Origin of the sequence: Candidatus Leptofilum sp., assembly GCF_965223525.1 — a bacterium.
Lineage (GTDB): Bacteria > Chloroflexota > Anaerolineae > Promineifilales > Promineifilaceae > Leptofilum.
Map to the genome: position 1 here is coordinate 1,379,284 of NZ_OZ245005.1, position 115,343 is coordinate 1,494,626.

The 115,343-nt window shown below is 51.8% G+C and carries 91 protein-coding genes, 2 tRNA genes and 2 riboswitches (2 of these 95 only partly in view); of the genes, 67 read left to right on the top strand and 26 right to left on the bottom strand.

Annotation, left to right across the window (positions count from 1 at the left end):
- On the bottom strand, window positions 1-915 hold the 5' portion of the coding sequence (locus ACOQPM_RS23105; RefSeq protein WP_420630752.1) for a hypothetical protein. The gene continues 282 nt to the left of window position 1, outside the view; the window shows 915 of its 1,197 coding nt (coding positions 1-915); the start codon lies at window positions 913-915; its stop codon lies off the left edge, out of view.
- 64 nt (window positions 916-979) lie between these two features.
- A complete protein-coding gene (locus tag ACOQPM_RS23110) occupies window positions 980-3,631 on the bottom strand; it encodes a dynamin family protein (RefSeq protein ID WP_420630753.1) in 2,652 nt (883 codons plus the stop codon).
- 350 nt (window positions 3,632-3,981) lie between these two features.
- Between ACOQPM_RS23110 and ACOQPM_RS23115 the strand changes: the two genes are divergently transcribed.
- Window positions 3,982-4,548 carry a GNAT family N-acetyltransferase gene (locus tag ACOQPM_RS23115; protein WP_420630754.1) on the top strand — a complete coding sequence of 189 codons (567 nt, stop codon included), beginning with the start codon at window positions 3,982-3,984 and terminating at the stop codon, window positions 4,546-4,548.
- A gap of 38 nt (window positions 4,549-4,586) precedes the next feature.
- On the opposite strand, the gene ACOQPM_RS23120 is transcribed toward ACOQPM_RS23115, so the two are convergent.
- Window positions 4,587-6,971 carry an Ig-like domain-containing protein gene (locus ACOQPM_RS23120; RefSeq protein WP_420630755.1) on the bottom strand — a complete coding sequence of 795 codons (2,385 nt, stop codon included), beginning with the start codon at window positions 6,969-6,971 and terminating at the stop codon, window positions 4,587-4,589.
- A gap of 656 nt (window positions 6,972-7,627) precedes the next feature.
- Here ACOQPM_RS23120 and ACOQPM_RS23125 point away from each other — a divergent pair.
- The 7 genes from ACOQPM_RS23125 to ACOQPM_RS23155 all read left to right on the top strand — a co-directional run bounded on the left by ACOQPM_RS23125 (window position 7,628) and on the right by ACOQPM_RS23155 (window position 13,815).
- Window positions 7,628-8,470, top strand: coding sequence for a PrsW family intramembrane metalloprotease (locus ACOQPM_RS23125; RefSeq protein WP_420630756.1), 843 nt, complete (start codon window positions 7,628-7,630; stop codon window positions 8,468-8,470).
- 1 nt (window position 8,471) lies between these two features.
- Complete coding sequence (locus tag ACOQPM_RS23130; RefSeq protein WP_420630757.1) at window positions 8,472-9,053, top strand: hypothetical protein; 582 nt, start codon at window positions 8,472-8,474, stop codon at window positions 9,051-9,053.
- 3 nt (window positions 9,054-9,056) lie between these two features.
- Entirely contained in the window at window positions 9,057-10,745 is a 1,689-nt protein-coding gene (locus ACOQPM_RS23135; protein WP_420630758.1) for a trypsin-like peptidase domain-containing protein, read from the top strand.
- 172 nt (window positions 10,746-10,917) lie between these two features.
- Window positions 10,918-11,463 carry a hypothetical protein gene (locus ACOQPM_RS23140; protein WP_420630759.1) on the top strand — a complete coding sequence of 182 codons (546 nt, stop codon included), beginning with the start codon at window positions 10,918-10,920 and terminating at the stop codon, window positions 11,461-11,463.
- Between the two features lie 8 nt (window positions 11,464-11,471).
- Window positions 11,472-12,659, top strand: a complete 1,188-nt coding sequence (locus tag ACOQPM_RS23145; RefSeq protein WP_420630760.1) for an ArsA family ATPase — start codon at window positions 11,472-11,474, stop codon at window positions 12,657-12,659.
- A 167-nt stretch (window positions 12,660-12,826) separates the two neighbouring features.
- Complete coding sequence (locus tag ACOQPM_RS23150) at window positions 12,827-13,384, top strand: LiaF transmembrane domain-containing protein (protein ID WP_420630761.1); 558 nt, start codon at window positions 12,827-12,829, stop codon at window positions 13,382-13,384.
- A 56-nt stretch (window positions 13,385-13,440) separates the two neighbouring features.
- Entirely contained in the window at window positions 13,441-13,815 is a 375-nt protein-coding gene (locus ACOQPM_RS23155) for a DUF4342 domain-containing protein (RefSeq protein ID WP_420630762.1), read from the top strand.
- A 65-nt stretch (window positions 13,816-13,880) separates the two neighbouring features.
- On the opposite strand, the gene ACOQPM_RS23160 is transcribed toward ACOQPM_RS23155, so the two are convergent.
- Window positions 13,881-14,876 (bottom strand): PrsW family intramembrane metalloprotease, encoded by a 996-nt coding sequence (locus ACOQPM_RS23160; RefSeq protein ID WP_420630763.1) that lies wholly within the window; start codon window positions 14,874-14,876, stop codon window positions 13,881-13,883.
- 69 nt (window positions 14,877-14,945) lie between these two features.
- Window positions 14,946-16,049 (bottom strand): tRNA preQ1(34) S-adenosylmethionine ribosyltransferase-isomerase QueA, encoded by a 1,104-nt coding sequence (gene queA / locus ACOQPM_RS23165; RefSeq protein ID WP_420630764.1) that lies wholly within the window; start codon window positions 16,047-16,049, stop codon window positions 14,946-14,948.
- Window positions 16,050-16,445: 396 nt separating this feature from the next.
- Here queA and ACOQPM_RS23170 point away from each other — a divergent pair, with 396 nt between their 5' ends.
- From ACOQPM_RS23170 to hisN, 4 genes are all read left to right on the top strand, one after another.
- A complete protein-coding gene (locus tag ACOQPM_RS23170; protein ID WP_420632413.1) occupies window positions 16,446-17,393 on the top strand; it encodes an ATP-binding cassette domain-containing protein in 948 nt (315 codons plus the stop codon).
- 2 nt (window positions 17,394-17,395) lie between these two features.
- The gene (locus ACOQPM_RS23175) at window positions 17,396-18,652 is read left to right on the top strand and encodes an ABC transporter permease (protein WP_420630765.1); all 1,257 of its coding nucleotides are present in this window, start codon (window positions 17,396-17,398) and stop codon (window positions 18,650-18,652) included.
- A 78-nt stretch (window positions 18,653-18,730) separates the two neighbouring features.
- Entirely contained in the window at window positions 18,731-19,963 is a 1,233-nt protein-coding gene (locus ACOQPM_RS23180) for an ABC transporter permease (RefSeq protein ID WP_420630766.1), read from the top strand.
- Window positions 19,964-20,057: 94 nt separating this feature from the next.
- Window positions 20,058-20,822, top strand: coding sequence for a histidinol-phosphatase (gene hisN, locus ACOQPM_RS23185; protein WP_420630767.1), 765 nt, complete (start codon window positions 20,058-20,060; stop codon window positions 20,820-20,822).
- A 58-nt stretch (window positions 20,823-20,880) separates the two neighbouring features.
- On the opposite strand, the gene ACOQPM_RS23190 is transcribed toward hisN, so the two are convergent.
- Window positions 20,881-21,198 carry a YciI family protein gene (locus tag ACOQPM_RS23190; protein WP_420630768.1) on the bottom strand — a complete coding sequence of 106 codons (318 nt, stop codon included), beginning with the start codon at window positions 21,196-21,198 and terminating at the stop codon, window positions 20,881-20,883.
- A 244-nt stretch (window positions 21,199-21,442) separates the two neighbouring features.
- On the opposite strand from ACOQPM_RS23190, the gene ACOQPM_RS23195 reads away from it, so the two are divergent.
- The 6 genes from ACOQPM_RS23195 to ACOQPM_RS23220 all read left to right on the top strand — a co-directional run bounded on the left by ACOQPM_RS23195 (window position 21,443) and on the right by ACOQPM_RS23220 (window position 27,975).
- Window positions 21,443-22,333 (top strand): metallophosphoesterase family protein, encoded by an 891-nt coding sequence (locus ACOQPM_RS23195; protein WP_420630769.1) that lies wholly within the window; start codon window positions 21,443-21,445, stop codon window positions 22,331-22,333.
- Between the two features lie 19 nt (window positions 22,334-22,352).
- Window positions 22,353-22,871 carry a GNAT family N-acetyltransferase gene (locus ACOQPM_RS23200; RefSeq protein WP_420630770.1) on the top strand — a complete coding sequence of 173 codons (519 nt, stop codon included), beginning with the start codon at window positions 22,353-22,355 and terminating at the stop codon, window positions 22,869-22,871.
- A gap of 367 nt (window positions 22,872-23,238) precedes the next feature.
- Entirely contained in the window at window positions 23,239-23,697 is a 459-nt protein-coding gene (locus ACOQPM_RS23205; RefSeq protein ID WP_420630771.1) for a hypothetical protein, read from the top strand.
- Between the two features lie 4 nt (window positions 23,698-23,701).
- On the top strand, window positions 23,702-24,592 hold the full coding sequence (locus ACOQPM_RS23210; protein ID WP_420630772.1) for a hypothetical protein: 891 nt from the start codon (window positions 23,702-23,704) through the stop codon (window positions 24,590-24,592).
- Between the two features lie 180 nt (window positions 24,593-24,772).
- Window positions 24,773-27,085, top strand: a complete 2,313-nt coding sequence (locus tag ACOQPM_RS23215) for a PKD domain-containing protein (protein WP_420630773.1) — start codon at window positions 24,773-24,775, stop codon at window positions 27,083-27,085.
- A gap of 59 nt (window positions 27,086-27,144) precedes the next feature.
- The gene (locus tag ACOQPM_RS23220) at window positions 27,145-27,975 is read left to right on the top strand and encodes a sulfurtransferase (protein ID WP_420630774.1); all 831 of its coding nucleotides are present in this window, start codon (window positions 27,145-27,147) and stop codon (window positions 27,973-27,975) included.
- Window positions 27,976-27,982: 7 nt separating this feature from the next.
- Here the strand turns inward: ACOQPM_RS23220 and ACOQPM_RS23225 are convergent, their stop codons facing one another.
- The 3 genes from ACOQPM_RS23225 to ACOQPM_RS23235 all read right to left on the bottom strand — a co-directional run bounded on the left by ACOQPM_RS23225 (window position 27,983) and on the right by ACOQPM_RS23235 (window position 33,245).
- On the bottom strand, window positions 27,983-29,944 hold the full coding sequence (locus ACOQPM_RS23225; protein WP_420630775.1) for a hypothetical protein: 1,962 nt from the start codon (window positions 29,942-29,944) through the stop codon (window positions 27,983-27,985).
- A gap of 59 nt (window positions 29,945-30,003) precedes the next feature.
- On the bottom strand, window positions 30,004-31,962 hold the full coding sequence (gene ftsH / locus ACOQPM_RS23230; protein ID WP_420630776.1) for an ATP-dependent zinc metalloprotease FtsH: 1,959 nt from the start codon (window positions 31,960-31,962) through the stop codon (window positions 30,004-30,006).
- A 149-nt stretch (window positions 31,963-32,111) separates the two neighbouring features.
- The gene (locus ACOQPM_RS23235; protein ID WP_420630777.1) at window positions 32,112-33,245 is read right to left on the bottom strand and encodes a protein kinase domain-containing protein; all 1,134 of its coding nucleotides are present in this window, start codon (window positions 33,243-33,245) and stop codon (window positions 32,112-32,114) included.
- An 81-nt stretch (window positions 33,246-33,326) separates the two neighbouring features.
- On the opposite strand from ACOQPM_RS23235, the gene ACOQPM_RS23240 reads away from it, so the two are divergent.
- The 5 genes from ACOQPM_RS23240 to ACOQPM_RS23260 all read left to right on the top strand — a co-directional run bounded on the left by ACOQPM_RS23240 (window position 33,327) and on the right by ACOQPM_RS23260 (window position 36,752).
- Window positions 33,327-33,399: transfer RNA gene (locus tag ACOQPM_RS23240), tRNA-His, on the top strand.
- A gap of 87 nt (window positions 33,400-33,486) precedes the next feature.
- Window positions 33,487-33,559 (top strand) — tRNA-Arg (locus ACOQPM_RS23245).
- Between the two features lie 229 nt (window positions 33,560-33,788).
- The gene (locus tag ACOQPM_RS23250; RefSeq protein WP_420630778.1) at window positions 33,789-34,718 is read left to right on the top strand and encodes a hypothetical protein; all 930 of its coding nucleotides are present in this window, start codon (window positions 33,789-33,791) and stop codon (window positions 34,716-34,718) included.
- Window positions 34,719-34,864: 146 nt separating this feature from the next.
- Window positions 34,865-34,976: riboswitch (TPP riboswitch) on the top strand.
- Between the two features lie 42 nt (window positions 34,977-35,018).
- Entirely contained in the window at window positions 35,019-35,657 is a 639-nt protein-coding gene (locus ACOQPM_RS23255; protein ID WP_420630779.1) for a thiamine diphosphokinase, read from the top strand.
- Window positions 35,658-35,711: 54 nt separating this feature from the next.
- Complete coding sequence (locus ACOQPM_RS23260) at window positions 35,712-36,752, top strand: thiamine ABC transporter substrate-binding protein (RefSeq protein WP_420630780.1); 1,041 nt, start codon at window positions 35,712-35,714, stop codon at window positions 36,750-36,752.
- 146 nt (window positions 36,753-36,898) lie between these two features.
- On the opposite strand, the gene ACOQPM_RS23265 is transcribed toward ACOQPM_RS23260, so the two are convergent.
- The 8 genes from ACOQPM_RS23265 to ACOQPM_RS23300 all read right to left on the bottom strand — a co-directional run bounded on the left by ACOQPM_RS23265 (window position 36,899) and on the right by ACOQPM_RS23300 (window position 44,771).
- Window positions 36,899-38,968 (bottom strand): protein kinase domain-containing protein, encoded by a 2,070-nt coding sequence (locus ACOQPM_RS23265; protein ID WP_420630781.1) that lies wholly within the window; start codon window positions 38,966-38,968, stop codon window positions 36,899-36,901.
- Window positions 38,969-39,147: 179 nt separating this feature from the next.
- Entirely contained in the window at window positions 39,148-40,206 is a 1,059-nt protein-coding gene (gene rlmN / locus ACOQPM_RS23270) for a 23S rRNA (adenine(2503)-C(2))-methyltransferase RlmN (protein WP_420630782.1), read from the bottom strand.
- A gap of 22 nt (window positions 40,207-40,228) precedes the next feature.
- On the bottom strand, window positions 40,229-40,966 hold the full coding sequence (locus ACOQPM_RS23275; protein ID WP_420630783.1) for a hypothetical protein: 738 nt from the start codon (window positions 40,964-40,966) through the stop codon (window positions 40,229-40,231).
- 154 nt (window positions 40,967-41,120) lie between these two features.
- A complete protein-coding gene (locus tag ACOQPM_RS23280; protein WP_420630784.1) occupies window positions 41,121-41,681 on the bottom strand; it encodes a DUF4287 domain-containing protein in 561 nt (186 codons plus the stop codon).
- 81 nt (window positions 41,682-41,762) lie between these two features.
- Window positions 41,763-42,579, bottom strand: a protein-coding gene (locus ACOQPM_RS23285) for an IS5 family transposase (protein WP_420630785.1) whose coding sequence is annotated in 2 segments (ribosomal slippage) — window positions 41,763-42,204 and window positions 42,203-42,579 — 819 coding nt in all. Because the reading frame shifts where the segments join, the coding sequence is not laid out codon by codon here.
- A 41-nt stretch (window positions 42,580-42,620) separates the two neighbouring features.
- Entirely contained in the window at window positions 42,621-43,883 is a 1,263-nt protein-coding gene (locus tag ACOQPM_RS23290; protein WP_420630786.1) for an RNA polymerase sigma factor, read from the bottom strand.
- Between the two features lie 75 nt (window positions 43,884-43,958).
- Window positions 43,959-44,306 (bottom strand): YciI family protein, encoded by a 348-nt coding sequence (locus tag ACOQPM_RS23295; protein WP_420630787.1) that lies wholly within the window; start codon window positions 44,304-44,306, stop codon window positions 43,959-43,961.
- Window positions 44,307-44,417: 111 nt separating this feature from the next.
- Complete coding sequence (locus ACOQPM_RS23300) at window positions 44,418-44,771, bottom strand: YciI family protein (protein WP_420630788.1); 354 nt, start codon at window positions 44,769-44,771, stop codon at window positions 44,418-44,420.
- Window positions 44,772-45,066: 295 nt separating this feature from the next.
- On the opposite strand from ACOQPM_RS23300, the gene ACOQPM_RS23305 reads away from it, so the two are divergent.
- Together ACOQPM_RS23305 and ACOQPM_RS23310 are read left to right on the top strand one after the other, a co-directional pair.
- On the top strand, window positions 45,067-45,999 hold the full coding sequence (locus tag ACOQPM_RS23305) for a type II CAAX prenyl endopeptidase Rce1 family protein (protein ID WP_420630789.1): 933 nt from the start codon (window positions 45,067-45,069) through the stop codon (window positions 45,997-45,999).
- A gap of 84 nt (window positions 46,000-46,083) precedes the next feature.
- Window positions 46,084-48,261 (top strand): GAF domain-containing sensor histidine kinase, encoded by a 2,178-nt coding sequence (locus tag ACOQPM_RS23310; RefSeq protein ID WP_420630790.1) that lies wholly within the window; start codon window positions 46,084-46,086, stop codon window positions 48,259-48,261.
- On the opposite strand, the gene ACOQPM_RS23315 is transcribed toward ACOQPM_RS23310, so the two are convergent.
- The 4 genes from ACOQPM_RS23315 to ACOQPM_RS23330 form a co-directional block, all read right to left on the bottom strand.
- Window positions 48,237-48,899 (bottom strand): response regulator, encoded by a 663-nt coding sequence (locus tag ACOQPM_RS23315; RefSeq protein ID WP_420630791.1) that lies wholly within the window; start codon window positions 48,897-48,899, stop codon window positions 48,237-48,239. The two genes, ACOQPM_RS23310 and ACOQPM_RS23315, sit on opposite strands and share 25 nt — an antisense overlap.
- 8 nt (window positions 48,900-48,907) lie before the next feature.
- A complete protein-coding gene (locus ACOQPM_RS23320) occupies window positions 48,908-50,302 on the bottom strand; it encodes an MFS transporter (RefSeq protein WP_420630792.1) in 1,395 nt (464 codons plus the stop codon).
- Between the two features lie 224 nt (window positions 50,303-50,526).
- On the bottom strand, window positions 50,527-51,429 hold the full coding sequence (locus tag ACOQPM_RS23325) for a hypothetical protein (protein WP_420630793.1): 903 nt from the start codon (window positions 51,427-51,429) through the stop codon (window positions 50,527-50,529).
- 326 nt (window positions 51,430-51,755) lie between these two features.
- On the bottom strand, window positions 51,756-52,685 hold the full coding sequence (locus tag ACOQPM_RS23330) for a class I SAM-dependent methyltransferase (RefSeq protein WP_420630794.1): 930 nt from the start codon (window positions 52,683-52,685) through the stop codon (window positions 51,756-51,758).
- A gap of 110 nt (window positions 52,686-52,795) precedes the next feature.
- Between ACOQPM_RS23330 and ACOQPM_RS23335 the strand changes: the two genes are divergently transcribed.
- The 10 genes from ACOQPM_RS23335 (at window position 52,796) to ACOQPM_RS23380 (ending at window position 74,804) form a co-directional block, all read left to right on the top strand.
- On the top strand, window positions 52,796-53,635 hold the full coding sequence (locus ACOQPM_RS23335) for an ROK family protein (RefSeq protein WP_420630795.1): 840 nt from the start codon (window positions 52,796-52,798) through the stop codon (window positions 53,633-53,635).
- Window positions 53,636-53,710: 75 nt separating this feature from the next.
- On the top strand, window positions 53,711-54,316 hold the full coding sequence (locus ACOQPM_RS23340) for a hypothetical protein (protein WP_420630796.1): 606 nt from the start codon (window positions 53,711-53,713) through the stop codon (window positions 54,314-54,316).
- A 71-nt stretch (window positions 54,317-54,387) separates the two neighbouring features.
- Window positions 54,388-55,074, top strand: coding sequence for a GIY-YIG nuclease family protein (locus ACOQPM_RS23345; RefSeq protein WP_420630797.1), 687 nt, complete (start codon window positions 54,388-54,390; stop codon window positions 55,072-55,074).
- Entirely contained in the window at window positions 55,071-56,789 is a 1,719-nt protein-coding gene (locus ACOQPM_RS23350; RefSeq protein WP_420630798.1) for a M23 family metallopeptidase, read from the top strand. Before ACOQPM_RS23345 ends, ACOQPM_RS23350 begins: the two co-directional genes overlap by 4 nt.
- A 349-nt stretch (window positions 56,790-57,138) precedes the next feature.
- Window positions 57,139-61,245 (top strand): S8 family serine peptidase, encoded by a 4,107-nt coding sequence (locus ACOQPM_RS23355; RefSeq protein WP_420630799.1) that lies wholly within the window; start codon window positions 57,139-57,141, stop codon window positions 61,243-61,245.
- A 295-nt stretch (window positions 61,246-61,540) separates the two neighbouring features.
- The gene (locus ACOQPM_RS23360) at window positions 61,541-63,388 is read left to right on the top strand and encodes a MutS family DNA mismatch repair protein (RefSeq protein WP_420630800.1); all 1,848 of its coding nucleotides are present in this window, start codon (window positions 61,541-61,543) and stop codon (window positions 63,386-63,388) included.
- Window positions 63,389-63,764: 376 nt separating this feature from the next.
- On the top strand, window positions 63,765-69,029 hold the full coding sequence (locus ACOQPM_RS23365) for a CSLREA domain-containing protein (protein ID WP_420630801.1): 5,265 nt from the start codon (window positions 63,765-63,767) through the stop codon (window positions 69,027-69,029).
- A 219-nt stretch (window positions 69,030-69,248) separates the two neighbouring features.
- On the top strand, window positions 69,249-72,902 hold the full coding sequence (locus ACOQPM_RS23370) for a tetratricopeptide repeat protein (RefSeq protein ID WP_420630802.1): 3,654 nt from the start codon (window positions 69,249-69,251) through the stop codon (window positions 72,900-72,902).
- 107 nt (window positions 72,903-73,009) lie between these two features.
- On the top strand, window positions 73,010-73,444 hold the full coding sequence (locus ACOQPM_RS23375; RefSeq protein WP_420630803.1) for a hypothetical protein: 435 nt from the start codon (window positions 73,010-73,012) through the stop codon (window positions 73,442-73,444).
- Window positions 73,445-73,598: 154 nt separating this feature from the next.
- Window positions 73,599-74,804, top strand: a complete 1,206-nt coding sequence (locus ACOQPM_RS23380) for a cytochrome P450 family protein (protein ID WP_420630804.1) — start codon at window positions 73,599-73,601, stop codon at window positions 74,802-74,804.
- Window positions 74,805-74,814: 10 nt separating this feature from the next.
- Here ACOQPM_RS23380 and ACOQPM_RS23385 read toward each other — a convergent pair whose 3' ends face one another.
- Window positions 74,815-75,885 (bottom strand): type I restriction endonuclease, encoded by a 1,071-nt coding sequence (locus ACOQPM_RS23385; protein ID WP_420630805.1) that lies wholly within the window; start codon window positions 75,883-75,885, stop codon window positions 74,815-74,817.
- Between the two features lie 164 nt (window positions 75,886-76,049).
- Here ACOQPM_RS23385 and ACOQPM_RS23390 point away from each other — a divergent pair, with 164 nt between their 5' ends.
- From ACOQPM_RS23390 to ACOQPM_RS23450, 13 genes are all read left to right on the top strand, one after another.
- Complete coding sequence (locus ACOQPM_RS23390) at window positions 76,050-77,270, top strand: MFS transporter (protein ID WP_420630806.1); 1,221 nt, start codon at window positions 76,050-76,052, stop codon at window positions 77,268-77,270.
- Window positions 77,271-77,395: 125 nt separating this feature from the next.
- Window positions 77,396-77,959 carry a cob(I)yrinic acid a,c-diamide adenosyltransferase gene (locus tag ACOQPM_RS23395; RefSeq protein ID WP_420630807.1) on the top strand — a complete coding sequence of 188 codons (564 nt, stop codon included), beginning with the start codon at window positions 77,396-77,398 and terminating at the stop codon, window positions 77,957-77,959.
- Between the two features lie 84 nt (window positions 77,960-78,043).
- The gene (locus ACOQPM_RS23400; protein ID WP_420630808.1) at window positions 78,044-78,202 is read left to right on the top strand and encodes a hypothetical protein; all 159 of its coding nucleotides are present in this window, start codon (window positions 78,044-78,046) and stop codon (window positions 78,200-78,202) included.
- 80 nt (window positions 78,203-78,282) lie between these two features.
- Complete coding sequence (locus ACOQPM_RS23405) at window positions 78,283-78,951, top strand: hypothetical protein (RefSeq protein ID WP_420630809.1); 669 nt, start codon at window positions 78,283-78,285, stop codon at window positions 78,949-78,951.
- Window positions 78,952-78,985: 34 nt separating this feature from the next.
- A complete protein-coding gene (locus ACOQPM_RS23410) occupies window positions 78,986-79,639 on the top strand; it encodes a family 16 glycoside hydrolase (RefSeq protein WP_420630810.1) in 654 nt (217 codons plus the stop codon).
- On the top strand, window positions 79,639-80,514 hold the full coding sequence (locus tag ACOQPM_RS23415) for a fructosamine kinase family protein (RefSeq protein ID WP_420630811.1): 876 nt from the start codon (window positions 79,639-79,641) through the stop codon (window positions 80,512-80,514). Before ACOQPM_RS23410 ends, ACOQPM_RS23415 begins: the two co-directional genes overlap by 1 nt.
- A gap of 86 nt (window positions 80,515-80,600) precedes the next feature.
- The gene (locus tag ACOQPM_RS23420; protein WP_420630812.1) at window positions 80,601-81,476 is read left to right on the top strand and encodes a tetratricopeptide repeat protein; all 876 of its coding nucleotides are present in this window, start codon (window positions 80,601-80,603) and stop codon (window positions 81,474-81,476) included.
- A complete protein-coding gene (locus ACOQPM_RS23425; RefSeq protein ID WP_420630813.1) occupies window positions 81,476-81,670 on the top strand; it encodes a hypothetical protein in 195 nt (64 codons plus the stop codon). The genes ACOQPM_RS23420 and ACOQPM_RS23425 overlap by 1 nt, the downstream gene beginning before the upstream one ends.
- Window positions 81,671-81,889: 219 nt before the next feature.
- Window positions 81,890-82,615, top strand: a complete 726-nt coding sequence (locus ACOQPM_RS23430) for a class I SAM-dependent methyltransferase (RefSeq protein ID WP_420630814.1) — start codon at window positions 81,890-81,892, stop codon at window positions 82,613-82,615.
- Between the two features lie 2 nt (window positions 82,616-82,617).
- Complete coding sequence (locus ACOQPM_RS23435) at window positions 82,618-83,067, top strand: GatB/YqeY domain-containing protein (RefSeq protein WP_420630815.1); 450 nt, start codon at window positions 82,618-82,620, stop codon at window positions 83,065-83,067.
- A 15-nt stretch (window positions 83,068-83,082) separates the two neighbouring features.
- Window positions 83,083-85,263, top strand: a complete 2,181-nt coding sequence (locus tag ACOQPM_RS23440) for an HD family phosphohydrolase (RefSeq protein ID WP_420630816.1) — start codon at window positions 83,083-83,085, stop codon at window positions 85,261-85,263.
- Window positions 85,263-85,745: an rRNA maturation RNase YbeY gene (gene ybeY / locus ACOQPM_RS23445; RefSeq protein WP_420630817.1), complete on the top strand. Its 483-nt coding sequence runs from the start codon at window positions 85,263-85,265 to the stop codon at window positions 85,743-85,745. Before ACOQPM_RS23440 ends, ybeY begins: the two co-directional genes overlap by 1 nt.
- 5 nt (window positions 85,746-85,750) lie before the next feature.
- The gene (locus ACOQPM_RS23450) at window positions 85,751-86,134 is read left to right on the top strand and encodes a diacylglycerol kinase family protein (RefSeq protein WP_420630818.1); all 384 of its coding nucleotides are present in this window, start codon (window positions 85,751-85,753) and stop codon (window positions 86,132-86,134) included.
- Between the two features lie 9 nt (window positions 86,135-86,143).
- On the opposite strand, the gene ACOQPM_RS23455 is transcribed toward ACOQPM_RS23450, so the two are convergent.
- Window positions 86,144-87,169 (bottom strand): proline dehydrogenase family protein, encoded by a 1,026-nt coding sequence (locus ACOQPM_RS23455; protein ID WP_420630819.1) that lies wholly within the window; start codon window positions 87,167-87,169, stop codon window positions 86,144-86,146.
- A 121-nt stretch (window positions 87,170-87,290) separates the two neighbouring features.
- On the opposite strand from ACOQPM_RS23455, the gene ACOQPM_RS23460 reads away from it, so the two are divergent.
- From ACOQPM_RS23460 to ACOQPM_RS23525, 14 genes are all read left to right on the top strand, one after another.
- Window positions 87,291-90,896: a GAF domain-containing protein gene (locus ACOQPM_RS23460; RefSeq protein ID WP_420630820.1), complete on the top strand. Its 3,606-nt coding sequence runs from the start codon at window positions 87,291-87,293 to the stop codon at window positions 90,894-90,896.
- Window positions 90,889-91,509, top strand: a complete 621-nt coding sequence (locus ACOQPM_RS23465; RefSeq protein WP_420630821.1) for a DNA-3-methyladenine glycosylase — start codon at window positions 90,889-90,891, stop codon at window positions 91,507-91,509. The genes ACOQPM_RS23460 and ACOQPM_RS23465 overlap by 8 nt, the downstream gene beginning before the upstream one ends.
- A gap of 82 nt (window positions 91,510-91,591) precedes the next feature.
- Window positions 91,592-92,383, top strand: coding sequence for an enoyl-ACP reductase FabI (locus ACOQPM_RS23470; RefSeq protein ID WP_420630822.1), 792 nt, complete (start codon window positions 91,592-91,594; stop codon window positions 92,381-92,383).
- A 62-nt stretch (window positions 92,384-92,445) separates the two neighbouring features.
- Window positions 92,446-92,545: riboswitch (SAM riboswitch) on the top strand.
- Between the two features lie 131 nt (window positions 92,546-92,676).
- Window positions 92,677-93,903, top strand: coding sequence for a methionine adenosyltransferase (gene metK / locus ACOQPM_RS23475; RefSeq protein WP_420630823.1), 1,227 nt, complete (start codon window positions 92,677-92,679; stop codon window positions 93,901-93,903).
- 333 nt (window positions 93,904-94,236) lie between these two features.
- Window positions 94,237-95,142: a 30S ribosomal protein S2 gene (gene rpsB / locus ACOQPM_RS23480; RefSeq protein WP_420632414.1), complete on the top strand. Its 906-nt coding sequence runs from the start codon at window positions 94,237-94,239 to the stop codon at window positions 95,140-95,142.
- Between the two features lie 124 nt (window positions 95,143-95,266).
- The gene (gene tsf / locus ACOQPM_RS23485; RefSeq protein WP_420630824.1) at window positions 95,267-95,863 is read left to right on the top strand and encodes a translation elongation factor Ts; all 597 of its coding nucleotides are present in this window, start codon (window positions 95,267-95,269) and stop codon (window positions 95,861-95,863) included.
- A 95-nt stretch (window positions 95,864-95,958) separates the two neighbouring features.
- The gene (gene pyrH / locus ACOQPM_RS23490) at window positions 95,959-96,678 is read left to right on the top strand and encodes a UMP kinase (RefSeq protein ID WP_420630825.1); all 720 of its coding nucleotides are present in this window, start codon (window positions 95,959-95,961) and stop codon (window positions 96,676-96,678) included.
- Between the two features lie 116 nt (window positions 96,679-96,794).
- Window positions 96,795-97,352 (top strand): ribosome recycling factor, encoded by a 558-nt coding sequence (gene frr / locus ACOQPM_RS23495; RefSeq protein WP_420630826.1) that lies wholly within the window; start codon window positions 96,795-96,797, stop codon window positions 97,350-97,352.
- An 8-nt stretch (window positions 97,353-97,360) separates the two neighbouring features.
- Complete coding sequence (locus ACOQPM_RS23500; protein WP_420630827.1) at window positions 97,361-98,095, top strand: isoprenyl transferase; 735 nt, start codon at window positions 97,361-97,363, stop codon at window positions 98,093-98,095.
- A gap of 60 nt (window positions 98,096-98,155) precedes the next feature.
- Complete coding sequence (locus tag ACOQPM_RS23505) at window positions 98,156-98,974, top strand: phosphatidate cytidylyltransferase (RefSeq protein WP_420630828.1); 819 nt, start codon at window positions 98,156-98,158, stop codon at window positions 98,972-98,974.
- A gap of 187 nt (window positions 98,975-99,161) precedes the next feature.
- Window positions 99,162-100,184 (top strand): class 1 fructose-bisphosphatase, encoded by a 1,023-nt coding sequence (fbp, locus tag ACOQPM_RS23510; protein WP_420630829.1) that lies wholly within the window; start codon window positions 99,162-99,164, stop codon window positions 100,182-100,184.
- A gap of 637 nt (window positions 100,185-100,821) precedes the next feature.
- Window positions 100,822-102,099 carry a transcription termination factor Rho gene (rho, locus tag ACOQPM_RS23515; RefSeq protein WP_420630830.1) on the top strand — a complete coding sequence of 426 codons (1,278 nt, stop codon included), beginning with the start codon at window positions 100,822-100,824 and terminating at the stop codon, window positions 102,097-102,099.
- 133 nt (window positions 102,100-102,232) lie between these two features.
- Complete coding sequence (locus ACOQPM_RS23520) at window positions 102,233-103,318, top strand: peptidoglycan DD-metalloendopeptidase family protein (RefSeq protein WP_420630831.1); 1,086 nt, start codon at window positions 102,233-102,235, stop codon at window positions 103,316-103,318.
- Window positions 103,319-103,345: 27 nt separating this feature from the next.
- Window positions 103,346-104,407 (top strand): peptidoglycan DD-metalloendopeptidase family protein, encoded by a 1,062-nt coding sequence (locus ACOQPM_RS23525; protein WP_420630832.1) that lies wholly within the window; start codon window positions 103,346-103,348, stop codon window positions 104,405-104,407.
- A 39-nt stretch (window positions 104,408-104,446) separates the two neighbouring features.
- Here ACOQPM_RS23525 and rlmN (ACOQPM_RS23530) read toward each other — a convergent pair whose 3' ends face one another.
- From rlmN (ACOQPM_RS23530) to ACOQPM_RS23540, 3 genes are read right to left on the bottom strand one after another with little or no spacing between them, the layout of a single operon-like run.
- The gene (gene rlmN, locus ACOQPM_RS23530; protein WP_420630833.1) at window positions 104,447-105,499 is read right to left on the bottom strand and encodes a 23S rRNA (adenine(2503)-C(2))-methyltransferase RlmN; all 1,053 of its coding nucleotides are present in this window, start codon (window positions 105,497-105,499) and stop codon (window positions 104,447-104,449) included.
- Between the two features lie 17 nt (window positions 105,500-105,516).
- Window positions 105,517-107,187, bottom strand: coding sequence for an AAA family ATPase (locus ACOQPM_RS23535; protein WP_420630834.1), 1,671 nt, complete (start codon window positions 107,185-107,187; stop codon window positions 105,517-105,519).
- Window positions 107,184-108,041 carry an HAD-IIA family hydrolase gene (locus tag ACOQPM_RS23540; RefSeq protein ID WP_420630835.1) on the bottom strand — a complete coding sequence of 286 codons (858 nt, stop codon included), beginning with the start codon at window positions 108,039-108,041 and terminating at the stop codon, window positions 107,184-107,186. Before ACOQPM_RS23540 ends, ACOQPM_RS23535 begins: the two co-directional genes overlap by 4 nt.
- 168 nt (window positions 108,042-108,209) lie before the next feature.
- Here ACOQPM_RS23540 and ACOQPM_RS23545 point away from each other — a divergent pair, with 168 nt between their 5' ends.
- The 5 genes from ACOQPM_RS23545 to ACOQPM_RS23565 all read left to right on the top strand — a co-directional run.
- Window positions 108,210-108,899 carry a glycosyltransferase family 2 protein gene (locus ACOQPM_RS23545; protein ID WP_420630836.1) on the top strand — a complete coding sequence of 230 codons (690 nt, stop codon included), beginning with the start codon at window positions 108,210-108,212 and terminating at the stop codon, window positions 108,897-108,899.
- 64 nt (window positions 108,900-108,963) lie between these two features.
- Window positions 108,964-110,556 carry an ArnT family glycosyltransferase gene (locus ACOQPM_RS23550; protein ID WP_420630837.1) on the top strand — a complete coding sequence of 531 codons (1,593 nt, stop codon included), beginning with the start codon at window positions 108,964-108,966 and terminating at the stop codon, window positions 110,554-110,556.
- Window positions 110,543-113,449: a YfhO family protein gene (locus ACOQPM_RS23555; protein WP_420630838.1), complete on the top strand. Its 2,907-nt coding sequence runs from the start codon at window positions 110,543-110,545 to the stop codon at window positions 113,447-113,449. The genes ACOQPM_RS23550 and ACOQPM_RS23555 overlap by 14 nt, the downstream gene beginning before the upstream one ends.
- 49 nt (window positions 113,450-113,498) lie before the next feature.
- On the top strand, window positions 113,499-114,305 hold the full coding sequence (locus tag ACOQPM_RS23560; RefSeq protein ID WP_420630839.1) for a sugar phosphate isomerase/epimerase family protein: 807 nt from the start codon (window positions 113,499-113,501) through the stop codon (window positions 114,303-114,305).
- A 59-nt stretch (window positions 114,306-114,364) separates the two neighbouring features.
- Window positions 114,365-115,343 carry the 5' portion of an inositol-3-phosphate synthase gene (locus ACOQPM_RS23565; protein WP_420630840.1) on the top strand. The gene runs 104 nt beyond the window's last position, so only the first 979 of its 1,083 coding nucleotides appear in the window; its start codon is at window positions 114,365-114,367; the stop codon falls past the right edge of the window.

Sequence of the window (115,343 nt, forward strand, 5' to 3'; positions counted from 1 at the left end):
GCTGCGAAGTGGCTCTTTATCGCGCCGGAACCGTTGACGTACGGCCGTTCCCAAATTCCCACTACTGCTTCTGTTCGGCTGCGGACGGGGTTGGCTTGGCGGTGATTGCCGTCTTGCAGGCACCTGGTCTGCCCGAATGCGGATTTCTGGCATACGCACGGGCTGCTGACTTTCACCAGGAATGTCATCGCTGGTGATAGTGAGCGGCGCGTTGCGCGTGACGTTGCTCTGGGCAGGTTGTTGTTCACTCTCGTTGATTTGCAGCGTTTCACGCGCCACTTCTGGGTAGTTCACCGGAATTGGCGGGCGGAAGTGAGGTGGCACGGGTGCGATTGGTTGCCCATCAGCCATCGTTTCCAGATTGGGTGTGCCGTCACCAGGGGCATAGGCTAACTTCTTGCCTAGTTTGTCTCGCTCGGTGGCGCTGCGCTGAATTTGGTGTCGCAAAAATGTGGCCGCACGCTTTACCAGTTGCCCTGCCGGACTGTACTCGCCCGGCGGTGAAGCCGGATCGAGCTGGTAGAGCGGATACCCGCTTTTCCAGGCGTGGGCGGCGATGGATAGTGACAGCCAGGAAACAGTCGTATCGGAGTTGGAGATAGCCGTGCTTGCGGTTAATAGTGCGGCGACTTCTTCGTTTTCAGCCAATCCAGTTTCAGTGAGTAAGTCGTGGAGGGCAATGCGAACGGCCGTACTGCCCCCAGCTACCAATCGTGCAAAATCGTGCATGGTGGGGTCATCCACCACGCCTGCCGCAAGTAACAATGCTTTTGCCCGCGATTTTGTGAAATCTGCGACTGGCTCCTCACTTTTGTTCAAGTCTGCAATGAGCCAGTCGGTCAGCCGTACCGCAAAAATTGGCAGATGGGCATCATCGAGTTGTGTTAGCAAAGGTTTTGTTGCAAGGTCTGTCATGAGACGTTCCTACGTCGTAATTAGGTGACAGTCACTTCCGAAGTGACTGTCACCTTTGGTAAAATTAGATCGCTAGGCTAGTTTCCAGCTTGTGCAGGCCGTCCCAGACGCGCATCAGCTCTTCCAGATCGGATACGTTTTCCAAATCCATTTCCATCGCTTCGCGCAGTTCTGGTTTTTGCAGATTGCGATCATGCTGCTTCAGCATTGGCTTGACGATGTGGGTATTGAAGTCTCGCTCGGCCTTGGTAGCTTCCAGCCAGAAGAGGCGGCGCAACCGAGGTAGCAGGTCGTCATCGTTGAACAGGTCATTGAGAATCTCGCCAAAGATACGGTTGACCTTGACAGCCACGTTGTCCAGCTTGTCGGCGTAGCTCATCTCAAAATCTGCCTGCGGTGTTTCTGAACCAGATTCACCGAGTAGGCTAATGCCCAGATCGTCAGCGGGCTGGGCTGGTTCATCCAGGATCGAGATGTTGATTTCTGGCTCATCGGCCACCGCTTCGGCCGCTTGCTGGGTGTTGTTAGCCGCGGGCATGTTCACTGCCATTTCCTGCCGAACAGAGTCCACACCGTGCAAAGCCACATCCAGCAGCCGCTCGTTGGTGTTCAGCGACAGTTCGCGCTCACCAGCGTCTAGCCGATGGTGGACAGAGCGTTCTGGTTTCATGAGCTCGTACATGGTGGCCTGCTGGCAAACATGCCGGAAGTTGCGCCCGACGCGCTCTACTAAAACGTTGAACGCCTCATCCAGATTTAGGCCATCGGCCGTTTCGCCGGGAATAGCGTAGCTGTACTCTTGCTCGTAAGCAGCGCGGTGCAGGCGGCTGTGAATCTCGTGTGCTTCCAGGGTGCGTTCTAGCTCGGCGGCAATCACATCGGCCGCTTCTGGCATGAACTTGGAGACGGAATCCTGCAAGATGAGCTCCACCTGGAAAAGAATGCGCTTGATCGGAATTTCGATGCCGCTGGTTCCCCAGATGAGGTTATCGTAGGTTACGTCTCGGTCATCCCAATATTCGGTGCCATAATTTTCCAACAATGTTTCTACTTCACGCTGGACTGCGTCTTGCACCATGCCCTTGATGCCATTGAGCGTGGGGCGCAAGGTGTTGCGGAAGCGAGCGTCGCTGTTGGTGCGATTGTTCAGCTCTAAAAGTGCATTGTGGAAGGCACGCGGCAGCTCTTTTTGCTGGCGAATGAGTACATTTTCAAAGCGACGTTCTTGCAGCTGTTCCCAGCTATTGGCGAAGGGTGGGTGTACACCGCGATGCGCCAGTTGCTTCTCATAGTAGTAACGCAAGGCTTGCAGGCTGTTGCGTATGCGGGTGGCCGCTTCTCGGAGTTGGCTGCGAACCCGCTCGGTTTTAATGAAGGCAATCAGCTTTTCACGCAGGAGCGGCACTTCGCTGAGGTTGAGGAGGGATTCGGCCGTTTCTGGATCCAGTGGGTCAGTCGAATTAACTTTGCCTAACTGGTCGCGGAAAACCTTGAGAATGCGCTCGGTTTCGCTGGCGAATTCTTCTGGAGCGTTGTCTGGGTCCTGCACGTAAAGGGCAGGTGGAGCCATGACCAGGAAATACGGCCGATTATTGCCGCGATCCCGGTAACGCTCCCAGTAGTTGGGGGCGATGTAGCGAGTCACTTCTTTCACTTCCAGCTCTGCTTCTGGCAAGCCAGAGTTGAGGCGGTCGAAGGCTTGGCGTACGTTGCCGCCGTTGACGGCCAGGAAGATTTTGCTGGCGGCTTCATCCAAATCGCCACCACTTAGGCCAAAGAGGCGATTTTCTTTAATCCAGTTGACGGCTGAGAGGGATTTCAACTCATCCACGCGCTGGCGTCCGGCGTCAGTGACGAGGACGATCATGGCGTCTTCGCGCTTCATTTCTTCCAGGGTGATGGCTTCGTGCAGCTTCATGCCAGCGCCCAAGCCAGGCACATCCACAATGCGGAGGTAGCCGTTCATGAGCAAGCTTTCTTGCCCGTTTTTAGGCTGAATTTTGAAGGTCGCGGACTTGATGAGCCGAATTTGACGCTGCTGGCTGCCTTTGAAACCGTCTTCGCGCAGGTGGCGGAGAGAGTCTTCGTTGTCCAGGGCCAGGCTCCGGGGAGCTGGGGGGCCGTCGGCGTAGAGCGCGTTGTTGTTTTCGTAGGAGTCAATGCAGTCAATGAGGATTTCTAAATATTCATCACGCTCGGTTTTGGCGTTGTCTGAGCTGTCTTCCATGATTTGCTCAATGGCTTCACGGGCTTGCTCGCGCTCGCCGTCGTTGATGATGTCGAAGCCGTCAATCTCGGCCAGTTGGCAGAGGCGGCGCACGCGCTGGGCAAATTCGTCTTGCGTCCAGTAAGTGAGGACGAGGGATTCAGCTTCCCCTTCATCAGCTTGTTCGATGTAGACGATGGTGCCGGTAACGGCCGTTACTGCCCCAGTTGGCAATAAATTGCGCCCTAGCAGGCCATTGATGAGGGTGCTTTTGCCCACGCCTGTTCCGCCAAAAAAGACGAGGGTGTAGGTGCGCTGAGCCAAAATCTTTTGCGCTTCGTCCACGCTTTGCTGTGCCTGAGGCACGGCGCGAATGAGGTAATCGCGTGTTTGGTCAATGACTTTTTGCATGTGTACCCAATGTTCTACCTGGGCGGGACTGATATGGGGAAGTGTTTCGAGGGAAACTTTTAATTCCTGATATTTGTCGGTTTTCTTTTTCGGGCTCATTATTGCGTATACCTTCCTTGCAAAGATTTTTATCCACAGATTTTGCAGATTTCGTTTACAGATTTTCTGTTTGGTAATTATATTTGGTGCCACAATGCAGGAATGGCCGCGATGTGGCGGTACACTGGTTTATACGCAGGGTTGGGGGAAAGGTTGCAGGGTTGGGGGATTTGCTTTTTATGTGCAAAAGGGCGAGACAGGCGGTAGAGGCATTGTGTTGCTTGGCATGATCTGTTTCCGTCTGTCTCGCCTCTACAATTTCTTATGGGCTGCTTATTGATTTTGGCGTGTTTGTGTGTTACTCTTTCTGTTCATAACGCACTGCGTTATAGTTGTGGAGGTAAATTGTGATGATGGGAGCAACACAATTAGCAAAACGATTTGAATCGAAAGATAGCCTACCAGTGTGGGTGCGTTTGCTGCGCCAGAAGGACGCCGCGCATCTGGTGGATTTGTTTGAACATATGGGGCCGGAGAGTCGGTATCGGCGATTTCACCAGCCAATGGATGATGTGACGGCTGAACAAGCGTGGGATGAGGCAGAGAGGATTGCAACGGCCGTTCCTGAAGAGCAGCTAGGTCTCATTGCCTTTTCTGATCTGCCGGGCGAGGGTGAAGTGGCTGTCAGTGCGGCGCGGATTGTGTGGCTGTCTGACAACAAGGCGGAAGTTGCTATGTCGGTGCGGGATGACCGGCAGGGGCAGGGCATTGGCAAGCGGCTGCTAACGATGGTGCTGGAACTGGCAAGAATTACTGGTGCAGATTCTGTAGTGGGGCTGGTGCAAAACGATAACGAACCGATGTGGTATCTGTTTGATCAGCTACCCTACCTGATGAAGCGCACGGTGGACGGGACGGAGTCTGAAATTGAGCTGGATTTGACGAGAAGAAAAGAAGGGGTGGAAACGGCCGTTTAGCCGCTGTCACCTTTTCTTTTTGATGGGATCTATTTTGCCTAGTTGTTGATGACGAATGGCAAGAAGATAAGCGCATAATTTACTGTAACGGTAATAACTGCGGTTGTCGTCGTTGTGCCATCTGAAATGGTGTACGAGAACTGATCGGTTCCGGTAAATCCATCATCTGGTATGTACAATATCTCTGTTCCACTAATTGTTGCCGTTCCGTTTGCTGGATTACTCACTGAGACAAGCGTTAAGCCACTTCCTTCCACGGGATCATCATCGTTATTAAGAACCTCAATGGTGATTTCTGTTCCAGCGGTTGTTGTTGCCGCATCGTCATTGGCTTCTGGCGCGTCGTTGACCGAGATGATGGTGACGGTGACGGTAGCAACGTCGCTAAACTCGCCGTCTGTAACTGTGTATGTGAAGATATCTGTTCCGTAATAGTTGGGATCGGGCGTGTATTGAATTTGGTTGCCATTGCTAACGGCCGTTCCGTGTGCAGCATCACTTACATTGGTAACGGAGAGGGAATCACCATCCGGGTCTGTGTCATTACTCAATACATCAATCATCACCATTGTATCTTCGTTCGTCACCGGGGCGTCGTCTTGCGCTTCTGGGGTATCGTTGCTGCCGCCAACATTCACAATCACCGTTGCGGTGTCGCTGCCGCCATTGCCATCGGAAATTGTGTAGGTGAACACCTCGGTGCCGACGAAGTTGAGAGCCGGTGTGTAATCAATTTGGCCTGCGTTGTGTACGGCCGTTCCGCCATTATCAGTAGCACCCACAGCAGCAATTGAAAGCGTATCGCCCGAATCTGGGTCGGTGTCATTGGCGAGAACGTCAATCTGGGTGGTTCCACTATCCTCAACAACACTTGCGCTATCGTCATTGGCTGTCGGTGCATCATTGACTGGACTATCGGTGACAGTGATGGTTACGGTAGCAGTGTCGCTGCCGCCGTTGCCGTCGGAAATCGTGTAAGTGAACACTTCTGTGCCGACGAAGTTGAGTGCAGGTGTGTAGTCAATTTGGCCAGCGTTGTGGATGGCCGTTCCACCATTATCCGTCGCGCCCACAGCGGTAATGCTCAACGTGTCGCCAGAATCTGGGTCAGAATCGTTAGCCAAAACGTCAATCTGCGTTGTGCCGCTGTCCTCAACCACTGAATCAGAATCATCGTTAGCAGTCGGCAGCGTATTAATGTGCAGCGTTGTAAAATTACGGGTTGAAGATTGTGTGCTTGTTGTGACGTTACTGGCAATAATCGCCCAATAGTAGAGGGTATCTGTATTAAGCCCACTGGCATTGTACGAAGTTGTAGGGCTAATAATGCCCGTTTGATTAATCACAGGTGAACTTAGATCAGACTGCTCAGACACAATCAATTGATATTCATCCGCATTTAAAGCAGTTTGCCATGAAAATATTGGTGATAAAGTAACATTAGTCTCATCCTGAACAGGAGACGTGAGCAGCGGTACCCCCGGAGGAGGTGGTGGGGGCGTATCACTCGTTGTGAACACCCATTGTTCAGACCAGGTACTATCATCGGCATTGTGGGCAATGACTATCCAATAATATGTATCAATGTCTAGTGGGGCAGGGGGCGTATAAGAAGTTCCTGTAAGGCCAGTCGGATTCAACTCCAGCGATCCCATATTTGAATTATTATCAATTCGTAATTCATAGCTGGTTGCATTGGCGGCTGCTGCCCATGAAAAGGTTGGGGTGAGTGACACAGTTGACCCATTTAGGGGTGTTGTTTGAACGGGGATGTCTGGCGCTGGTGAAGCGCCAGCACCTAGCAAAACCCCTTCATAAGGTGCAGTAGATACGTCGTAGGTTGAACCATTGGGTGTAAAGAGAATAACTTGTTCGCTGGAGAGCGATTCTGTGTTGTATGAATATTTGACTCCTGCCGACCCGTTTGCATTTTCTATACCAACGGTTGCAGAACTTCCATGTGCCCGAATATTGTCACCCACTAAATAGCGGTATTGAAGCTGTATATTATTGCTTCCTTCATACAAGATAACAAAAAACGTGCCTAAAGGTGTTGGGTCATTCCAAAATCCAACATTGGTAAATTGAATAATTAGTTTGCGATTTGGCGCAGTGCCAATGGTCTGATAATAGATAAATTGGTCTTGGCTATTGTAAGTTGTTGTATCGTCCCAGAAGGGGGCAATATAGTTATCTGGGTTACGATTATGCGCGATGTCGTCATTAGTGTAGTCTGTTAGATCATTATTATTGAAAGAAACATATCCATTTGAAGAGACATAAAAATCGCTGTATGTGTTGCCGAAAAAGGTGAAGTTAAACCCAATGGGTAAGGCTGCTGATCCGACATCGTCACCATTCACACCTGTATCAATACCCTGATAATATGTTTCTGGTGGCAGATCGGCTTTTGCTGTTGGCACTGTTGCGTAACCAAACAGCAAGATTATGATAAACAGTGCCTTAAAGATAGGTCTAGTTGGATGATTGTGTGAAAAAGTTGTAGTTAATAGGTGCTTGGTTTTCATTGGAGCCCCCTGATCCATTTATCATTTGCTTTTGCAAAATGAGCGGTGTTTTTCCTCAATATAAATCCGCCTTGCAGCAAGTAGATGGTTCATCTATTTGCAAACGACTATAAATGAAGGGGTAATCCGTGGTTGGATATTACTTGCAGGAAGTGGATTCCTGTCTGTCAATTATTCTGATGGGATTGGCGTACTTCACCCGAAACAGTTGCAAAGACTCTATGTGACGAAAAGCCTCTTACTGACAAAAGAGGTTAGATTTTTTGCGTGTGACAAGCAATGAGGGAAAAGTACTGTTATGGAGAACGGCCGTCGGTGCGGGATGACCAGTAGAGGCAAGGCATTGGCAAATGGCTGCTAACGATGGTACTGGGACTAGCGGAAGTCACTAGAGGGATTCCGTATTGACATTCATCACGTTTCTAGATCGATTTAAGATCGTTTGTGGTTTAAAGTAAATAGTGGTTGACGACAACGGCCGTTCCATTACAATGACCTGAGGTGAAATGAAATTTCACTAGGCGACAACCCCAAACTGTAGGAGGTGTTTTATGAGTGGACCCTGGCGACAACGCAGCAGCCTGTGGCAAGCAGATATTGCCTCGATTGTGCTGCTCATCCTGTTTGTTTTGGCCATCTTTGGTCTGGAAGCGTGGCTTCAGCCCCAATTTACCCCCACAACCCTTGTTCTAACCGGCATTGTGATGGCTTTGGTGCCTGCCGTTGTGTGGCTGGCCTTTTTCTACCGGCGAGACCGGTTAGAGCCGGAACCCAAGCATCTGGTGGTGCAAATGGTGATTTTGGGCGGCCTGCTGGCAAGCGCTGTGGGCATTCCCCTGGTGGAAGGTGTGTTTGACGTGCCAGCCTGGCTGAGCAGCAGCCCCGCGTGGGCACAGCTGCTGGGCGGCTTTTTGATTGTGGGCATGATTCAGGAATTTTTGAAATATGCGGCCGTTCGCTTTTCTGTTTATTACGCAGATGATTTTGATGAGTCCATTGATGGCATCATTTATACAACGGCCGTTGCCATTGGTTTTGCCGTCATGCTCAACATAAACTTTGTGGTTAGCTCTGGTGGCGTAGATTTAGGCTCCGGAGCGATTCGCATGGTGCTGACGACGCTGGCTCAGGCCAGCTTTGCCGGTATTGTGGGCTACTTTTTAGGGCGGATGAAATTTGAGAAACGGCCGCTCTGGTGGATGCCGCTCGGTTTAACCATTGCTGCTGCCCTAAACAGCCTGTTCACCTTCCTGCGTGGCAACTTGAGCCAGGGCAATTTGGGTGCAGTCAATAACTGGATTGGGCTGATTTTGGCGGCTGTGCTGGCTGGCGTTGTCACCTGGTTCCTGGCCCGCTCAATTCAGCACGATTTGGCCGTGCACGGAGGTGACTAAGATGACTCCTGTAAGCGTTCCCCAACAAAACATGGCCCACGAGCGCCGCTCCGCGCTGCTGGTGGTGGGATTGGTTATTTTGAGTTTACTAATCGGCTGGCAGGTGAAAACGGCCATACAAAACGCCACCCGCACCGTAGAAGTTAGCGGCCTAACCGTAAACGTACCCGATGGCTGGCTGGTGCAAGAAGGCGCAGGCGATCTGCTCTTTGTGGCGCGAAATCCGCTGGCGATTGATGAACTGTACCGCGTCAGCCAACTGCCTGCCGAACCCGATTTGGCCCCGGATTTAGCCGCGCTGGCCGAGAACCGCAACCTGGCTCGCGCCCGGCTGGATGACAGCTACCGCGTCTTGTCTGCCGAGCCAATCGTCTTTGCCGGACGCGATGGGTACAAGGTGAGCTTTGCCCGCGTTGATCTGGATTCACCCGGCATTCCGCACGTCATTGAAGGGCTGGATTACTACTTCCCAGAAGGTGATCGGGTCAACGTTCTTTCTTTAGAAGCTGAAAGCGAATCATTTGCGGATGCACTGCCTGCATTCCAGCGATTTGCCCAATCTATGACAAACACAGGAGGGTAAGGCATGAAACGACTCCAAAACTCCCCTTTGCAACTGCTCTTTTTACTGCTGCTGCTCTTTTCGTTCACGGCAATGGCATGCCAGCTAGGGTCTGCGTTGGAAGAGACCCCCACGCCTCGTGCTCGGGACGATGATGATGACGATGGCGACGACCCGGAACCGACGGAAGAACCAGAGCCGACGCCCGTCGCGGTGGAACCCACGCCCGAGCCCGAATCTGGCGATAACAACGGCAACACGAGCAACACCAACAGCGGCGATGTGACTCCGATTGAGCGGCTCCAGGCAGCGACGGTTCAGATTTTTGCCAAGCAGGTGATAAACGGCCGTCTTCAAACCGTCTGGACGGGATCAGGCACCATTGTCTCGCCAGATGGCGTCATTTTGACCAATGCCCACGTTGCGGCCCCGTCTGCGCCCGGCCTGGCTACCCTGTACAACGACCCAGAGCTGCTCTTTAGCGATGAGCCAGACCAATTGGTGGTTGCTCTCAGCGCCTCGGCCGATCAGCCCCCAACAGAGATGTACATTGCAGAACTGGCCGCCGCCGACGGCGCGCTTGACCTCGCTGTCATCAAAGTAACGGCCGACTTGGACAGCAACGCGCTTGATCTGTCATCGCTAAACTTACCCTTTGTCGAGATTGGCAACTCTGACGAAATCAGCCTGGGCGAAGAAATTCGCATTCTGGGCTACCCCGGAGCGGGTGGTGAAACGATTACCTTCACACGCGGTAATGTGGCGGGCTTCGAGAGCCAAAACCGCGTCGGTGATCGCGCCTGGATTAAAACAGACGCCACCATCTCCCCCGGAAATTCCGGTGGCTTGGGCGTGAATGCCGCTGGACAAATCATCGGCGTGCCATCCTTTGGCCAGGAGGCGATTGGTGGAGCTATTAACCGCCTGCGCGCCATCAACTACGCCTTGCCCATGCTGGAAGCAGCAGAGGTGAGCAATAGCTACGCTAGTCCCTATGTGGTTCCCGGCACGGGCCAGGAGCAGTTCAGTTTCATCACTTGGGCAGATGATTATAGCGATGCAGATCAATGCCCAATTGGCCCCCGCAACAGTTACCCCAGCAACACCACGTTTACTGTAGCCGTCTTTGAATTCAGCGGATTGACTGACGGGCAGCAGGTATTGGTGGCCTGGTGGCTCGAAGATGAGCTTATGACTACGTCTGTCTTTGAGTGGAATGAGGGGTCGTCTGGTGACTGTACGGCGTTTTACTTCCATAACTATGGCGATCCGATTCCCAATGGCAATTATGCAGTAGAAATTTATGCCGGGGATGGGCTAGAGTTTGTGGGCTTGGCAGAAACGGCCGTTGGCGGCACCACAGCCAATAATTCCGGCAACACAGGTAACAACAATGATAGTAAAGATAGTGTGGTCGTTGAAGGTGAAATTATTGATGCCGACAGCGGCAAGCCGTTGAGCGGCGCGGTCATCTTCATCTTGCAGCCCGGTACCGATTTAGACGCCTGGTTAGACGACCCTACCGATGCTGGCGTGTACACCTACGCCGAGACAGACCAGAACGGATACTTTTTCCTACCGCAGCCATTGCAGCGCGGCGTGGAATATCCTGGCGTAGCTGGGCTAACTGGCTACTATAACAACGATGGCTTCCTGGCCTTTACTGACGAGGACCCAGATTCAATTTATTTGACTTTGGAGTTAAGTAAATAGGTTGCGAGTTTGCAAGTGGCAAGTTTGCAAGTCAATTGCCATTTGTAACTTCTCTCAAAATTTAAGCGTGGCGCCAAATGGTGCTGCGCTTTTTTGTTTTGCAACTAGAATTCATTTTCCGGCGTATAATGAGCAAGTCACAACCTACAAGTCACAACCTAAAGGAGGTTATGTGGGTAAGTTATTTTTGCTTTCTCTAATTTTTTTACCCTTGTTATTGTTTCATTACTTTTTGATGGCAGATCATCATCGCCGAATAAAAAATTTTCTAAGAAAGCATAGTTACGAAGCGTTGGAAATTTCTAGGCAAGCACAGCATTCAAACGATGTTTCATACAAAGTGTTGTATGTTAGCAATAAAAATGAACTGTTTCGAGCGCGTTGTTCGGTAGGATTTTACCGGAGGCTATATTGGTCAGAATCAACTTTTTTATACGTTGCCTCGCCAGAGCGTATTGAACAGTTGCGCCGTATGGATTGGCAGTCGGATGATATTCCCTTCAAGGCAAAATCTGAAAAAGAAAAAGTGATGGACGGACTTAGCAGTGTCTTTAAACATGAGCGTATTTGGGCAGTGAAAGCAGTGCCTCAAATGAATCAAGTTGATGACCAAGTGCTCCAGTTGGTAAAAACTATTGCCTCGAACGATGAAGACCTAGAAGTGCGTGAAGTGGCAACAGTAATTATGAATAAACTTCAAATATTCGAAGAAGGATAAGTATAAAGATGCGTATTATTTTGTATTTAGGTAAAGGTGGTGTGGGGAAAACGACGGTGGCGGCGGCAACGGCCGTTCGCAGTGCCGAGTTGGGGTACAAAACCCTGGTCGCCAGTACTGACATTGCTCACAGCCTCGCTGATTCGCTAAATGTACCCCTGGCCGCAACGCCAGTGGAGGTTGCGCCCAACCTGTGGGCGCAGGAAATCAGCGTGGTAGCCGATATTCACAACTACTGGGGGACGCTGCAAGAGTTTGTCTCTGGCATGTTGCGAAATGGCGACAGGATTAACAATGTGGTGGCCGATGAGCTGTCGGCCTTCCCCGGCATGGATGAGATTGTCAGCCTGCTGCACATCAATAAACAGGCCAAAGAGCGCAACTTTGACCGCGTGATTATTGATGCAGCTCCCACTGGTGAAACAATTCGCCTGCTCACTATGCCAGACACGTTCCGCTGGTATGCAGGTCATTTGAGTCGGGGGCGGAGCAAGGTGGTGAATGCGTTACGGCCGTTTGCTGGTCGCCTCCTGCAGGGGCCAGCCGAGGTGCTGGAAGCATTAGAAAAGCTGGATACTGCCACAGGTGAGCTGCGCGAAACTTTAAGCAACCCCGAAATCAGCAGTTACCGAGTAGTGCTGCAACCTGAAAAAATGGTTGTGCGCGAGGCAGAACGTGCCGTGAGCTACCTGGGACTGTTCAACTATCCTGTTGATAGCGTCATCATCAACCGTATTTTGCCAGAATCTGCTGAAGAAGGGCCATTTTATGCTCAACGGCGGGCGGTTCAGGCAAAATATTTGCAGATAATAGAAAACAATTTCAGCCCACTCCCCCTGTGGCGTGCGCCCTACTACGCACATGAAGTTGTTGGTACAGAAGCACTGTCTCGCCTGGCACATGATTGCTTTGGACAGGCTGACCCTGGCGACATCTTTTATCGTGGTGCGTTGCAGGAGATTGTGGAGCAAGAGGACGGCCGTTACCTGATGCGCCTGCCCATGCCCTTTGTCACTGGCGGGGACGTGCGGCTACGCAAGCGCGGCGACGAAATGTTCATCACCATTGGCAACTTTAAGCGAGAAATGATCTTGCCCACTGTGCTAGCCAAACGACGCGCCGGGGGCGGCAGCCTGCAAGATGGCATCCTGGAGATTACCTTCCTGCCGCCAGACCCTGTGCCTGAAGCTGTGTAACTGCTAGAGAAGTTCAACTTTGCCAAAAGTTGAACTTCTGTTTCCCCTGTGGCTTTATCATTTGTGTAGAGAATGTGTACATCTCATGAGAGCCGTGCCAACTGTGCAACTCACCTCCCAAGTGCCCGTAAAGCAGCCATAACCTACTTGAGAAAGGAGTGTGAGAAATGTCAAAAGAATCCGTTTTGAAGATAGAAGAAACCCGCAAGCTCCAACGCCGCCAATCTTGGCCAGCCTACGGCGTTATCGCCATCGGGTTAGGTCTATTGGCCAGCCAAATTTTTGGCTTCGACATGATTGATGTGCTGTGGCCTGGTTTTGTATTGGCGCCCGGCTTGCTATTGCTGTGGCCAGCCTACAACTCTACGCCAGAGCACCCCAGTCGCTTGAGCTTTTTGGCCGTCCCTGGCGCATTATTTATCACAACCGCCATTCTGCTGTTTGTGATGAACCTGAGCAACTATTTTGAAGCCTGGGCGTATAGTTGGCCGCTTGTTTTTGCTTCGGTTGCCTGGGGTTTGATGTACATGCGTCGCTTTGATCCTGACCACAACATTCACCGAAGCGGCTTTCGCTTTATGCGGTTTATGGTGCTGCTAGCGATGGGGTTGGTTGTGTTTTTTGAGGTCGTGGTCTTTGGCAGCATCAATCCGCTGTTGCCCCTGGGTGTGATTGGTTTTGGTATCTATTTGCTGGTTAAGGAACGACGAGCTAGTAAACAGTAATTGGTATTTAGCCGCGGTTTCTTACCGCGCAATTCAAAATAATGGAGAAAAAAATAATGGCTAAGAAAAAAGCAGAAAAAGTAGAAGAAGTTGAAATGGCAGAAGAAGTTGTCATTGAAGAAGAAGATTTGGCTGAAGAAGCTGAATCCTGGACGGAAGAGTTTGTGGCGGCGGGCGAGGATTTGGTGAGTATGGTGAAAAGTTTCATGCACGAAACGGCCGTTCGCCGGGTCGTTGTCAAAAATGAGGAACGCAACATTAACCTCTCTTTGCCGCTGGCAGTTGGCTTGCCGGGCATTGCCCTAGCCATTCTGTGGGCACCGTTCATTGCGGCTGTGGCCGTGGTTGGTGCATTGGCAATTGACTGCACCATCACCGTCGAGCGTGTGGCAGAAGAAAAAGAACCCGAAGCCACCCTCGCCACCGAGTAAATGATCGGCCACGGATTGCGCGGATTAATTGGATTAAAAAATCTGCGAAAATCCGTGGCTAAAAATTATTGGCGCAGTTGGTTGCTGAGTGATGCCAGTTCCTGGCGGAGTTCGGCAATCTCCTGCGCCGATTTTTCATCCTTAAAAAGCTGCCAATGGTGCTTGGTGTAGGCCAGATGGCTGCATTGCAGAAAGAAGTGCGCGGCTTGCCGATTGGCACGAAAGCCACGATTGATGAGCATGTTGAACAGATAAGAAACGCGCTTGCGACCAGAGCCGGCAATCATAAATTGGTTGGTGGTGAGGATGCCGAGCGCTACTTCCTCGGCCAAATACTGGCGTAGCCAACGACGCTCTTGCAGCACCGCCCAGACGATGATGCCAAACACCAGCAGCACGCCTCCCCAATCAAACAGCAGCGCCACCAAAATGAAGCCATTCCCCAGCGTGACGGTAAGGTTGTGAAGAAAGTGTAGAAAAACGGCCGTCATCCATCCCAACATTGGCAGCACAATTTTTATCCACTGTTCGGTTGCCAGACGCGCAATGGCAATGCCAAGCCCAGCAAAGCTGCTAAAAAGAGCGTGGTTCAGGCCAAAGACAACCGCGCGTAGCACAATGTTTGCTCCCCAAGCTTCAACCCCGCCTGTGTTAAATGTTTGTACAAAATAGTACACATTTTCCACCATGGCAAAGCCCATTCCCACCATGGCCCCGTAGATGATGCCATCCAACGGGCTGTCAATCTCGCTGCGCCAAAAGATGAAGATGGCAACGAGCGCCATGCTTTTGATCGTTTCCTCGACGGGTGGACCGATGAGCGAGGGGGCAGCCGCTTGGCCCAGCTCATCTCCCAAAACGAGGAGCAGAGGGACGCTGAGGGCGGTGTTTAGCACAAAAGAGATGAGAATGGCAGGGATGGCTCCCCACAAAAAAGCGGCGGCTAGCAGCCACAATGGTTCCTTTTCGTACCTATCGAACCAGTAGATGATGCCCACGTACACCATAGTTGGAATGGTGGCGGCGATGATGGAGAGAAGGAGTACGGCCGTATCACTCATCTCGTCCTCCCACAAAAAACCTGACAGGTTTACTGTCATGAAGCGCGGAAAAACCTGTCAGGTTTGCCATTATAAAATTAACATCGCGTCGCCAAAGGAGAAGAAGCGGTATTTTTGGGCAACGGCCGTTTCATACGCCTGCAGCATAAAATCTCGGTTGGCAAAGGCAGCGACTAGCATCAGCAAACTGGAGTGGGGCAGGTGAAAGTTGGTGATAAGCGCATCCACAGCGCGGAAGTTGTAGCCGGGGTAAATGTACAGGTCGGTGGGGGCGGTGAAGGCGGCGACGGGCTTCCAGGGGCAAAGATTGCTCGTTTCCCCGCTGGCATCACGGGCGCTAATTGTTTGCAAGCTGCCGTTGATACCTGCCGAGCGCAGGGCGGCCGTTTCTAGCGTTCGCATGGAGGTAGTGCCAACGGCAATGAGGCGACCCCCGGCTAATTTGGCTTCGTTGATGCGCTGGGCGCTTTCAGGCGTTAGGCTGGCCCATTCGGAATGGATGGTGTGCGCCTCCACGCGCTCTGCTTCGACCGGTTTGAAGGTGTCTAGCCCGACGTGCAGCGTCACCGTTTCAAAAATGACCCCCTTTTCGCGCAGCGCCAACAGCAAATCTCCTGTGAAGTGCAGCCCGGCGGTGGGGGCAGCGGCAGAACCAGTTGGGCGCGAATAGATGGTTTGGTACCGTTCTGCATCGTTCAGCGTTTGGTGGATATAGGGTGGCAGCGGCGTGTGGCCGATGCGGTCTAGCCAGTTGTCCAGCGGTTGATTGAAGCTGAGTTCGCGCTGGGGACCGTTGAGAACGGCCGTTACCGTTGCCACCAGTTCCGTTTCATTTCCATCATGATCCAGCAGATGAATTTGGCTGCCTTCTTTGAGCCGCTTGCCGCCGACCATCGCTTGCCAGGTGCCATTTTCTTGCTGGCTGAGGAGCAATATTTCTGCTTTGCCGCCGGTGGGTTTACGGCCGTACAGGCGGGCAGGTATCACGCGGCTGTTGTTGGCCACCAGCACATCGCCAGGCTGGAAATAGTCCAAAATATCGGTGAAGATTTGGTGTTTGATCGTTTCGTCTGCCCGATTGAGTACCATCAGCCGGGAGGCGTCTCGTTGCGATAACGGCCGTTGGGCAATCAGCTCCGGCGGGAGAGTGTAGTTAAACTCCGCTGTGTTCATAAACCTATTTTAGCTGGCAGCCAGTAATTCCCAAAGTGGAGTTTTTTAGCATTCTTGTTGGTTTTGTGGGCGCAAAGCAGTCGGTTGGTCATTGTATATCAACTGATCGGTTGATGGTTTTCGCCGTTTTGTAGCTAAAATCAAAATAGGTCATAGTAAAACATGACCTGCTGCATGACTTCCGGCACATTTGGCAACGGCCGTTTGCCGGTAAACTTACACCCAGATTCAGAAAACAGCTCTGCAATCGGTAAAAAGTTTTGAAACACAAACAATCAAAGATTAAAAAGATTTCGCGGATTGGAAGCATAAAATCTGCTTAATCTGTGAAATCTGTTGATAGAGGATTTTGAAAACTTTTTCCATGCAACTCAAAGGGAGAAAACAATGTCATCCATTGTGGAAGTAAATGAATTACACAAACAGTACAACCCGCCCGATGGCGTAACGGCCGTTCAGGGCGTCTCTTTTGCCATTAAGCAGGGCGAGATTTTTAGCTTGCTGGGGCCAAACGGAGCGGGCAAAAGCACCACTATCTCCATGTTGAGCTGCCTGCTGTCTCCTACTGGCGGCGATGCCACGATCGATGGCCGTTCTATTAGTAGGGAGCCGAAGCAGGTGAAGCAGGTCATTGGCGTGGTGCCGCAGGAAATTGCCCTGTACGATGCCATTAGCGCCAAAGAAAACCTGGAGTTTTGGGGCAAGATGTATGGTTTGTCAGGAGATAAGTTGAAGGAGCGGGTAACGGCCGTTCTAGACATTGCCGGGTTAACAGACCGCGCCGACGACAAGGTAGATACCTTTTCCGGCGGCATGAAGCGACGCATCAATATCGCCGTGGGGCTGCTGCACAACCCCAAAGTGCTGTACATGGATGAGCCGACGGTGGGCATTGACCCGCAAAGTCGCCGCCGTATCTTGGACACGGTGAAGGAGCTTAACCAGCAGGGACTCACCGTGCTGTACACCACCCATTACATGGAAGAAGCAGAAGAACTAAGCGACCGGATTGGCATTATTGACCATGGCAAGCTGATTGCTGTGGGGACGCAGGATGAGCTGACCGCCACTGTTGGCCAGTATGACACCATCCAGCTAGACGTTGGCGAATCTGCCGAGGCCAACGGCACCCTCGTTACCGATTTGGCCGCCCTGGATGGCGTGTACCAGGCCGATGGCGAAGGTGAGCATGTGGTTGTGCAGGCCAAAGATGCCAACGGCGTGTTGCCCCGCATTTTGCAGAGTGTAACGGCACACGGCCGTTCCATCCGCCGCCTGGAAATTCAAGAACCCAACCTGGAAGCGGTCTTTTTGCATTTAACTGGCCGCGCTTTGAGGGATTAGCCATGAAAATTTGGACAATTGCCTGGAAAGATACCCTGATTCGTTTTCGGGATCGCAATGCGCTGATATTGATGCTGCTGGCGCCACTGGTGCTATCTGCCATCATCGGCTCTGCCTTTGGCGGCTTCATTCGCGGCAGCGACCCCGTCCCTTTTGACGCCATCCCCGTCCTGGTGATCAACGAGGATAGAGGCGCACAGGGCGAACAATTTATTGAGATTTTAATCAGTGATGATTTGGCAGAGCTGTTAGCCGTCACCGAGATGGATGATTTAGCAGTGGCGCGTGAGCAGGTGCAGGTGGGCGATGCCCGTGCTGCAATTTTGATCCCAGAAAACTTCTCTGCTTCGGTTGAGGGGGGTGTGGATGTGGATACGGCCGTTTCCCAATTTGAATTTTACGCTGATCCAGCCGCTACCCTCACCCCCAATATTGTGCGGGGGGTAGTGACGCAAATCATCAATGGTTTTAATACGGCCGCAATCTCCGTAGACGTCACCGTCAGTCAGCTTACTGAGCAAGCGTTAACGCTAGGCCCCGCTATGGCCAACCTAGGGTCTGCCCTCAACAGCGAGCTGGAAAGCGAAATTGGCCCCAACCAGCTCAGCCTCACCCTTAACGATGTGGCCGTTGGCGAGGAAGAAGACACGAGCGATATCAGCCCCTTTGCCTTCTTTGCCCCCAGCATGGGCATTCTCTTCCTGATGTTCTCTATGGTAGATGGCACACGCTCCATTCTGGATGAGCAGAAGGGTGGTACGCTGGATCGGCTGGTAAGCACCCCCACTAGCTCCTTGGAAATTTTGCTGGGCAAGATTGGCGGCGTCTTTCTGACGGGCGCACTGCAATTTATCGTCTTCGTCATCGCTTCATCGCTGCTCTTTAGCTTGAGCTGGGGCAGTTCCCCGGCGGGCTTGGCGCTGATGGTAGTGGCCGTGGTGCTAGCGTTCACCAGCCTGGGTGCGTTCATTGCTGCCTTTGCCCGCGATGCCAACCAGGCCAACATCATTGGCTCGGTCGTGACGCTGGCGTTTGCTGCCTTGGGCGGCAACTTTGTCCCGGCGCAAAATTTCCCGCCTTTTTTGGAGCAGTTGAGCAAGATCAGCATCAATCGCTGGGCGCTGGATGGCTTCTCTGATCTGACGCTCTTTGGTTTGGGACTGAATGATGTTCTGCTGGAGATTGGCGTTCTGCTTGGGCTGAGCGTGGTGCTAATTGGCCTGGCACTGTGGCAATTCCAGCGGCGCATGGCGCGGTAAAGAGGCGAGTATGCGAGTGGCGAGTTTGCCAGTGATTTACTCGCCTACTGGCAAACTCGCAAACTTTCTTTGGAGATTATGATGTTCAAAAACGCACTAGACATTACTAAACTATACTTAAAGACAACTTACAGCCAGCGCGGGGTACTCATCTCGCAATTGATTATGCCGCTGGTGTTTATCTTCTTGATTGGGCAGGCGATTGGCGGATTTGGCCCCGGCGGTAGCAGCAGCACCAACGTCACCTGGACGCTGGCCGTCGCCAATGAAGACGCAGGCGACCTGGGTGCGCGGTTAGTAGAGACGCTGGAGGCAGACCCCACGCTGGAAATTTTAGAGGTGACTGCTGACGGCATGGCCGCAACGGTGGAAAATGAAGAGGCAGAAGCTGGCTTGTTGATTCCGGCCAGCTTTAGCGACGAGCTGCAGGCGGGCAACGGCTTGGCTCTCGATTTTTACAGCGACCCGGAAAATGTGCAGTTTGTGCAGCCCGTGGAGCAGGCGGTGCTGGGGGCAATGAGCCAGCTCACTGGCTCCGTTAGCTCGGCAGCCATCTCCCGCAATGTGGCGGCAGAACTGGGTTTGTTTGAGCTGGGTGTGGATGAGGATGATTATTTTGAAACGGCCGTAACCACCGCCCAAACCAAATGGCAAGAACCACCTGTAACGATTCAGGTGAACGAGGATGAAGTTGTCGTGGACAGCAACAATATCATTCCCCAAGGCATGAACCAATCATCCCCTGGCATGATGGCCATGTTTGCCACCTTTGGCATGGTGGGGGGTGCGGCGGTGCTCATCCAAGAGCGGCAAAGCGGTACGCTGCGTCGGCTGCTGGTGATGCCCATAAACAAGGCCAGCATTTTGGTGGGCAAGCTGTTGGGCATTATGCTGGCTGGGGTGCTACAAATGAGCCTTCTCATCGGGGTTTCTGCATTGGCATTTGGCGTACCGTGGGGCAACAGTCCAACCGCGCTGGTGCTGATGGTGCTCACCTTTGCCCTGGCCATCACCAGCCTGAGTATGATGATGGCAGCCTTAACCAAAACGCTGGCGCAGGCAAATGCGCTGGGGACGGTGATTGTGCTTTCCATCTCTGCGTTGGGTGGCGCCTGGTGGCCGCTGGACATCGTGCCGGGTTGGATGCAAACGGTGGGTCGTCTTTCGCCGATGTCGTGGGCAATGGATGGGTTTCAGGATATTATCACCCGTGGCTTGGGCGTAACGGCCGTTTTGCCAGAGATCGGCGTGCTGCTTGCCTTTGCTGCTGTGTTTTTGTTTGTTGGCGTCTGGCGTTTTCAGTACGAATAATTGGTAGGGGCAGACCCCCGTGTCTGCCATAATTTGGGCGGCCACGGGGAGCTGGGCGGCCACGGGGAGCCGCCCCTACGCACGAAACTTGTTTATGACTAACTATTCTGAATTTTTGAACTTTGCTCTTGACGCTGCCTGGCAAGCCGGGCGCGTCACTTTGGGACATTTCCAAACGGGCGTTTCTGTGCGGCGCAAGGCGGACAACACGCCGCTGACCATTGCTGACCAGCAGGCGGAGCAAAAGCTGCGGCAGCTCATCGAGCAATATTGGCCGGAGCATAACATTGTGGGGGAGGAGTACGGCAATACGCAAAACAACTCCCCGTACACCTGGGTTTGCGATCCCATTGACGGTACGAAAACGTTTATGTGCGGCGTGCCGCTGTACGCCAATTTGGTGGCGCTGCTGTATGAAAATGAGCCGATCGTGGGGGTGATTAACTTACCTGCTTTGAATGAGATGGTGTATGCAGTGAAGGGCGGCGGCTGCTTTTGGAACGGCCGTCCCGCCCACGTTTCCGACACAAGAAATTTAGCAGATGCGGTGGTTTTACGCAGCGAATTGGAGAATCAGGAGCGGTACGGCCGTCAGGAGGCGTGGCAAAAGTTGGTGGATGCCAGCTACGTGCAGCGCACCTGGGGGGATGCTTACGGCTACGCCCTTGTTGCCACGGGGCGCGCCGACGTGATGCTAGACCCCATCATGGCACTGTGGGACATCGCCCCGCTGCAAGTGATTATGGAAGAGGCGGGCGGCAGGCTCACCGACTGGCAAGGGGAGGCGACGATTCACCACGAAGAGTGCATTGCCACCAATGGTCATTTGCATTCAGAAGTCTTGCGTTTGGTTAAATGATAGTGCGTATTGCGTATTTCGAAGAGGATGACGCAATACGCAATACGCCTACGATTTTCTACATCTGGAAGGTTTCGTAGACAGAAATCTGCCCACCGTGCTGCCAGTGCGGACACCCTTTGGCTAATTCAACGGCCGAATCCAGTGAATCTGCCTTGACAATGGAGTAACCTGTGGCTGGCGTGCCAACTGCGCCCTCGGCGACGCTGCCATCGTTGTTGATGGTTTTGGCCTGTGGCGTGAATGGATTGCCGCCGCTCACCAATGCGTCACCCAGGCTGCCCATCCAGGCACCCCATGCGGCCATCACTTTGGCGCCTTCTTCTTCCGTTTCTGGCATACTGCCCCCGGTGTAAACTAATACAAACTCTCTCATGATTTGTTCTCCTTTTGAACGATAGTTGGCGCACAATTGCGCCTTTCTAACCATACAACGAACTACCTTAGCCCAGATCGACACAATTCGCCGTGAATTTTGGGCAATTTGATTTTTCCCCTAAAATCGAACAATCAATCCAGAGGTATTGCGTATTTCGTATTGCGTAAAGTTTCGCTCGATACGCAATACGAAATACGCAATAAGTCAAAGTCCAGATTATTATCAACATTTTGTGTGAAGAATGAAAAATCCATACCTACCCAAATCAATTGATCCGCAAGAGGTGGTGGCTACGATTGGTCTGATTTCTGATACCCACATGCCGCAGCGATGGCCACAGTTGCCAACGGCCGTTTCCCAAATTTTTGCCAACGTGCAGATGATTTTCCACGCGGGAGACGTGGGCGAACTGTGGGTACTAGACGAACTGAGCCAAATCGCCCCGGTGGTTGCTGTGCATGGCAATGATGAGACGGAGGACGCTACGCGAGAGCTGCCCTACCAGCAAATTGTGACGGTGGCGGGGCAGCGGCTGCTCATTTGGCACAGCCATTACCCTAACCGGGTAGATGAGATGCACGCGCGACGCAGTGGCGACCTGCACGAGGGGCTGCTGCGAAACATCGCCCGCGCCAAATCCGCCGGGGCACAGTTGATTCATTTTGGACATTGGCATCTGCCATTGGTTTTTGAGCATGAGGGCATTGTGGCCGTCAATGCGGGCGCGATTGCCTCCGGAAATCCGTTCCAGCAGCAGACGATTCAGACGGTGGCGCAGCTCGTTGTGCTGCGCGACGGCCGTTTCCACATCACCCACGTCAATTTAGCGGAACCAGCACGGCCGTACACGCCCCAAACGGACATTGCGGCTGGGTTTGCGGGGAATTTGGGGATTTACGGCCGTTCTATCCTCTCTCCCGAACTGGAAAAGCTCAAAAAAGTTGATCTCAGCGGCATTTACCATACAGACCGAGGCGCATTCCTTGATGTTTGGTTGCCGCTGGCGCACCGGGTTTGGGCAGGTGAAAAATCCCACGTAACTTTGGATGATTTGCTGGTAGCGGTGAAAACGGCCGACATAAAAGAAGCCACCCGCCAAAAACTGCTGGTCATTCTCAGCCAGCTAGTCTGACAGAAGGAAAAAGACAAAAATGATGGAAGCAGAAATTGTAATTCGCGGCTATGAAGCCCGCGACCTGGAAGCGTGCCGACAGTTGTGGTACGTACTCACGGAATGGCACAGGCAAATTTATGACAGCCCAGGCATTGGTGGGGACAATCCCGGCCTTATCTTTGATGAACATTTGGCCAAGGTTGGGTCAGAAAATATTTGGGTTGCCGAAGCTGAAAATAAACTCGTTGGCCTCACTGGATTGATTATTGAAGGACAATCAGGAGAGCTAAAACCAGTTGTGGTGCTGGACGAATATCGCGGGCTAGGGGTTGGCCGGAAACTTGTGAATACCGTTGTTGAGCAAGCCCAGGAACGGGGATTGACCGAACTTAAAGTGTTGCCAGTTGGCCGGAATGAGCAAGCCATCCAGTTTTTCCATGAGCTTGGCTTCAACGTCATTGGCCACATGGAGCTTTTTCAGCAGCTTAATAAGCCAAAAGCGCAGCAAAAGTGGCAAGATAGAGAAACGATAGCTGGTCGGAATTTCAAAGTGTGATATTTTCGAAAATGATCCCATCGCCACCAAACTTCCGCTTGCCATCATTCCTGCCTAAAAAAGCACTCGATAAAACCCGCATCTTTACTGACTACCTCACCCGCATTGACAAGTAATCGAGACTCTTCAAAGAAATATATTCTTGCATCCGCACTTCAAAAAAACTGAAAAATCCAAAATCCTTTCAACATTATTGTGTACCAAACGGTATAACAAACGATTATCAGATATTCTCGAATTGTAATCAATGATTCCACTTTGCTGATTGCAACAGTCCAGAAAAGATTGAGAGCTGGAAAATCGATTTAGAAATAGTCAATTATTGGTGCAAAAATATATCAACATCTTAAGTTTAAAGGAGAGTATCATGTCACAACTACCTAAACAGTCGAAAGGAAAAATATGGCTTATGGTTATTCCTGCCTTAGTCAATGTCGGTGTAATAGCAGCTGGTATTCAAGGGATATTTAGTCCCCCTACCGTTGTAATGATTATTGGCATATTTTCATTTTTTGCCATGCTGGCAATTTCGAGCTTATTCTCAGAGAAATCAAATTTACTTGAAGGTGAGATGAGGAAAGCAATTGCATCATCTATGATAATGGTCTATTTTGCAATATTATCTCTGACACTAATTGACCCAGATATTGCGTTATCTGCAAATCCCATAATTTCTTTTTCTTTGGAAAATGTTGAAGAAGGTGAAGTGGCAGCAACCTCTTCAAGCCTTTTGAATGACTTTTCAACCTTAATTGCTGTTGTAATTGGATTCTATTTCGGTGGCCGCTCTTTTGAGGAAGTTGTTAAAGCATGGAAAGGAGGTTAATTCCATGATTAAGTATGATGATTTTAGTAAATTGGAAAAGCTAAAGAGGGTCGGCAAAGAATTGCTGAATCGGTATGAAAATGCAAGCACGCCCCTAGAACCTTCAGAGCATTGGTTTGCTGGGGTCAGCGATGTGCTGAAGCAAATTCTCCCAAGCGACTCATCGCTTTTAAGTGAGTTGAATAAAATTCAAGAGAATGCATCGTCATTCGGTGTAGAAACTGTACAGAAGACAATTAGAAGTGTATTGAAAATTGTCGAATATGCAGAAATGAGCTTATCTGAACCTATTGAAGCAACAATTGAACATCAAGTACGTCAGTTAGAATCCAAAAGAAAGGAAATCGAACGTGAAATCAATAACAATATTATGTCTCAATTCTTCAGTTCGTGGCAGTTTAGGATACCAACAATCATACTAAGTCTTGCAATTATTTTCGCCATCACAGGGGGGATTCAAATTGGGCAACAGGCACTGAATGTTAAAGATATAACCGAAAATGCCCTAGAAACTGCAAGACAAGATATTCTCTCACAAACTGAAGTAATTAATAGCAGTGTTAACGCACTAGCGGAAACTGAAAAGAACAGAATAATAGATTCAGTAACTGTTCACATAGAAAACCTTAAAGATGAAAAAGTTCCAGAGGCTGACAGCATCATTTCCGACCTTTCCAATAGATTGGACTCTATGGCAGTATCCGTTGATGAACTAGAAACTCGGTCGGAGCCAATTCTAGCTGCAGCCCAAGCTATCAATAATTCTTCTCCAAATCTTATTGATCAAGCTGGATTGCTCCTGACTATGCGTGGATGGGCTGCTTTGACTGTTATGGCAATTTGCCTAATCTCCATTGTAATCGCAGTTATTGCATTGAGAAGAACTGCGAGATAGTTGATTGTTCAAACCACATCTTCACAAGCTTCAAGATCTGATTTGAGTCCCTTTGAACCGACCGTCCGCCAGGGGCAAGTTTTCTGATTGCACCTCTTTGCTATGGCAACTCACCTTATAATTTGGAATGCCTTTTAGGTATGTTGTTAAAAACGTGTGCGATTTGAGGTTGAGGCGACGGTGAGTATTGAAGTTGGTTGGCACTTGTTCTGTTATGGCAAGTTTGATACACTGCCAACCATCATGATGAGACGGTGGCGTTGGCTTTTTTACCTGCTGGTAGGTGGCTTATTGGTAGCCTTGTTTGGTATGGGGCGGCCAACGGCCGTTTTCTCTCAAACCGTCTCCGGGGAAGGGGAAGCCCACATCTATGGCAATCTGCAACTTGATCTGCTGCTTTCCACCCCTGCTGGCCAGCCTGGTGACACCGTAGACCTCACCGTCACCCTGACCAACCACACGCAAGCAACTGTCTCCCCCACCATTGATTTACAACTGCCGCCCGGCGTGCGTCCAGCGACGATGTTGTTCCCCGCCGGGCTTTCCCTCAATTTGCAGGCAGGTACGCTTGATTGGCTGCCTGTCACTCTGGCTAACGGCGGCTCGAACACCTTTACCTTACCGCTCCGCCTGGAAACGGCCGACATCACCCAACCATCCCAAGAAATCCGCGTGACGTTGCGGCATGAAGAATTGGAAGAAACGGCCGTTGCCAACATCTGGATTGGTGTGCCGCCGCAGGTGGGCAATGTGATTAGCCCGCCGCAGGTGGCCGTGGGGCAGCCGTTCCAGCTACGTGCCGAGGCCGCTGGCTCTGGTCCGTTCAGCCAAGTATGGCATTTAGGCGACGGCCGTCGTGTAGAAACCACTGATCCCGTCGTGCTGTTTTCGGCGGCGGGCATTTATGAAATTGAAGTAGAAGTGAGCAACTTGGTGGGAACGGCCGTACAGCGACACACCATCTCCGCCGTTCCCCATCCCGCCGCCCAATTTAGCGTTAGCGACGCCACCGCAGGCGTGGGGCAACCCATCACCTTCATCAACCAGAGCGGTGGGGCAGGCCCACTCACCTACAGTTGGAATTTTGGCGATGGCGCAACGTCGGCAGAGGCGACGCCCAACCATACCTACACCGCCCCTGGCACTTATCAAGTCCACCTCACCGTGCAGAACAGCTTCGGCCAATCAGAAGCGTATTGGCCCGTCACCGTTGGCTTGCCGCCCGTGGCCGATCTCATCGTGCCGGAGCGCGTGAAGGCGGGCGAGCCATTCCAGGTGCAGGGCTTCGGCGATGCCTCCATCAACCGCTTCGAGTGGAGCATGGGGGATGGCCAATCGCTGCAAGGGGCGCTAGTAGAACACAGCTACAACCGCACGGGCGAGATGTACGTAACGCTGGTGGCCAGTAACGATTTTGGCAGTACGCAAGTCGGCCGTTGGCTTACCGTAGACCCCGGCACCTTGCGCCTCTACCTGCCGCTCATTTTGAATTTGCTGGGGCAGGGGAATGAATCGGCCACAGAAGATGTTGCCAGCCCAGATTTGCCAGATGTGGCGCTGGATGGCCTGTTCATCATGCGCCCGATGGCCGTGCCGCCGGGCAGCACCCCCGCCGAGCAGCTTTTGCTTTACATCAACGAAGCCCGTCGCCAGTTCGATTTGGCACCGCTCAATTTGGTGCCTCCGCTTAGCGCTGCTGCCCAGGAACACACTTTTGACATGGCACGATTTGCCTACACCGGCCACACGGGGGCAGATGGCTCTACCCCCGCCGAGCGGCTCATCCGGTTTGGTTATGAGGCTGGCTACGCGGGCGAGGCGACCGCCTGGGGCTTTGAATATCCACATCAGGCCGTAGAATTTTGGGTGAACAGTCCCGCCCATCGCCGCATTATTTTGAACGCCAACGCCACCGATGTAGGCGTGGGCTACTCGATTGATTTTAATGCCCCCAGCGTTTGGTACTGGACAGCCGAATTTGGCAATCAATTCGCCGCCCCTGACGCACCCACGCTACGTGTACAGGAACCCGCACCTGAATTTGAGACGATGGTGACGAGCCTGGTGAACTTTAGCTGGAACTGGCCCGCACCGCTGGCCGCTGGCGAACAGTTTGTACTCTACTTGCAAACCAACCGAGGGGATTTCCCCGTCGCCACTGTCACCCAGCCGACGCTGGGGACGCGCTACTCGGTGCAGCTTGCTGCCAATGACCTCACCAGCGGCAATGCCCGCTTGCAGGTGAATCCGGGTAACTACAGTTGGCAACTCCGCCTGGAAAATGGCAGCACGTTGGTGCAAAGCGACGCGCGTCCGATCATCTTCGCTGTTGATCCAGATGCGCCCACGCCAACCCCGTCACCAACGGCCGTTTCCCCCACATCATCCCCCGAACCAACCGCCACGCCAACGGCCGTTCCACCCCAAAATACCCCGCTTCCACCCACGCCTACCTCGCCCCCGCCGCTGATTACGGCTACGCCAAACAGTTAGCAGTAATTAGTAATCGGTGATCAGTTACTCCCTCACCTTGTCATCCCAAAGGAGCCCTCATGTACAAAACTCTCATCACTGCCCAAACCTTAGCTGAAAACATCGGGAAGCCCGACTGGGTGATTGTAGATTGTCGCTTTAACCTGGCAGATACGGCCGTTGGCCACCAAAATTACCAGCAAGCACACATCCCCGGCGCGGTGTACGCCCACCTGGATGACGATCTCAGCGGCCCGCCCGTGACCGACCGCGGACGGCATCCGCTGCCTACGCCGCAGCGATTGGCGCAGCTATTTAGCTTCCTGGGGATTGATGAGATGAGCCAGGTCGTAGCTTACGACGACGCAGGCAGCATGATTGCGGCGCGGCTGTGGTGGATGCTGCGCTACATGCGCCACGAGGCGGTGGCGGTGCTGGATGGCGGTTGGCAAGCGTGGCAGGCGGCTGGCTTGCCAACCAAATCGGGCATCGAAACCAACGAGCCGGCCCAATTTACGGGTCGGCCGCGGCCAAAATGGGTCGTCACGCTCGACGAGGTAAACCATCAGCGGGTACTCATTGATTCACGCGGCCCGGCGCGGTACCGTGGCGAACTGGAGCCAATTGATCCCCAACCAGGGCATATTCCCGGTGCAGTTAATCTGCCTTTTGAGACCCAGCTAGATGCCAACGGCCGTTTCCGCCCTGCCGATGAGATGAAAGCAGAGTTGACGGCCGTTCTCGGCCAAACCAAACCAGAAGCAGCCACCTTTTACTGTGGGTCAGGCGTCAGTGCCTGCGTGAATCTATTGGCAATGGCACATGTGGGGTTGGGAAACGGCCGTCTTTACGTGGGTTCCTGGAGCGAGTGGAGCAGCGACCCAGAGCGGCCTGTGGCTGTAGGTGACTGATTACCGCTCACTGCTCATCCGACGCCCCATCCTGGCTTGCCAGCTCCATTGTGCCGATAGCGCGAGCCACGTTTTCAATGGCAACCCGCTGCTTGCGATACAAATCAGATTCGCTCATGGCTAGCCGCCGCGCCACGTCCCGCACCCGCTGACCCTGCACAAATTTTAGCTCCAAAATGTTGTACAAAATCCATTCGGCGGTGGTCATATTGCGCTCGCCCTCTGGCTTTTGCAGCTCAATGGCGTTGTTCAGGATAGCGCGGAGTGCTTTGGTGGGGTTATTCTCATGTTGCGCCATTGCATCCTGCACAATTCGCAGCCGCATGAGCGGGCTGGTCGTAAGCTTAGGGCCACCCCAATAATGTGTCAGGGCATCCCGCACCATCATGTTAAAGTCTGGGTCACTGACCACCGGGCTACTGGCTGGCGATTTTTGCGCCAGCACAGGCAAGCCGCCAAAAGTCGCTTCGCTGCGACGCTGCTGGATGGCAATGATTTGTGGCAGCAGCCCCTCAACTATAGCAAACACTTCTTGCTGCAAAATGCGGTCTTCCAATGCCTGAGCCGCCTGGTTGAGCAAACGGCCGAATATCTCATCTTCCTCTTCACTTAAATCAGGCTCATCACTGCGGGCGCGAATGCCCAAAATGCCCAAAACCAGCTCATGTTGGCGACTGCGTAACGGCCGTATCCAATAATTCCGCCACACAAAAAATTCTCCCACCGCTTCCAGCGCGTCGCCAGAATTTCCATTGCTCGGTTCGGCAGTTTGGGCTAGCTGCCGCCAATCGGCATCCTGGAAAATTTCCCCTGGCTCGTCCAGCGGGCCCACCACTGCTTCTAGTTGCGGCCCCTCCGGCGTGATGGCCGCTACAAAAGAAGTTGGCGTTCGCAACGCCTCACAGGTAGCGGCCAGAATACTCTCTAAAAATTGCTGCAGGTCGCGGGTCGTCAACAGCCGCTCGCTTAGTCGCTGAATGGTGCGAACGTCGGGGTCGTTGTTAAGCTGGAAGAGGCGTTCGAGCGGCCGTTTATAAGCATGAATTGCCCACTCCACCAACATAACCGTCGCCACCAGTGAAAAACCAAGTGCCGTCTCTGCTGGTAGTCCCAAAATAGGACTGTTGCGACTTACCAAAACATACACCAGCAGCACAATGCTGCCCGCCAGCGGAACCCGCGCCATAAACTTAAACAGCCGCACCCGCACCACACGGTCTGGCGACGCCGTGCCAAAGTAGGCTAGATGAGCCGTTAGCACCCCAAACATGAGCCCCACCACCAGGTTGCCTAAAATAATGATCGGCCATAACCAAAGCGGAATCACTGCTTGCCCTGTTCCCGCATTGCTAATGACGAGCAAGTAAGGAAAAACCCCTAGCGGGGCGGCCAAATAGGTAAGCAGCGTTGAGGTCATCCGCTGGCGTGTGGTACGCGTGATACATCGCTGCCGCGCTCGCCACACGTTATAAATGCTCGATGCCGTCATCAGCCAAAAATAAGCTGCAAAAACCGGGAATATTGGCCCCGCTTCCAAATGGGCCAGGCTTGCTAGTGGATTAGAGACAGGGTTCGTAACCAGAAAATCGGTAAAGAGCGCCAAGCCCAAAAAGACGAGACCTACCACGTACCCCAGCGGCACCAAAAAACGTCGCCGATTTGGTAAAGCACCCGTGGTTGAGAGCAACGTGCTAGAAAGATGAAACTGAGCCGCAGGCACCAAAGCAATGCCTATCCATTGAAATCGCAAAAATCCTTCAACGGAGGCCGAAACAATGGTGCGACTCACCAGCAACTCTGCCAAATAAGCAACAACGACAAAAATAATAAGCCCACAAAAGGCACGCATCACCGGGTCGCGCAAACTGCGCCCCAGGTTATACAAAACAACGGCCGAACCAAAAATCACGATGACCGCTTCTAAAATATCGTTTAGCAGGGCTAACAAATCAGGGAGTTGGTCAAACATACAAACAAAAAATAGTGTCGTCAGGAAAAAGGCGTGGATTTAGCCACCACAACGCACCATCAGGCAGGCGTTGGTGATGGCGGCAAATCCAGCGACGGCGGCTTTTTCCAGTCAGATTCTGATGTGCTTTCACTTTCTACTGACTTTGTGGCAGGAGGCGGGGTCGTTTGATTATATGAAGATGGCAAGCTTTCACCCTCGATGAGCGCCACAAAGTCATCTGCATCGAGCGTTTCCCGCTCTAGCAATTCCATCGCAATTAGGTCCAGCTTGTTACGGTGGGTGGTCAAAATCTCGGTGGCTTTGCTGTACTGGGCATCTATAATTTCGCGCACCTCGGCGTCAATTTTTTCAGCAATGGCATCTGAGTAGTCGCGCTGTTCTGAGATTTCGCGCCCCAAAAAGACCATCTCTTGCTTTTGGCCGTACACGCGTGCCCCTAATTCATCGCTCATGCCGAGCTGTGTTACCATCGAACGTGCCAGTTGGGTGACGCGCTGCAAATCGTTGCTGGCCCCAGAAGTGATTTCACCAAAAACAATCTCCTCAGCGACGCGCCCACCCAACAGGCTGGCAATTTGGGCCTGCATGTGGGTTTTGTTGGGTAAGATGGTGTCATCTTCAAGGTACCAGGTTAGCCCCAGACCCATGCCGCGTGGCACAATCGTGACTTTGCGTAGCGGCAATGCTGCTGGCAGAAAGTGGCTTACCAGCGCATGGCCAGCCTCGTGGTAGGCAATGATTTCTCGCTCTTCTGGGGTGATGACGCGGCTTTTCCGTTCTGGCCCTAGCTGCACGCGCTCAATCGCTTCGTGGAACTCAGCCATGCCAATACTTTTTTTGTTGCGGCGGGCGGCCAGCAGCGCAGCTTCATTCACCGTGTTTTCGATGTCTGCCCCAACAAAACCGGGGGTGGCGCGTGCTAAAACTGCCACGTTGATGTTGGAAGCGATTGGCTTGCCCCGAATATGGACTTTGAAGATGGCTTCGCGCCCTTTGTAGTCGGGTCGGTCAATGACTACGCGGCGGTCAAAGCGGCCGGGGCGCATCAGGGCAGGGTCTAAAATGTCTGGCCGGTTGGTGGCGGCCAGGATGATAACGTGGGTGTCGGTACCGAAGCCGTCCATCTCTACCAAAATTTGGTTGAGCGTTTGCTCTCGTTCGTCGTGGGAGCCGCCTAGCCCAGCACCGCGCTGCCGCCCAACGGCATCAATTTCATCTATGAAGATGATGCAGGGGCTATTGTTTTTAGCTTGCTCAAACAGGTCGCGCACGCGGCTGGCCCCCACGCCTACGAACATTTCTACAAATTCGGAGCCAGCGATGGAGAAAAAGGGTACGCCAGCCTCCCCGGAGACGGCTTTGGCCAACAAGGTTTTGCCCGTGCCAGGGCTGCCAATCATGAGCACGCCTTTGGGGATCCGTGCGCCAAAGCTGACAAATTTTTCTGGCTCTTTGAGGAAATCTACGACTTCTTCTAACTCTTCTTTGGCTTCTTCGGCTCCGGCGACATCATCGAAGGTGACGGTGGGATGATCGCCGGTGAACATACGGGCGCGGCTTTTGCCAAAGGAAAGAGCCTGGTTGTTGTTGCCCTGGGCTTGGCGAAAAACGAGAAAGATGAAGGCGATAATGAGCACCGCGGGCAGGAAAATGCCGATGACGTTGAGCCAACTTCCCCAACTGCTGGGGCGTTCGTAGGTGATGGTGGGACGGCCGTCTCGGTAATCTTCCTGGGTGATGCCGTAGGAGGTAAGCAACTCTTCTAGCGAGGCGACGCTGCTAATCTGGGCGGTGGCTGGCTGGCTGGGGTTGTTGTCGTAGGTGATAAGAATGGAACGGCCGTCTCCCTCCACAACAATTTCAACCACCTCATTATTTTCTATTTGCTGGGCCAACTGACTAATGGAAATTTGGCTGGTTGGGGTGTTGCTGCTGCTGTAGCTCCAGACAATTGCCAGGATTGCAACACCTATGAGCAACGAGACAAACCACCGTGTCAATTTGGTTGAATTCATGCGATTGCCTCCAATCAGGAGCAAGCTGCTTTACCGGGATGTGAGCCGCATATGGGAAACCATGATTTAGTTCCGCTAGCGGTCACAATTCTCTGAAATATCAGTATAACAGAAAGAAAATAGCATGGCGAGAGGGGGGCGTTGGACGATTATCCTACCCAGGCACGGAAGACAAGATACCAGAGGGGAATAAGGCCCAGCAGTGCAACCAAAGCAAAGATACCGAGGGAAACGGCCGTCCAATCCATGACCGTTTCTGCTTCTGGCTCTTTTGTTGCCGAAGGTGGCGTGGGCGGTGGCGGGAGGGGACGCATGGGTGGGCGTGTGATGGCTTCCATCTCGGCCGGGTCTGGCCGCTGGAAAATCTCCGTTTTTTGTTCCGCAACCGGAATGATTTGTGTGGGCTGGGCGGCTACCACCTGCGGCGGTTGGATGGCGCCTGTTTCTTCCTGACTCCGCTGCCTGTACGCTGTGAGGATGCGCCCTAGCTGCCCGGCGGTGCGGTATCGCCCGGCTGGCTCTTTGGCCAGCAGCTTGTTAATGATTTGCGCCAGTTGAGACGGAATGGCAGGATTGTATTCGGTGACGAGCGGGGGTGGCGTGTGCAGATGCTTGAGCGCCATTGCCGTGTGGGCCTCGGCGGCAAACGGTAGCTGCCCGGTGAGCATCTCGAACAGGATGACGCCGATGGCGTACACGTCGGAGGCGGGGGAGGGTGGATCGCCAGCCGCTTGTTCTGGCGAGAAATATTGCGGCGTCCCCCAAATTTGGCTCACTTGCTGCACCGTGCTGGTGCTGATGGCGCGGGCAATGCCGAAATCGGCCACTTTTACCCGCTCATCCACCGTGACGATAACGTTTTGCGGCTTGACATCGCAATGTACCAGATTGGCGCGGTGGGCATAGCCAATGCCGCTACACACCTGGATGACGAGATCGAGAGCCCGGCTGATGGGGACGGGCTCACCTTCATAGCTGCGAATAATTTGCTTGAGCGTTTGCCCTTCTACAAACTCCATGACGATGAAATGCTTAAAGCCGTCCTGCCCAATGTCGTGGACGGTGACGATGTTGGGGTGAGCCAGGTTGGCGGCTGAATGGGCTTCCTGCTGGAAACGCTTGAGGAAGCCTTCGTCACTGGTGAAGCTTTCGTGCATCATCTTCACGGCCACGATGCGACCCAGCGCACGATCTTTGGCTTTGTAGACGACAGACATGCCGCCACTGCCTATGCGCTCGATGAGTTCGTAACGGCCGTTTAGCACCACTTTTTGTTCGCTCATAATGGTAGTTTAAGGGGGTTGGGTTTTGTGTGCAACAGTTGCCATTCGCTACCAAGTATGATAGCATTTGCTCCGCTTATGGCGGGTGTAGCGTAGTGGTTAACGCGTCTGGTTGTGGCCCAGAAGATCGTGGGTTCAAATCCCATCACTCGCCCCTGATTTTGCAGGACACAGATAAACACGGATTCGCACAGATTTTATCTGTGTTCTTCTGTGAGAATCTGTGTCCTATTTGTTTTTTGCGCCCGTAGCTCAATGGATAGAGCACTTGGCTTCGAACCAAGCGGTTGGGAGTTCGAATCTCTCCGGGCGTACAATTCTTTCTTCTCTCTCATTTTGTCGAACAAAGAAATCACTTCCCAAACTGATCTATTATTATGTAGAATATGTTCAATTGCTTGTTTTGGAAAAAATTTTTCATTCTTCCAGTCTGCAAGTATTTTTCTGGAGTTTTTGTTCCCATTATTCACGTGTAGGATTGTTTTTATTTGTTTACGATAGCAAAGGTGAAATGTGCTTGTCACTGGTTTTTAGTAAATATGTTTGAAGTTTAGGGGCACGTCAAAAGTAAATTTTACAGAAGATGAGATCACGCGAGGACTCAAAGAACTTGCAAAAGAGATTCACCTCGAAAATCAAAACCGCCAAAACGATTTAATAAGAGATGTTTATGCTCGTTTTGGTTTAGCCTACTATATGAGTGAAGTAGTACATCGGGGTCTTTGCAACATTTATGCTCTGTTATCTTTCGATAAGAAAGAGAGCATTACATCCCCTCGTTTTGAAGAAAAGATTCTTGAAGTGTTCCAATCTACTTTGGGGAAGGTTGTTTACCTTATTAGGGAAGAGGGAATATTGCCAGAGGAATGGTCGGAGAAACTTACAAAGCTTGTACAAAAAAGAAATTACTTAGCCCATTATTTTTGGTATGAGCAATCGCATCTGATGTTCGAAGAAAATGGGCTAATAGCGTTATATGATGAGTTAAATGATTATGTAGATTTTTTCTCTCAAATTAATGATTCTTTGGAAAACTTTTTAGAGCCGAAAAGAAATGAGATGGGCATAACAAAGGACATAATAGAAAAACAACTAGAAAGAATAGCGGCTGGCAAAGAGAGTGAGCCGTTTATTCAACAAAGAAAATTAAAAAAACAAGAAAGGTTAGTTAAAGTCTGGAATGTAAAAACAGGTGAGCAGTTGGTGTCTCAGGTCTTTGAAACTGATGACGGATGTCTTTGGCAATTGTGTGATGTTGGTCTAGGATGGACATCCTTTGAATTACCTGAGCCGAACTGGGAAATCAATAAGCAAATAGAACCTTATCTGCCAGCAAATATAAACCCAAGACCAAAAGATTCCAATCCTTGGAACTACGAATTTAGACTTAAGAAAGGAGCCGTTCTTTGGGTTAAACGCGGGGAAAAAGATAATACATACTACATCGGAGTAAAGAGCAAGAACACAGAGTAAAATCGTGATAAATTCGAGGAACACATTTGGGGTAAATGATATTGGATCAAGTCGAGCAGATTGTTTTTCTTTATTTGCCAAAATTCCGCAAATTTAATTGGACATCAACTTGGTTTTGCAGTAAAGTCAAGCTGTCTTTGAAAATTAAATAATGTACAGGGAGCTGGGAATGCCCGGCTGAGAGGGTGACGGTTTTGTCACCGACCTGCGAACCTGATCCGGGTAATGCCGGCGGAGGAATTGCAATTTTGCGTTAAAAGCCATCCTGATCAGGGTGGCTTTTTTGTTTTGGAGGCTGGCATGGCGCTTTTGATTTTTGCCAATGGGGTGCTGGATGAGGTGGAATGGATACGGCCGTATCTTACACAAGCAACGGCCGTTTGGGCAGCAAACGGTGGCAGCAAACATCTTTTCCGGCTCAACCATCCGCCAGATCGCGTCATTGGGGATGTGGATTCATTGAAGCCAGCGGTGCTAAGGTGGCTCATGAGCAACCATGTGCCGTTTGACCAGCACCCCCCCGCCAAAGATGAAACCGACCTAGAACTAGCGTTGCTCATGGCGGCGGCGCGGCCTGAATCAGACGTTTGGTTGTTTGGTTTGTTGGGCGGCCGTTTGGATCAGATGTTGGCCAATATTTTTTTGCTTACGAACCCGGCGCTGGTGGGCAAAGCAGTGCAGATTATCACCCCCACTGAACGCGCTTGGCTGGTACGCAGTCAGACCGAAATTGTAGGGCAGGCAGGCGATTTGGTATCGCTCATTCCGCTGGTGGGGGATGTGCAGGGTGTAACAACCAGTGGCTTGCGGTGGCCGCTGCAAGAGGAAACGCTCTTCATTGGCCAGGCGCGCGGCGTGAGCAACCGCCTCACGGCAGAAAAGGCAACTGTGGCAGTGGAAAACGGACTACTGCTATGTATTCAATCTCGCAGGGGCTAGTTGTTGGTGACTAGTGGCTAGTACAAACCACCAGTCAATAAAAAGGAGAATTTGATGAAACGTTTAATTTATCTTGCAATGATTTTGTTTTTGGCAACGGCCGTATCCGCTTGCGGCTCGAATGAACCAGTGGTCATCACCCTGATGTCGCACGACAGCTTTGCCATTAGCGAAGAGACGCTGGCTGTTTTTGAGGAAGAACATGGCGTCACGGTAGAGCTATTGCCGGCTGGTGATACTGGCGCGGCGCTGAACCAAGCTATTTTGGCGAAGGACGCGCCGCTGGCAGATCTCTTTTTTGGGATAGACAGCACCTTTATGGGGCGCGCCTTGGCGGCTGATATTTTTGAACCATATGCGTCGCCACTGCTGGCCGAGATTCCAGATGGATTGGAACTGGATAGTGAAAACCGTCTCTTGCCGGTGAATTATGGCGACGTTTGCCCGAACTATGACAAAGCGTGGTTTGCCGAAAATAGTTTGCCGCTGCCAGAAACTTTGGCCGATTTGACCGATCCCGTGTACGAAGGGTTGCTGGTGGTGCAAAATCCGGCTACGTCCAGCCCCGGCCTGGCCTTCTTGTTGGCCACCATTGCTGAATTTGGTGAAGATGGCTACCTTGATTTTTGGGCAGAGCTGCGAGCCAACGACATATTGGTGACCAATGGCTGGGAAGAGGCATATTACGGTAGCTTTACTGTGACGAGTGATGGGGAACGGCCGTTGGTTGTTTCCTACGCCAGCAGCCCCCCAGCCGAGGTTATTTTTGCCGACCCGCCACTGGACGAAGCGCCAAGTGCTAGCCTGGTGGCTTCTGGCATGTGCTATCGTCAGGTGGAGTTTGTGGGGATTTTAGCAGGAACCGAAAAGCGGGAGCTGGCGGAAAAGCTGGTTGACTTCATACTGGGGCAAACCTTCCAGGAAGATTTACCGCTGAATATGTTTGTGTATCCTGCTAATGAAAATGCGGAATTGCCGGCTGAGTTTGTGGCTTGGACGCAAGTGCCGGAGGAAACGGCCGTACTCTCCCCAGAAATCATTGACGCCAACCGCGAACAGTGGATTGAAGCCTGGACAGAAACCGTCCTTCGTTAATGGATATGGCCACAGAGCGCGCAGAGGATTTTGAGGAAATTCACCTCTTTTCCCTCTGTGTTCTCTGTGGCAAAAAATTGGCAGTGGGTAAGAAGTGTGCATCAATGTGACAGTCACTTTAGAAGTGACTGTCACATGCTTGCAAATTATGGCTCGGTGCAGCCGCCGGGGAAATAAATTTCCGGATCAACGTAGACAGTCGCATTGAGCTCCGTGCCAGTCAGATCATCAATAATCCGAATTGATTGGTTGTATGCGGCGCAGCGGCGGGCAATCACAAAGTGGAAGAACGGCCCTTCTCCACGATAAGTTACGGCCTGTCCACCCGGCAGGTCAAACACGAAGACGGTATAGTCTCCCACAAGATTGGTGCCATCAATGTAGGGTTGAATCGTCAAGCGGCAACGCCAATCGTCGCCAATATATTCACAGCTATCAATGATGCCTGGTGTCCAGGCTACTTGCCCGTCAGCACCGTCGGTGGATTCGGTAGTGGGCGCAGCGGCGAGCGTTGCTGTTGCCACTGGCGTGCTGGTGGGGGGCAAGAAAGCACGGAACTCAAACGTTACTGGTTCGCCAAATGGTTCGCCATCTTCATTAACCAGTTGCCAGGTACTCTCATAAGTGCCCGGATCATGTGGCGCACGCAGGGAAGCCGTGAGCGTGATTTCTTCGTCTGGTGCTACTACTTCTTCCAATGGCACAGGTTCATCATCATAGTCAAATGGCTCCCCTTCCAGATATTCCCATTGCAACTCTGCAGGCCAGGGGCAAGTGCCACTATTAAGTAACACCCAGGAAGCAGTAAAGCTGAATTGCGTGGTGATGGCATTGCTTAGAAAGCCGTGGCGCGAAACAGTAACTAGCTCAACTCCCTCCTCACATCCAGCTAAAAATAGCGCCGTGGCATTCACGGTGGGGCTGCTGGTAGCGGTTGCAGTAGGCGTTCTAGAGGGGGTTGGTGTTTCTGTGGGACGGGCTTCCTCGGTGAGATCAATAACAAGTTGGGCAAAGTTGGTGGCTGCAACATCGGGCGCTTCGGTGTTGGTGGGAGCGGCCGTATTGGTGACGGTAGGGGTGGCGGTGTCTTCTACTTCGGCAACGGCCGCACGGGTTGGGGGCGGGGCTGGCGGGGGTGAAAAGACGCCGCTGGCTGCCAAAATGCCGCCAACGACGGCCAAAACGACGACGCCAATAACGGGGAATAGCCAAGCGGGGCGTTTTTTAGGTGTGATGGCGGTTTCAGATGTGGGAGGGACAACGGCCGTTTCCGGTTCCGGCATCATTACTTCTGTTTGGGCAGGCGTGGGATGGTCTGCGGGTGGCGTTGGTGGTGGTGCCACGCCAGCAGGGCGGCTGCCTGTTGCGGTTAAATCCACGGCGCGTAGCGCAGCGGCAAATTCCCCAGCCGATTGATACCGCTCATCGGCTGATTTGGCCATCGCCTTCAAAATCACTTCTTGTAGTTCCCAGGGAATATCTGGAATGATACTGTCTGGTTGAGGGGTGGGGGTGTTAACGTGCTGCATGACGACTGCCAGCGGTGTGTCTGCATCAAACGGCAGCGCGCCAGTTACCATTTGGAACAACATCACGCCCAGCGAGTAAATATCCACGCGATGATCGCCCGACTGCCCCAACGCCTGCTCTGGCGACATATAGGCTGGCGTGCCAATGAGCGCACCGGTGGCGGTGTAGGCCATTGATTGGTTGCCCAGCAGCTTAACAATGCCAAAGTCGGTCAGGATTGCCCGGCCTGTATCATCATTGAGCATGATGTTGGCCGGTTTAATGTCGCGGTGTACCATGTCGCGGCGATGGGCATAGGCTAGGGCGTCGGCGATTTCGGCAATCATCTTGACCACATCTTCCAGGGGCATTCGTTTGCCCTGACGAGCCAAATCCTCCAGACGCTCTTTCAGCGTACCGCCTTGAATATATTCCATGACGAGGAAGTAGCTGTTTTCCCCGTACACATCAAAATCATACACGCCGACGATGTTGGGATGGTTTAAGGCAGCCATGGCGCGTGCTTCGCGCTGGAATCGGTTGAGGAAATCTTGATCAGCAACCAGGAAGGCGTGCATGAGCTTGATGGCGACAAAACGATCGAGGCTCTCCTGATACCCTTTATAAACCTCTGCCATGCCACCACGACCCAAGCGCTCTTTGATGAGGTATTTACCGATTTTTTTGCCGGTTAACGTATCGCTCATATCTGTGGTTTTGTTAGATAAATCCTTAATTTATTATGGCAAGTATACCCAGTTTTGAAATTACTGAAAATGGTATTGTGGTTGTTTTCATACAGTCTTAGCCACTTTGGTTGCCAATTAGACAATCTACATGGTGACTGGTTGATCTGACTGGTTATCTTACGGAAGGTGGGCTGAATTTAGCGATCTGCCTTGAGCTGCCCGCACCCGGCGGCAATGTCTATGCCGCGCCGCTGGCGCACGGTGCTGGGGATGCCGTACCCGGCAAGGATGGCTTGAAACTGTTTTACCTGGGGGCGTTGGGTGGGACGGCCGTTATACCCAACAGTCGGATTCAGCGGAATTAAATTCACATGACTAGGCACGTTTTGCAGCAGTTGGCCGAGAGCGTGAGCTTGCTCGGGCGTATCATTTTCACCTTCAATGAGCGTCCATTCAAAAAGGATGTGCCGATTGAGTGCCTGGGTGTAAGTGTGGCAGGCTGCGATGAGTTCGGCCAGCGGCCAGCGGCGGGCGGGGGGAACCAGCTTTTGGCGATCTTCGTCGCTGGCTCCGTGTAGACTGACTGCTAAACGAAACGGCCGTTTCTCCTCTGCCAACCTCAAAATACCCGGAACTACCCCTACTGTGCTCACGGTGATGTGCTTGGGTGCAATGGCCAGCCCCTTATGGTGGAGCAAAATGTCAATGGCTGCCATCGTCTGGTTATAGTTGTGCAGCGGCTCGCCCATACCCATAAACACAATATTGCGGAGCGATTCGCCCGTTTGGGCAAGCTGCCGATTCACAAACAAGATTTGCCCCACAATTTCGCCCGGGGTGAGGTGGCGTGTGAAGCCCATCTGCCCAGTGGCGCAAAACACGCAGCCCATCGCGCAGCCCACCTGGGTGCTAACGCAGGCCGTCCAGCGCCTCTTGAACTGCATCAAAACTGTTTCGATTGTCTGGCCATCGGGTAAGGCGAGGAGGAATTTGCGAGTGAGGCTGTCGCTGCTGGCGATGGCAATTTGCTGCTGTAGCGTGGTAAGTGTGGCTTGCGCGGCCAGCTTTTGCCGGAGGTCGTCCCGCAAGTGGGTAAGCTGGGACAGCTCAGTGGCATCGTTTTGGTAGAGACCCAGCCAGATTTGCTCGGCATGATACGCAGAATAGCCCCAGGTTTGGCAAACGGCCGTTAGCTCCACGAATGTAAGATCATGCAAATTAATTGGAGTGGTCTCGGTTAAGGAAATTGTTTGCATTTGAGGGGTCGCGATTATTTAGCTAATCTAGCATCCGTTCGTAAACATCATTGCCAATACCGCCAAGAATATAATTGAAGTATTTACCTTCAATCACTTCGGCCACTTCGGCTTCTGGGGCGACAGTCATGACGTTTATACCATAATTGCCGCTGGCTTCTTTCCAATGATAGATCAAAATATTTGAAATCAGGTATCCATCGCCCTCAAAATTATAATCTGAATCTTCCTCATCTTGCATTTCCCCCTGTAGATGGACGGAAGTGTCATTTTGAAATATTTCTATTTCCAGAACGACATCATCCACATAACCTGCCCATTTCCCTGCAATGTTTGGATATTTGGCGTGAGGAACCGCAGCAGTAAGTTTTGTAGCTAATTCGGTGATTACCTCAGCTATTGAACTACTTAACGTTTCATTTGTGGTTTTTGCAAGGTTTAGTCCGCGAACGATTAGCTCGATTTCTCTAGAAGACAGCTCCGGTGAGATTGTTTCTTGATGTTCCTCTGCTTCCAGGCCAGGCCAAATCACATGGGGGCGATATTTGGATAATGTGGCGATTAGATTCTTTAGCTGACCTTGTCTTTCAGCATTAAGAATCAGCTCACGGACTTTGCCGCTTAGTCCATCTCCTGAAAGATCATCATAGTTGTTTCCCAACATAAAGCAGATGCTTTTTATATCTTCCAAGGAGAGATGCTTTCTCATTAACTGAAAAATTTCAGTACGCGCCTCGTGTGAGTTTTGCACATCATCCATAATCTCACTCCAAAATTTTTGCAAAACGAAATTGCTTGTACGTAGAAATTGTAGCGGAGGGGCGTCCAATTGTCATTCCAAGTAAAAAGAGGAATCTTTCATCTTTGTAAGTAGAAAGATTCCTCAGAGCAGGGGGTGTTCAGAATGACAATTGTCAGGCAGCGTCGTAGGCTTGGTGGAGCCAGTTGATCAGTTCTTCATTCACTTCATCGGGGCTGGTGAGGCGGACGCGGTGGCTGACCATGCTGTTAAAGCTACCCGATTTTTCCAGACGGCCGTCTGCATCCATACCCTTCAAGTTAATCCCCACATCTACCCGCGTTTTGGTGCTGGGCTGGATGAGGCCGAATTGCTTGTTGCGCCGCAGGCTAACGTAGGCCTTTTTGGGGGCCAGAACCACGTCATCACCAAACTGGGCGATAGCGGCGGTGAGTGTATCGTAGATGGGGCGCAGCGACTCTTTGCCACTGTACTGGTTGTCTACCAAGTCATCGGCAGTTTTGGGGGAAGCGGCCGTCTCTCTCGCTTTGATCGAGACCATGTTGGCAAAGCCATGCGTGAACCCATGCTCTGTCTTGAGGTATTTCACAATTTGGCCGTGCTTTTCAAACCCACTGGCGCGGGCAATGGCAATCCATTGATCAAGCGACTTGCCGGTTTTTTTTTCTAAATTTTCAATCATTGTTTGGGCAGCGGCTTCAACTTTGTCGGTCATAACGTCCTCCGTTTTGAGACTAGAGATTGGAGATTTTTAGTCTCCAATCTCTACTGTTTATTAGTAGACTTCTTGCAAAAGTCACTTTAATCCAAGTGACAGATTGTAAATTGCAGAAATCAGGTTAAATCGCAAGCCAAATCGTTTGCGCCGATTGCGATATCGCTCTTTCAAAATACGAAATATCTTGAGCTTGCCAATCACGTGCTCGCCATAGATTCTGGCTTTCGCCAAGGCTCGATTCGCTGCTTTTTCCTCTTTGGTGAGAGGATGATGCTTTGACTTCTTTTTAGGTATCTTACTGTTGTTGTGAATCTCAACGATGCCTTGATATCCTGAATCAGCCAAGCATGTTATGGTTGGTATCATCCCTTGACAACTCTGTTTGAACAGCTTGAAATCATGTTTCTTGCCTTCACTAAAGGCTGTGGCCACAATTTCCAGGGTTGCTAAGTTGACAATGACCTGTGCTTTTTGCGTGTGATACTTTTTCTTACCACTAAAATGTCTCTTTTGTTTTTTTGGGTCGTTCGATCGGTTGTTCTGTGGCATCAACAATAACAACCTCAATGAGCGTATCATTTGTTTGCAGCTTTTTCTTGCTTGGTAATGTAAATTGGTCAGACGCGATCAGCGCATTTTCAACTTGTTGGATTATCCGACAAACAGCTGACTCGCTAATTCCATAAGCTTGGCCGATATGAAACTGGGTACGATATTCTCGCCAATACATCAGGGTCAACAAGAGCTGGTTGGCCCGTGATAATTTAGGTGGTATACCAAAGGTGGGCATTGTTTTTTCTAAAATTGCCACCATTTGCTTAAAGATTGGGTGTGGAACACCTGTTAACCGTTTAAATTTTGCATCGGATAGGTTTTGAATCTCAGCATATTTCATCTAGCAATTATGCCTGATTTTTCACTTATGCAAGAGGTCTATTAGTCTTTTGCATTCAGCTCCGCCAATCGCCGCCGCAAAAATCGCTTCTCGACGGCGTTTTGGCATAAATCCAGGGCGATAGTATACGCATCGTGGGCATCGTCGTAAAATCCGGCGCGGCGCAGCAGGTCAGCGCAGGCGGCATGGAACAGGTGATAATGATCCAGCGTCCCCGCTTCGGCCAATTCATCTAGCAGGGCTAGCCCGCGCATGGGGCCTTCGGCCATGGCGATGGCCACAGCCCAGTTGAGCATCACCACTGGCGAGTTGGTGTATTGCTGCAGGGCGCGGTAGAGGGCGGCAATTTGGGGCCAGTCAGTTTCTTGGGGTGTGGTGGCTTGGTCGTGCAGGGCAGCAATGGCAGCCTGAATTTGGTAGGGGCCGGGCTGTCCCATTTGTAAGGCGCGTTCGAGTACGGCCGTACCCACCTCAATCTGTTCCTGATCCCATAAGCTACGATTTTGCTCTTCCAGCAGGATAAGTTCGCCCGTGCTGCCCACACGAGCAGCGCGGCGGGCATCGTGCAGCAGCATGAGTGCCAGAAGCCCCAACGCCTCTGCATCTTCCTCCAGATTGGGATCATCCGCCAGCAGTTGATTCAAAATCTGCGCCAGCCGAATCGCTTCGCTGGATAGCTCTTGCCGCACCAGGGCATCGCCGCTGCTGGCATTGTACCCTTCGTTAAAGATGAGGTAGAGCGCGGTGAGGACGGCGTTGAGCCGTTCTGGCAGCAGTTCGGTGGGCGGCACGCGGTAGGGAATGCCCGCCTGGGCAATCTTGCGTTTGGCGCGGACGAGCCGCTGAGCCATGGTGGGCACTGGAACGAGGAAGGCGGCGGCGATTTCGGCCGTTTCTAGCCCGCCGAGCGTCCGCAACGTGAGCGCCACCTGTGCCTCCAGCGACAGGGCGGGGTGGCAGCAGGTAAAGATGAGCTTGAGGCGTTCGTCAGGAATGCTGTCCATTTCGTACTCGTCAGGGTTTGCGGGTTTTTGCGTTAGGTCCACCAATTTCGGCTGCTTTTGCTCAAAGTTTTTGCGGCGGCGGATGCGGTCTATGGCTTTGTTGCGAGCAATGGTGGTAATCCATGCGCCGGGGTTTTTGGGACGGCCGTCCTTCGGCCATTTTTCCAGTGCGACGATGAGCGCATCTTGAAAGGCATCTTCAGCCAAATCAAAATCGTTCAGGTAGCTGATGAGTGCAGCCAGCACCCGGCCAGATTCTTCTCGGAACGTCCACTCAATCGTTTGGTGAATTGCTTCCATAAACTTGGGAGACTAGCGATTAGAGATCGGAGATTCTTGCGCCCAATCTCCAGTCTCTAACCTCCCAATCTCTTATTAAAATTCGACGACGGGACGTACTTCAACACAGCCTATCCCGACGGGCAATTTGGCAGCCATTTCTAATGCCTCTGCTTCGCTTTCGCAGTCAAGAATGTAGAAGCCACCAAGCTGTTCTTTGGTTTCGGCGAAGGGGCCATCGGTGGTGATGGTGGCCTGGTTGTTCTCAAAGCGGACGGTTTTGGACGTAGCGGTTGGGTGTAGGGCGTCGCCAGTAGGTTTCATTCCCCTACTTTCTGCCTCGGCACCCCAATTTTGGTGGGCCACCATCAATGCTTGCCAATCTTCTGGCTTGGCATCTTCGATTAATTTTTCATCATTGTAAATTAAGAGGATGTATCTCATGTTGATCTCCTTACTATCTTTGCTGGTTGTCATGCCTGCGAAGGCAGGCATCCACCTTTAGTATTGGAATGGATTCCGACCTGCGCGGGAATAACAGGTTCGGTTGAGTTCTTACCCTTCAAATTCCCAGAGGGGACGGATTTCGATGCTGCCGTCGCGCGCGCCTGGGATTTTGGCTGCCCATTTAATCGCTTCATCCAGATTTTCGCAATCCAGTAGATAGTAGCCGCCAAGCTGCTCTTTGGTTTCGGCGAAGGGGCCATCGGTGCTGGTGGTTTGGCCATTGCGTACGCGCACAGTGGTAGCGGCGGTTGTGGGATGCAGTGCTTCGCCACCCAGCATCACGCCTGCTTCGCGCACTTCGTTGGTAAAGTTGAAATAGGCACCCATATTTGCCTGTTGCTGTTCTTCGTTGCGTTGTGCATCCTGTTGCTCATTGGTGTAAATCAGTAATAAATATCGCATTTTGCTCTCCTTAGAGTTGTTTTGGCATTTGTATGCCTGTTTTGCTTATACGACGAATAGTTGTTAGTAAGATCGACAGCTTTGAAAAAATGATCTAAAGCTGACCCAATGAAGGACAGAATTGAGTACCTGAGTAACCTAAGGCTGTGTACTAGAGCCTCTGTTTTGCTATTTCCCTACTAATTATACTCAAGGCAAAGTGGGATGTGCCCACTATTCGATTTTCAGCGGTGAATTGTGTGAATGCACCTGGGTTACACAAACATGGCGAATAAAGATTTTGGATTGGAGGTAAATGATGAATGAAGTGGCAAAAACAACATTGGAGAATCAAAACACTGAGATTAATTGGCGGCATATAACACTCTTTTCGGGGCTTGCTTACCTTTTTTCCTGGGCTTATTGGTTGCCACCTCTTTGGCCGCAGATAGGTGAGTTGTTACGCAACGGCCGTACGCCAGAGAACATTACAGAAGTCGCGGGCGCTTATTTTGTGCTGGGTATGTTCGGCCCGATGTTGGCAGCTTTGGTTATGCGCCTTTTTGTCAGCCGCGAGGGGCTACGTGGCTCTGTTGGCTTTAAGCGTAAACCGCGCTTCTATCTGATTGCATGGTTAGCGCCTGCACTCTTTGTGCTAATTTTGATTTTGTTTAACCATGTCGCTGGCATTGGGCGATTTTCACCTGAGGGACAGCCACCATTGTGGCAATCTCTCCCTCAAATGCTCTTTATCGGCGTCGCCATTACCACTGTGTTGGCTTTTGGCGAGGAATATGGCTGGCGTGGGTATCTATTACCTCGCTTGCTGCCATTGGGCGAGGTGAAAGGAACGCTGGTTTTAGGCCTGATTTGGGCATTTTGGCACCTGCCACCCCTAATTGCTGGCTTAAATTATCCCGGTGTCCATCCCGTTTTGGCGATTGCTGTTTTTTGTTTTACCGTGATTTTGCTCTCTTTTCCTTTTACCTGGCTGCATCTGAGTGCCGGTGGCAGCGTGCTGCTGGCAGCAATTTTACATGCTTCTTTTAACACATTTGTAGATAGTTACACTAGCGTTTCGTATATTCCAGAGGGCAATGTCTTGCTCACCAACGGCGTAGGCTTGGTCTCTGGTGGTATGTTGTTGATTATGGTTTTGTTGGTCTACTTTGTTTTTAAGCGGAATCGTGGAGTTGAAAGGCACAAGGTATCGGCGTCGGCTTCAGCTTTGAGGGAGTCTGTGTCGTAGGGCGACCCGGCGGCAGCGGGTTTGCCGTTGCATTTTGTTTTCCTTTTGTGTGTGGCGTGGTACTGTTTGTAGATGCAGGCTCAAATGGTTAGTTTACTGCCGTTTTCAACCAGAAAGTCGCAAATTATAAGAGTTATCGTTATTGGCTCTACCCTTTTGTTGCTGGGGCTTATCTTGTTACGTGGGCATTATGTCTACCAAAGCTTGCTCACTGAAGAATCCCAAAAATGGCGGCTCTATCTAAAGACCTTTTCCTTTTTGATTGCGCCCATTGCGCTGGCTGGATTTAGCTTTTTTGTTTGGTTGAGACGGCCGTTTGACCTTACCGTACTCTATTTTGTTGCTTGGCAACAGCTTATGGTTTATGGGCTTGTTGTGCCGCTTCAGTTTGAGCCACACCCCGATTTTAATACCTACATCGTCGGCACTATCCTTGCCTATCTGGCCGCCACCTTGATCGTTTTTCATCTGCATCTAACAGAAATTTACAAGCAGCAGGCCGAAAAGTTACGCCGCGTCAAATTGTGGCTTTATGGATTGGCAACCTTGCTGGTCGTCATCTGGTGGGCTCAATTTATTATCCAGGCCGAGCGTAGCTTTGTTTTGCAGCAACTTTTGACAAGTTTTTTTCTGCTTGCCTGTTTAATAGGCATTGCCATTTCAGTCCAGGCCTGGCGCAAGGGCTCTGTGACTATTCGACGGCGGCTGCGCTTGGCATTGGTGGGCTCTTCGTTAAGCATGGCTTTGTTAATATTCGCCTACCTGCTGCCCTTTATCTTTGGCGGCATTGCCTACTTGGGAGATGAGCTGCTCGTTCTAATTTTGTTGCTCATTCCCATTTCTTATGGCGCAGCGATTTTTCGGGATGGTTTTTGGGCAATGGAGCGCATATTGAACCGCACCATTGTTCATTTGCTCCTGTTGGGCGTGTTGGCCTTCCTCTTTTTGGGCGTTGCTTTTGTTTTGCCCCGCGTTTTGCCACTTTCTTGGGTAGAAGCCCCATTTACCTGGGGATTGGTTACATTGGTTACGGCAGTTCTCTTCACACCCTTGCGCCACTTTTTGCAACAATTGGTGGATCGTCTACTTTACGGTGGCTGGTACGATTATCAATCTGTTATTAAAGCCGTTGGCCATCAGCTAAATAATAAAGTCGAAATTGATGAATTGGCAGAACTTTTGGTGGATCGCTTGCAAGAAATATTGCACTTGGATGGCGCGGCCTTTTACTTACGTGAAGGCCAACAATTGCAGCCTGTACGGGCTAGGGGTGTTTTGTCAGCGGCAACGGCGTTGATGATGAATGCAACGGCCGTAAAAACCCTCCAGCTAAAAAAACGAGCCACCTTTGCCCGCGATTTGCCCTCCCTCCCAGAAAATGGAGCCGATCTTTGGGTGCCACTTGTGCAAAACGACAGGCTGACGGGCCTGTTGCTTTTGGGCAAACGATTTGGCGAGGAGACTTTGCCAGAAAATGATTGTGATTTGCTGCAAACGATTGCTTGGCAAGCAGCCGTTTCGCTGGAAAATATTCATCTTGTGCAAAACCTGTCTAACCGGGCGGCCGAGATTGACCAACTTTATCATCAAGTCGTCTCCAGCCGTGAAGATGAGCGCAAACGATTGGCACGCGAACTGCACGATCAAGTCATTCAAGACCTTATTTATTTGCACCAGGTGACGGGCATTGTCAGCAAAAACAGCCAAGAAAGTGAAGCGGAAACCATTGCCTTTGTCCGTCAACAGTTGCAACAGATTGTTGATGCCTTGCGTACCATCTGTACTGAACTGCGCCCTACTGCGTTGGACGACTTAAGCTTGCGTTTAGCCGTACAAGGTTTTGTTGAGACCCTCAACAGGAACAGTCATCCGCAAACCCAGCTAACCATAGCCGGTGATGATATGGCTTTAGCAGAGCCATTAGCCGACGAGGTTGCTCTGACTGTTTTTCGCGCCATTCAAGAAGCCGTGCGGAACGCTTTGGCTCACGCCCAGGCAAGCAAAATTACGGTTGATTTGGCAATAGAATCAACACAGATAAACGTTGTGGTTGCTGACGATGGGATCGGTTTTAGGCTGCCTTCCAATGGCAGCGGGATGGTAAAAGAAGGTCATTTTGGCCTTGCAGGGATGCAGGAGCGGGTGCAGGGTATTGGGGGTGAGATGGCTTTGCAAACGGCCGTAAATGGCGGCACAACCATCACCATTACTGCACCTGTCATCCCACAGACCGAACCTTACTCATCCAGAGCCACCAACTGATGTTTGATAGCCCATAAAACAGCTTCAACGCGCGTTTCCACCCCCAGCTTGTCCATGATGCGCCCCACATAATTTTTAACCGTTTGCTCCGTCACGGTCAGGCTTTGTGCAATCTGGGCATTTCGGTAGCCAGAAGCCATCAAAATGAGCGTTTCACATTCGCGGGCTGTCAGCGGCTGGGCATCTTTGGTTGCATCACGCTGCGCCGATTGTAGCAGCACGTCCAACACGCGGGGAGATAGCCACCTGCCACCCTGGGCAACACTGTAGATAGCCTGAATGAGGTCCGCGGGCGGATCATCTTTTAGCACATAGCCAACGGCTCCCACATCCAGCAACCCCACCACATACTCTTGCCGACGATAGGCTGAGAGAATAACTATTTTTAAGCCCGGCATGGCCTCAACTAAGCTTTTTGTTGTTCTTAGCACATTATGATTCGGCATATGGGCATCTAGCAACAGCAGGGTTGGCTGATGCTGCTGGGTGGCCTTTTGCACCTGTGCCCCATCTGCTACCTCGCAAAGAATGGTGAAATTTGGCTCCTGGTTAAGCAGGGCGCAAATACCTGCCCGTACAACATGATGATCTTCGGCCACAACGAGGGTGATCATGGGGTGGGAAGTCGGTGAAGTCATAACTGTTTTTACAAATGCCTCTCGTTACGGGCAGCAAGGGCGGCCAAGATTTCAGCATGTTTTTCGCGGGTGATGGGGTAGCGGCGAACGATAGGGAAGCTGAGTAACAGGATGATAGCGGGTACGATGCTGACAAAAATACGAAGTGCTGTGAGTACGGCCGTTGGCTGTTCCGGTAAATTCGTTAAATTCTCGGCGTTGATGTATCCAGCTGCTTCCAGGGCAAAATTGGAAAGTGCCAAACCCAGCGAAATGCCCAGCTTTTGCAAAAATACGAAGAACCCGTAGTAAATGCCTTCTCGCCGCTGGCCAGTTTCTAGCTCATCCAGCTCAATCACGTCTGGCAACATGCTCCATGGAATAAGGTAGCCGACGCTGACGCCAACACCAGCTAGCACCGCTAGCCCTAATACTAGATTAAACTGACCGGGCTGTACAAAAAAGATGACGATCTCCACGACTATCCAAAAACTCATCCCTACGTAATACACTTTTTGCTTGCCCCATTTTTGGCTGAGCTTGGACCACATGATGAGGAAAACAAAAGCGGAAACTTGTAAGGCAAATGCGAGTTGAATGAATCGATCTTCTCCACCAACCCAGTAGCGGACGTACAGCAGCATATTGGCTTGTACAAATTGGATGCAGAGCCACGACATTAAATAAATAGTAACGACATACAAAAACGGCCGATTCTTTAAAGCAATCTTCACGCCCTCAATAAATCCAGGATCGTCTTGTTCTGGAGCCTCTTTGAAGTGACTTTCTTCGGTAAAGGCGAAGGTGATAAAGTTGCTGAGCACAATGACACCCCCCATGACGGCCGCGCTGATAGCATACCCTTGGGTAACTGTAGGAAACGCTTCGATAAGTATGCTATGAACCACCAATGCGGCCAATCCGCCCAAAATAGAAAAGCTAAAGCGGAAGGAGTTCAGGCTGGTGCGTTCGTCGTAATCCTGGGTGAGTTCGGGGGTGAGGGCGGTGTAGGGGACGTTTACGGCCGTAAACCCCGTATCCAGCAGCAAAGCCACAATAAGATAATACCAAAACAGCCCCGCCTGGCTCCAATCTGGCACCAGCCACTGCATAAACCAAGCTAGCCCAAAGGGAATTGCGCCAAACAGCAGCCAGGGGCGGCGGCGACCCCAGCGGGTGTTGGTGCGGTCAGTCAGGCGGCCAACCAGTGGGTCATTCACACTGTCCCAAATTTTGACGATGAGGAAGATGACGCCAGCGGCTGCGGGGCGAATACCGGCAATGTCGAGCAAGAAGGCGTTGAGAAAAAAGCCCTGAATCGAGGCCACCAGCGCTGGCCCCAAATCACCAATGCCAAAAGCGAGCTTGCGGCCAAAGCTGAGTTTTTGGGGAGGTTGTGTGTTGCTGACTGCGGGCGTGGTCATCGTTTTTCTCCTGTCGGGCGCGGGTACCAATTTCTATCACGCTTTTTGCCGATTGGCGAATGGTTTGGTGGGGGTTATTGAGTTTTTCAATAGTCCACATTTTTAGCTAATGGGACGCGGATTAACGCGGACGAGCGCAGATTAAATGCTTTTTTCCGCGTCATCAGCGCTTGTCCGCGTCCTTTTTTAGGTGGAGCTGGGCTATTAAAAAGCCTTGGTGACGATTAGTTGGGCCAATTGGCAACGGCCGCTCCCAACGCATCATCCCCCGCCAAATTTGCAAAATAGCTGTGCAGGTCTGGTTTTAGAGTGGCTAAATCTTCCAGCGCGGCGGTTGCCTCTGTAGCGGTGAGTAGATGGCGGGCTTGCAAGAAACGCAGCCAGGTGGGCATGAAGCCAAAGAGGGTGGCAGCGGCATACGGCCGTACCGGATCATAGTTCAGTAGCTTCGCCAAAAAGCGTCGCAGCGTCTCGCTATCTGGAGCTAGTGGATGTGGGTCGGGGCGAGGTTTGGGGATGGGTCGGCCTTTTCGCATCAAATCGCCTAAATCCTGGCGGGGATTGAGTTGCCCGGTGCGCCGCTCTACAAAGTAGGTGGGCAGCAAGTGGCGGATGAGGTTGGTACGGCCGTATCCTACCCCCACTTCCTTGAAGGCAAAGGCCAAAAACTCAATCATTAGCGCGGCCATATTTTGTGGGGGATGTTCCGCCAGATGCGCTAGCTGCCACTGATATTGCGTGTAGCCGCTAAGATGAGCCAGATAGTGGTTAAGTCCGTCGGCATCAATCGGCACACTGGCTTGCAGTGCGGCAAACAGTTGCGGCGGCGCGGAGGCACTATCAACCGGGTTACTCTGCAAATATTGAAAGACCAGACTGTCCGTCAGTAGGGCAGTGACGGTTTGCTGTTGCCATTCGCTGGCGTTATCGTTGGTTTGCAATTGCGTGTAGCCACTTTGGAGAAGGTAAATAAGCGAGGCCAACTGGTTGTGGTAGCTGAGCATGTCGGTGGTTTGTTGGAAAACGGCCGTTTCCGCCACCACCGCTTCCCCAACCGCAGCTAGCACCGCCCGCAGCGCCGCTTCATCCATTCCCTCAAATTCTTGCCATGAAATCAATTTTGTCATAATGCGAAACTTTCATTTATCAGGCATAACGTGTTGAAGTATGCTTACTTATACTCTATCAGTTACTCGTTGCATTATACGGATATTCTTCCAATGTTTAGGCAGTTTTGAAAAACTCGAGCATTCAAGTTTAAAATTGGATAAAGACATAATTAGGCTTTTGCACTGGAATCAAAATGAACGATAACAAAAAACCTATACTTACAATCATTTCTTCAATCGTGATTTATATAGGCAATTCAGTTTCTTAGGCCAATTTCAAAAACAGAGTTGATTTTTCAAGAGTTGGTCTAATGAAGTTTTTGCTTTGCCCAAAGTGATTGAGCTTACCTCTTTTCAATGCGCCAGCAGCGGTGGATTTTGTCATTGCGAAAATCTTCCGGGATGGTTTGTGGTGTGAGTTCGTGCGCGGCAAACGCGTGGGGCAGAGCCGATTCGTCTAGCTTAAAGCCGCGTGAATTGGTGCTGAAAATCAGTGTGCCGCCGCTGGCTAATCGTGCCAAACAAGCGTGAATTAGCTCTGGATGATCCCGATCCACCGCAAATGCGCTGCGCGCCATTCGCTTGGAATTGCTGAAAGTAGGCGGATCGCACACAATCAAATCGTAGCTGCGCTTATCCTCTACCAAAAATTGCCAACAATCCTGAGCCACAACCCGATGCCGCCTGTCGGGGCGGAAGCCATTGTGCTGCAAATTGCGTCTGGCCCAGTCGCAATATTTTTTGCTCAAATCCACCGTCGTAGTTGCCTTTGCCTTCCCCGCTGCGGCATAAACAGTGAAGGATCCCGTATAGGCAAACAGATTTAGCACACGCTTGCCTGCTGCCTCATCCCGCACCATTGCCCGCGTTTGCCGATGATCTAAGAAGAGGCCCGTGTCCAAATAATCGCTCAGGTTGACCTCAAAAGTGAGACCCTGTTCTTGCACCAGCCGGACGTGGCCTTTTTGACCGAATCGCTCGTACTGCTGCCGAAGGCCGCGCTGACGTGAACGTGTTTTTACAAAAATTTGGCGTGGGGACAGAGCCAATGCCTCGCCAATCTGGGTAAGCGCGTCTTGCTGCCATGCTTCGTTGTCGTCTTTGCTTCGTGCATACAGCCAAACCACCGCCTCACCGTCGTACCAATCCACAATGAGGGGAAATTCGGGAATGTCTCGCTCGTAGAGGCGGTAGCAGCTAATATCATTGCGGCTAGCCCACTTACGCAAATGGCGCATTCGTTTTCGTAGGCGGTTGGCTAACATGGTGGTCATTGGTAATTGATCCTGAATAAATAGGACGCAGACTAGCGCGGATAAACACGGATTATGAACATTTTATCCGCGTTTTCCGTGTTCATCCGTGCCCCAAAAATGATAGACAATTGAGGCTTGAGTATAGCAAAAGGCGGTGGAATGGCAGAGGTGATTTTGGCGGGACGAAGCTGTCGGCGGCGGTGATTGAAGCGGCGGCGTTGACTGCCCCGCAACGAACTTGGCACGGCCGTTTGCAACGCTTCTCGCCGCCGGGGGCCACTGCCGAATCAGATATTCGCATGATGATGGAGATGGGGCGGGAACTGTTGGTTAACGTACCTATCCGGCAGCTTTTTACCGAGGCGTTTGACGCGCCAGTTTGGGTAGACAACGATGCAAATGTGGCTGCGCTGGGAGAATGGCGCTTTGGGGCTGGGCAGGGCATTGCCGATTTGCTGTACGTGACGGTGAGTACGGGGGTGGGCGGCGGCTGGATTTTGGACGGACGGCCGTATCGCGGCGCAACAGGCGTGGCAGGTGAGATTGGGCATATGGTGGTAGATCCCGACGGGCCACTGTGCCTGTGCGGCAAGCGGGGCTGCGTAGAGCGGCTGGCTTCGGGGCCGTACATGGCACGGGATGTGGCGTTGGCGTTTGGGATGCCTTTGTATGATGTTTCGGGTAAATTGGTGGCGGAATTGGCGGCTGAGGGTGTGGAAACGGCCGTTGCCATTCTGGAGCGCGGCGCAAAAAGTTTGGGCATTGGCTTGGGCAATGCCGCCAATCTGCTCAACCCCAGCCGCATTGTGCTGGGCGGCGGCATAACCAAATCTGGCAAACGTTGGTGGCAGTTAGTGCGCCAAACCGCCCAAGAAACGGCCCTGCCTGAAGTTCAGTTCGACATCGTGCCTGCCCAGCTAGGCGACGATGCACCGCTTTGGGGCGCAGTGGCCCTCACCCAGCTCTAAAATGTGACCAAGCATGCCCAAACCCCTCTAACAAATAACAATTAACCATTCACAATTCACAATTAGGAAGGTCTTATGTTTGACAAACTGTTTGATAAATTTGACGATATTGATATGAAAAAGCTGGTCGAGGTGGTGAACCTGGTTTGGAACAACCGGGAAAAATTCATTGACCTGGTAGAAAATCTGCCAACGCTTCTGGATAATACAGGCAGCAGCATTGAGTCGGCAGGCACCAGCGCGGTGAAGGCGAGTGCCTTTTTATCTGGCGATAAAAAAGGGTCGCCAAGTGCCGGGGAAGTGTCGAAAATTGCAGCCACGGCACTGGATCGCTGCCAGGATGAGCTGGCGGAGGCCGCCAAAATTATGGCCAGCTTGGGCAAACAGCTAGACGCCGTGCGTATTCCTAGCGTCAAGCCCAAATATATTGAGGTGTTGGGCAGCAGAGTGGTTAGTGGCCTGGAATTTGGTGAAGAGGGTATTTTGGACAACGCCGCCGACAAGCTCACCGATGGTTCGTCTCGGTTAAAGCAAATTGGGGTAGATTTGCGGCTGGTTTCCAAAAATCTGCGGGAACTGGGTGGTGCGCTTACGGAAACGGGCAAGGATTTGAACAACGTCGGCCTGCAGCTAAAAGAAAGTGGCGGCACGCTGCGCTCGCTTTCCAAATTTAATAAATAGCAGGTAGCCGCGGATTCTTTCCGCGTTTTGGATGTAATTGCGCGGAAAGAATCCGCGGCTACGGTTTGAAAATGGTAATTTACCAGGGTGGGATGGTTTTTTGCTGGGGGGAGCAATCGCAGGGTGGCGCGTACCTTTTGCGAATGCAGGTGAATGCACCGTTGCGGGTGAAGTTCGGCCGTTTTCAGCAAGGTCAGCCAATTGCGGTTCCCACTGGAGATTATTTGTACGTGGGGTCGGCGATGGCGCAAAAGGGAGCCACTTCGCTGGCGCGACGCTTACTGCGCCACGCCAGCCGGAGCGATAGCCAAAATCCTCATCTGATCCGGCAGCAGATGCTGTCTGTTTTCCTGAAAATTGGCTTGGGGTCAACGCCGCTGCATCCGCCAACAGGCAAAAAGCTGCGCTGGCATGTTGATTATTTGCTGAATGAGGAGGCGGTGGAGTTGACGGCCGTTTACATCATCCGAGTGAAAAAGCGGAACACAGAGGGGCACGGAGAAGCCACAGAGGCACACAGAGAGGGAAAAAAATCCAAAAAATCCGCGCAATCCGTGGCGAAAAATAAGGATCGGCAATTAGAAACGGCCGTGGCTCACTATCTGCTTACCCTACCACAAATTACACCACTCGCCCCTGGGCTTGGCAGCACGGACGATCCGGGTGGAACCCACTTGCTACGTGTGACGGCCGTGCCCCACTGGTGGCAAACCTTCCCTGAAAAAATCACATCATTCTTGCGAGGAATTGCGGTATGAGGCATCGTTCATTGCTCTGGCTGCTGCTGCTGGGCGGCTTACTGGCTTGTGCAACACAGCCGCTGGCGACGCCAACTTCGACTCCGTTTACGGAACATGCAACAACGCTCCAACCAACGTTGGCGGCAACGGCCGTTGCCATCCCAACACCTACACAGCAATCAATACCAACCGAGCCAACCGTCGTTACTTCTACCACTTCGCCCTCCCCCACCCCACAGTTGGTGCCTAATTGGGACAATCCAATTGATGAGGGCATGCGAGCAACGGCCGTAGCCCACAATGCAATTTTTAACCGACTGAACCTTGCCAACAGTGGCCTTTGGCAGTTCGAGTCTGGCAGCTTTTGGCACCCCATTGCCCTGGAAATGAACGCAACCACCGCCTTTTTGCTCGATGGCGGACGGGTGCTGCGAATCGATTTGATCAATGACATACCGCCCCAGCCGCTGCTCCAGCCTGGCGATTTTGTGGATGACCTGCTGGTGCAGGAGCCACTTGATTTGGCGTTGGTGGGTGAGACCTTGCTGGTTCTAGACCGCGCAGGAGATTTATATGCACTCGATTTGGCAACGGGCGGCTGGCAGCTGGAGCGATACGAGCGGGAGATTGGCGAGACCTCCAGCCATTACTTTGTGGCGCTGGGATATGACACAGCGGGCGGCAGCCAGCGGCTGAGGCTGGAAACGAGCTACAGTTACGCTCACTATTTTTTTGCCGATGGCAGCGAACGGCAATGGTTGCTGCCAGAGGATGTGCTGCCTGTGGATGTGAGCGGCGTGGGCGACAAGATTTACACGCTGTGGCGCAACCCAGACCGCACCGCCACCGTTGCCCTCTTTCAGGAGACAGCTCGCTTGACGACCTTTGCTCCCATCTTCACCATGCTTCAGCCGCGCCAGATTGTGGCGACAGAAACGGCCGTCTACATTTTAGACATGGCTGGGCGACGATTACTCAGCTTGCAGCCGGAGACAGGTGTGGTGCAGGCCGTGTTTCAACTGCCGGGCGTAAGCGCCTTTGCCGCCAACGCGGCGGGCGACCAGCTACTGTTTGCGGGTCGTGATCAGCTTTTCTTTTGGCAGCAGCCAGCCAACAGTCGCTTTGTGGCCGGTGGCCCCACCTTGCCCGCGCCGCAGCCGCACGATACGGGCGTCTGGAAAACAACCCTCGCCTACGCCTGGCCCATCACTGGCAACTCGGATGATCTGACGCCGCGTGATTTGCAAATGCCGGGTGCGCCGCGCCACTATCGGCTGGGCATTCACCAGGGTATTGATTTTTATTGGGCCAACGGTACCCCGGTCTACGCAGCGGCTGCTGGCACTGTCATTCGGGCAACCTTGGATTATGAACGGCCGTCTGAAACTGCCTTCAACTTCCGCCGCGCCGAAAATATTGAGCTGGGTTATACCGCGCCGGAAAACCTCGATTTTTACCGTGGGATGCAAATCTGGATTTTGCAAGAGGATGGCTTTGTGGCGCGGTACGTCCATTTAAGTGACATCCATTGGCAGATTGAAGAGGGAACGGCCGTAACTGCCGGACAGCAAATTGGCCTCATTGGCAACACAGGCTCCCCCGCCTCTGTCGTTAGCGAAACCGAGGATGCCCATCTTCATTTTGAGCTGCGGCTAGATGATTTTTACTTAGGCCAATTTTTGCGCCCAATCGAAACCCGCGAGCTTTTAGAGCATCTGTTTTCCCCAGATTGACAAAATTTGCTATAATTGAAGCTGTCTTTGTAAATTTCCTTAAAGTAAACAAACTTTATATTTTGTGGGATAAAACGATACGTGCAGTCAATCAGTTATCTAAATCTCAACCTTTTCTGCTGCTTTTGGGCTTTGGACTTTCAACCCAAACGTAGTTGATCTGTTTTCAGCCTGGGCAGGTGGCAATTTGCGGCCAACGACCAGGTTTTTTGTTTTGTAGTAGGAGGTGCTCATCGAAAAATCCCCGCAACATGTTTTGCCTCGGCGAAAGACCAGACAGGTTTTTCGCAAAAATGATAAATGTATTTAGTTAGGTCTGCGTAAGTTTTATTGAAGTTAGGAGGAAGTGATGTTAACGTTTTTCAAAAGGCGAAAACTTGGTTTTTTGCTGGTTCTCATTAGCTTAGGCCTTATTGTGATGGCTTCTGCCGCCTCAGCCAACGACGCAACGCCAACGGCCGTTGCCAACGCTCGCGCCAAAATTCATCCCTATTTATTAGCAGATATTGATGCTGCCCTGGCCGGGTCTGCACAGCCCAATGGGCCAGCTTTAGCCGCACGCGGTGCTGCCACAAATAATAGCGAACTACAATTTGTGGCTCGGATTGCAGCGGGTGCAGACCTCAGCAGCTACGCCTCGCAATGGTTTGCCCGCCCCTTTACAGATCCGCTAGGCACAACGGTGGCTGCTGGCTTTGCCTCACCCACCGCCATCCTCAAAATGGCTGCCGATCCGAACGTAATTACCTTGCGTCGCTCAGAATCGCTGGTTGATGTGCCGCAGCCGCTGGATCCAGATATTGAATCGAACCTCAATAGCAACGTCACACCCGCGCTGAACCTGTCTGGTGAAGCCAGCCCTGGCCCCGCGCCAGAGGGGTGGTACGGTACGACGGGCGCAGTTCATGGCTCGCAAGATGCCTGGGATAAAGGGTACACGGGCACGGGCGTCCGCTACATGTCTAACGACTCTGGTGCGGATTATTGCCATCCTGATTTGCATGGCACCTGGGCCTACATTGACGACGCGTCTTCCCCTTACTACGGCTTGCCGCAGATGTTTGACTCCCTTTCCAGCTACTATGCCGCCTTCGATTACTTCGTTGGCACCACGCTGATTGCGGACGGGTTGGCTGATTATGCCGATACGTCGGCAACGGCCGCTGGCGACTTCAATTACGCGCCCATTGGTGCTGCCGTAGCCCATGATTACACCGTGCCTGGCACGAGCCTGAGCGGCGAATACCATTACGGTTCGCACCCAGACAAGGCACTAGCGGCCGTTGCCGATATTCTGAATGGCTCGTTTGGGGATGCAACGGCCGTTTCTGGTGAGCGTGCGGCCGTTTTGGTGGTAGATGAAAATGTAGCTGGCGTGTACGACACCGTTTACGTAGACCTCAACTACAACTATGACTTTAGCGACGATGCCCCGGCACGGCTCACGCGTGACTTTAGCAACCAGGAATCTGCCTGCCTCGATTACGACTTTGACGGGCTGAACGATGTGTCTGGTGGTTTGGTTTACTTCATTGCAGATGGCGAAACGGCCGTGCCCACCCTCGATTGGTATTGGGGTGTACCCGGCTCTGCCTACGGCAATGGTGATTTGGTTGCTTTTCATGTGCAAGACTTCACCGAAGGCGGCGGCACGCACGGCATGGGCACGACCTCCGTGGCCGTTGGCCAGGGGGTTGTAGCCGGTTCCGTGAATTGGGGGCCCGGCGGTTCGCCCATTGCTGGCTTCCAAGGTCTGGTGGTTGGCCCCGGTAAAGATGTCGCCTCCACCCAAAATGGCGACTTTTACCTGACACCCTTTATAGAAGATGCTTACGTGTACGCTGGTCTCGGCTACGATGGCATTTCAGGAACTGGCGATGATATTCAGATTGTTAGCAACTCCTGGGGTTCCAGCGGCACCGACAACGACGGGCTAGATTACGAGTCCCGACTAATTGATGTTGTGAATCGCTCATTTGCGCCGAATACAGCTTTGCTGTTCTCAACTGGGAACGGTGCGGCTGGCTATGGTACATCTGCACCACCATCCCCAGCCAGCGGCATCTCTGTTGGCGCGTCCACGCTCTACGGAACAATTGGCATCTTTGAGGCCATCGCGTCGGCAGACCAAATTGTGGGCGGCGATATCATCTCCTGGTCCAATCGTGGCCCAGGAGCGCGCAATGTAACTGGGGTAGATGTGGTTGCCACGGGTGCGTTTGGCACAGGGTCTCTCTCCCTGAACGGCGTTTTGTGGGGAGCTATTGCCACCGATAACTTCGGCGGCACCTCCATGGCCGCGCCAGTTGCGGCGGGCAATCTCGCCCTCATGTACCAGGCCTGGTACGACCAATTTGGCACATGGCCCACGTTCGAGCAGGCTCGAACGCTCGTCATGAACTCGGCCACCAATACTGAGCATGATGTTTGGTCACAGGGCGCGGGTTTGGTCAATGCTGATCTGGGTACCGATTTGGCTGGTGGGCATGGCGGATTGTTTGTCTCCCCAGCAAGTTGGTCTGCTGGTGATTACCGAGGCGTGGAATACGGTGCATTTGCCCACATCATGCAACCCGGTGGGCAGGATGTCCAATCCTTTACCGTGACAAATGTGAGTGACCACCGCATGACCGTGCGCGTCACCACGGAAACCCATGTTCAAATCGGCTCTGACGATTTATCCTTCACCTCGCTAGATCAGTCGCTGGATCACGGTTCATTCACCACACCAGACTACGCCTTCCGCGTTGATCCGCTCATTCCGGCTGGTACCGATCTGATGATGGCGCGGCTAACGAAGCCATATGATCAGTTCGATCCAAACGAAGATCTGTTTGAGCCGTTTAACAATTGGCGCGTTCACATTCAGGATTGGACCGATCTGGATGGCGATGGCTACTTATGGGAAGATACCAACGGCAACGGCAAAGCAGATATTGGCGAAGTAGACACAGGCGAACATCTTCGTTTTACCTATGGCTACAATGCGGGGCCGACGCAACAAGCCCGTGTGGCCAATCCGCTGGAACGGATGACCGACGGCATTTATGTGACGTTGCGTCATCGCAATCAAGTTGTGGAAGTGCCGCAGACGGATTTGGGGCTGGAAGTTTCTTACTGGCAGCTACAAAACTGGGAGTGGGCACGGCCAACCCGCAGTGCCTTTAGCTTGGCTCCTGGCGAAACGCGCAGCTTTGACGTGACTATCGGGGTGCCGGATGGCACACCTTACGGTATGTATCAAGGCTCTGTCAATTTGCACTTTGGTGGCGAAGAGGTGGTTGTTCCCGTGACGGTAGCGGTAGCTGCCTCTGGTACCTCGTTTAGTTTTGGTCAGGCAAATGCGCCAGACGGCCGTTCCGCAGCCATCCTAGACGTGCCCATGCTGTACGACAACGATACCGTCTTTGGCTACACCGACTACACTTGGCGGGCTGAATCTGGTGATTGGCGCTTCTTCTGGACAGACGTAGATGGTGCAGCGTTGCCAGAAGATGGCACTTCTTACCTGGTTGTAGATAACAGTTGGGCAGGTGAGGGCACAGACATTGACACCATTATCCTTGGCCCGACGGAAGATTGTGTGAGCAACGGCGTTGGCTGTGATGGCTTACTGAGTGGCTACCCCGGCTCTGCTTTCTATGGGCCGTACACCTTGTCTGAGGTGGGTCGCAGCAACTATGGCTATATTGGAAGCGGCCGTTGGCTGTACGATACGTCCACCGGCGGGCCACGCGAAATCGTCGCGGCTCCCGTGCAGGATGGTTTACACGGTATCTTCTTCCATCAGGTGCGGGTAGATGGCAGCAGTTTGGATGAACCGTTTGGCGGGTCTGTTGGCCTGGTGAACCTCGATCCGGGTGCGATTGTCTCCTCCGCAGCGGCTGGTCCAGGCTCCACGAGCCTCACCATCAGCAGCGAGCTGGATATGGGTGGCTTTGTGGCGCAAGGCTTTGGCCTGGGTGGGCCCGTCACCACGACGGAAGACATCTTGCAGGATGATCCAAACGATCCATCTACGGCATCCTTCGTGACCACAGTTGATATTGCTAATGGCGCACTGTTGGAGGTTTCCACCTGCTGCACTGTCGGTTCGGATATCGATCTGTTCGTCTATGACCCATCCGGTGCGCTGGTTGCGTCGTCAACCACAGCGACGGACGTGGAAAACGTTGCTATCTTCTTCCCAGAGGACGGGACGTATACCGTGGCGGTACACGGCTGGAGCGTCCCCGGCGGGGCTGACACCTTTGAGCTGACGATTAACGTGGTTCAAGGCACCGATTTGTCGGTGAGCAACCTGCCATCCTCCATTCCGGCGGGCGGCTCGGCCACCATTGACGTGAATTGGGACACAACGGGCTTTGCTTCTGGCACGTACTCTGGCCTGATTTTGATGGGGCCGGCGGAGGCACCTGGCTTGTTGCAAGTTTCGGTGGAGATTACGGTGCCGTAATTGGCAATTGAGTAACTCATGTTACGCAGCGTAGATTTCAAAAGTCTGGTATCGCTCTGGCAAATAGCGGAACTACCTGCAAGACTTTTGAAATCTTTTCACTGGAAGTGCGTAACATCAGTGAGTAATTAGTAATTGGGCAATTTATTTGCCTGGTTTAGTGGCCGGAGCGCATGAAGAAATGCGCTCCGGTTTTTTTGTTGGTAAAGGTAAAGGGGCAAGGCGTTTGGATGCGTGTTGGTGCGTTTTTCGTGGATGTGTGCCAAACGCCTCGCCCCTACTATAATCTGCATTGATGGATGAAAAAGCGCATCGCCTTCAACTTTTGCAGCACCAGCAGGCTCGTTTGGGTCGCCGACTGGCGGCTTTGCAGCAGCGGGGCGATCAGTTGTCTCGCTGGCGGCTGATTTTGTTTGTGGGGGCGTTTGTGCTGGGCGGGGTGGCGTTTTTGCAATGGGGGCCAGTGGTGTGGTTGGTGAGCACGGCCGTTCTGCTCATCCCTTTCATCATCAGCGTCATCATCCACAGGGGTGTGGATACGGCCGTTACCCGGTTCACCCTCTGGCAGCAAATGAAACAAACCGACGTGGCTCGCATGTCGCTGGACTGGACGGCAATGCCTGCTGCCAAATCGTTCCCCGTTCCGGCGGACCATCCTTTTGCGGTAGACATTGACTTGGTGGGTGAATTTTCGATCCATCGGCTGCTGGACACGGCCGTTTCCCAAGAAGGCAGTGAGCGATTGCACCAATGGCTGCTGGAAGCAAAGCCAGAACGTGAGCAAGTGCTGGCACGGCAGCAGCTGGTTCGGGAACTCGCTTCACAAACACCCTTTCGACAGCGGCTGTGGCTGCAGGCAAGCCTGGCAATTGGGGAAGAAGATAGCGGACAGTGGGCGGGGCAGGCGTTGCTGGATTGGCTGCAAAAAGATGCGGGTGGTCGGTCATTACGGCCGTTGCTCATCGGCTTGTCTGCGTTGGCGGTAGTGAACTGGCTGCTTTTTGCAGGAACCCAATTTTGGGGCTGGCCGCCACTGTGGATTGGCTCCATTTTGCTGTACGGGGCGCTGTTCATGACGCTAGGGTTTCAGCGGACGGAAACCTTGTTTAGCGACGTGTTGTTCCTGACGGATCGGCTGCGCGTGCTGAACAGAGTATTTGCTTTTTTGGAGCGCTGGCGGTTTGGCAAGATGCCCCACACAGCGCAACTGTGTGATTCTTTTTTGGTGGCGGAGGAACGGCCGTCTACCCACATCCAAAATGTGCAGCGCGTGGTGGCTGGGGTGGGGCTGCGCCAAAATTGGCTGTTGGGCTTTGTGTTCAATGTGCTGGTTCCCTGGGACGTTTACTTTGCCTATCGTTTGGATCAATGCCGTGCCGATTTGGCCGTACGGCTACCCCGCTGGCTAGACATCTGGTTTGAGCTGGAAGCGGCCAGCAGCCTGGCTACCTTTGCCTGGCTAAATGTGGGGGAGTGCGCTTGGCCCGCGTTGGCAGATGTGCCATCGCCAGAATTAACGGCAACCAGTTTGGGGCATCCGCTCATCGCCAGCCCGCAGCGCGTTTGCAACGATTTGCATCTGGATGCCCAGCAATCTATTTACTTGATTACCGGCTCCAACATGGCCGGAAAAAGTTCCTTTTTACGCACGATTGGGGTCAATTTGGCATTGGCCTATGCAGGTGGCCCAGTGGTGGCGCAAACGTTCCGTGCCAGTTGGCTGCGCCTGTTTGCCACCATTCGCGTGGCGGATTCGCTGAATGATGGCTTCTCGTTTTTTTATGCGGAAGTGCGGCGGCTGTCGCAACTGCTTACTGCGTTGAATGATGAAGGGGAACGGCCGTTGCTCTTCCTGATAGACGAAATTTTCCGAGGCACCAACAATCGTGAGCGACTCATCGGTAGCCGGGCGTACATCCAGGCATTGGCACAGGGCAACGGCCTGGGGACAATTGCCACCCACGATTTGGAGCTGGTACAGCTTGCAGAAACGGCCGCAAAACTAACAAATGTGCATTTTCGGGATGATGTGGTGGACGGCCGTATGGTATTCGATTACAAGCTGCATCCTGGCCCATGCCCCACCACCAACGCCCTCAAAATTATGGCTTTGGCTGGTTTGCCAATTGAGCCACAAAGCTAGATGTTAACCGACTTTTCACTGAAACACATCCACATTTTCACGAAGCAATTCGTGCCTGATTGTTATACTCAATTTATTGTCCTGCGGAATCCCAAAATAGAAGAAATGAGTTGTTCAAATAGTGTGATAAAGCATAAAATTGTCATTAAAGGGTAATGTATATCGTAAGTAATCGGCCGTATGCTTACGCAAGATGGCAATTAATCTCTTTTGTCGTTTGTGCTTAATTCAAAACCGCGGCGATGCTGTCTTTGCAATTCCTAACATCTGGTGGAGCCACAACTGAATATTTATCCTAATTAGCCAAGATTGGCAGTAGCGACAGGGCAAATTTTCTTTCCCTGCGTCTTGGTCCGAGAAATAAGGTATGAAAGTCGTGAAACGATCAACAGTGTGGCAAACGCTTATTTTTTTCTTGGCAGTTCTTTTTGTTTTATTTGTTTCTTCCTCCGTGGCGGCAAGTGGGTTTGGAACGGCCGTTTTCACAGTCAATACCACCGCCGATGAAGATGATGGCGCATGTAGCCGCTCCCATTGCACCTTGCGTGAAGCGATTTTGGCAGCCAACGTTTTGGACGAAGGCACTACCATTTTCATCCAGTTCCGCGTAGGGAACCTGAACCCGGTTATCATTAGCCCCACTTCACCTTTGCCTCCAATCACCAATGCCTTGTTGCTCAAAACCAATGCCACGAACAGCATTGACGTTGTGCTAGACGGCAGCGAAGCTGGCGAAAGCAACGGCCTCGTGCTGCAAGGGAACGACATCACCGTTTGGGATTTAACTATTCAGAATTTTACTGGCAACGGCATCCTCATCAATGGCGATGACAACGCTCTGTCTGGCGTGACCCTTACTGGCAACAGCGGTGACGGGGTGCAGGTGGCCGCAGGTAGCGGCAACAGCTTTGACCAAACGAGCATCTTTGGCAATGGTAGCGAGGGCATTGATTTGGATGGCGATGGCCACACGGCCAACGATTTAGGCGATGAGGATGCGGGAGCAAACGGCCGTCAAAACAGCCCAGCCCTCATCCGCGCCGTCCCCGCCGACGCTGCCCTCGAAGTGGAGGGCATTCTTAACAGCCAGCCCGACAGCAGCTATACCGTTGATTTTTACGCCAGCGCAAGCTGCCGCGATTCTGGTTTTGGCGATGGCGAAACATGGCTGGGGAGCACCGAGATTGTGACCGATGAAGCGGGGAATGCGAGTTTTAATACGGCCGTTTCCACTAATCTCACCAGCAGCAGCATCACCGCCCTGGCCACGGGCAGCGAAGGCACCTCTGAATTTAGCCGCTGCATTCAAGTGGGCCTGGGCAACGACGCCTGGCCGCGCGCCTTGCGTCTGGAATTAACGCCCGATACCGTCTCCCCTAACGTACAAACCGTCGAAATTAGCCAACGGCTCGATTTAGTAGGGCAATCCCGCTGGTACAAATTCTCGGTCGAACCCAATAGCCAGCTCATCATCACGCTAACTGATTTGCCCGCCAACTACGATCTCACCGTCTATAAAGATATTGCCGCCGAGTGGGAATCGCTCCTAACGCTAGACGAAACCGAAGATTTAATTTCACTCACGGCCGAATTTGCCCCGGATGCGTTTAGCCCGGATGCGTTCTCGCCGGACGCTTTTAGCCCAGACGCATTTTCACCGGACGCCTTCAGCCCGGATGCGTTCTCGCCAGACGCATTTAGTCCTGATGCGTTTTCACCGGATGCATTTAGCCCGGATGCGTTCTCGCCAGACGCATTTAGTCCTGATGCGTTTTCACCGGATGCATTTAGCCCGGATGCGTTCTCGCCAGACGCATTTAGTCCTGATGCGTTCTCGCCAGACGCATTTAGCCCCGATGCGTTTAGCCCAGATGCCTTTTCCAGCGCACAGATGCGAAGCCTGATTGCAGTTTCCGCCTTCAACGGCACGGCTGGCGAGGGTGTACAGCTTAACACCTGGGAAAACAGCGGCGACTTTTACATTCGCGTGCGTGGGCGCAATGGCATATTTGACCCGAACAGTGACTTCACGCTCAACATCATTCAAACGGCCGGTAGCTGCGGCGAAGTGACCACTGCTTTGCCTGGTAGCACGCATACGGCCGTTGCCAACAACTACAGCACCATCATTTTGGTTGACTATGGCCGGATGACAGGCGACTTGACCACGATGCAGACCCAGCTGGCAGAATTTGCCGCCCGCCCCGAAGTCAACGGCGTCATTGTAGATGTGGGCGGCGACGCACGCGTAGCGGCTGCCAACGCCCAAGCAGACACTTACACTGCCTGCCCCTTTGCTAAAAATTTGGTGGCCTATTCCATTAAAGATATTGTAGATAGCTACCGCGAACTCAATCCGCTGGAATATATCGTCATCATCGGCAACGACGACGTGATTCCCTTCTTCCGCCATCCAGATCAGGCGTTGCTGGCTAATGAACGCAACTACGTACCGCCCGTGCTAGACGACACCGCTTCCCAGGCCAGCTTGAAGCTGGGCTACGTGCTGGGGCAAGATCGCTACGGCACGATGCTTGAGCTATCTAGCAAGAGCGATACGCTGCCCATTCCCCAACTGGCGGTTGGCCGACTGGTAGAAACGCCAGATCAGGTTGTAACCATGCTGGATGCCTACCTCAGCACTAGCGATGGCGTGGTCGCCACCCCGGATTCTGCCCTGGTGACGGGCTACGACTTTTTGGAAGATGCGGCCAATGCCATCACCTCTGAACTCAGTGATGGCTTGGGCAGCAGCGCGACCACGCTCATCACCCCACGCGACGTTGCGCCCACAGACCTAGCCTCTTGGACGGCCGATGATTTGCGCGATCTACTGCTCAACAATCGCTACGACATTAGCTTTTTGGCAGGCCACTTTAGCGCCAGCAGCGCGTTGGCCGCCGATTACAGCACCCGCTTGCTGGCGGCAGAGCTAGCTGCTTCTAGTGTGGACATGACCAACGCGCTCGTCTTTAGTGCGGGCTGTCACTCTGGCTACAACATTGTGGATGCACACGGCGTGCCGGGTGTCACCGCCGAACCAGATTGGGGACAGGCGTTTGCTAGTAAAGGCACGACGCTCATTGCCGGGACTGGCTATCAGTACGGCGACACCGATTTCATTGAGTACAGTGAGCGCCTTTACTTAGCCTTCAGCGAAGAGCTGCGTGCTGGCATCGGCCCTGTTGCCATTGGGCAAGCGTTGGTGGCTGCCAAACAAACCTATCTGGCCGAGACGCAGGAATTACGGCCGTTGCACGAAAAATCACTCATCCAATCCACTCTGTTTGGCTTACCCATGCTCAAAATTGATATGCCTGCGGGTCGAGGCGGTGTCTCTGGCGACCCATCTGTAGTGAGCGGCACTGCTCCATTCACCAGCAATCCCGGTCAGACGTTAGGTCTCACTTACACCGATCTGACAGTTGAACCGGACTTGACTTTGGTTAACCAGCAGCTAGACATTGTTGGGGAAGATGAAACAAGCACCGTTACGGCTTCTTACCTCTCCGGTAGCGATGGCGTCATAGTGAACCCAGCAGAACCGGTGCTGCCGCTGGAATCGCTGAACGTGAGCGTGACGGATACCGTTTTGCGCGGCGTTGGCTTCCGAGGCGGCGAATTCAGTGATTTAACCGACATTTTGCCGTTGACCGGCGCAGCAACGACTGAAATTCGTGGCGTGCACCCGCCGTTTGTGAGCAGTGTTTTCTACCCGATGCAGCCGTATCAAGTGAATTACTTCGGTCAGTTGGTTGATGGTTTGGATGGTGCTGTGCAGTTAAACGTGACTCCGGCGCAGTTCATCTCAGACAATGCAGGTTCGCTTACTGGCACGCTGCGTCAGTTCGATTCGATGGATTTCCGCCTGTACTACAGCGACTACATTGTGCAGTCCCAGGTGACGGGCAACGTGCCTGCGTTGGCCGCACCACCGGCCATTGCCCAGGTAGATGCCTTCCCTGACGACGATAGCGTCACCTTCCAGGCGCGCGTGACGGGTGATCCAGCGGCGGGCATTCAGGAAGTGTGGGTGACGTACACGGGCAGCGGTGCATTTAGCGACGTTTGGCAATCCATTGACCTCATCCAAAATGAAAATGACAGCACAACATGGTCTGCCACGCTACCGTTGAACGGCGTACCTGCCGATGAAGTTCATTTTATTGTGCAAGCGGCCAACGGCGTTGGTTTGGTAGGCGCGGCCACCAATTTGGGTGCATATTATAGTGGGGCTGGCACGGCTGAGGGGGATTTGGTTGAAACGGCCGTATCCCTCCAATCACCACCCAGCACTGGCGCATACGGTACCGAAATTAGCGTGAGTGCGGTGTTAACGTCTGATGGCACACCGCTGGCTAACCAGTTCCTCAGCTTCCGCGTGGGTGCCCAAACGCGTACGGTGGCTACGGATGAATTTGGCCTGGCGACGGCCGATTTGGCTTTGCTTGGCTTGCCTGGAGCAACTGACCTCACCGTCACCTATGGTGGCGATCTGACGTACCAGACTTCGTTTGATACCGTTCCGTTTACGGTTGAAAAGCAGGCAACAATTCTCACGCTAGACCCTGTTGATGCCGAGATGATTGAAGGTGGAATTGCCAATATGGTAGTGACCCTGACCGATGTGTTGGGACGGCCGTTTGGCGAGAAAACCGTCTTCTTTGTTATTAACGGTGACAATGGCAGCTACGCCGAGGCGATTATTACAGATTATGCAGGACGGGCGACGTTAACGGCCGTACCCCTGCCAATTGGTGAATACACGGTAGATGTCTACTTTAGCGGCACGATACCGTTGCCATCGGCCACCCTGACGCTGGATGATTTGCGCTACTTGCCCGCAATGACCAGCGGCACGTTAACCATCACGGACGAACCAGTGGCTGAGCAGACGCTTTACCTCAGTACACCAGACGGTGGCGAGGTAGATGGCATCACCTATAGCAGTGAAGACGTGCTGGGCTACGATCTGGATAGCGGCGACTGGTCGCTGCTGTTCGACGGCTCCGATGTGGGCTTGGCGGGGCAAGACGTGGCTGCCTTTGCCTGGTTGCCAGACGGCAGCTTGCTCATTGCCCTGGCCGATGACACCTATTTGCCCGAATTGGACGTTCCGGCCTTCCGCGGCAAGAACGTAGACAATGCCGACATTCTGCGCTTTGAGCCAACCTCACTTGGTGAAGATACCGCTGGCAGTTGGTCGCTTTACTTTGACGGTTCGGATGTAGACCTGAAAACGCCACAAGAGGCGATTCGGGCGCTGACGGTTTTGGCGGACGGCCGTATCATCATTAGCACCGAAGGCCCGGTAAACGTTGGGAATGTGAACGCCAAGAGTCGTGACCTGGTTGTTTTCACCCCAACAAGCCTGGGCGAAGAGACTGCTGGGAGCTGGGCGCTCTTCTTCGATGGCTCAGACGTAAGTTTGCTGAGTGCCAGCAAAGACAGCATCGAGGGTGTGCATCTGGATGAAGAGACAGGTGCGCTCTATCTGGTGACCAGCACGGCCGACGGGCAAATTCTGGTATGTACACCTGAAGCCCCTGGCGATTATTCAGAATGCACCTTCGAGCTTTTCTGGGAAGCCAATGCCAATGGTTTGCCTAGTGAAATTCTGGATGCCATTGCGATCCGCTAATCGTCTTTGGTAAGGGCGTACCCCCGTGTGCGCCCAGAATGGGCAGGCACGGAGGCCTGCCCCTACAAATGCTGGATTGTTCTAGACTGGGGTTAGAAAATTAAACTAACCCCGGTTTTCTTTTTGTCTGCCCCTGCACAAAGCGATAACTCTCGTATAATAGTGACGATTCACTACAAAAAAAATTTCCGAACATCTCGCAGGAGAGCAATTCACTGTATGGAACGGCCGATTTCCTATATTCCGATGGACAGAAGACAGGCGCTGTATCGTGGCGAGCGGCTGCCCGATCCGGCACGCGGCGCGGCACTATTTGCTGATGTATCTGGTTTTACGCCGCTCACGGTGCGCCTGGTGCAAGATTTGGGGCCGCAGCGCGGGGCCGAAGAGGTGTCGCGCCATCTGAACACGGTGTACGATGGCCTGGTAGATGAACTGCATCGGTATGGCGGCAGCGTCATCAGCTTTAGCGGAGATGCCGTGACCTGCTGGTTTGAGGGGGATAACGGTTTTAGAGCCACCTCCTGTGCCCTGGCAATGCAGTCCGTGATGGAGAAAATTCAGACGGTACAAATTCCATCTGGTGAGATTACATTGGCCATGAAAACGGCCGTTGTCACTGGCAGCGCCCGTCGTTTTCTCATTGGCAACCCGCGCGTGCAGCTCATAGACGTGCTGGCAGGCCAAACGCTGGATCGGTTGGTGGAGGCCGAGCACGAAGCCGAAAAAGGGGAAGTCATTCTGGATGAAGCCACCATCCAGCAGCTTGGGCCGCGTGTACACATAAAAAGCTGGCGGCAAAGCCCGGTGACGGGCGCACGCCTCGGCGTGGTTAAGAATTTGGAAAATATGAGCATTCCTGCCTACTGGCCCACCATCCCCCAGGACGCGCTGGATGAGGCCGTGACGCGCCGCTGGCTGTTGCCGCCCGTTTACAAGCGGCTGGTAGAAGGCGGTGGTGAATTTCTGGCAGAATTGCGACCTGCCGTGGCCATGTTTGTGAGCTTTGCTGGCATTGATTACGATGATGATGAAGAAGCCGAAACGAAGCTGGACACCTTCATCCAAAACGTGCAGGAGATTTTGTCGCGCTACGACAGCAATCTGCTTCAGCTAACCATCGGGGATAAGGGCAGTACGCTGTACGCTGCTTTTGGCGCACCGTTTGCCCACGAAGATGACGCGATCCGGGCCATTTCTGCGGGGTTAGAGCTGCAAGAGCTGGCCAATCGGCTACCGTACATCTCTCCGCTGCAAATTGGCATTTGCCAGGGGCGGTTGCGGACGGGTGCCTACGGCGGCACGATGCGCCGAACCTACGGCGTGTTGGGTGATGCGGTGAATACGGCCGCACGACTGATGCAAACGGCAGTTCCTGGGCAAATTTTGGTGATAGACGAGACGGTTGAGCAAACTGGCGACAGATTTGTTTGGGAAGCGTTGCCACCCGTTCGGGTAAAAGGCAAATCGGAACCACTGACGGTCTTTGCCGTTGCCCAACGGGAAGCAGAGCCAGCTATCCGGCTGCAAGAACCACAATACGCCCTACCAATGGTGGGACGCGCCACAGAACAAGCGCTCATTCAGAAAAAGATGCTGGCAGCCAAAGCCAGGCAAGGTCAGGTAGTTGCCATCAGTGGCGAGGCAGGGATTGGCAAATCCCGATTGGTGGCTCAAATTATCCGGCTTGCTAGTGAGCAGCAATTTTTGGGTTTCGGTGCAGAGTGTCAATCGTACGGCACCAGCACCAGCTATTTGGTTTGGCAGCGCATTTGGCAAGATTTCTTTGGGCTAACGCCAGACATGCCAGTGGAGCAGCAGATTGCAGAGGTGGCCGAGACGCTTCAGCAAATCAACCCGGCTTTGCTGCCCCGAATGCCGCTGCTAGGGGCGGTGCTGCGCCTACAAATTCCTGATAACGAACTTACACAATCGTTTGATGCTCAACTGCGTAAAGTGTCGCTGGAGTCATTGTTGGTGGAATGCTTACGGGCGCGGGCGAAGGAAACGGCCGTTTTCCTGGTGTTGGAAGATTGCCACTGGCTCGATCCGCTCTCCTTTGAGCTGCTGGAAGCCATTACTCGTGCCATTGCTGACCGACCCATTTTGATTGTACTGGCGGTACGCGCACCCGTTATTGGCCGCATCCAAACGGCCGCCTTTCGCCAATTGCCCAACTTCACCGAAATCAAGCTACATGAATTTACGCCAGAAGAAGCAGAGCATTTGATGGCGCTTAAGATGGAGCAGCTCACCCGCGCCAAAATCAAAATCCCACGCCCGCTGCGTGAAAAAATTACAGAACGAGCGGCAGGGAATCCATTCTACATTGAAGAGCTGCTCAACTACTTACAGAATCAATCGTCCATTGCAAACACGACTTTGCAGGATTTGGATTTACCCACCAGCTTGCACAGCCTCATCCTGAGCCGCATTGACCAGCTAACAGAGAGCCAACGGAATACGATAAAGGTAGCCAGTGTCATCGGGAGGCTGTTCCGGGCAGCGATGTTGTGGGGGGCTTATCCGCCGCTGGGCGGGCCGCAGCAGGTGAAATCTGACCTGGAAGTGCTGGAGCAGATGGATTTGACGCCGCAGGATACGCCAGAACCGGAATTGGCTTATCTGTTTAAAAATGTGGTGACGCAGGAGGTGGCTTACGAAAGTTTGCCTTTCGCCACCCGCGCCATGCTGCATGATCTCATCGGACAATATATTGAAGGCCAATATGCCCCTGCGTTACAGCAATATGTGGGTTTGTTGGCTTACCATTACGGCCGTTCCGATAACGATGCCAAAAAGCGCGAATATCTGTTGAAAGCGGGTGAAGCGGCGCAGGCCGAGTACGCCAACGAAGCCGCCATCGAATATTTCCAGCGGGTGTTGCCACTGCTGCCAGAGCCGGAACGTGCGGCCGTTATGCGTAAATTGGGCAGCGTGCTGGAACTGGTGGGGCAGTGGGACGAAGCTAGCGATCTATACAGCCAGGGCTTGCAGTTGGCGCAGCTGCACGGCAACCAGCAAGAAGAGGCATGGTGTCAGGCAGCCCAGGCAGAACTGCTGCGTAAACGCGGCCGTTTTGAAGAAGCGTCCGACTATCTGGAAGCGGCCCGGCTCACGTTTGAACAACTGGAAGATGAGGAAGGCGTGGCCCAGGCGTATCATTCCGCTGGGACGCTAGCGGCGCAGCAGGGAGAATATGAAAAAGCCCGCACCCTGTACGAGCAAAGCCTGGCGCTGCGGCGTGAATTGGAGCAGCCTGGTTTTATTGCTGCGCTGCTGAGTAATTTGGCCATTATTGCCCGTTTTCAGGGGAATTTAACGGCGTCACGGCGGCTGAATGAAGAAGCATTGGAAATTCGGCGGCAGGTAGGCGATCGGCGCACGATTGCCAATTCACTCAACAATTTGGGCAACGTGGTGCGTAATTTGGGCGATTTGGCACAGGCGCGGGACCATCTGGAAGAGGCGTTGCAGCTTCAGCGTGAGGTGGGCGATCGCTGGGCGATTGCCAATTCGCTGAATAATTTGGGCAACGTGGTGCGAGATCAGGCGGATTTTACAGCTGCGCGGCAATTTTACGTGGAAAGCCTCACAATCAACCATGAATTTGGGGACGGCCGTGCCATTGCTTACGTGCTTGAAGATATGGCGGCGTTAGCGGCGGCGCAAAACGAGGCGGACCGGGCGTTGCAGTTGGTTGGGGCAGCACAAACGTTGCGGCAGGAGATTGGATCGCCGCTTTCGGCCGTGGAGCAGTCGCAATTGGACGGCCGTTTAACCACGGTCACCACCCATGAAAACGCAGAATCCTATCTGGAGCGGGGTCGCCAGCACAGCCTAACTGCAGCCATCGAATTTGCATTGAATTGATCGTAGGGGTTGGTCCCCGTGCCAACCCAGAGTAGGTGACGTCAATAATTGGGCAGACACGGGAGTTTGCCCCTACCGTGTCGAATTGCAAATTTTTGGAAAGATGAATGAGTGAAGAGAAGCAGTTTTTTGTACCGCCGGGTGGGCCGCCGCGCGTGAGTGCGCCCAGCCCCGAAATTTATGCGGCGATGGGTGACGAAAATATCTTTGCCATGCTGGCTGATTTTTACCAGCAGCTAGAAGCGTCCAGCATTCGGGGCATGTTTCCCCGAGACATGGAACGGGCGTCGCGCAAGTCGGCGGCGTTTTTTGTGGGATTGCTGGGCGGACCACCGCTCTATCACCAAAAATATGGCAGCCCGATGATGCGGGCGCGGCACATGCCATTCCCCATTGATGAAGCGGCAAGGCAGGTATGGCTAGACTGTTTTGAGGCGGTTTTGGCTGACGCGCCAGAAAAATACAGCTTCCCGCCTGAACATCTGCCGCAGTTCCGCCAATTTCTGGTTGCGTTTTCGGGCTGGATGGTAAACAAAGCCTAATTGTCATTCCCGTGAAGGCGGGAACCCAAAGCTATGAACAAAAATCAACAGGTTTACGGTGAGCGCAGCTGAACTATTTTGCAGATTTTTCTCCATGAAACTCTGTGTCTCCTCTGTGAAACTCTAAGTTCCGCTTTTTGATGGGAAGGAAGCGATGACCAAAAAGTACGATCTGTTTTCGCCGGAATTCAAAAAGAATCCATTCCTCACCTTTGCCCAGATGCGGCGGGATGACCCAATTTATGCCCATCGTTCCCCCAGCGGCGGCACGATTTGGTACATTACTCGGTTTGCGGAGGGTACGGCCGTTCTCAAAGACAACGACCATTTCGTGAAGGATTTCCGCAATACGCTGCCGCCGGATGCTAAAAAGCCCCGTAAATCTTCCATGCACAGTCTCATCAACGAAAATATGCTCTTTGCCGATCCGCCAGACCATACGCGGCTGCGAGCCTTGGTGAACCAGGCGTTCACGCCGCGCCGCGTGGAGCAGCTTGCTCCACGCATCCAGCAAATTACGGATGAACTGCTGGACGGCATTGCGGCGGTAGGGCAGGCAGACCTCATCGCAGATTTTGCCCTGCCGATGCCGGTGCGCATTATTGCGGAGCTGTTGGGCATTCCTGCGGAAGATCAGGCGGAGGTGGCGGATTGGTCGCAGGCGATTATTTCGCCGGGGAGCCGCAATTTGAATTACAGTGCGCGCAAGCGGAAGGTGCGTGCCTTTGTGGCTTATTTGCAGGAGATGTTTGCCCTGCGCCAACAAAATCCGCAGGATGATTTGATTACGGCGCTGGTACAGGCAGAAGAGGCGGGGGAGCGGCTGAACGAGGCGGAGCTATCCAGCATGGTGGCGTTGCTGCTGGTGACAGGGCATGAGACGACGGTGAACCTGCTGGGGAACGGGGCGTTGGCTTTGTTGACGCATCCGGAGCAGTTGGTGATTTTGCGGGAGAATGGGGGATGGGAAACGGCCGTTGAAGAACTCCTTCGCTTCGATGGGCCAGTAGAAACCTCGACGACGCGCTGGGTGCGGGCGGATTTTACGTTTGAAGGCCACCAGATGCGGCGGGGGGACGTGGTGCGGGTAGTGCTGGCCTCCGCTAACCGAGATGGTTGCCAGTTTCCCCAGCCAAATGTGCTGGACGTAACTCGCCGCGACAACCGCCACTTGGCCTTTGGCATGGGGATTCACTACTGCCTCGGCGCGCCGCTGGCTCGGCTGGAGGGGCAAATTGGGCTGCAAACCTTGTTTGAACGCTTCCCCAATTTGCGCCTCGTCGTGCCTGCCAACCAGCTAGAATGGCGCTCTGGCGTGCTCTTTCGCGGGTTAAAGCAGCTTCCAACCGTGGTTTGCTAAAAGCGGCTTGTTATGAATCATAAAAATGTACAGTTGCTTTTATTCTCTCTGCGTACTGATAAATTTCATCCAAATTGTTTATTAAAACTCTTTCCTCTGATTTGTCCTCGTTTATTAAACCCAAATAAAGTTGAGCTTTGTTGAAGCGAAGCCTGCAAATCGGTTGACGGTTGTTGTCATCAAGTAATATTCCACAATATGATTTCACATCTCTCATTACTACACGATTTGGGTCAACCTCATCTCGTAGAATAGACTTTACGATGTAAAATCCTTCCATCTCTTCCTCTGTTGTTTCTATCTGCGGTTTTTCTTCAATAATTTCTTCTGTTGATTCTTCGCTTTCATCTTGTTCAATTGGTTTTTGTTCTTCAGCAAGTGCTGATTCGAGTCGGCGATTAATTCTCTCATTTATGTATTGAGATATCGCTTTTTTAGTAATATCTGCAAATTGTTCACGAACTTGTTGAGTGAGGCGACCTGGGTAAACCTGTGAAGCGAAAAAACGCACGAAATCCTCAGATGGATCAGTCATTTCTTGGGTCACAAGTTGTCTGATTGCCCTCGTGTATTTTAAATCACTCGCGGAACTAATGATGTTGTCTAAATCAAAAGAAGATTTAGTGAATTTTTTCAACTCGTTTATGTGACGTTCATTGAAATTGAGGATGTCAAAGACAAGAAATGGTTTGTCATCCATCTTGTTTTTTTCATCAAGATCGGAGTAAAATTCGTATTTGATTCCATTGGTTAACAGACCAAATCTGGCACCCGTTGCACTAAAATAACGATAAAGTTGTGATTTATGGGTTTTTGCTAAGGAAGTAGTGTAATGTTTGCATTCAATAAGGATGATTGGCTTTCCCTCAAACAAAATGGCGTAATCTACTTTTTCCCCCTTTTTTACCCCAATATCTGCATTTAGTTCTGGCGTTACCTCGGCAGGATTGAAAACATCATACCCTAAGGCACTGATGAAAGGCATGATTAGTGCATTTTTTGTTGCTTCCTCAGTCTGTATGTGATCGAGTTGTTTTGGAATACGGTTTGGGAGTTGCTGAATTCTATCTATGAAGTCCATTATTCCCTCCTGGCAATGAAAAAAAATGTTGGTTGAGTTTAAATAATATAAGCAATATTGAGGGAAATGTCCATATCCACGAGGGAGGCAAGTTGGGGCGGGTTATTGTGGGTAAACTGCCGTATAATCGCTTTTTGATATTTTGATGAAAAGTGAGCGCCTTTGTGGAACAGACATCCTCTCAAACAACATCCTCAGAAGAAGTAGCTGAGGCGAAGGAAACGGCCGTTTCCGACACCTTCAACACTGGCCAAATCTTCACCATTGCGGGCGGGCATTTTGTGCATGATACGTACAGTGCCTTCATTGCCCCGCTGTTGCCGCTGCTGCAAGAGCGGCTGGCAACCAACTATGCGCTTACCGGCAGCCTGGCCATCTTTGCTCAGCTGCCCAGCTTGCTCAACCCCCTCATCGGCTACCTGGCCGACCGGGTAAGCCTGCGCTACTTCATCATTTTGGCACCGGGCGTCACGGCGACGTTGATGAGCAGCCTGGGCATTGTAAATAATTACTTTTTGCTGGCGCTGCTTTTGCTGGCGGGCGGGGTTAGCATTGCTGCGTTCCACGCACCCGCTCCGGCGATGATTGGCCGGATGGCCGGCAGGCGTGTGGGCACGGGGATGAGCATCTTTATGGCCAGTGGAGAGCTGGGGCGCACTTTTGGCCCGATTGTGGCCGTGGCGGGGGTGGGCTGGTTTGGCCTTGAGGGGATGTGGCGATTGATGTTTGTGGGTTGGGCAGTAACGGCCGTTCTCTACTACCGTCTGCATGAAATTTCTGCCAAAACGACAACCAAGCCTGCGGGATTGGCGGAAGCGTGGCCGCAGATTCGGCGGGTGTTTCCCGTACTGGGCTGGATCATGCTGGCACGAACGGGGTTGCTGATTTCGCTCACCACGTATTTGCCCCTTTACATGCAGGATGAGGCGGATGCAAGCCTATGGCTGGCGGCCGCTGCGCTTTCCATTTTGGAAGGGGCGGGCGTGGCTGGCGCATTGCTAACAGGCACCGCCAGCGACCGCTTGGGGCGGCGGCGGGTGTTGGGTGGGCTGTTTCTCGTCGCGCCGCTGCTGGCAATGGCGTTTGTGTTTAGCCCTGGCTGGATGGCGGTGCCGCTGCTCATCGCTCTGGGACTGACGGCAATTTCACCCACGCCAGTGCTGCTGGCCGTCGTGCAAGATTCTTTCCCCAAGCATCGGGCGCTGGCCAATGGGATTTTTATTGGATTGAACTTTTTGGTGCGCGGTTTAGGAATTTGGCTCATCGGCGTGTTGGCAGACCAGATTGGTTTGACGATGGCCTTTGTTTGGGGTGCGGTTGTTGCCTTTTTGACGTTGCCAGGGGTTTGGTTTTTGCCGAAGCGAACGGCCGTTGTCAAGGGCTAGCAACGAATTAACGCAAATTAACACGAAAATTGGCGTCGATTTGCGCTAATTTGATGCTTGTATGCGTCAATGTGACAGTCACTTTGGAAGTGACTGTCACATCACATCAAGGCGAGGAGAAATAAATGCCACGACTAACAAAAATTTACACTCGCACGGGGGACGAGGGGATGACCTCGTTGGGCAGCAAGACGCGCGTGCCCAAAGAATCTTTGCGCGTGTCGGCCTACGGCACGGTGGATGAACTAAATTCGGTGCTGGGCGTGGCGTTGGCGCATGGGCTAGTGCCGCGCTTGGCTGAGATTGTGCCACGCATTCAGAACGAGCTTTTCCACTTGGGGTCTGATTTGTGCTTCACGGAGGCGGACAAGGAGACGTACCAGATTCCGCAAATGGAAGCGCGGCATGTGACCCAACTGGAAGCGTGGATTGATGAGTTCACGGCCGTTACCGGCTCCCTCGAAAATTTCATTCTACCGGGCGGGGCTTTGGGCGCAGCGCAGCTGCACGTAGCCCGTACCGTCTGCCGTCGCGCAGAAAGGCTGGTCATTGCGCTTTCGCGAGAAGAAGCGGTGGGCGACTTTGTCATTCCGTACTTGAATCGCTTGTCTGACGCCTTGTTTGTGATGGCACGCTACGAAAATAAGGAGCGTGGCGTGGCTGAACCTTTATGGGATAGTCAGTTGTAGGGTGGAAACGGCCGTGCCGCGTGTGCAGATTTGCCCGTTTTTAGGTAAACTTTGGCACAAATTTTTACCATTTCCGAGGAAAACATGTTTGAAAACTTAACCTTGCTAATCATCATCATTTCCCTGTTTTGGGTCGGTGCATTTGGCTTTTACATCTACACATCTCGCCAGCAAAAGAGTATTGGCGACGACATCAATCGGCTGCATAACCTGCTGGACGAGGCTGAAAAGCAGAATAAATAATGAGACCAACTTCCCGCAGGTTTTGTCCGCTAGCAATGATCGAGAGCAAACTTGCGGGAGGTTTATTTTCAAGGAGGAAAATGATGGGGAAATGGATAATTCGGCCAATTCTGCTTCTGCTAGCCCTGGTGTCGTTGGCGGCATGTACCATTGTGAGCGGCCCAACGGCAGACGCCTGCAACGAGAACGGGGCACTGCTACGCGATGATTTTGCAGGTGAACAAACTTGTGGCTGGCGCGAATACAACCAGGGTGGCGCGGTGGTAGAAATTGCTGATGGGACGCTCAACATCAGCACCAGCCAGACAGGGCAGATTTGGTGGACCAACGTGGGGCGCGATTTTGGCGACGTGATTGTGACGGTGCAGGCGCGTCAAACCAGCGGCCCTAACAACAATGCCTACGGCGTGCTGTGCCGCTACCAAGATGAGAACAATTTTTATATTTTCCTGATTAGCGGCGATGGCTACTACGCCGTTGGCAAATATCAGTCGGGCGAGGAGCAGATTACCTATCTTACGCCCAACCAGGAGTATGTTTTTTCTGATTTGATCAACCAGGGGGTGGCTACCAATTTGCTGCGGATAAGCTGCGTGGGCAATGAGTTGAGCCTGTCGGTGAATGGTTTGCCGCTGGTAACAGTGACGGACAGTACATTTTCTGGTGGCGATGTAGGGCTGGGTGTGAGTACGCTGGAGCCGGGAACGGCCGTTGTGCAGTTTGATGATTTGCTTGTTCTTGCACCGTAATTCAGTATTCAGTAATCGGTAATCAGTGAACGGTATGCGTTTGGTATTGCGGGTTGGGGGATTGTTGATTGCCATCTGTTTAGTGGTGGCCTGCGCCGATGCGACGGGGGTGCCGGGGGCTTCTGGGGCGGACGTTATTTTTTCGGATGGCTTTGTGCCGGGGCAGATGGGTAATTGGGTGATCGAGGGGGACAATGCGGGGCAAACGGCTGTTATCAACGAGCAACTTGTCTTTGAACTGGCCGACAACAACATCATGCAGTTTTCTACCTTGCCCGATGTGACATTTGATAACTTTATTTTGGAAGTGGACGCCCAACTGCTGGAAGGGGATTTGGGCAGCAGCTACGGTGTGCTGTTCCGAATGCAGGACAGCACCCGCTTTTACCGCTTTGAAATCACGGGCGATGGCCTGTTCATGGTTGAGCGGCGAGATGGCGAATCTGGCTGGACGCGCTTTGTAGATCGCTGGACGGAAACGCCAGCCATCCAGCAGGGGCTAGGCAGCACAAACCAACTGCGCGTAGAGGCATTAGGTACAAACATCTCACTTTACGTGAACGACGAGTTGGTGCATCAATTTAATGACGCAACTTACAGTAGCGGCACGATCGCCTTGGATGCCGGGACATTTGTGCAGCCGCAGGCGAAGGTGGCGTTTGATAATGTGGTGGTGAGACGGCCGTAATGGATGTGCGCGTGGCGGTGGAACTTGTACTGAGCCAAGCCGAAGTAACGGCCGTTTCCCAACCCATCCATACCATCAGACCCCTCTCTGGCGGGCAAATTGGGCAGGTGTATGAGGTGCAGCTAGCTGACGGCACGAAGCTGGTTGTGAAATTTGACGACGATCCCGACCCCCAGCTAGACATTGAAGGCGCGATGCTGCGCTTTTTGGCAGAGCAGACCGAGCTACCTGTTCCCGGCGTCATTCATAGCGAACCCCATTTGCTCATCATGGAATTTATGCCCGGTGAGAGCCGATTTTCGCCCCAGGCTGAGGTGGATGCAGCGGAGCATTTGGCGACACTACACCGCGTCACTGCGCCCACGTTTGGCTTCCCTTTCATGACGCTCATCGGCGCATTTACACAGCCCAATGATCCCATTGCAGGCTGGCTTGAATTTTTCCGTGAGCGGCGCATTTTTCATCTGATGCACGAGGGGGTGCGGCTAGGACGATTGCCACAGTCGTTTGTGCCGCGGCTGGAAAAGCTGTGTGGGCAGTGGGAGCGATGGCTAGCCGAACCGGAACGGCCTTCTCTCATTCACGGTGATGTGTGGACAACCAATGTGCTGGCAGAAAACGGCCGTATCACCGCCTTTCTCGACCCTGCCATCTACTTTGGCATTGATGAGATGGAGCTGGCCTACATTGCCCTGTTTAACTCGTTTGGTGCGCCATTTTTTGAGCGATATGAAGCGATACGGCCGTTGCCACCCGGTTTTTATGAAGAGCGGCGGCATCTTTACAGCTTATATCCGCTGTTGAGCCACGTCTGCCATTTTGGCGGCAGCTATGTGGGCATGGTGGATTCAGTCTTGCGCCGCTTTGGATTTTAATAATGGGACGCTGATTTCCATGATGCGCCTGATCGATCTGCCTGTAATCAGGCAGATCAGCGTTCTATTCTAGGTTTGGAGGAAAAATGAATGATTTTCCTGAGTTGCATACGTTGTGGGATTATAACGATCCGGCGGGAACGGCCGTACAGTTTCAAGCGTTGCTACCAAAGGTAGAGGCAAGTGACGAGCGTGGGTATCACGTTGAGCTACTCAGCCAAATGGCGCGGACGCACAGTTTGCAAAAGCAATTTGATGACGCGCACCAACTTTTGGATGAGGCGGAAACAATGCTCACGGACGACATGATTGTGCCGAAAATGCGCTGTTTGCTAGAGCGGGGCCGAGCGTTTAATTCGGCGGGCGAGGCGGCGCGGGCGTTGCCATTGTTTCATGAAGCATTTGTGTTGGGAACGTCATTTGCGCCCCAGGCAGACTTCCACACCATTGATGCCGCCCACATGATGGCCATTGCGGAGCCAGATACGGCCGTTCAGCTAAAGTGGCATGAACGCGCGTTGGAAATGGCCGAAGCAACGCCGGATGAGCGTGCTGCTGGCTGGTTGGGTTCCCTCTACAACAATCTGGGCTGGACATACCACGACATGGGCAATTTTGAACGGGCCCTGGCCATTTTTGAAAAGGCACTTGCCTGGCGAGAAGCAAACCATCAAGACAAACCGGGAACAATTCGTATAGCCAAGTGGTGTGTGGGGCGGGCATTGCGTTCGCTGAACCGGCTAGACGAAGCGCTGGCTGTTCAGCAAGCGTTGCTGGCTGAATTTGCGGATTCGGAACGCAAAGATGGCTTTGTGTTTGAGGAACTAGCGGAATGTTTGCTGGCATTGAATCGTGAGGATGAGGCACGGCCGTATTTTGCCCAGGCGCATGCAGAATTATCCCAGCTAGGGTGGTTGGAACCGGAGCGACTGGCGCGGCTGCAGCAGTTGAGTGCGGGCTAATGGCCAAACGTTTGCCAGAGCTGTACCCGGTGGGAACGGCCGTACAAATCTGGCTGGGTGAGCAAATATGGGTGGACGGCACGGTGGTGGCGCATCATCTCCCGGCGGTATGGGTGCAAACGCAAGACGGCCGTTCCTGGTTTGTCACCAACCGCCGCCGCATCCAAAAATTAGAGGAATGGGACGCTGATTAACGCAGATAAACGCTGATTTGTTTGGCTTGAGTTTCAGCTTTTACGCTCAAAGTGAGCCATCAAAAGGCCAAACATAATAAAATCTGCGTTAAGTGTGTCACAGTTTAAAATTGGAGAAACGTAAACTGTGACACCTCAAGGTTTGGCGGTTCATTTTTAGAGAAATTTTAGCGGAATGAACCGCCAAACACATAATCCGTGAAATCTGTGGCTAGTTTTATGAAAGAAGATGTTGTGCAGCGGCTGTTGGAACTGAACCGAGAATTTTATGACGCGCAGGCAGATTCCTTTTCTGGCAGTCGGATAAAACCGCAGCCGGGGTTTGCCCGCTTGCTGCCCCATCTGCCAGAGCCTTGCCCCCGCTTTTTGGATGTGGGCTGTGGCAACGGCCGTTTCGCCGAGTTCCTGCAATCCCACAACCGCATTGGTGACTTTGTGGGTGTTGATTTTAGCGAGGAGCTGCTAGCAGACGCGGCCAACAATGCAGTTGGCACCTTTTATCAGCGAAATTTGTTAGAGCCGGGCTGTTTGGACGGGCTGGGTAGCTTTCCGGCTATCTCTTGCTTGGCGGTGATGCACCATTTGCCCGGTAAGGCCAACCGGGTGCGCTTGTTGCAGGAGATTCGGGGGCATTTGGATGAGAACGGCCGTTTGCTCATGTCCAACTGGCAATTTATGGACAGCCCCCGCCAGCGGCGCAAAGTGCAAGAGTGGGCGGCCATTGGCCTGACGGCTGCCGATGTGGAGCCAAACGACTATTTGCTGGCGTGGCAGCGGGGTGGGTTTGCCTTGCGCTACGCTTGCCATATTGATGCTACAGAAACGGCCGAACTTGCTGAAGCCGCCGGGTTTACCATCCTGGATCAGTTCCGCAGCGATGGCAAAGAAGGCAACTTGAGCCTCTACACCATGTTGACACCCACCCTGCCAATGCTACAATCTTAAATATGAGCTTAAAAGAAAAACTCCAAAAAGATCGCATTGCCGCTATGCGCGGTGGCGATACAGACAAACGAAACACGCTTGGCCTGCTGCTGGCAGCCATTAAGCAGGAAGAAATTGATAACCAGACGACGCTGGATGATAAAGGCGTTCAGGCTCTTTTAACCAAGCAGGCCAAGCAGCGGCGCGAAAGCATTGCCGACTATGAAAAGGCGGGCAATCCAGAGATGGCAGCCAGCGAGCTAGCAGAACTCGCCATCATTGAGACATACCTGCCACAGCAGTTGGGGCGGGGCGAGATTGCGGCGATTGCCGCGGAAACCATTGCAGAACTGGGTGTAACAAACGCCAAAGGGATGGGGCAGGTGATGGGAAAGCTGATGCCCAAATTGAAGGGACAGGCAGACGGCCGTTTGGTCAATGAAGTTGTGCGTGAACTGCTGCAAAATGTGTAGGTTCCCCATAGAAAAATGACAGATCAAACAGACGGGCAACCCCGTTGGCGTAAGCTAATCCAAGGCTCTTTACTTTGGGTGTTTGCCGCTGCCATGACCCTGGGGCTGACTCTGATTTTTAGCTTCAATTTGGTAACAGCCAGCGATGTGGAAGTAACCGTTGGTCAACCTGCCGGTGAGGATATTTTTTCGCCGCGCAGTATCACCTACGAGAGCGATGTGCTGCTGGCTTCTGAACGAGCTAAGGCGCGTGCAGCCGTTCCAGAGCAGTACATCGGCGACGGCAGCGATATTGGCCGCAGCCAGCTTGGGTTGGTAACGGCCGTTTTCTCATTCATAGACGCGGTGCGGGCAGACACGCTGGCCACCACCGAAACCAAGCTAGCATACCTGCAAGCCATTGAAAGCCTGACCATTCAGCAGCAAACGGGGCTTGAACTGCTGGAGCTATCCTCCGCCGATTATGATGTAGCCAAGCGAGAAATTAGCCGCATTGTGGGCGATTTAATGCGCCAGGACATCCGTGAAGACCAGGTGCGTGAATACCAATTTATTGCCCGGCGCGAAGCCAGCCTGGAGCTAACCCAACTGCAAGAAAACGTGGTCACCAACATTGCCCCCCAATTTATTGTGCCAACCGTTTTCCCAGACCCAGACGCAACGGCCGCGTTGCGTGAAGCTGCCGCCGAAGCGGTTGGCCCCTTTGTGATTACGATTGCCGATAATGAGCGCATTGTGCGCCAGGGTGAGCCAGTCACCGATTTGGACATTGAGAAGTTGACCCAGGTGGGACTGCTTCAACGGCAGCTAGATTGGCGTGATTTGGCTGCTATTTTTGTGGCTTCGTTGCTCTCTGTGGTGCTGATGACAATGTATTGGCACCAATTTTTCTGGCCGCACCTGCGTGACAACGGCCGTTACCTCACCGTGCTCACCAGCTTGCTGCTTGTCTTTGCGGCCATTGCCAAACTGATGCTAACCGGGGGTAGCTTCTTCCCATATTTGTTCCCGATGGCCGCACTTTCTATGCTGCTCAGCGTCATATACGATGTGCGCCTCTCGTTAACTGTAACCATTATTATGGCGGCGTTGTTTGGCTTTTTAGCCCCAAATTCGCTTGAACTGGCGGCGTATACGGCCGTTGGCGGCATTTTGGCTATCCTCACCCTGCAAGACGCCCAGCGAATCAACGCATTTTTCCGCGCGGGATTGGCCGCAGCCATTGGCTATTGCGCCGTCATTTTAGTTTTCCGCTTGAACCAGGACATTATTGACGTGCTGGACATGTTGGAGCTCATGGGATATGCGGTGGTGAACGGTATATTGTCTTCGGCGTTGACGCTGGTGGGCTTTTTCATCATGGGGAGCTTGTTTGGCATTACCACAACGCTGCAACTGCAAGAGCTAGCACGTCTGGATCATCCCTTGTTGCAAGAGTTGCTGCGGCGTGCGCCTGGCACGTACCATCACAGCATCATGGTGGCCAATTTGGCAGAGCAAGCGGCTGAGCAAATAAAGGCCAACAGTGCGCTTATTCGCGTCGGCGCGTTTTACCATGATATTGGTAAGATGAACCGACCGCCGTTTTACAGCGAAAATCAGGAGGGCGTGAACCCGCACGATGCGCTAGACCCGCAAACGAGTGCGCGCATCATTTTGAGCCACGTTTCTGACGGTTTGGATTTGGCAAAGCGTTATCGTTTGCCATATCGTATTCAGCGGTTTATTGCAGAACATCACGGCACGCGGCTGGTGAAGGGGTTTTACTTCAAGGCGCAAGAGTTAGTAGATGAGGGCGAGGTCATTGATCCCACGAAGTTTCGCTATGCTGGCCCACGTCCGCGCTCACGGGAAACGGCCGTTGTCATGCTGGCCGACGTCATAGAATCCACCTCTCGCGCCTTACAGCCCAATAGCGAAAAAGCGATTGAAAAGCTGGTCAATTCGCTGATTGATGAGGATTTGACCGAGGGCCAGCTAGATGAGTCTGGCTTAACTTTGGGGGATATTCGCAAAATTCGGGAATCGTTTATAAAGACGTTGAAGGGGCGTTTCCATGTTCGGGTAAAATATCCAGGTAATGAAGCTTTGTTGCCGGAAAATGAGCAGGCGGGCGTAGCAGAAACGGCCGTTGCCCCGGCAAACCCACCAGCCAATGGCACCCCAACGGCCGTTAATAATGAGGAAGTGAGTTAGTGGCATCTTATAAAATTCACGTACAGCAAAAAGAAAAAGTGCTTCACTCTATTGCCGCGGCGTTGCGAACGGCCGTTACCGTTACTTTGCGCCACGAAAAGAAAAAACCGCCTGTAGAAATTACCCTGCTACTAACTGACGATGACCAACTACAATCGCTCAATAAAACCTATCGCGGCATAGATGTACCTACCGACGTACTCAGTTTTGAACCAGGGGATGCCATGCCCGGCATGGAAGAAGATGAAGCATACTTGGGTGACATTGTCATTTCTGTGCCAGCGGCCGAGCGACAGGCCAAGCAAGGGGATCATAGTCTTAAGTCAGAGTTGCAATTGTTGACAGTGCATGGCACGCTGCACTTGCTTGGCTATGATCATGAAGAGCCAGAGGAAAAAGATCGCATGTGGTGGACACAGGCATCTATTTTAGCGCAGTTGGGGGCAGAGATTAGTGGGCCACCGGAGGATGCGGAGGGTTAGCCGAGGTGTCTACACCCAAAAAAGAGCTGTATGACCGTGCCAAAAGCTTCCAATATGCCTTTGAGGGTTGGTGGTTTGTGCTGCGAACACAGCACAACGCCTGGATTCATGCGCTCATTACAACGATTGTGGTGGGCTTGGGAGTGTGGTTGCAATTACCAGCACGGGATTGGGCAGTCCTTATTCTTACCTTCATGGCAGTGTGGATGGCCGAATTTATGAACACGGCCATCGAAGCAGTTGTGGATATGACGATGCCCGATCGGCATCCGTTGGCAAAAGTGGCTAAAGATGTGGCGGCAGCGGCCGTTTTGGTAGGGGCGTTGGGCGCGGTGTTGATTGGCTTGCTGCTGCTGGGGCCGCCTCTGTGGGAGCGTTTATTTGGTTGATGATATACGTTACCTGACCAAATTACTCAGGAAGAAGTACAAATTGGCGGGACGTTCAGCCAATCGCCGCATAAAGTAAGGATACCAGGCAGTGCCATAAGGAATGTAAACTCGCACACGATATCCTTCTGTGCTCATTTCTTGCTGTAAATCTCGGCGTACCCCGTAAAGCATTTGGAATTCAAACGCATTTTTGTCAATTTGTTCTTGACGGGCGTGTTGAATAATAGCCCGAATGAGCTTCTCGTCGTGGGTGGCAAAGCAGGGATACATCCCACGTCGGCGCGATTCTTCGCTAAGCATCTGCTTGGATAAACTGAGGAAATTAGCATCGGTATCGGCTTTTTCGGGGAAAGCAAGCTCGTGCGGCTCTTTGTAAGCCCCTTTGCATAAACGTACCCAGGCACCTTCTTGTATCAATGCCTGTATATCAGCTTCAGTTCGGTAGAGATACGCTTGTATTACAATACCAACACGATGCCCAAATTGATCCTCATCCCGCAGCCTGCGATACAAATTGAGGGTGGTATCCGTAACGTGACTATCTTCCATATCAATGCGGATGCGTGTATCATATTTTTCTGCGGCCGTAAGTAGCTGTTGCAAATTTTCATGCACAATATCTGGGCTAATGTGGATGCCAAGCTGGGTGGGCTTCACTGAAACGGTGGCGTTAACGCCATACTGGTGAATTTGCTGCATGAGCTGAATGATTGCTTCACGAGCGGCGGCAGCGTCTTTTGGAGTGTCAACACTTTCGCCCAAATAGTTGAGGGTTACAGAGAGGCCAAGTTGGTTCACTTCTTGACTAACACGAATAGCATCCTGGCTGGTTTCGCCGGCGATGAATCGGCTGGCAACCTGCCAGGCAGGTGGAAAACTGGTGGCAGTTTGGCGTGCCCAGTCAGCTGTGGAAAGATAAAGAAGCAAGGAACGCAGCCAGCGTTCGCCATTGCGATATAGTACAATTGTTGTGATGGTTGCTGTGGCGAAAAAAAGTAAAATGCGGGTAAAAAAGGAGCGATTTGGGTGCATTTTCTCTATCCTTTTTGGGAATGTGGATGATTCTATGATACTTCACATTATTTGCTCGATCCAAAAAGAAGTGCATATGGGCGTATTTGTGCTTCTGCGGGTATGCAGGTAGGATTTTTGTATGGCTGGTCAACCATCTGATTCATCACCGCAGTTTGAGCCAATGGCCCAATATTTTGAAGAATATGCCAAAGAATCCAACTTTATTTTTTGGACTGCTGATCCCGTCACGTTTCAAATTACGTATGTGAGCCAACATGCCAGCGAGCTGCTTGGGTTGCCTGAATTGGTTTGGCTACAGCCATCTTTTTGGGCTGATCGGCTATACCTTGCAGATAAAGAGCATGTTTTGCGGGCATTTGCCACGGCCGTTTCTACACAAGAGCCGCAAGATTTAGAGTATCGTCTGGAACTGGATGACACAGATTTCCGCTGGTTCCGGGACAAAATATGTGTGCTGAATGTGGACGGTAGCCTGCGCCTTTGTGGGATGATGACTGATGTGACCCGCTTCAAAACGGCCGTTGGCCACCATGTGGGGTTGCCGGGGTACACGAGCTTCTTTCTGGAGATCGTACAGTTACTCTCTGAAAATACGAAGATTCAGCATCGGTTACAAAAGTTAGCTGAACGATTGTGCACAATGTTTCATGTAACGGCTGCGTATATTTCTGACTGGCACGTAGGTTGGGGCGGCGCTATCAATGTAGCATATCACGACGTTCAGGGTAACTTCCAATCTATGCCTACAGCACTTACCAGACAAAAATTGTCTAATCTGGTTGATGGTTTAGGCTGGCTACAAAATCCTACCCGTGTTGTAGCCGATTATCAAAATAAAAAATTGCCGCGCTGGATGAGAAACCGCTTGCAAGCCCATGACGCAAAAACAATCTTGTACGTGCCTATTTCTACTTTAGAAGAGCTTGTTGGCTTGATTATTCTGATTGATAAAAAAGCGTCCCATCATTTTTCTGAACGCGCTCTCGAATTGATCCAAATTATTGCCCAACAAACCAGTATTGCTCTAACCCGTGCCCACCTTTTTCAATCTGAAGCCCGTCGTCGCCGTGAAGCAGAGACGCTCTTGGACGTTGCAGAATTCGTAACCACGAGTCTTGAGCTAGATGAAATTTTGGAACGTGTGATTGAAATTCTGCGGGTTTATTTAGGTGAAGTGCATAATTACTCTATTGCAATCATTAAAGATAATGGAATCAGGCTGGAATCAATCTTTTCATGGTGGTCAGAAAATGCGTATGCTATGATGCCTAAGGGGTTGGAAATAGAGATTAAAGAAACATTTACGGCACAACTAGCCATTGAGGGCGGTGATCCAATCATTATTTCTGATCTCAGAACAGTGCCATTTGTGAATGCGTTTACGACCCAAAAAATTGGTGAAGGGCTGCGAACGATTGTTTGTCTACCGCTCAAAATTCAAGATCGGACGCTGGGTGTTATGCACCTTCATTATTGGCGCAAGGTGAGGCAATTTTCGGCAGAAGAGATTGCTGTGCTGGCTGGCGTTGCCAACCAAGCTGCAATTGCAATTGAAAATGCGCGACTGTTTGCGAATGAACGGCGTCAGCTTCATCTAAGCCAAACATTGCGACAAGTTGGTTCCCTGCTCACCGCCAGTTTGCCGCTGCATGACATTTATGATCAACTATTCACCCTGCTCGCCCAAGTAATTTCATACGATTCGGCGACCTTGTTTTTGTTAGATGAAGATGAGGACATCTATACTTTGGTCGCTCATAGTGGGTTGACAGAACGGTTTTTGCGGCCAGAGAATAGAACCTTTTCAGTTCAATCGGTGCATAACAAAATTGAAGAGGATCCGGGCTGGGCGGTCATTTTCGATGTTCGTGACAGCCCGAATTGGGTTTTTCGTGAGCCTACGTCGTCTATTCGGGCCTGGATTGGTGCTTTGCTAAAGGTGAAGGGCAAGGCGGTTGGTTTGCTTTGCGTGGATAGTTTCCAGGTAGGTCAATATTCTGAGGAAAACGGCCGTACCGTTGCTGCTTTTGCTAACCAGGCGGCTGTGGCCATTGAGAATGCTCGGCTGGCCAAAGAAACTGCACGTCAGGCAAAAGAGTTGGCTATTTTGAACCAGGTTGCTAGAGAAACGGCCGTTTCTTTAGACATTAACCACTATTTAGAAAAAACAACCGCCTTGGTGAGCGAGGAACTTTACCCCAATTACTTTGGCTTCATCGTGCGTGACGATGAAACCGATATTATCCACCCCCACGCTTCTTACCGCGGGCTCTCAAAAAAGCCAGAGACAATAGAAATTCCGCTTGGAAAAAGTATTGTAGGGCAGGTTTTGCAACATGGTAAGCCTTACTATGCGCCCAATGTGCATGAAGACCCTTACTACTTTGTGGCTGAAGATGATATCTGTTCAGAGTTGGCTATTCCACTGCAGGTTGAAAATGATACTGTTGGCGTTGTTCATGTAGCCAGCCCCGAAATCGGCCATTACACCGATGAAGATGTCAATTTCTTGACAACCTTAGCAGGCAATATTTCGGCCGTTCTTGAACGCGCCGAACTGTATGAATCCCAACGCAAACAGGCCGAGCATTTAGCAGAATTGGTAGATAAGCGAACCTCAGAGCTAAAAATGGAGCGCGACAGACTTTTTGCCATTTTAGAGAGTGCAGGCGAGGCAATCATTTTAACTGATACTGAAGCACGAATTGAGTACGCTAATCCCGCAATGGAACGCCAAAGCGGTTACAGCAGAAAAGAGCTAATTGGAAGAAACCCGCGCGTTTTGGGCAGCCGCCTGGTGGCAGGCTCCGTTTTTGCCGATATGTGGAACAATTTACTTAGCCAAAAAAGCTGGAATGGGGAAATTATTAACCGCCACAAAAATGGCAAAGTGTACGATGTTGCCGTGACCATAACACCTATTACCGACACGCATGGAAACGTAACTGGCTATGTTAGCGTTCAGGCAGATATTACACGCCTGAAGGAGCTGGAACGCCTCAAGACAGAATTTATAGCCAACGTCTCCCATCAGCTACGCACGCCCTTAACAAATATTAAAACGTATGTTTCGTTACTAAAGAAAGGACGGCCAGACAAGCATCCGCGTTATTTTTCTGTGCTGCATTTTGAGATTGACCGCCTGGCTCGCTTGATTCAGGATTTGCTGGACATTTCTCGGCTGGATGCTGAAACTGCGCCCAACCCTGAGGCATCTGCCGATTTTTGCGACGTGTGGGATATGTTTTGGCGGCCCTTCATGGAACGGGCAGAGCGAGAGAGTAAAATGCTCGTACCCAGTTTGCCTAATGCTGTGCGGCAGCAAACGCCTTTCGTGCGCCTGGAATCGTACCAGTTAGAAAAGATTTTGTCTCGCCTGGTTGAAAATGCGTTACTGTACACGCAAAAAGGCGGGCGTATTGAGGTTAGGGCAGATTGGGTAGATGAACGTGGTGAAGCTCTTCAACTGCAAGTTTGCGACAATGGCCCCGGCATTGTGGAAGCTGAACGGCCGTTTGTCTTTGACCGATTTTTTCGGGGAGCCAGCGTTGTAGAGGCTGGTTTGCCCGGCAACGGTTTGGGCTTGGCCATTGTCCGGGAGCTACTGGCACAGCAAGGCGGGCAAATTTCGTTGGAAAGTACCCCTGGCGAGCGAACTTGCTTTACTGTTCATCTGCCTTTGGCAGAACCGCAAACAAACGGTGGTTTTAATGGCGTTGGATAAATCGAAACCGCTTCCCTTTGCCTTTTACGCACGGCCTGCTCGCACGGTGGCACAGGAATTGCTGGGGAAGAAGCTGGTTCGACAGTTGAACGGCCGTCGCCTCAGCGGCATCATTGTGGAAACAGAAGCCTATTGTGACGCCGAGGAGCGTGATCTGGCCTGCCACGGGGAACGCGCCAATAATGCCCAACCGACGCCGAGAACGGCCGTCATGTTTGGCCCTGCTGGGGTTGCTTACGTTTACTTCACCTACGGCATCCACTGGTTGTTCAATGTGGTTACGGGCGAAATGGGTCAGCCCAATGCTGTGCTTATCCGAGCTTTAGAGCCAGTAGATGGGGTGGATTCTATGGCAGAGCAGCGCGGGGAACGGCCGTTGCGCCAGCTCACAAATGGCCCCGCCAAGCTTACTCAAGCCCTAGCCATTGACAAATCTCACAATGAAGCAAACCTTTGCCAGCCGGGCGGGGTTATATGGATTGAGGACGCACCTGCTGTCTCCCCCAACCAGATTGCTACTGGGCCCAGAATTGGCCTGGGCAAAACGCCAGAGCCCTGGTATTCCATCCCCTGGCGTTACTGGTTGGCAGACAACCCATTTGTTTCTAAATAAAAGTGTGGCTGGCGGTTAGTGGCTAGTTGCTGGTACTGTCACGAGCCACTATTAACCTACAACTATCTTCAGAGGAGAAAATATGAAGTTACTGGAAGGGAAAAAAGCACTGATTTTTGGCATTGCCAACAAAAATTCAATCGCTTGGGGCATTGCCCAGGCGCTGCACGCACACGGCTGCGAGCTTGGCTTTAGCTACGGTTTTCAGCAGCTAGAACGACGGGTACGGCCGTTGGCTGCAGAGCTAGGCGTAGAATTTGTAGAAGAGTGCAATATTGAAGATGACGAGCAGATTACGGCCGTGTTCCAAAAAGCCGCCGACCAATTTGGCAAGATAGATATTCTCATCCACGCCATTGCCCATGCCAAGCGAGAAGATTTAACCGGCACCTTTGTAGATACCAGCCGGGATGGGTTCCAACTAGCGATGGACGTGAGCGTGTACAGTTTGGTGGCGCTTACCCGTGCGGCCGTACCCCTCATGGCAGATGGCGGCAGCATCCTTTCACTCACTTACTACGGTGCAGAAAAAGCCGTGCCGCACTACAACGTGATGGGCGTTGCTAAAGCTGCATTAGAAGCCAGTACGCGCTACCTGGCTGCCGATCTTGGCCCCCAAAATATTCGCGTCAACGCAATCTCGGCTGGCCCCATAAAAACGCTCTCCGCTGCGGGCATCGCTGGTTTCCGCAAGATTCTGAAATATACCGAAGAGCGTGCGCCACTGCGCCGCAACGTAACCCAAGAGGAAGTGGGCAAGACCGCCATTTGGCTATGCAGTGATCTCAGCAGTGGCGTGACGGGTGAAGTGGTTTATGTAGATGCAGGTTACAATATCTTAGGAATGCCTGAGCCGCCGGAAAAATGGTTGTGATACGGCCGTTTCTATCTTGACACAATTCACCATTTCGATATACTCGCCTTCATACATTCACAATCTTATCAGGAGCAGCGGAGGGATCGGCCCGATGAAGCTGCAGCAACCCCCAAAATTGGGAAGGTGCTAAATCCGTCAGCAACCGCTGAGAGATAAGAGGTAGAAGCAAACTTTGCCAGCCTCTTGCCTGCCAAGAGGCTTTTTTTATGCTCAAAAAATAGATAGATCGGTGAATTGCCGCCCGTTATTACGGTACTTCTGTCCAGCAATTCGCCATCGGAGGAAAATAGATGACATCATTTACCAAAGCTCCCAGCCTCTTGTTCACATCAGAGTCTGTAACCGAGGGACACCCAGATAAAATGTGTGACCAGATTAGCGATGCCATCCTGGACGCACTGCTAACCCAGGATCCCAATGCTCGCGTCGCCTGTGAAACGGCCGTTAAAACCGGATTTGTTTTGCTGCTGGGCGAAATTAGCACCACCGCCTTTGTGGATTTTGATAAGCTGGTACGCCAGGTTGTGGTTGACATTGGTTTCGATAGTAGCGACAAAGGATTCGACGGCAATACCTGTGGTGTTCAGTCTGCCATTGCTAGCCAAAGCCCCGACATTGCCCAGGGCGTTGACCGTGCCCTGGAATACCGCAACAATGGCACATCTGAAGCTGAAATTGAATCATTAGGCGCTGGCGACCAGGGCATGATGTTCGGTTTTGCCTGCAATGAAACGGACACATTGATGCCCTTGCCTATTCATCTAGCTCATTTGCTTACCCGCCGCCTAAGCGAAGTGCGGCGCAACGGCACGCTACCCTGGGTGCGCCCAGATGGTAAAGCACAGGTCACGATTGAGTACAGCTATGGCAAACCCAAACGCGTAGACACAGTGCTTATCAGCACTCAGCACGCGCCAGATGTAGATAATGACGCGATTCGTGCCAGCATTATTGAGCATGTGATTAAGCCCGTACTGCCAGTTAATCTGGTTGATGAGAAACTGCGCGTGTTTGTGAATCCCACTGGCCGTTTTGTTGTGGGTGGCCCAATGGGGGATGCTGGTCTGACCGGTCGAAAAATTATTGTAGACACTTATGGTGGTATGGGACGGCACGGCGGCGGTGCGTTTAGCGGCAAGGATTGCACTAAAGTTGATCGCAGTGCCGCCTACGCAGCACGCTGGGTTGCTAAAAATTTGGTGGCTGCGGGCTTGGCAGAACGATGCGAGGTGCAGCTAGCCTACGCTATTGGCGTCGCAGAGCCAGTAAGCATTAACGTGGAGACATTTGATACCTCTAAATTTAGTTCTGAGCAATTAGTCGAATTGGTTAATGCCAATTTTGATCTGCGGCCCGGTGCAATTATTCGTGACTTGAATTTGCGTCGGCCAATCTTCCGGCAAACGGCCGCTTACGGTCATTTTGGTCGGGATGATATTGAAGCCCCGTGGGAGAACACAGATCGGGCTGAGATTTTGCAGAAGGCGGCTGAAAAGTTAACGGCCGTTCCTGCCTAAAATGCCTAACCTGGCGGGCTTGTTTGGCTAGCCTGCCAGGTTTCTAAGTTTGCGCCAAGATTCACTTACGTTATAATTCTTCGTCGCCAGCAGCACGTTGCTGGTGGCTCGTAGATTCCCAAAGAATCATTACCAAATAAACACACACCCGGACAGGCAAAATGTGCTTGCATTCAATTGTCGGGGCTGCCTCAACATCTTCTGGTAGCGCTGCCAAATTGTTGGCCATGTGAGTCTTTGGCTGGATGAACGGTGTGGACGCGCAGTTTGAAATCTTTCACAGGCTGCGACAAAACATACAAAGGAGAATAGACCCCTATGGCCGTTGTTTCAATGAAGGCATTGCTGGAAACAGGCGTGCACTTCGGACACAGAACTCGTCGTTGGAATCCAAAGATGAAACCGTACATCTTTACGGAGCGAAACGGCATCCACATTATTGATTTGCAGCAAACCCTGGGCATGATTGAAGATGCCTACAATATCATCCGTGATACCGTGGCAGAAGGTGGCTCGGTACTGTTTGTAGGTACCAAGCGCCAAGCACAAGACACCATCGCTACAGAGGCATCTCGGGCGCGCCAGCCATATGTGAATGTGCGTTGGTTGGGCGGTACATTAACAAATTGGCAAACCATTCGTCAGCGAATTGATTACCTGAAGCGTCTGGAAAGTCGTCGAGACGAAGGGGATTTTGATCTGCTGAAAAAGCGGGAACGTTTGCGGGTTGAGCGTGAGATTGAAAAGCTTAATTTGCGGTTGGGCGGTATCCGCGAGATGAAGGGCCTGCCGGATTTGCTTTTTGTGGTTGATATTAATCATGAGGAAACGACCGTACGTGAAGCCAACATTCTCGGAGTCCCCGTCATTGCTCTGGTTGACACCAACTGCGATCCAGATGAAATTGATTATCTCATCCCCTCCAACGATGACGCTATCCGGGCAATCAAACTGATTGTGGGCAAGATGGCTGATGCAGCCATTGAAGGCATGGCCGTCCGCATGGAAAATGTAGAAGAAGAAGTTACAGATTTGGATAGCTACGGAACCAGCTTTGATGGCATGGAAGATGAGGATGATGAAGTTCTGCTGGGTGAATCAACCCTGGCAAAAATGCGCGAAGCCGCTGCCGAGGCTGACAGCGAAGAAGCTGAATCTGAAACTGAAGAAGCAGACGAGGAAGCTAGTGAAGCAGATGAGTCGGTTGCAGAAGCAGATGCTTCTGGCGAAGAAGCATAATTGAGTAAACCGCAGAAATTTTGCAGAAAACCAAAGGCATAATGCGGTTTACTCTTAAGAGAAGCAAACGTCGTTTTAATTCCGAAAATATTTTGCTTCTCACTTGAGGAGTACAGTAACAAAAATGAAAATTACAACGCAAATGGTAAAAGAACTGCGTGAAGCAACTGGGGCAGGCGTTTTGGATGCCAAAAAAGCTTTGGAAGCCTCTGGCGGTGATTTTGATAAAGCAGTTGATTCCCTCCGCGAGAAGGGCGCTGCGCGCGCTGCCAAGCGGTCTGGCCGTGAAGCCAGCGAGGGTGTCATTGAACTATATTCTCACCCCGGCAACCGCGTCGGCGTTATTTTGGAGCTAAATTGCGAGACCGATTTTGTGGCGCGCAATGAAGAATTTACGAATCTGGCGCACGATTTGGCGCTACATATCGCTGCGATGAGCCCCCAATATATCACTAAAGATGAGGTTCCCACTGAGGAACTGGAACGCGAGACAGAAGTTCTGCGAAATCAGGCATTGGCAGAAGGAAAGCCAGAGCAGGTCGTTGAAAAGATTGTGGCTGGCCGAATGAACAAGTTTTACGAAGAGTTTTGTTTGTTAGAGCAGCCATTTGTCAAAGACGATAAGGTCAAGATTAAAGATTTGATCACCGATTCAATTCGGAAGACGGGCGAAAACATTAAGGTAAGACGCTTTGCCCGATATGAATTGGGTGGAGAATAATCTGACGATTGCTGATTGTTTTTAAAAGGGGCGCTCTTTGAGCGCCCCTTTCTTTAACTTTAGGTCACATTTCCACAATTTTGGAGTCAATTTATATGTCATCAGTTCGATACAATCGCGTTTTGCTGAAAATGGGTGGTGAAGCTTTGGCGGGCCCAAATGGGTATGGTATTGATCCGGTTCGGGCTACTGAAGTGGCTCAGGTTGTGAAAGATGTTTATGATTTGGGGATTCAGGTTGCCATTGTCATTGGGGGTGGCAATTTGTGGCGTGGGTCTTTGGGTAGTGAAATGGGCATGGCACGCGCCTCTGCAGACCATATTGGCATGATTGCCACGGTGATGAATGCTTTGGCGTTGCAGGATGCACTGGAGCGGACGGGCATTGTGACTCGGGTGCAAACGGCCGTTGAAATGCGTACCATTGCTGAACCATACATCCGGCTACGGGCAATGCGCCATTTAGATAAAGGGCGGGTTGTTATTTTTGGCGGCGGCACGGGCAACCCGTACTTCACCACCGATTCTGCCGGTGCGCTGCGAGCGATGGAAATTGGTGCCGATGTGCTGATTAAGGCCACAAAAGTAGATGCCATTTATGATGCTGACCCCGTTGAGAATCCCAATGCAAAGCGATTTGAAACAATTTCCTACATTGATTTTTTGAATATGCGTTTGCGGGTGATGGACAGCACGGCCGTTTCTCTGTGCATGGATAACGATCTGCCCATCGTGGTTTTGAATTTTTGGCAAGAAAATAGCGTGAAGCGGTATCTTTTGGGCGAGTCAATCGGCACCACCATTTGCAATGTGTGATTCATGCCAATAGTCGGTATACTTATGTAACTAGCGGTTGGTGGCTAGTGGCTAGTCCATGTACCAGCTGTTAACAACCAGCCACTAACCACTGTGACTATTCAAAGGAGGTTGTGATGTTACGTGAGCTTATGCAAGATGCAGACGGCCGTATGCGTGGGGCGATTCACTCTCTAGAATCTGACTTGGCTGGATACCGAACGGGTCGGGCATCGCCACAGCTTGTAGAGAAGCTGCCTGTAGAGATGTATGGCCAGGAGATGCACCTGATTCAGATGGCCGTTATTTCTGTACCGGAGCCGCAGCAATTGGCGATACGGCCGTACGATGTCAACTCAATTTCTGCCATTGAACGCGCAATCTTAAAGTCCAATTTGGGGCTAACCCCTAACAATGATGGCAAAATAATACGCTTGAATTTGCCTCGCCTTACCGAAGAACGTCGCCGTGATTTAACGCGGCTAGTGGGGCGGCGTGTAGAGGAGGCAAAAGTGGCGGTACGCAATGTGCGCCGTGACATCCTCAATGATATGCGCGATTTTGAGAAAGAGTCATTGATTACGGAAGATGATCTCTACCGGGGGCAAGAAGATCTGCAAGAATTAACCGATAAATATGTAAAGCAGATTGATGAATTGGCCAGCCAGAAAGAACAAGAGATTATGGAAGTATAGTGAACAGTATGCCGAATAACACTCAGCCCCTCAATTTAGCTTCGTATCGAATTCCGCAGCATGTTGCCGTCATTATGGATGGCAACGGCCGTTGGGCCAAAAAGCGCGGGTTGCCCAGGCACGCAGGTCACCGGGCAGGGGCTGAGAATTTGCGCCGTATCATTAATGCCAGCGTGGAATTTGGCATTGAAATCCTTACAATTTATGCTTTTTCCACAGAAAATTGGGGTCGCCCAGAACGCGAAGTGCGGGCGTTAATGAAAATTATTGCCCGTGTGTTGGATCAAGAACTTCACGAACTCCATGCACAAGGTGTTTGCCTACATCATTTGGGCGACATGACCGGTGTGGAGCAAGATTTACAAGACAAAGTTCACAACGCGCTTGAGCTAACAAAAAACAATAACAGGCTTATCTTGAATGTTGCCTTTAATTACGGTGGCCGGGCTGAGATTCTTCATGCTGTGCGCCAAATGTTGGCCGACGCGATCGCGCCGGAATCATTGACCGAAAGTTTGTTTAGCTCTTATTTGTTCACCAAAGGTTTGCCAGACCCTGACTTGGTTATACGCACCAGTGGCGAGTTGCGTATTAGCAACTTTCTGATTTGGCAAGCCGCTTATTCAGAGTTTTATCCAACACCTGTTTACTGGCCTGAGTTTGGTCGCAAAGAGCTGTATGAAGCAATTGTTGCCTTTAACCAGCGAGAACGTCGTTTTGGTTTGGTTACCGAAGCGTCATAACCATTGTTTTTGCCGCAACTTTCTGGGGAAACGGCCGTAACTCACCAATCCTGTTAATTTATGTTTCTGCAACGTGCCCTGATCACATTCACCCTCGGCCCTATTGCCTTATACCTCATTTACCTGGGTGGCTGGTTTTATTTCATTCCACTTACAATCATTTTGCTGTTAGCAACGTTAGAATATAGTCAAATGGTGCAAAAGTTAGGCTGGCGCGTTCCTACTACTCTCATCATTCCGGTTGTCATCATCCAGTGGCTCTTAGCACAATGGCCAAATGAGAATTTCTTTGGCCCACTTTTTGCTATCAGTTTGCTGGCCATTGTGGGCTATGCGCTGTGGCAATATGAGCGCCAGAACAGCCAAACCGTACCAGCAGATTTATTTGCCACGATTGCAGGTTTTCTTTTATTTGGCTGGGTGTGTGGCCATTTCTTCCGCCTGCGCGGTTTGCCAGAGATGGCATGGCAATGGACCATGCTCGCTATGTTGAGCACCTGGATTGCAGATTCAGGAGCCTATTTGGTCGGCCGTTTTGTTGCGGGTAGAGGCATTGTTGGCAAGCATCCCCTTTCCCCCCGGTTAAGCCCCAACAAAACAGTTGAAGGATACATCGGCGGCATATTGCTAGGCACGCTGTTTACCGTGCTTATTAGCTTATTGCTAGCAATAGACAGTGTGCAGGCGCTCCTGCTTGGTTTAGCAATTTCAACACTTGGCACTGTTGGTGATTTAGGCATCTCTCTGCTAAAACGAGAGGCAGGGATTAAAGATTCTGGGAATCTGTTCCCTGGTCATGGCGGGGCCCTGGATCGCATTGATTCGCTGATGTGGACTGTGGCAATCGCTTATTATTTGGCTCTTTACTTTATGCACTAAATACAAGCCAGCAAATTTTGTCGGGTGAGTAGCCGCTGATTCTTTCCGCGCCACCAGAGCGCAGTAAGAGCCTAGCTCTCGAACCTGAATAGTTACAATTGCGTAGGTAAAGCAATTTTCCCACAAATGTTGCACAATATAACTACGCACCCAAGTTCCCACTTTGAACCTTGTAAGGAGGCACAGCATGTCCAAAATTGTGACAATCGAGCGCTTCATTCTGGATTATCAGCCAGATTATGCGCGCGGTGAGTTTACCAATCTGTTATACGATATTGCACTTGCCGCCAAAGTGATTGCCCATAAAACCAACCGGGCTGGCTTAACAGATATTTTGGGGCGAGCCGGAGCGACCAATATTCAAGGAGAACAGCAGCAAAAGCTGGATGTTTTTGCAGATGACATCATCTTTCGCATTTGTGACCATACGGGCAGATTGTGTGCTATGGCGTCTGAAGAGCGGGAAGATTTCATGCAAATTCCTGAGCCATACAAAAAAGGCTCTTATGTTTTGGTCTATGATCCGCTGGATGGTTCTTCTAACATTGATGTGAATGTGAGCATTGGCACAATTTTTGGCATTTACCGCTGTGTAGACTGGGATTTGCGGGGCAGAATTGAGGATGTTTTGCAGCCTGGCAGAAAATTGGTGGCGGCGGGCTATGTTTTGTATGGGTCTAGCACCATGTTGGTGTACACAACGGGGCAAGGCGTCAATGGCTTCACCCTTGATCCTGAATTGGGAGAGTTTTTGCTCTCTCATGAAAATATGCGCTTGCCAGAGCCGCCTGCCTACTACAGTGTGAACCACGCTTACTATGAAAAATGGTCACCTGCCACGCAGCGATATTTGCGATGGTTACAGGGTAGCGAGGGAAAGACGGGTCAACCAATGTCGTCCCGGTATATTGGCTCATTGGTTGCAGATATTCACCGGAATTTGTTGCAGGGCGGAGTTTTTTGCTACCCGGCGGAGGTTAACAAGCCAAATGGCAAAATTCGTTTACTTTACGAGGCAGCGCCGCTGGCATTTTTGGTAGAACAGGCTGGCGGTTATGCCTCTAATGGATATGCGTCCATTATGGATCTTCAGCCGACAGATTTGCACCAGCGAACGCCATTGTACATTGGAAACCGTTCGTTGGTGTACCAGGCAGAAAAATTTTTGCAAGAGGAGCATTCTGTGTCTGGTTCAATGACAACTGGTTGAAGCTGATAGATGGTGTGGAAACGGCCGTTTCCCCTTAAAATTTGCCACTTTATCCACTAAAATTGAAACGAGATGAATCATTGACGGACTATTTACAGCGTGTTATACTTTTGCCGCCTGAAATCAGGCCGCCTTGTTAACTCCCTAACCAGAGAAATTGATTTTTTAATACTAGATAAAATATTAACCTGCACTGTAAATTCCCCTGAATTTGTGGAAGCCAAAATATATTAGATTTTTCAACTGCTATTGAGAATAGAATATTCAAACCAATGAACGATTGATAAACCCTTAATAACAGGGTCGGTGTGCAAGTCTACAGTTTCTGGCTTGCAGTGGTGTTTGATTTATTTGTACCTACCGGCTTCATGCTCAATTGCAGACTGTTTACAAGCGAAATTTACCCAGACTTACCAACTTATAAAAATATTTAGAGACCCTTTCACAGCGTAATTATTTGCTGTGTTGTGTAAAAGCGGGAAAGTCATTTGAAATTAAGAAGAGCCATTTCTCTTGCTTTTACTTGAGTAAATCACATTTTCGCGACTCAATTTTTATCAAGATACTTTTGTGATTTACAGGTCACCTATTGTTATGTGCCCACAATGCACAAAATGCGTAATGCGGAGAAAATTGTATGGATATTGGCGAATTAGAATCTAAAAAGATTGCCGAACTACGTGAGATGGCACGGGAAAAGGATATTCCCGGTTTTAGCACCATGAAAAAGCAAGGCTTGGTTTATGAATTATTGCGAGCCAATGCACAATCTCAAGGGCATGATTTCCGAGGCGGCGTTCTAGAAATTGTAGACGATGACAAACAAACGATGGGCTTTTTGCGTGCCAAAAACTATCTACCCGGCCCTGATGATATTTATGTATCTAATTCTCAAATTCGTCGTCTCGGTTTGCGTACCGGCGATTGGGTGATGGGGCAGGTGCGTGCACCAAAAGACAACGAAAAATACTTCAGCTTGTTGCGGGTTGAATCTGTAAATGGGATGAGTCCAGATTTGGCCAAGAAACGCCCCCGCTATGAATCCTTAACCCCCATTTTCCCAGATCAAAAGTTAAAGCTGGAAACACAACCGAATATCTTGTCTACGCGGCTGCTTGATTTGGTTGCGCCAATTGGGCGTGGCCAGCGTGGTTTGATTGTGTCGCCCCCTAAAGCAGGTAAAACGACCGTTTTGAAGGAAATTGCCAACGGTATCTCTGCCAATTACCCAGACGTTCATTTAATGGTGGTGCTAATTGGTGAGCGGCCTGAAGAAGTGACAGATATGGATCGCTCGATTGATGGCGAAGTTATTAGTTCTACGTTTGATGAGCCGGTGCGCCAACATTGCAAAGTGTCTGAAATGGCGCTGGAGCGGGCCAAGCGGCTGGTAGAAGCTGGCCGGGACGTTGTCATATTGCTGGATTCAATTACACGTCTGGCGCGTGGTTATAACTTAACAGTTTCGCCGAGCGGCCGTACGCTTTCTGGTGGTTTGGATCCGACGGCCTTGTACCCACCCAAGCGCTTCTTTGGCGCGGCGCGTAATCTGGAATTCGGTGGTAGTTTAACCATTATCGGGACTTGTTTGGTAGATACTGGCAGCCGGATGGATGACGTGATTTATGAAGAGTTTAAGGGGACGGGTAATATGGAACTCATGCTGAGCCGTCGCCTACAAGAACGCCGTGTCTTTCCGGCGTTTGATATTGAACGCTCCAGTACCCGCCGCGAAGATTTGCTGCTTTCTGGCGACGAGCTACAGCGTGTGTACATGATGCGCCGCATGTTGGGGCATCTGATGGACACACCTGGCTATGATATCAGCAGTGCCACATCTGCCGTGATGGAGCGTCTGCGTGGTACAAAAACCAATTACGAATTCCTGGAAACATTGACCAAAGATATGATGTAGGAATCTCAGAAGTTCAACTTTTGTCAAAAGTTGAACTTCTGTTTGAACCTGAACGAACTGTAAGAAAACGGGCCTGGCAACAGGCCCGTTTTTGCTGTGTGTGGGCTTTGTGATAGCATCCTGGCTTTGAGCTATGAGGAATGATCATCGTTTTTGGCACCGCTTGAGCGGGCATCTTATATTGGCTGGGGGAGCGCTCATTTTGATAGCAGTTGGGCAGTTTCAGCGGGGTAGTTCACCCTCCGGGGCTGAGTTGGTGGCCGCCACGGCCGTTTCTACCCAAGTTTCTGTTGCTGAGGATGGTGTAGAGGTAACGGCCGTTTCGCCCACACCCACATTACCACCTCAAGGAACGTTGCCCGTCGTCAATGACAGTAGCCTGGCCCCATTGCCAAACCCCAACACATACCAAACTAAATTGCCCGTTCATGAATTTCAGCTACATGAGGTAGCGCGCGGAGAGACGCCCAACATTATTGCCAATCAGTACGGCATTTCTGCCGATACGCTTCTGGGGGGGAACACCTGGCTCAGTCAAGAATCCAACCAGCTTCAGGTAGGCGCACAGCTCGTGATTTTGCCGGTAGATGGGGTATTGCACAACGTACGGGCTGGTGAAACCATCGAGAGTATTGCCGAACTGTATCGCGTGACGCCAGAAGCGATTATCAACTATCCCCCCAACAACCTGGAATTTCCATTTTACCGGTTGGTGCCAGAATCAGAGCTGGTAATTCCAGGGGCCTCCATTGGGCAATTTTTCTTTACCGCGCCCAAATCTGTAGCCACCAATGCTGCTGGGGAGCCGCAGTGGACGGTTTTTGGTACGGGAACCTATATTTGGCCGATAAACGGCCGTTGCATCACCCAATTCTACAATGGCTTCCACCCTGGCTTAGATGTCGGTTCTATGGAAGGTTCGCCCGTGTACGCATCCGACACGGGCACTGTAACTTACGCCAGCTTTGCCGCAGGAACTTATTATGATTACGGCAACCTGATTGTGATCAATCATGGCAACGGCTTTGAGACGTTTTACGCCCACCTGAGCAGCATTGGCGTCTTCCCTGGCCAAACGGTGACGCAAGGGGAGTTGATTGGGTTTACTGGCAACACTGGCCGCTCTAGTGGCCCCCACATCCACTTTGAAATTCGTGACCGCGACTTCCGCACAAATCCCCTCGACCGCCTCGGTGGCGGCTACCAAAATTGCACCTAACCCGTTTTCACTGAAATTGGTATTGTTATGAACGAACTTGGATCGATCTGGCGACGTTGGCAAGGGCATTTTCTGATTGTAGGGATTGCCCTGATTGTTTTGCTGGTGTGGCGGTTTAGTTTGCAGCCAGCCATTGTGGCGGTGTCTGATGGGGAGAGTGGTGGAGGAGCTACGGCCTTAGCTCAACTTCCCACCCTTGAACCAGAAGCCACAGCCGACCCGCTACTGTTTGGCACAGACGAATTGCCCGTGCCGGATGACAGCAGCCTCGCTCCTGCTCCCAATCCGCGTACCTTTGAAGGCCAGTTGCCCCAGCACGAATTCATCACCCACACCGTGGTGCGTGGCGAAACACCCAACGGTATTGCCGAAAGTTATGGCATCCAGCCAGAAACAATTTTGGGAGGCAACCCCCGCCTCAGCGAAGAATCCAGCCTGCTGCAAGTGGGCACAGAACTTATCATTCTGTCTATAGACGGCGTGCTGCACGATGTACAAGCAGGCGACACGCTAGAAAGCCTCTCCTTGCAATACGGCATCCCTGTAGAAGAGATCATCGCCTACGAACCAAACAATTTGGAATTCCCCTACCGGCTCCAGCCAGGAACCCAAATTATGGTTCCCGGTGCGGTGCGCGAGCTGTTTGTCTGGACGCCGCCTGACCTTTCCTCCGTTGGCGGCACCTCGGTTGAAGGCGGCAATGTTGTTCCCGTTATTGTTGGTACCGGAACCTTCATCTATCCCGTAAACTCGCGCAACTTCACCCAATTTTTCTGGTACGGGCATCCAGGTTTGGACATTGCTCTACCGGAAGGCTCCCCAGTGTATGCCTCCGACACGGGTACCGTTACTTACGTGGGCTGGAATGTGTATGGCTATGGCAACCTCATCGTGGTCAACCACGGCAACGGCTACGAAACATTTTATGCACATTTAAGTAGTTTTAACGTGGTGCCTGGGCAAATTGTCTTTCAAGGAAACGTGATTGGGGGTACAGGCAACACCGGTAACTCCTCCGGCCCACACATTCACTTCGAGATTCGCATCAACAACAACCGGGACAATCCCTGCTGGTACATCGGCTGCTAGTTCCAGTAATCGGTGTTTTTACTGATTACTGCTCACCGATTACTGATTACTGACGACCCGGTCCCGCAATTGGCCACACCCCGCCTGAATATCAATGCCACGCCGCACGCGCACTGTGCTGCTAACCCCGTAATGGCTCAATTCGGCCATAAACGCCTCGACACGCTCTTTGGATGAGGGGCCACCGCCGTAGCCTGCGGTTGGATTGAGGGGAATCAGGTTTACGTGGCAGAGCATTCCGCGCAGTAGGTTGCCCAATGCCCGCGCCTGCTCAATTGTGTCATTTTCACCAGAAATTAGCGCCCACTCAAACGTAAGCCGCCGCCCCGTTTTTTCGATGTAGTAGCGGCAAGCATCCATCAGGTCCGCGATGGGCCAGCGGTGGTTAATGGGGATGAGTTTGTCCCGCTCTTCATCCGTGGCGGCATGCAGGGAGATGGCTAGCGGCGTTTGGCGCTGCTCATCAGCGTAGCGACGAATGGCAGGTACCAGCCCCACGGTGGAGATAGTAATTTTGCGTGCCCCCAGATTGAAGCTAGTTTCGTCTGTCAGGCGGTCAATGGCGAGCAGCGTGTTGTTGTAATTGTGCAGCGGCTCCCCCATGCCCATCATCACGATGTTGGTGAGGTGCTCGTCCATTTGGGCAAGCTCGTGAGCAAAATAAAGTACTTGCGCCACAATTTCGCCGACGGTGAGGTTGCGGAAGAAGCCCATCTGCCCGGTAGCGCAAAAGACGCAGCCCATCGCGCAGCCTGCCTGTGTGCTAATGCACAGTGTCCGCCGCTTGTCATAGCGCATGAGCACCGTTTCGATGTATTGGCCGTCTGGCAGTTGGAAGAGGATTTTTTTGGTTTGTCCATCACCAGAATGCTGCTCGCTAGCAATAGTGGCACTGTGAATAACAGCACGGTTTTCCAACTTCTCAATCAAGCTCTTTGGCAGATTTCGCATCTCGGCAAACTCGGTTACGTACTTCTTGTACAGCCACTCCCAAACTTGCTTCGCTCGGAACTCTAGCTCGCCAAGGGTGGTTAATTGTTCGGTGAGTTCGTTGTAATCTAAATTGTAAATGTGAAAGGTTTTTTGATTCATAGGGTTTAGCCAACTGACTATGAAGGGATTCCTTTGCGGCCTGGGTTTTTTAGCCACTTGCCAACTTTTTCGATAAAGACCCATACGTCTTCCCTGTTGGGTTTAACATAATTTGGATCATCAGGATCTTCTCCCATCTTTTCAAAAATCTCAATTAGCCAACTTGGTCCCTTACTTGGTGTGTTTAGTTCCTTTAGCCAAGACTCTAATTCTCCCGACTCAACAACAAAAAGCCCGTATTCTCCTAGCGTGCTAAATAGATTTTGTGCAGCTTCTTTGTCAGTATTATTCAGTATTTCAATTCCCCCATCTCGTTTCATGTCCTTTCCACTTTCTTGGCACTTCTGTTTGATCGCGGAGCGAATCTGTCCTAACCCTATATGACTGGCATCGGGAATGAACCCACCATTGAGGAAATTGATCCAGGTTTTGCCTCCATCTTTTAGAACATCGACATCAACAATCCCAGCAGCCGGAATACCTAGTTCTCTCAGGGGTTGCACAATTTGATGGATTGTTTGCTTGTTTTGAGCGTTGAGAAAAAGACAATTTGGTATTCCTCGCTCTGGGTTTTCTCTTAATAAACGCTCATTAATTTCTTGGTAGAAGGCCCTGTCTGAGTCGGATTCTGTTACGATTACAGACTCATAGAATAAACCCTCAAGCACACCAGTAGATCGAAGAAGAGGGTTTCTCATTAAGTGAAGCAGTTTGTCCTTCGGTAAAGTTCTGGCTGTTGGAACACCATGTTGATAGGTAAGACGAACAATGTTTGTTTGCGCTCCAGATTGAATGCAGCCCATCACAAAATTTGCGCTATGTGTGGAAACAAATAGACGCTTATTGGAAGATGTTGCAGAAATGGCAACTTCTTGTCCCAGTTTGAAAGAGAGGGCCGGATGGAGGAATGCTTCTGGTTCATCAATCAATATGATGCTTGGATCTCCTGCGATGATCTGAGTAATAATTCCAGCGAAGGCTTTGACACCGTCACTCGCGTCGGCAATATTTATTGCTTTGCTGTGAAATCTTACAGCATCATCATGGATTCCTCGTTCTTGAATGTCATCTTTTGGAGGTTTGGAGGATAGTCGGATTCTTAATTTTCCTAGATTGGTTGGGTCAATAACAAAATAAATATCGAAGGCATCATAAATAATGCGACGAACTTCGGCGCGTTTTTCATTGTCCCTAAACAGAATGTCTAAAAAATTATTTGGAGATTGTTGCAAATCAGCCGCATTTTGTTGATCTACTAACTTGATTCGGCTATTTCCGTCAAGCAGTAAGGTGAATAGCTTAACGTACCATTGGCAGAAATGCTGTGTTTGAGAGCTTGGGTTTGCTAAAGAATTGATGAAACGATCTTCTCGAACAAAGATTCGAGTTTGATGTCTTCCAATAACAATGTGATCAGGGTTAACATTTTCGCTTTTTCGTGGTTTTAAGGTTAGGGCTTTTTTAATTCTTTGGGCATTTGCTGGGGAGATTTCCTCAAAGGTAATTGAGTCTAAAATCACATCGAGGTGATGTTTCATTCCCGAGGTACAGTAGTGATAAATTTCCTGAAGTATTTTACTTTTGCCAGAATTATTTGGCCCTACAAATACAGTTACCGGTGACACTTGTAAATCTACTGGTTTTTGTTGAGGTGCAGAACCAAATTTTAACTCAATTTTATCTATCATATGCTGTTTTCATCAAAAGTATTACGGATTCTCTGTTTAGGAAACGATGCCAATGTCGTAAATATGCTTCTGATCTCGCTAATATCTCTAAAAATAAAATCTGGTTTATGAGAGCTTATCTTATTTAAGTCGTTACGCTGGGTGATGCCGGAGAGGACGAGGATGGTTTGGATACCGGCGGCTTGCCCCCCAGCGATGTCGGTTTCCAGGCGGTCACCGACCATGGCGGTGTTTTGTGGCGTGCCGCCCAGCTTTTGCATGGCCATTTGGAAGATGAGCGGGCCGGGCTTGCCAATGACGGTTGGTTCTACGCCGGAACCGGCCTGGAGGAAGGCGAGGAAGGAGCCTGCGCCGGGCAGGGGGCCGTATTCGCTGGGGAAGGTGAGGTCGGGATTGCTGCCGATGAAGTCCGCGCCTTTGTAGATGAGTAAGGCACCAGCCGCCATTTGTGGGTAGGTGGCGTTTGGATGGAAGCCAGCGACGACAAACACGGCCGTTTCTCCCCCCATCACCTCTTCCACACTTAATATCCTAAAGCCGCGTGTTTGAACGGCCGTTACCAAACCCACATCCCCTACCACAAACACATTTACGCCCGGTTCGTAAGTGTGCTGCAAATAATCCCCCGTTGCTTCCGCCGAGGTGAAGATCTGGTCTTCGCTGACGGGCACGCCAAATTTTGCCAATTTTTTCACATATTGCTGTGGCGTTTTTGCGGCGTTATTGGTGGCTAAAACAAATTGGATGTCATGCGTGCGTAATGTTTTAAAAAAATCGGCCAGGCCGGGCATGGGCATTTCACCCCGCCACAGCACGCCATCCATGTCTAAAATAAGATTTTTGATATGTTTCATGCGCCTGATTATAGCGGATGCGTGGGCAATGGGTAGATGAGTCACATGGGCATATAACTGTAGGTTGTTATACAATTGCCGCTCTCAAACCTCCCGCAGGTTTGCGAACAGATGAAAAGAAGAACCAAGCCTGCGGGAGGTTCATGTTGACTGGAGGAAGAGAAATCTGTGAAGCTATCCGTGATTATGCCCGTTTATAACGAGCGGGAAACGTTAGAGGAGTCGGTTCGGGCCGTTTTGGCCGTTGAGCTGGCCGACGAGATTATTTTGGTAGACGATGGTTCCACCGACGGTACGCGGGATTTGTACCCGGCCATCGAAGCATTGGATGAGTCAATCAAAGTTCATCTGCTTGAAAAAAATCAGGGGAAGGGTATGGCCGTTCGCACGGGTTTTGAAAAAGCAACAGGGGAAATTTTTCTCATTCAGGATGCGGATTTAGAGTATGACCCACGCGATTATCCAGCATTGATTCAGCCGATTGTGGAGGGGAAAGCGGCCGTTGTTTACGGCTCTCGTTTTCGGGGGGGGCCAACCAAAACGATGTTTTTCTGGCACATGGTGGGCAACAAGGTGCTGACGCTTATTACCAACATCGTTTACAATACCATTTTGTCCGACATGGAAACGTGCTACAAAGTGTTCCGCGCTGACGTGATTCGGGACATTCCATTGCGTGCACGCGGCTTTGAGTTTGAACCAGAAGTCACGTCCAAAGTGCTTAAACGCGGCCACCGCATTTACGAAGTGCCAATTTCGTATAACGGCCGTGAGTTTGAGGAGGGGAAAAAGCTAAACCCGTGGATTGAAGGGCCGAAGGCACTGTTTTATTTGCTGCTCTACCGATTTGTTGACTGACCCGTGATTGGTAATCCGTAAACAGTAATCAGTAGGTTTTAACCGATTACCGTTATGAGTAGCCATGCCTCGTTTCCCCAAGATCACTCTACTATTGCTTACCGGGCTAACGGCCGTACTCCGCGCCCCTGGATTATTTGCCAACAGTTTTCAGGCAGACGAGGCCTTGTTTGCTACCTGGGCACGCGAAATTGCCGTCTGGCGTGACCCTTTGCTGGCGATGCAGCCAGTAGATAAGCCGCCACTGCTCTTCTATTTGCAAGCGATCTTCTACCCACTGTTTGGTCCGGTGGAATTTGCGGCTCGCTGGCCCAACTGGATTGCCTCGATTTTGTTGGTGCCTCTGACCGCAGTTTTGGCCTGGAAATTGTATCGCCGTCCGGGAACGGCCGTACTCGCCGCTGCACTTATTGCTCTGTTTCCTCTTACCATCCAATTCAGCCCCACTGCCTTCACTGACCCACTGATGACTGGCCTACTGATTACTGGATTTACGGCCGTAGCTAGCCAAAAACCGGGCTGGGTGGGCATTTTGTTTGGGTTGGCTTTGCTCACCAAATATCAGGCAATTCTCTTTTTGCCGCTACTGCTGGGATTGGGCTGGATGTATGGATGGCGTTTGGGGCGATGGAGCCGCTGGCTGGCTGGGCTGCTGCCGCCGCTTGTGGGGCTGATTGCCTGGGAATTTGCCCGCAGCGGCCGTTTCCTCCTGTGGCAAACTCAAATTAGTAACTTTGGCGGTGTCCGTCTTAGCTACTCTTGGGAGCTTTGGCCGCGCTTTTGGGCATGGGTGGATTTGTGGCAAACGGCCGTTTCCTCCCTTATCTTCTACCTACTCATCCCTGCACTGGGTTGGTTTTTACTAAACCATCTTCGCTCCCAAACTAGCCCCTCCGCGCCTTTGCGCCTTTGCGCTAAAAATACCGACCGCCTACTATTCATCTTCATTCTTGGCTACAGCCTTTTTCACTGGCTTTGGGCTATCCCTGTTTGGGATCGTTACCTACTGCCACTGTTGCCCTTGCTAGCGTTGCTGCTGGCTCGCGCTTACAGTGGCTTGCTGTCGCAGCTGCCTCCGGCGGCGCCCATCCTGCAATTTCGAGGGGCGATTGTGATTTTGGTACTGTTGCTCATTTCCGCTTCGTGGTCGGCGCGGAACGGCCGTTACGCCATCGGCAGCTTTCCCCAGGCAGACCAAGGTGCAGCCGAAATCGCCACCGTCCTGGCAGACGCACCCTACGGCACCGTTCTATACGACCACTGGTTTAGCTGGCAATGGCGTTACCACCTGTTCGATAAGCGCGTGTTTGTAAATTGGTTTCCCCACGCTCAGGCACTTGCCGACGATTTAGCGGCCTTTGGCAACGATGGCTCGCCGCGCTACCTGGCTTTGCCCAACACGGCCGTTGCCCAACCCATCCTCCGCACCGTTGAAAATGCAGGCTTCACATTAACGGCCGTTGCCCAATCAAACCAAATCATCCTCTATGAAATTATTTACCAACAGATGTCATTCCTGCGAAGGCAGGAATCCATTCCAGATAAAGAACTGGATACCCACGAAGGCGGGTATGACACGAATATCACTATAAAAAATCCGCATAATCCGCGAAATCTGCGGCTAAAAAATTGGGGCAGCCAATATGCATTGGCTTGAGCGACTCAAACGCCTGCCGCCGCTGGTTTGGCTGCCCGTGTTGCTGGGTATATTTTTCAACAAGATGGCTTTCAGCAACCTCATTTTGGCCCGCGGCGACACCTTCCTCTACTTTTACCCCTATTGGGAAGCCGCCGCCGAGGCGCTGCGGAACGGCCGTATCCCCCTCTGGAACCCGCATCTGTTTATGGGCGTACCCTTCTTGGCCAATAGTCAGGTTGGCTTTTTTTACCCGCTCAATTGGCCTGTTTGGCTGTTGCTGCCCACGCCCTATGCTGTCAATGCGTCCATCTTGCTACACCTGCTCATTGCTGGCGTGGGGGCGTATCTGGCTGGGCGGCGTGCGCTTGGTTTGGGGCGATGGGCTGGGTTGGTAACGGCCGTTCTCTTCGCGCTCGGCGGCTACCTCACCGCCCAGGTGGAGCACATCAACCAGCTACAGGGGTTGGCCTGGATGCCCTGGTTCTTGTGGGTCGCTGCCCGCGTCTTCCGCAGCAAAACAGGCAATCGCTGGGTGTTGGTAGGGCAAGGCGCGTTCGGTTTTGCCCTGCTGTTTAGCCTGCAACTGCTGGCCGGGCACACCCAAACCAGCTTCATCACTGGCATTATGCTCATTGTGTGGGGGACGGCGCACGGCCTGGAAAAATGGCTTCTTCGCAACTCCCCGCATGGCTTGGGCTTGGCGTTCCAGTGGCGCAGATTTTACCGGCGGCTGCCGTTAGTTTTGCTCATGGGTGGGGGGGTGGCGGTTTTGTTAACGGCCGTACAGCTCCTCCCCACCTTTGAACTCATCCAGCAATCCAGCCGTCAAGGCGGCCTCACGCCAAACGAAGTGCTGTCCTTCTCGCTCCATCCGCTGCTGCTGAACCGGGCATTGCTGCCAGCTTACGGACAATCGCTCTTTAGCGAATACGTGGCCATTTTGCCGCTGACGGCGTTGCTGCTGGCCTTTTTAGCGGTGTGGCAGTGGCGGCAGTGGCGCGGCGTTGTGCCCGCCATCGCCCTGGTTGTGCTGGGGCTGCTGCTGGCCCTCGGCATTTTCAATCCTCTGAATTGGCTGCTGGCGCGATTGCCTGGTTTCAATTTATTCCGCGTTCCGGCACGCTGGCTGGCAGTGTATGGACTAGGCGTGGCAATGTTGGCCGGGCTTGGCTGGCAAATGGTGCTAGATCGCTGGCTGGTGCGGCAGCGCGACTGGCGCAGCCTACCCATGCGCGTAAAAGAGAATTTATGGCATTTGGAACGGCCGTTTCGCTATGGAATCTGGCTACTCATCGGCCTAGTCGCCTGGAATGCGATTGCCCAAATTGTGGCAGCTTTTGTGCCAACAGGCCCAGAAGCACCGTTTGAAGCGGCAAATCCAGGCACATTGCTGGTTTGGTTGCTGGAAATGGCGATTTTGTTTGCCCTCATTTTAGGGCAGCGAATCCGGTATGCGCCGGAAAATCGGCTACGCTTCAAATTAGAACTAGCCCAACCCAGTTCTCCGTGGCTCCTGCTGCCCCTCATGGGCGTGCTGCTCTTTTTGGGGACGCGCACCCATCCGTACAACAATCTCACCACGCCCGAAGCCTATTTTGATTTGCGCCCGCCGCTAGCGCGGTTGATTTCGGAGAACCAGTGCATTCAGACTCAGGCTACTTGCGATCAGCCACCTGGTCGCTTCCTGAGCTTGTCTGACATCTTTTTTGACGTGGGCGATCAGGGCGAAATAGACACGATTTACAGCGACCAACTCACACCTCAGGCGCAGTACGATTACACCATCGCCATCAAGCAAAAAGAGATCATCGGCCCCAACTTGCCCATGAGTTTTGGCCTAGCGACGGTGGATGGCTTTGATGGGGGCATTTTGCCGCTAAATTCGTATAGTCAATTTGTGCAGCTTGTTCTGCCCCCCGAAACCCGCACCACAGACGGCCGTCTGCGCGAGCATCTAACGGCCGTTCCCCCCAACGACTGGCTCGATCTCGCCAACAGCCGCTACATCATCACCGACAAAGTGGGTGACATTTGGCAAGAAGTTGGCTTTGGCACAACTGCCTTCTTCGACCTCGAATTTCCTGTGGCGTTGGAACCGGGCGACTCGGTTGAAATTGCCTACACGCCTGCCTTCGCTGCTACTGCACTGGCCTTTGTTTCAGACGGTGAACCGGGGAGGGTAGAAGTGGAAACAGAGACGGGCGACCATTGGGAATTGTCTGCAATTGCCAATGACAGTGGCGTAGCGGTAGCTGGCTGGCCGAAATCCGCCACGGCACACCGGCTGGTTTTGCATGGGCCAGAGCAGGGCGTCTGGCAAATTCATGGCGCGACGCTCATCAATGAAAGCAACGATACGTTCCAACCGCTGGTGTTGGGCAACTACCGGCTTATTCACTCTGGAGATGTAAAAATTTATGAGAATTTGGATGTGTTGCCGCGTGCTTTTTTGCTGTCTAACTGGACTTGGCAGCCGGATGAGACGGCCGTCTACCAAACCATGCAGCAGCCAGAATTTAATATGCGGGAAACGGCCGTTCTCTTTGGCAATGGCCAAAATCAAGTTGGCGAACCGGATTTCAATGCTGTTGCTGAGATTATCCACTACGACCCTGAACAGGTTATTGTGCAAACCAGCAGCAGCCAACCCCAGCTACTCCTGCTCACGGATGCGTTTTACCCCGGCTGGCAAGTAACTGTGGATGGGCAGCCAGCAGAAATGCGCCAGGCAGACGGGCTGTTTCGCGGTGTGCAACTGCCCGAAGGTGAGCATGAGGTCATCTTCACTTTTGCTCCGCGCAGTTTTCAGTTAGGTTGGCTGATGACGGCCGTTGGCCTCATTTTGCTTGTTTTCTTAGGCACGGCGTTGCTCATCATGCAACGTTTGGATGCAAAAAGAATAGAACGCTGATCACCCTGATTTTTTCCTGTAAATCAGCATCCCATTTTAAGGATTTTTGATGGAAATATTTTCAAGACCAAAGTTAGGCGTCGCCCTTTGGACATTGGGGCAAATGCCGCTGGCGGAATCCGCGCCAATAATCGCTGAAATGAATTACGATGGCGTGGTTTTGCCATTTGCCCAGATCGAATCACCCACCGAAGCCGCACAGATTTTGCAGGACAATCAACTCACTTGCTTTGCCATCACGCCCAACCCGGTAGATTTGGCACACCCAGATACGGCCGTTCACCAACCCGCCATTGCCCACGTAGAAACTGTGATAGAAACGGCCGTTGCCCTGCAAGCCCCCCTCGTCACCCTTCGCAATCTGCCAGGGCGGTTTCGACCCATCACAACCAGAGAAGCGGAGCAGGCGTTGTTTGAAACGGCCGTTGCCCATCTCGCCACCTTTGCCGCCAGGCACAACATTCGGCTTGCAGTTGAGATAGTTAACCGATATGAGAGCTTTTTATGCGTGAAAACGGCCGAAACTGTTGCGATGCTAGACCGCCTCAACCAGCCTCATCTTGGCATTACGCTAAATGCTTTTCACATGAATCTGGAAGAGCAAGATGCCGCTGCCACCACGCGAAGCGTTAGCGACAAGCTGGCACTCTTTTACATGGCTGATTCCAATCGCCAAGCCATTGGTCAAGGTCACCTCAAATTGGGGTTGCACCTCTGGGCGCTGGAAGCTGTGCCAGAGGTGCCAATTATTTTAGAATGCCTGCCCGAAGGCAGCGATCCGTTTGGGGCAGATGTTGGGGCGAACGGCCGTAACATCGTCCTCGAAAGCCTCAAAATTTCCCGCAGTTGGTTCTAATTTGAGGTATAATCGCCCGCTGGAAATATCAAAACACCTTGTAAAACTTAGGAGAAAAAATGTCAGAAAGAAAAAAAGTGCGTGTTGCAATCATAGGTGTTGGTAACTGTGCCAACTCATTGGTGCAAGGCGTTCAATATTACAAAGATGCTGCCGATGACGCCGAAATTCCCGGCCTAATGCACGCCACCGTGGGCGGCTACCATGTACGCGATATTGAATTTTCGGCCGCATTTGATGTGGTGGAAGGCAAAGTAGGCAAAGATTTAAGCGAAGCCATCTGGGCTGAACCCAACAACACCATCAAATTTGCCGAAGTGCCAAAACTTAATGTGCCTGTCTCACGCGGCATGACCCACGATGGCCTCGGCAAATACGTCAAAACCATGGTCAAAAAAGCGCCTGGCCCCACAGACAACATCGTTAAAATTCTTAAAGACACAAAAACGGATGTAATTGTAAACTTCATGCCTGTCGGCTCCGAGATGGCTACCAAATGGTACGTAGAACAAGCATTGGAAGCGGGTTGTGCCTTTGTGAACGGCATTCCAGTCTTTATTGCTAGCTCAGAATATTGGAGCAAGCGTTTTGCCGAACGCGGTATTCCAATTGTGGGCGACGACATCAAAAGCCAGGTTGGAGCAACCATTACGCACCGTGTACTAACAAACCTGTTCAAAGATCGCGGCATTCACATGGATCGTACCTATCAACTTAACTTTGGCGGCAATATGGATTTTTACAATATGCTAGAGCGGGAGCGTTTGGAATCTAAGAAAATTTCCAAGACCAACGCCGTTACTAGCCAGCTACCCTACGATTTAGGGGATGATAACGTGCATGTGGGGCCAAGCGACTACGTCCCCTGGCTCACCGACAGAAAATGGTGCCACATTCGCATGGAGGGGCGCGCCTTTGGCAATGTACCGCTCAACCTGGAACTGAAGCTGGAAGTATGGGATTCACCCAACTCTGCAGGCGTCATGATTGATGCTGTGCGTTGCGCCAAGTTGGCTCTGGATCGCAAAATTGGCGGCC

What these genes read in the sequence shown, in the direction of transcription:
- ACOQPM_RS23525 (WP_420630832.1), top strand. Translation starts at nt 103,346, where the DNA reads ATGAACGAACTTGGATCGATCTGGCGACGTTGGCAAGGGCATTTTCTG.
- ACOQPM_RS23460 (WP_420630820.1), top strand. Translation starts at nt 87,291, where the DNA reads ATGGCTGGTCAACCATCTGATTCATCACCGCAGTTTGAGCCAATGGCC.
- ACOQPM_RS23345 (WP_420630797.1), top strand. Translation starts at nt 54,388, where the DNA reads ATGGTAATTTACCAGGGTGGGATGGTTTTTTGCTGGGGGGAGCAATCG.
- ACOQPM_RS23425 (WP_420630813.1), top strand. Translation starts at nt 81,476, where the DNA reads ATGGCCAAACGTTTGCCAGAGCTGTACCCGGTGGGAACGGCCGTACAA.
- ACOQPM_RS23115 (WP_420630754.1), top strand. Translation starts at nt 3,982, where the DNA reads ATGATGGGAGCAACACAATTAGCAAAACGATTTGAATCGAAAGATAGC.
- ACOQPM_RS23550 (WP_420630837.1), top strand. Translation starts at nt 108,964, where the DNA reads ATGCCTCGTTTCCCCAAGATCACTCTACTATTGCTTACCGGGCTAACG.
- ACOQPM_RS23290 (WP_420630786.1), bottom strand. Translation starts at nt 43,883, where the DNA reads ATGGAAGCAATTCACCAAACGATTGAGTGGACGTTCCGAGAAGAATCT.
- ACOQPM_RS23310 (WP_420630790.1), top strand. Translation starts at nt 46,084, where the DNA reads ATGGTTAGTTTACTGCCGTTTTCAACCAGAAAGTCGCAAATTATAAGA.
- ACOQPM_RS23440 (WP_420630816.1), top strand. Translation starts at nt 83,083, where the DNA reads ATGACAGATCAAACAGACGGGCAACCCCGTTGGCGTAAGCTAATCCAA.
- rpsB (WP_420632414.1), top strand. Translation starts at nt 94,237, where the DNA reads ATGAAGGCATTGCTGGAAACAGGCGTGCACTTCGGACACAGAACTCGT.
- ACOQPM_RS23160 (WP_420630763.1), bottom strand. Translation starts at nt 14,876, where the DNA reads ATGAGTGATACGGCCGTACTCCTTCTCTCCATCATCGCCGCCACCATT.
- ACOQPM_RS23200 (WP_420630770.1), top strand. Translation starts at nt 22,353, where the DNA reads ATGATGGAAGCAGAAATTGTAATTCGCGGCTATGAAGCCCGCGACCTG.
- ACOQPM_RS23195 (WP_420630769.1), top strand. Translation starts at nt 21,443, where the DNA reads ATGAAAAATCCATACCTACCCAAATCAATTGATCCGCAAGAGGTGGTG.
- hisN (WP_420630767.1), top strand. Translation starts at nt 20,058, where the DNA reads ATGACTAACTATTCTGAATTTTTGAACTTTGCTCTTGACGCTGCCTGG.
- ACOQPM_RS23225 (WP_420630775.1), bottom strand. Translation starts at nt 29,944, where the DNA reads ATGTTTGACCAACTCCCTGATTTGTTAGCCCTGCTAAACGATATTTTA.
- ACOQPM_RS23235 (WP_420630777.1), bottom strand. Translation starts at nt 33,245, where the DNA reads ATGAGCGAACAAAAAGTGGTGCTAAACGGCCGTTACGAACTCATCGAG.
- ACOQPM_RS23330 (WP_420630794.1), bottom strand. Translation starts at nt 52,685, where the DNA reads ATGACCACCATGTTAGCCAACCGCCTACGAAAACGAATGCGCCATTTG.
- ACOQPM_RS23205 (WP_420630771.1), top strand. Translation starts at nt 23,239, where the DNA reads ATGTCACAACTACCTAAACAGTCGAAAGGAAAAATATGGCTTATGGTT.
- ACOQPM_RS23470 (WP_420630822.1), top strand. Translation starts at nt 91,592, where the DNA reads ATGAAGTTACTGGAAGGGAAAAAAGCACTGATTTTTGGCATTGCCAAC.
- rlmN (WP_420630833.1), bottom strand. Translation starts at nt 105,499, where the DNA reads ATGAATCAAAAAACCTTTCACATTTACAATTTAGATTACAACGAACTC.
- ACOQPM_RS23280 (WP_420630784.1), bottom strand. Translation starts at nt 41,681, where the DNA reads ATGACCGACAAAGTTGAAGCCGCTGCCCAAACAATGATTGAAAATTTA.
- ACOQPM_RS23210 (WP_420630772.1), top strand. Translation starts at nt 23,702, where the DNA reads ATGATTAAGTATGATGATTTTAGTAAATTGGAAAAGCTAAAGAGGGTC.
- rho (WP_420630830.1), top strand. Translation starts at nt 100,822, where the DNA reads ATGGATATTGGCGAATTAGAATCTAAAAAGATTGCCGAACTACGTGAG.
- ACOQPM_RS23130 (WP_420630757.1), top strand. Translation starts at nt 8,472, where the DNA reads ATGACTCCTGTAAGCGTTCCCCAACAAAACATGGCCCACGAGCGCCGC.
- ACOQPM_RS23405 (WP_420630809.1), top strand. Translation starts at nt 78,283, where the DNA reads ATGATGGGGAAATGGATAATTCGGCCAATTCTGCTTCTGCTAGCCCTG.
- ACOQPM_RS23455 (WP_420630819.1), bottom strand. Translation starts at nt 87,169, where the DNA reads ATGCACCCAAATCGCTCCTTTTTTACCCGCATTTTACTTTTTTTCGCC.
- ACOQPM_RS23175 (WP_420630765.1), top strand. Translation starts at nt 17,396, where the DNA reads ATGAAAATTTGGACAATTGCCTGGAAAGATACCCTGATTCGTTTTCGG.
- ACOQPM_RS23435 (WP_420630815.1), top strand. Translation starts at nt 82,618, where the DNA reads ATGAGCTTAAAAGAAAAACTCCAAAAAGATCGCATTGCCGCTATGCGC.
- ACOQPM_RS23265 (WP_420630781.1), bottom strand. Translation starts at nt 38,968, where the DNA reads ATGAGCGATACGTTAACCGGCAAAAAAATCGGTAAATACCTCATCAAA.
- ACOQPM_RS23360 (WP_420630800.1), top strand. Translation starts at nt 61,541, where the DNA reads ATGGATGAAAAAGCGCATCGCCTTCAACTTTTGCAGCACCAGCAGGCT.
- ACOQPM_RS23420 (WP_420630812.1), top strand. Translation starts at nt 80,601, where the DNA reads ATGAATGATTTTCCTGAGTTGCATACGTTGTGGGATTATAACGATCCG.
- ACOQPM_RS23220 (WP_420630774.1), top strand. Translation starts at nt 27,145, where the DNA reads ATGTACAAAACTCTCATCACTGCCCAAACCTTAGCTGAAAACATCGGG.
- ACOQPM_RS23190 (WP_420630768.1), bottom strand. Translation starts at nt 21,198, where the DNA reads ATGAGAGAGTTTGTATTAGTTTACACCGGGGGCAGTATGCCAGAAACG.
- metK (WP_420630823.1), top strand. Translation starts at nt 92,677, where the DNA reads ATGACATCATTTACCAAAGCTCCCAGCCTCTTGTTCACATCAGAGTCT.
- ACOQPM_RS23370 (WP_420630802.1), top strand. Translation starts at nt 69,249, where the DNA reads ATGGAACGGCCGATTTCCTATATTCCGATGGACAGAAGACAGGCGCTG.
- pyrH (WP_420630825.1), top strand. Translation starts at nt 95,959, where the DNA reads ATGTCATCAGTTCGATACAATCGCGTTTTGCTGAAAATGGGTGGTGAA.
- frr (WP_420630826.1), top strand. Translation starts at nt 96,795, where the DNA reads ATGTTACGTGAGCTTATGCAAGATGCAGACGGCCGTATGCGTGGGGCG.
- queA (WP_420630764.1), bottom strand. Translation starts at nt 16,049, where the DNA reads ATGAACACAGCGGAGTTTAACTACACTCTCCCGCCGGAGCTGATTGCC.
- ACOQPM_RS23180 (WP_420630766.1), top strand. Translation starts at nt 18,731, where the DNA reads ATGATGTTCAAAAACGCACTAGACATTACTAAACTATACTTAAAGACA.
- ACOQPM_RS23300 (WP_420630788.1), bottom strand. Translation starts at nt 44,771, where the DNA reads ATGCGATATTTATTACTGATTTACACCAATGAGCAACAGGATGCACAA.
- rlmN (WP_420630782.1), bottom strand. Translation starts at nt 40,206, where the DNA reads ATGCAAACAATTTCCTTAACCGAGACCACTCCAATTAATTTGCATGAT.
- ACOQPM_RS23125 (WP_420630756.1), top strand. Translation starts at nt 7,628, where the DNA reads ATGAGTGGACCCTGGCGACAACGCAGCAGCCTGTGGCAAGCAGATATT.
- ACOQPM_RS23505 (WP_420630828.1), top strand. Translation starts at nt 98,156, where the DNA reads ATGTTTCTGCAACGTGCCCTGATCACATTCACCCTCGGCCCTATTGCC.
- ACOQPM_RS23535 (WP_420630834.1), bottom strand. Translation starts at nt 107,187, where the DNA reads ATGATAGATAAAATTGAGTTAAAATTTGGTTCTGCACCTCAACAAAAA.
- ACOQPM_RS23315 (WP_420630791.1), bottom strand. Translation starts at nt 48,899, where the DNA reads ATGACTTCACCGACTTCCCACCCCATGATCACCCTCGTTGTGGCCGAA.
- ACOQPM_RS23415 (WP_420630811.1), top strand. Translation starts at nt 79,639, where the DNA reads ATGGATGTGCGCGTGGCGGTGGAACTTGTACTGAGCCAAGCCGAAGTA.
- ACOQPM_RS23305 (WP_420630789.1), top strand. Translation starts at nt 45,067, where the DNA reads ATGATGAATGAAGTGGCAAAAACAACATTGGAGAATCAAAACACTGAG.
- ACOQPM_RS23380 (WP_420630804.1), top strand. Translation starts at nt 73,599, where the DNA reads ATGACCAAAAAGTACGATCTGTTTTCGCCGGAATTCAAAAAGAATCCA.
- ACOQPM_RS23255 (WP_420630779.1), top strand. Translation starts at nt 35,019, where the DNA reads ATGGCGCTTTTGATTTTTGCCAATGGGGTGCTGGATGAGGTGGAATGG.
- ACOQPM_RS23340 (WP_420630796.1), top strand. Translation starts at nt 53,711, where the DNA reads ATGTTTGACAAACTGTTTGATAAATTTGACGATATTGATATGAAAAAG.
- ACOQPM_RS23355 (WP_420630799.1), top strand. Translation starts at nt 57,139, where the DNA reads ATGTTAACGTTTTTCAAAAGGCGAAAACTTGGTTTTTTGCTGGTTCTC.
- ACOQPM_RS23385 (WP_420630805.1), bottom strand. Translation starts at nt 75,885, where the DNA reads ATGGACTTCATAGATAGAATTCAGCAACTCCCAAACCGTATTCCAAAA.
- ACOQPM_RS23145 (WP_420630760.1), top strand. Translation starts at nt 11,472, where the DNA reads ATGCGTATTATTTTGTATTTAGGTAAAGGTGGTGTGGGGAAAACGACG.
- ACOQPM_RS23110 (WP_420630753.1), bottom strand. Translation starts at nt 3,631, where the DNA reads ATGAGCCCGAAAAAGAAAACCGACAAATATCAGGAATTAAAAGTTTCC.
- ftsH (WP_420630776.1), bottom strand. Translation starts at nt 31,962, where the DNA reads ATGAATTCAACCAAATTGACACGGTGGTTTGTCTCGTTGCTCATAGGT.
- ACOQPM_RS23520 (WP_420630831.1), top strand. Translation starts at nt 102,233, where the DNA reads ATGAGGAATGATCATCGTTTTTGGCACCGCTTGAGCGGGCATCTTATA.
- ACOQPM_RS23560 (WP_420630839.1), top strand. Translation starts at nt 113,499, where the DNA reads ATGGAAATATTTTCAAGACCAAAGTTAGGCGTCGCCCTTTGGACATTG.
- ACOQPM_RS23430 (WP_420630814.1), top strand. Translation starts at nt 81,890, where the DNA reads ATGAAAGAAGATGTTGTGCAGCGGCTGTTGGAACTGAACCGAGAATTT.
- tsf (WP_420630824.1), top strand. Translation starts at nt 95,267, where the DNA reads ATGAAAATTACAACGCAAATGGTAAAAGAACTGCGTGAAGCAACTGGG.
- ACOQPM_RS23500 (WP_420630827.1), top strand. Translation starts at nt 97,361, where the DNA reads ATGCCGAATAACACTCAGCCCCTCAATTTAGCTTCGTATCGAATTCCG.
- ACOQPM_RS23325 (WP_420630793.1), bottom strand. Translation starts at nt 51,429, where the DNA reads ATGACAAAATTGATTTCATGGCAAGAATTTGAGGGAATGGATGAAGCG.
- ACOQPM_RS23260 (WP_420630780.1), top strand. Translation starts at nt 35,712, where the DNA reads ATGAAACGTTTAATTTATCTTGCAATGATTTTGTTTTTGGCAACGGCC.
- ACOQPM_RS23555 (WP_420630838.1), top strand. Translation starts at nt 110,543, where the DNA reads ATGCATTGGCTTGAGCGACTCAAACGCCTGCCGCCGCTGGTTTGGCTG.
- ACOQPM_RS23540 (WP_420630835.1), bottom strand. Translation starts at nt 108,041, where the DNA reads ATGAAACATATCAAAAATCTTATTTTAGACATGGATGGCGTGCTGTGG.
- ACOQPM_RS23150 (WP_420630761.1), top strand. Translation starts at nt 12,827, where the DNA reads ATGTCAAAAGAATCCGTTTTGAAGATAGAAGAAACCCGCAAGCTCCAA.
- ACOQPM_RS23275 (WP_420630783.1), bottom strand. Translation starts at nt 40,966, where the DNA reads ATGGATGATGTGCAAAACTCACACGAGGCGCGTACTGAAATTTTTCAG.
- ACOQPM_RS23410 (WP_420630810.1), top strand. Translation starts at nt 78,986, where the DNA reads ATGCGTTTGGTATTGCGGGTTGGGGGATTGTTGATTGCCATCTGTTTA.
- ACOQPM_RS23295 (WP_420630787.1), bottom strand. Translation starts at nt 44,306, where the DNA reads ATGAGATACATCCTCTTAATTTACAATGATGAAAAATTAATCGAAGAT.
- ACOQPM_RS23155 (WP_420630762.1), top strand. Translation starts at nt 13,441, where the DNA reads ATGGCTAAGAAAAAAGCAGAAAAAGTAGAAGAAGTTGAAATGGCAGAA.
- ACOQPM_RS23135 (WP_420630758.1), top strand. Translation starts at nt 9,057, where the DNA reads ATGAAACGACTCCAAAACTCCCCTTTGCAACTGCTCTTTTTACTGCTG.
- ACOQPM_RS23320 (WP_420630792.1), bottom strand. Translation starts at nt 50,302, where the DNA reads ATGACCACGCCCGCAGTCAGCAACACACAACCTCCCCAAAAACTCAGC.
- fbp (WP_420630829.1), top strand. Translation starts at nt 99,162, where the DNA reads ATGTCCAAAATTGTGACAATCGAGCGCTTCATTCTGGATTATCAGCCA.
- ACOQPM_RS23375 (WP_420630803.1), top strand. Translation starts at nt 73,010, where the DNA reads ATGAGTGAAGAGAAGCAGTTTTTTGTACCGCCGGGTGGGCCGCCGCGC.
- ACOQPM_RS23400 (WP_420630808.1), top strand. Translation starts at nt 78,044, where the DNA reads ATGTTTGAAAACTTAACCTTGCTAATCATCATCATTTCCCTGTTTTGG.
- ACOQPM_RS23350 (WP_420630798.1), top strand. Translation starts at nt 55,071, where the DNA reads ATGAGGCATCGTTCATTGCTCTGGCTGCTGCTGCTGGGCGGCTTACTG.
- ACOQPM_RS23395 (WP_420630807.1), top strand. Translation starts at nt 77,396, where the DNA reads ATGCCACGACTAACAAAAATTTACACTCGCACGGGGGACGAGGGGATG.